Source organism: Pedobacter duraquae (assembly GCF_004362245.1).
GTDB classification, from domain to species: domain Bacteria; phylum Bacteroidota; class Bacteroidia; order Sphingobacteriales; family Sphingobacteriaceae; genus Pedobacter; species Pedobacter duraquae.
In genome coordinates, this window is sequence record NZ_SNWM01000005.1 from 1 (window position 1) to 115,343 (window position 115,343).

103 protein-coding genes and 3 tRNA genes (1 of these 106 running past the window's edge) are annotated in these 115,343 nt (G+C 42.2%); 65 read left to right on the top strand and 41 right to left on the bottom strand.

The annotated features are described in order from the left end of the window. On the bottom strand, positions 1–191 hold a 191-nt coding region (locus CLV32_RS17880; protein WP_133558095.1), incomplete at its 3' end, for an NAD-dependent epimerase/dehydratase family protein. A gap of 91 nt (positions 192–282) precedes the next feature. Between CLV32_RS17880 and trmB the strand changes: the two genes are divergently transcribed. Genes trmB through CLV32_RS17895 form a run of 3 tightly spaced genes read left to right on the top strand, consistent with a single transcriptional unit; the run spans position 283 to position 1,621 of the window. Then, positions 283–933: a tRNA (guanosine(46)-N7)-methyltransferase TrmB gene (gene trmB, locus CLV32_RS17885; protein WP_133558097.1), complete on the top strand. Its 651-nt coding sequence runs from the start codon at positions 283–285 to the stop codon at positions 931–933. Positions 934–945: 12 nt separating this feature from the next. Beyond that, positions 946–1,278: an MGMT family protein gene (locus CLV32_RS17890; protein WP_133558099.1), complete on the top strand. Its 333-nt coding sequence runs from the start codon at positions 946–948 to the stop codon at positions 1,276–1,278. Between the two features lies 1 nt (position 1,279). After that, positions 1,280–1,621, top strand: coding sequence for a carboxymuconolactone decarboxylase family protein (locus tag CLV32_RS17895; RefSeq protein WP_133558101.1), 342 nt, complete (start codon positions 1,280–1,282; stop codon positions 1,619–1,621). Between the two features lies 1 nt (position 1,622). On the opposite strand, the gene CLV32_RS17900 is transcribed toward CLV32_RS17895, so the two are convergent. After that, positions 1,623–2,282 (bottom strand): hypothetical protein, encoded by a 660-nt coding sequence (locus CLV32_RS17900; RefSeq protein ID WP_243732350.1) that lies wholly within the window; start codon positions 2,280–2,282, stop codon positions 1,623–1,625. Positions 2,283–2,358: 76 nt separating this feature from the next. Between CLV32_RS17900 and polA the strand changes: the two genes are divergently transcribed. After that, positions 2,359–5,172 carry a DNA polymerase I gene (gene polA / locus CLV32_RS17905; RefSeq protein WP_133558105.1) on the top strand — a complete coding sequence of 938 codons (2,814 nt, stop codon included), beginning with the start codon at positions 2,359–2,361 and terminating at the stop codon, positions 5,170–5,172. Positions 5,173–5,217: 45 nt separating this feature from the next. On the opposite strand, the gene CLV32_RS17910 is transcribed toward polA, so the two are convergent. The 3 genes from CLV32_RS17910 to namA form a co-directional block, all read right to left on the bottom strand. After that, positions 5,218–5,895 (bottom strand): metal-dependent hydrolase, encoded by a 678-nt coding sequence (locus CLV32_RS17910; RefSeq protein ID WP_133558108.1) that lies wholly within the window; start codon positions 5,893–5,895, stop codon positions 5,218–5,220. A gap of 15 nt (positions 5,896–5,910) precedes the next feature. Beyond that, a complete protein-coding gene (locus CLV32_RS17915; protein WP_133558110.1) occupies positions 5,911–6,216 on the bottom strand; it encodes a YbaB/EbfC family nucleoid-associated protein in 306 nt (101 codons plus the stop codon). A 63-nt stretch (positions 6,217–6,279) separates the two neighbouring features. Continuing rightward, on the bottom strand, positions 6,280–7,350 hold the full coding sequence (gene namA, locus CLV32_RS17920; RefSeq protein ID WP_133558113.1) for an NADPH dehydrogenase NamA: 1,071 nt from the start codon (positions 7,348–7,350) through the stop codon (positions 6,280–6,282). Between the two features lie 470 nt (positions 7,351–7,820). Here namA and CLV32_RS17925 point away from each other — a divergent pair, with 470 nt between their 5' ends. The 8 genes from CLV32_RS17925 to CLV32_RS17960 are packed head-to-tail and all read left to right on the top strand — an operon-like array spanning position 7,821 to position 15,578. Beyond that, positions 7,821–8,498 (top strand): Clp protease/crotonase-like domain-containing protein, encoded by a 678-nt coding sequence (locus CLV32_RS17925; protein ID WP_133558115.1) that lies wholly within the window; start codon positions 7,821–7,823, stop codon positions 8,496–8,498. 47 nt (positions 8,499–8,545) lie between these two features. Then, entirely contained in the window at positions 8,546–9,739 is a 1,194-nt protein-coding gene (locus tag CLV32_RS17930; RefSeq protein WP_133558117.1) for an argininosuccinate synthase, read from the top strand. Further along, the gene (gene argC / locus CLV32_RS17935; RefSeq protein ID WP_133558119.1) at positions 9,723–10,700 is read left to right on the top strand and encodes an N-acetyl-gamma-glutamyl-phosphate reductase; all 978 of its coding nucleotides are present in this window, start codon (positions 9,723–9,725) and stop codon (positions 10,698–10,700) included. The genes CLV32_RS17930 and argC overlap by 17 nt, the downstream gene beginning before the upstream one ends. Before the next feature lie 46 nt (positions 10,701–10,746). Beyond that, on the top strand, positions 10,747–11,883 hold the full coding sequence (locus tag CLV32_RS17940; protein WP_133558121.1) for an aspartate aminotransferase family protein: 1,137 nt from the start codon (positions 10,747–10,749) through the stop codon (positions 11,881–11,883). Positions 11,884–11,911: 28 nt separating this feature from the next. After that, the gene (locus CLV32_RS17945; protein WP_133558123.1) at positions 11,912–12,877 is read left to right on the top strand and encodes a Rossmann-fold NAD(P)-binding domain-containing protein; all 966 of its coding nucleotides are present in this window, start codon (positions 11,912–11,914) and stop codon (positions 12,875–12,877) included. A 15-nt stretch (positions 12,878–12,892) separates the two neighbouring features. Continuing rightward, positions 12,893–13,684 carry an acetylglutamate kinase gene (gene argB / locus CLV32_RS17950; RefSeq protein WP_133558125.1) on the top strand — a complete coding sequence of 264 codons (792 nt, stop codon included), beginning with the start codon at positions 12,893–12,895 and terminating at the stop codon, positions 13,682–13,684. Positions 13,685–13,686: 2 nt separating this feature from the next. Continuing rightward, complete coding sequence (gene proC / locus CLV32_RS17955) at positions 13,687–14,505, top strand: pyrroline-5-carboxylate reductase (RefSeq protein WP_133558127.1); 819 nt, start codon at positions 13,687–13,689, stop codon at positions 14,503–14,505. A 5-nt stretch (positions 14,506–14,510) separates the two neighbouring features. Next, positions 14,511–15,578, top strand: coding sequence for a M20 family metallo-hydrolase (locus tag CLV32_RS17960; protein ID WP_133558129.1), 1,068 nt, complete (start codon positions 14,511–14,513; stop codon positions 15,576–15,578). Between the two features lie 61 nt (positions 15,579–15,639). Here CLV32_RS17960 and CLV32_RS17965 read toward each other — a convergent pair whose 3' ends face one another. After that, positions 15,640–18,516, bottom strand: coding sequence for a S9 family peptidase (locus tag CLV32_RS17965; RefSeq protein ID WP_133558131.1), 2,877 nt, complete (start codon positions 18,514–18,516; stop codon positions 15,640–15,642). Between the two features lie 115 nt (positions 18,517–18,631). Here CLV32_RS17965 and argH point away from each other — a divergent pair, with 115 nt between their 5' ends. Further along, positions 18,632–20,017 (top strand): argininosuccinate lyase, encoded by a 1,386-nt coding sequence (gene argH / locus CLV32_RS17970; protein WP_262711533.1) that lies wholly within the window; start codon positions 18,632–18,634, stop codon positions 20,015–20,017. A gap of 23 nt (positions 20,018–20,040) precedes the next feature. Then, on the top strand, positions 20,041–21,294 hold the full coding sequence (locus CLV32_RS17975; protein ID WP_133558135.1) for a pyridoxal phosphate-dependent aminotransferase: 1,254 nt from the start codon (positions 20,041–20,043) through the stop codon (positions 21,292–21,294). Between the two features lie 39 nt (positions 21,295–21,333). Here CLV32_RS17975 and CLV32_RS17980 read toward each other — a convergent pair whose 3' ends face one another. Together CLV32_RS17980 and CLV32_RS23160 are read right to left on the bottom strand one after the other, a co-directional pair. Next, entirely contained in the window at positions 21,334–22,917 is a 1,584-nt protein-coding gene (locus CLV32_RS17980; protein ID WP_133558137.1) for a peptide chain release factor 3, read from the bottom strand. Between the two features lie 96 nt (positions 22,918–23,013). Continuing rightward, positions 23,014–24,519 (bottom strand): DUF6600 domain-containing protein, encoded by a 1,506-nt coding sequence (locus CLV32_RS23160; RefSeq protein WP_166641983.1) that lies wholly within the window; start codon positions 24,517–24,519, stop codon positions 23,014–23,016. 323 nt (positions 24,520–24,842) lie between these two features. Here CLV32_RS23160 and CLV32_RS17990 point away from each other — a divergent pair, with 323 nt between their 5' ends. Continuing rightward, on the top strand, positions 24,843–25,562 hold the full coding sequence (locus tag CLV32_RS17990) for an SAM-dependent methyltransferase (protein WP_133558139.1): 720 nt from the start codon (positions 24,843–24,845) through the stop codon (positions 25,560–25,562). Here the strand turns inward: CLV32_RS17990 and nadD are convergent. From nadD to CLV32_RS18005, 3 genes are read right to left on the bottom strand one after another with little or no spacing between them, the layout of a single operon-like run. Further along, entirely contained in the window at positions 25,559–26,131 is a 573-nt protein-coding gene (gene nadD, locus CLV32_RS17995; RefSeq protein WP_133558141.1) for a nicotinate (nicotinamide) nucleotide adenylyltransferase, read from the bottom strand. The genes CLV32_RS17990 and nadD overlap by 4 nt on opposite strands. Before the next feature lie 3 nt (positions 26,132–26,134). Next, entirely contained in the window at positions 26,135–26,704 is a 570-nt protein-coding gene (gmk, locus tag CLV32_RS18000) for a guanylate kinase (RefSeq protein WP_133558143.1), read from the bottom strand. 19 nt (positions 26,705–26,723) lie between these two features. Further along, positions 26,724–27,587: a YicC/YloC family endoribonuclease gene (locus CLV32_RS18005; RefSeq protein WP_133558688.1), complete on the bottom strand. Its 864-nt coding sequence runs from the start codon at positions 27,585–27,587 to the stop codon at positions 26,724–26,726. 110 nt (positions 27,588–27,697) lie between these two features. Here CLV32_RS18005 and CLV32_RS18010 point away from each other — a divergent pair, with 110 nt between their 5' ends. Further along, a complete protein-coding gene (locus tag CLV32_RS18010) occupies positions 27,698–28,405 on the top strand; it encodes a hypothetical protein (RefSeq protein WP_243732351.1) in 708 nt (235 codons plus the stop codon). Positions 28,406–28,416: 11 nt separating this feature from the next. Here CLV32_RS18010 and rnc read toward each other — a convergent pair whose 3' ends face one another. The 3 genes from rnc to CLV32_RS18025 are packed head-to-tail and all read right to left on the bottom strand — an operon-like array spanning position 28,417 to position 30,701. Continuing rightward, on the bottom strand, positions 28,417–29,145 hold the full coding sequence (gene rnc, locus CLV32_RS18015) for a ribonuclease III (protein ID WP_208111052.1): 729 nt from the start codon (positions 29,143–29,145) through the stop codon (positions 28,417–28,419). 36 nt (positions 29,146–29,181) lie between these two features. Continuing rightward, a complete protein-coding gene (fabF, locus tag CLV32_RS18020) occupies positions 29,182–30,435 on the bottom strand; it encodes a beta-ketoacyl-ACP synthase II (protein WP_133558147.1) in 1,254 nt (417 codons plus the stop codon). Positions 30,436–30,464: 29 nt separating this feature from the next. Then, positions 30,465–30,701 (bottom strand): acyl carrier protein, encoded by a 237-nt coding sequence (locus CLV32_RS18025; RefSeq protein ID WP_031266521.1) that lies wholly within the window; start codon positions 30,699–30,701, stop codon positions 30,465–30,467. A gap of 157 nt (positions 30,702–30,858) precedes the next feature. Here CLV32_RS18025 and CLV32_RS18030 point away from each other — a divergent pair, with 157 nt between their 5' ends. From CLV32_RS18030 to CLV32_RS18050, 5 genes are all read left to right on the top strand, one after another. Further along, entirely contained in the window at positions 30,859–31,278 is a 420-nt protein-coding gene (locus CLV32_RS18030; protein WP_133558150.1) for an IPExxxVDY family protein, read from the top strand. Between the two features lie 139 nt (positions 31,279–31,417). Then, positions 31,418–32,848: a pyruvate kinase gene (gene pyk / locus CLV32_RS18035; protein ID WP_133558152.1), complete on the top strand. Its 1,431-nt coding sequence runs from the start codon at positions 31,418–31,420 to the stop codon at positions 32,846–32,848. A gap of 50 nt (positions 32,849–32,898) precedes the next feature. Continuing rightward, positions 32,899–32,984: transfer RNA gene (locus CLV32_RS18040), tRNA-Ser, on the top strand. 108 nt (positions 32,985–33,092) lie between these two features. Next, complete coding sequence (locus CLV32_RS18045; protein WP_133558154.1) at positions 33,093–33,773, top strand: hypothetical protein; 681 nt, start codon at positions 33,093–33,095, stop codon at positions 33,771–33,773. Between the two features lie 175 nt (positions 33,774–33,948). Then, on the top strand, positions 33,949–34,347 hold the full coding sequence (locus tag CLV32_RS18050; protein WP_133558156.1) for a DUF302 domain-containing protein: 399 nt from the start codon (positions 33,949–33,951) through the stop codon (positions 34,345–34,347). Between the two features lie 127 nt (positions 34,348–34,474). On the opposite strand, the gene yiaA is transcribed toward CLV32_RS18050, so the two are convergent. Next, on the bottom strand, positions 34,475–34,942 hold the full coding sequence (gene yiaA / locus CLV32_RS18055; protein ID WP_133558158.1) for an inner membrane protein YiaA: 468 nt from the start codon (positions 34,940–34,942) through the stop codon (positions 34,475–34,477). Positions 34,943–35,060: 118 nt separating this feature from the next. Here yiaA and CLV32_RS18060 point away from each other — a divergent pair, with 118 nt between their 5' ends. Together CLV32_RS18060 and CLV32_RS18065 are read left to right on the top strand one after the other, a co-directional pair. Continuing rightward, complete coding sequence (locus CLV32_RS18060; protein WP_133558160.1) at positions 35,061–36,557, top strand: hypothetical protein; 1,497 nt, start codon at positions 35,061–35,063, stop codon at positions 36,555–36,557. 130 nt (positions 36,558–36,687) lie between these two features. Next, positions 36,688–37,617, top strand: coding sequence for a Dyp-type peroxidase (locus tag CLV32_RS18065; protein WP_133558162.1), 930 nt, complete (start codon positions 36,688–36,690; stop codon positions 37,615–37,617). Here the strand turns inward: CLV32_RS18065 and CLV32_RS18070 are convergent. Together CLV32_RS18070 and CLV32_RS18075 are read right to left on the bottom strand one after the other, a co-directional pair. Then, positions 37,614–38,327 (bottom strand): LytR/AlgR family response regulator transcription factor, encoded by a 714-nt coding sequence (locus CLV32_RS18070; protein WP_133558164.1) that lies wholly within the window; start codon positions 38,325–38,327, stop codon positions 37,614–37,616. The two genes, CLV32_RS18065 and CLV32_RS18070, sit on opposite strands and share 4 nt — an antisense overlap. A gap of 12 nt (positions 38,328–38,339) precedes the next feature. Next, positions 38,340–39,362: a sensor histidine kinase gene (locus CLV32_RS18075; RefSeq protein ID WP_133558166.1), complete on the bottom strand. Its 1,023-nt coding sequence runs from the start codon at positions 39,360–39,362 to the stop codon at positions 38,340–38,342. Between the two features lie 138 nt (positions 39,363–39,500). On the opposite strand from CLV32_RS18075, the gene CLV32_RS18080 reads away from it, so the two are divergent. Next, positions 39,501–41,729, top strand: coding sequence for an outer membrane beta-barrel protein (locus CLV32_RS18080; RefSeq protein WP_133558168.1), 2,229 nt, complete (start codon positions 39,501–39,503; stop codon positions 41,727–41,729). Positions 41,730–41,744: 15 nt separating this feature from the next. Here CLV32_RS18080 and CLV32_RS18085 read toward each other — a convergent pair whose 3' ends face one another. The 3 genes from CLV32_RS18085 to CLV32_RS18095 form a co-directional block, all read right to left on the bottom strand. Beyond that, complete coding sequence (locus CLV32_RS18085) at positions 41,745–44,543, bottom strand: TonB-dependent receptor domain-containing protein (RefSeq protein ID WP_133558170.1); 2,799 nt, start codon at positions 44,541–44,543, stop codon at positions 41,745–41,747. 150 nt (positions 44,544–44,693) lie between these two features. Continuing rightward, positions 44,694–45,683 (bottom strand): FecR family protein, encoded by a 990-nt coding sequence (locus CLV32_RS18090; RefSeq protein ID WP_133558172.1) that lies wholly within the window; start codon positions 45,681–45,683, stop codon positions 44,694–44,696. A 68-nt stretch (positions 45,684–45,751) separates the two neighbouring features. After that, on the bottom strand, positions 45,752–46,333 hold the full coding sequence (locus tag CLV32_RS18095; protein WP_133558174.1) for an RNA polymerase sigma factor: 582 nt from the start codon (positions 46,331–46,333) through the stop codon (positions 45,752–45,754). A 348-nt stretch (positions 46,334–46,681) separates the two neighbouring features. Here CLV32_RS18095 and CLV32_RS18100 point away from each other — a divergent pair, with 348 nt between their 5' ends. From CLV32_RS18100 to CLV32_RS18110, 3 genes are all read left to right on the top strand, one after another. Then, entirely contained in the window at positions 46,682–47,209 is a 528-nt protein-coding gene (locus CLV32_RS18100) for an outer membrane beta-barrel protein (protein ID WP_133558176.1), read from the top strand. Between the two features lie 62 nt (positions 47,210–47,271). After that, the gene (locus tag CLV32_RS18105; protein ID WP_133558178.1) at positions 47,272–48,108 is read left to right on the top strand and encodes a hypothetical protein; all 837 of its coding nucleotides are present in this window, start codon (positions 47,272–47,274) and stop codon (positions 48,106–48,108) included. 26 nt (positions 48,109–48,134) lie between these two features. Further along, on the top strand, positions 48,135–48,713 hold the full coding sequence (locus CLV32_RS18110) for a hypothetical protein (protein WP_133558180.1): 579 nt from the start codon (positions 48,135–48,137) through the stop codon (positions 48,711–48,713). Positions 48,714–48,717: 4 nt separating this feature from the next. Here CLV32_RS18110 and CLV32_RS18115 read toward each other — a convergent pair whose 3' ends face one another. Together CLV32_RS18115 and CLV32_RS18120 are read right to left on the bottom strand one after the other, a co-directional pair. Beyond that, the gene (locus CLV32_RS18115; RefSeq protein ID WP_133558182.1) at positions 48,718–50,067 is read right to left on the bottom strand and encodes a DUF3943 domain-containing protein; all 1,350 of its coding nucleotides are present in this window, start codon (positions 50,065–50,067) and stop codon (positions 48,718–48,720) included. After that, entirely contained in the window at positions 50,067–51,113 is a 1,047-nt protein-coding gene (locus CLV32_RS18120) for a DUF4421 family protein (RefSeq protein ID WP_133558184.1), read from the bottom strand. Before CLV32_RS18120 ends, CLV32_RS18115 begins: the two co-directional genes overlap by 1 nt. 299 nt (positions 51,114–51,412) lie before the next feature. On the opposite strand from CLV32_RS18120, the gene CLV32_RS18125 reads away from it, so the two are divergent. The 3 genes from CLV32_RS18125 to CLV32_RS18135 all read left to right on the top strand — a co-directional run bounded on the left by CLV32_RS18125 (position 51,413) and on the right by CLV32_RS18135 (position 54,311). Further along, on the top strand, positions 51,413–52,234 hold the full coding sequence (locus tag CLV32_RS18125) for a hypothetical protein (RefSeq protein WP_133558186.1): 822 nt from the start codon (positions 51,413–51,415) through the stop codon (positions 52,232–52,234). A 129-nt stretch (positions 52,235–52,363) separates the two neighbouring features. Further along, the gene (locus CLV32_RS18130) at positions 52,364–53,416 is read left to right on the top strand and encodes an alpha/beta hydrolase (RefSeq protein ID WP_133558188.1); all 1,053 of its coding nucleotides are present in this window, start codon (positions 52,364–52,366) and stop codon (positions 53,414–53,416) included. 127 nt (positions 53,417–53,543) lie between these two features. After that, positions 53,544–54,311 (top strand): DUF2334 domain-containing protein, encoded by a 768-nt coding sequence (locus CLV32_RS18135; protein WP_133558190.1) that lies wholly within the window; start codon positions 53,544–53,546, stop codon positions 54,309–54,311. Between the two features lie 3 nt (positions 54,312–54,314). Here the strand turns inward: CLV32_RS18135 and CLV32_RS18140 are convergent, their stop codons facing one another. Both CLV32_RS18140 and CLV32_RS18145 read right to left on the bottom strand, forming a co-directional pair. Further along, positions 54,315–56,213: a DUF3857 domain-containing protein gene (locus CLV32_RS18140; protein ID WP_133558192.1), complete on the bottom strand. Its 1,899-nt coding sequence runs from the start codon at positions 56,211–56,213 to the stop codon at positions 54,315–54,317. Then, positions 56,210–58,198, bottom strand: a complete 1,989-nt coding sequence (locus tag CLV32_RS18145) for a DUF3857 domain-containing protein (protein WP_133558194.1) — start codon at positions 58,196–58,198, stop codon at positions 56,210–56,212. Before CLV32_RS18145 ends, CLV32_RS18140 begins: the two co-directional genes overlap by 4 nt. A 230-nt stretch (positions 58,199–58,428) precedes the next feature. Here CLV32_RS18145 and CLV32_RS18150 point away from each other — a divergent pair, with 230 nt between their 5' ends. The 3 genes from CLV32_RS18150 (at position 58,429) to CLV32_RS18160 (ending at position 60,401) form a co-directional block, all read left to right on the top strand. Beyond that, positions 58,429–59,199, top strand: coding sequence for an alpha/beta hydrolase (locus CLV32_RS18150; protein WP_133558196.1), 771 nt, complete (start codon positions 58,429–58,431; stop codon positions 59,197–59,199). A 90-nt stretch (positions 59,200–59,289) separates the two neighbouring features. Further along, on the top strand, positions 59,290–59,790 hold the full coding sequence (locus CLV32_RS18155) for an RNA polymerase sigma factor (protein ID WP_133558198.1): 501 nt from the start codon (positions 59,290–59,292) through the stop codon (positions 59,788–59,790). After that, on the top strand, positions 59,787–60,401 hold the full coding sequence (locus CLV32_RS18160) for a hypothetical protein (protein WP_133558199.1): 615 nt from the start codon (positions 59,787–59,789) through the stop codon (positions 60,399–60,401). Before CLV32_RS18155 ends, CLV32_RS18160 begins: the two co-directional genes overlap by 4 nt. On the opposite strand, the gene CLV32_RS18165 is transcribed toward CLV32_RS18160, so the two are convergent. From CLV32_RS18165 to CLV32_RS18175, 3 genes are all read right to left on the bottom strand, one after another. Beyond that, positions 60,396–60,911: a DinB family protein gene (locus CLV32_RS18165; protein ID WP_133558201.1), complete on the bottom strand. Its 516-nt coding sequence runs from the start codon at positions 60,909–60,911 to the stop codon at positions 60,396–60,398. The genes CLV32_RS18160 and CLV32_RS18165 overlap by 6 nt on opposite strands. An 84-nt stretch (positions 60,912–60,995) precedes the next feature. Continuing rightward, on the bottom strand, positions 60,996–61,766 hold the full coding sequence (locus tag CLV32_RS18170) for a LuxR C-terminal-related transcriptional regulator (protein WP_133558203.1): 771 nt from the start codon (positions 61,764–61,766) through the stop codon (positions 60,996–60,998). A 624-nt stretch (positions 61,767–62,390) separates the two neighbouring features. After that, a complete protein-coding gene (locus CLV32_RS18175; protein WP_208111053.1) occupies positions 62,391–63,170 on the bottom strand; it encodes a 3-keto-disaccharide hydrolase in 780 nt (259 codons plus the stop codon). 193 nt (positions 63,171–63,363) lie between these two features. Between CLV32_RS18175 and CLV32_RS18180 the strand changes: the two genes are divergently transcribed. Then, positions 63,364–63,684, top strand: a complete 321-nt coding sequence (locus tag CLV32_RS18180) for a hypothetical protein (protein ID WP_133558208.1) — start codon at positions 63,364–63,366, stop codon at positions 63,682–63,684. 163 nt (positions 63,685–63,847) lie between these two features. On the opposite strand, the gene CLV32_RS18185 is transcribed toward CLV32_RS18180, so the two are convergent. After that, positions 63,848–64,459 carry a porin family protein gene (locus CLV32_RS18185; protein ID WP_133558210.1) on the bottom strand — a complete coding sequence of 204 codons (612 nt, stop codon included), beginning with the start codon at positions 64,457–64,459 and terminating at the stop codon, positions 63,848–63,850. A 272-nt stretch (positions 64,460–64,731) separates the two neighbouring features. Between CLV32_RS18185 and CLV32_RS18190 the strand changes: the two genes are divergently transcribed. Then, positions 64,732–66,438 carry a glycoside hydrolase family 3 protein gene (locus CLV32_RS18190; protein ID WP_133558212.1) on the top strand — a complete coding sequence of 569 codons (1,707 nt, stop codon included), beginning with the start codon at positions 64,732–64,734 and terminating at the stop codon, positions 66,436–66,438. Between the two features lies 1 nt (position 66,439). On the opposite strand, the gene CLV32_RS18195 is transcribed toward CLV32_RS18190, so the two are convergent. Continuing rightward, complete coding sequence (locus CLV32_RS18195) at positions 66,440–66,967, bottom strand: thioredoxin family protein (RefSeq protein ID WP_133558214.1); 528 nt, start codon at positions 66,965–66,967, stop codon at positions 66,440–66,442. Between the two features lie 374 nt (positions 66,968–67,341). Here CLV32_RS18195 and CLV32_RS18200 point away from each other — a divergent pair, with 374 nt between their 5' ends. After that, positions 67,342–68,073 carry a helix-turn-helix transcriptional regulator gene (locus tag CLV32_RS18200; RefSeq protein ID WP_133558216.1) on the top strand — a complete coding sequence of 244 codons (732 nt, stop codon included), beginning with the start codon at positions 67,342–67,344 and terminating at the stop codon, positions 68,071–68,073. A 51-nt stretch (positions 68,074–68,124) separates the two neighbouring features. Then, positions 68,125–68,529, top strand: a complete 405-nt coding sequence (locus tag CLV32_RS18205) for a VOC family protein (protein ID WP_133558218.1) — start codon at positions 68,125–68,127, stop codon at positions 68,527–68,529. A gap of 177 nt (positions 68,530–68,706) precedes the next feature. Here the strand turns inward: CLV32_RS18205 and CLV32_RS18210 are convergent, their stop codons facing one another. After that, complete coding sequence (locus CLV32_RS18210) at positions 68,707–69,570, bottom strand: Abi family protein (protein ID WP_133558220.1); 864 nt, start codon at positions 69,568–69,570, stop codon at positions 68,707–68,709. A 315-nt stretch (positions 69,571–69,885) separates the two neighbouring features. Next, positions 69,886–70,083 (bottom strand): hypothetical protein, encoded by a 198-nt coding sequence (locus CLV32_RS18215; RefSeq protein ID WP_133558222.1) that lies wholly within the window; start codon positions 70,081–70,083, stop codon positions 69,886–69,888. 153 nt (positions 70,084–70,236) lie between these two features. Here CLV32_RS18215 and CLV32_RS18220 point away from each other — a divergent pair, with 153 nt between their 5' ends. The 4 genes from CLV32_RS18220 to CLV32_RS18235 all read left to right on the top strand — a co-directional run bounded on the left by CLV32_RS18220 (position 70,237) and on the right by CLV32_RS18235 (position 79,958). Beyond that, positions 70,237–73,539, top strand: coding sequence for a UvrD-helicase domain-containing protein (locus CLV32_RS18220; RefSeq protein WP_133558224.1), 3,303 nt, complete (start codon positions 70,237–70,239; stop codon positions 73,537–73,539). Then, positions 73,539–76,415, top strand: coding sequence for a PD-(D/E)XK nuclease family protein (locus CLV32_RS18225; RefSeq protein WP_133558225.1), 2,877 nt, complete (start codon positions 73,539–73,541; stop codon positions 76,413–76,415). Before CLV32_RS18220 ends, CLV32_RS18225 begins: the two co-directional genes overlap by 1 nt. A 150-nt stretch (positions 76,416–76,565) precedes the next feature. After that, complete coding sequence (locus CLV32_RS18230; protein ID WP_133558227.1) at positions 76,566–77,552, top strand: pyruvate dehydrogenase complex E1 component subunit beta; 987 nt, start codon at positions 76,566–76,568, stop codon at positions 77,550–77,552. Positions 77,553–77,627: 75 nt separating this feature from the next. Then, a complete protein-coding gene (locus CLV32_RS18235) occupies positions 77,628–79,958 on the top strand; it encodes a Tex family protein (protein ID WP_133558229.1) in 2,331 nt (776 codons plus the stop codon). On the opposite strand, the gene CLV32_RS18240 is transcribed toward CLV32_RS18235, so the two are convergent. After that, the gene (locus tag CLV32_RS18240) at positions 79,951–80,436 is read right to left on the bottom strand and encodes an Lrp/AsnC ligand binding domain-containing protein (protein ID WP_133558231.1); all 486 of its coding nucleotides are present in this window, start codon (positions 80,434–80,436) and stop codon (positions 79,951–79,953) included. The genes CLV32_RS18235 and CLV32_RS18240 overlap by 8 nt on opposite strands. Positions 80,437–80,588: 152 nt before the next feature. On the opposite strand from CLV32_RS18240, the gene CLV32_RS23165 reads away from it, so the two are divergent. Together CLV32_RS23165 and CLV32_RS23170 are read left to right on the top strand one after the other, a co-directional pair. After that, a tRNA-Asp gene (locus CLV32_RS23165) sits at positions 80,589–80,695 on the top strand. A gap of 25 nt (positions 80,696–80,720) precedes the next feature. Next, a tRNA-Asp gene (locus CLV32_RS23170) sits at positions 80,721–80,861 on the top strand. Between the two features lie 64 nt (positions 80,862–80,925). Here CLV32_RS23170 and CLV32_RS18245 read toward each other — a convergent pair. Both CLV32_RS18245 and CLV32_RS18250 read right to left on the bottom strand, forming a co-directional pair. Further along, entirely contained in the window at positions 80,926–82,239 is a 1,314-nt protein-coding gene (locus CLV32_RS18245; protein WP_133558233.1) for an amidohydrolase family protein, read from the bottom strand. After that, positions 82,232–85,276 carry an amidohydrolase family protein gene (locus CLV32_RS18250; protein WP_133558235.1) on the bottom strand — a complete coding sequence of 1,015 codons (3,045 nt, stop codon included), beginning with the start codon at positions 85,274–85,276 and terminating at the stop codon, positions 82,232–82,234. Before CLV32_RS18250 ends, CLV32_RS18245 begins: the two co-directional genes overlap by 8 nt. Before the next feature lie 192 nt (positions 85,277–85,468). On the opposite strand from CLV32_RS18250, the gene CLV32_RS18255 reads away from it, so the two are divergent. From CLV32_RS18255 to CLV32_RS18290, 8 genes are all read left to right on the top strand, one after another. Further along, on the top strand, positions 85,469–85,918 hold the full coding sequence (locus CLV32_RS18255; RefSeq protein ID WP_133558237.1) for a cytochrome B: 450 nt from the start codon (positions 85,469–85,471) through the stop codon (positions 85,916–85,918). Between the two features lie 219 nt (positions 85,919–86,137). After that, entirely contained in the window at positions 86,138–87,541 is a 1,404-nt protein-coding gene (locus CLV32_RS18260; protein ID WP_133558238.1) for an anthranilate synthase component I family protein, read from the top strand. Positions 87,542–87,551: 10 nt separating this feature from the next. Next, on the top strand, positions 87,552–88,124 hold the full coding sequence (locus CLV32_RS18265; protein ID WP_133558240.1) for an anthranilate synthase component II: 573 nt from the start codon (positions 87,552–87,554) through the stop codon (positions 88,122–88,124). A gap of 1 nt (position 88,125) precedes the next feature. Then, the gene (gene trpC / locus CLV32_RS18270; protein ID WP_133558242.1) at positions 88,126–88,917 is read left to right on the top strand and encodes an indole-3-glycerol phosphate synthase TrpC; all 792 of its coding nucleotides are present in this window, start codon (positions 88,126–88,128) and stop codon (positions 88,915–88,917) included. A 22-nt stretch (positions 88,918–88,939) separates the two neighbouring features. Further along, positions 88,940–90,133 carry a GTPase HflX gene (gene hflX / locus CLV32_RS18275; protein WP_133558244.1) on the top strand — a complete coding sequence of 398 codons (1,194 nt, stop codon included), beginning with the start codon at positions 88,940–88,942 and terminating at the stop codon, positions 90,131–90,133. 14 nt (positions 90,134–90,147) lie between these two features. Beyond that, positions 90,148–90,564: a 30S ribosome-binding factor RbfA gene (rbfA, locus tag CLV32_RS18280; protein ID WP_133558245.1), complete on the top strand. Its 417-nt coding sequence runs from the start codon at positions 90,148–90,150 to the stop codon at positions 90,562–90,564. Next, entirely contained in the window at positions 90,539–91,258 is a 720-nt protein-coding gene (locus CLV32_RS18285) for a peptidoglycan DD-metalloendopeptidase family protein (RefSeq protein ID WP_243732352.1), read from the top strand. The genes rbfA and CLV32_RS18285 overlap by 26 nt, the downstream gene beginning before the upstream one ends. 1 nt (position 91,259) lies before the next feature. Continuing rightward, on the top strand, positions 91,260–91,688 hold the full coding sequence (locus CLV32_RS18290) for a hypothetical protein (protein WP_133558246.1): 429 nt from the start codon (positions 91,260–91,262) through the stop codon (positions 91,686–91,688). On the opposite strand, the gene CLV32_RS18295 is transcribed toward CLV32_RS18290, so the two are convergent. Beyond that, a complete protein-coding gene (locus CLV32_RS18295) occupies positions 91,642–92,523 on the bottom strand; it encodes a diacylglycerol/lipid kinase family protein (RefSeq protein WP_133558247.1) in 882 nt (293 codons plus the stop codon). The genes CLV32_RS18290 and CLV32_RS18295 overlap by 47 nt on opposite strands. 54 nt (positions 92,524–92,577) lie before the next feature. Here CLV32_RS18295 and CLV32_RS18300 point away from each other — a divergent pair, with 54 nt between their 5' ends. After that, positions 92,578–93,564, top strand: a complete 987-nt coding sequence (locus CLV32_RS18300) for an App1 family protein (protein ID WP_133558248.1) — start codon at positions 92,578–92,580, stop codon at positions 93,562–93,564. Here CLV32_RS18300 and CLV32_RS18305 read toward each other — a convergent pair. Both CLV32_RS18305 and CLV32_RS18310 read right to left on the bottom strand, forming a co-directional pair. Beyond that, complete coding sequence (locus CLV32_RS18305) at positions 93,557–94,756, bottom strand: DUF1501 domain-containing protein (protein ID WP_133558249.1); 1,200 nt, start codon at positions 94,754–94,756, stop codon at positions 93,557–93,559. The two genes, CLV32_RS18300 and CLV32_RS18305, sit on opposite strands and share 8 nt — an antisense overlap. Before the next feature lie 17 nt (positions 94,757–94,773). After that, positions 94,774–96,204: a DUF1800 domain-containing protein gene (locus CLV32_RS18310; RefSeq protein WP_243732353.1), complete on the bottom strand. Its 1,431-nt coding sequence runs from the start codon at positions 96,202–96,204 to the stop codon at positions 94,774–94,776. Positions 96,205–96,281: 77 nt separating this feature from the next. On the opposite strand from CLV32_RS18310, the gene aat reads away from it, so the two are divergent. Continuing rightward, entirely contained in the window at positions 96,282–96,920 is a 639-nt protein-coding gene (aat, locus tag CLV32_RS18315; protein WP_133558251.1) for a leucyl/phenylalanyl-tRNA--protein transferase, read from the top strand. Here aat and CLV32_RS18320 read toward each other — a convergent pair. Next, positions 96,917–99,811, bottom strand: coding sequence for a DEAD/DEAH box helicase (locus tag CLV32_RS18320; RefSeq protein ID WP_133558252.1), 2,895 nt, complete (start codon positions 99,809–99,811; stop codon positions 96,917–96,919). The two genes, aat and CLV32_RS18320, sit on opposite strands and share 4 nt — an antisense overlap. Positions 99,812–100,065: 254 nt before the next feature. Between CLV32_RS18320 and CLV32_RS18325 the strand changes: the two genes are divergently transcribed. Continuing rightward, positions 100,066–100,701 (top strand): GIN domain-containing protein, encoded by a 636-nt coding sequence (locus CLV32_RS18325; protein ID WP_133558254.1) that lies wholly within the window; start codon positions 100,066–100,068, stop codon positions 100,699–100,701. 52 nt (positions 100,702–100,753) lie between these two features. Here the strand turns inward: CLV32_RS18325 and amaB are convergent, their stop codons facing one another. After that, positions 100,754–102,292, bottom strand: a complete 1,539-nt coding sequence (gene amaB, locus CLV32_RS18330; RefSeq protein ID WP_133558256.1) for an L-piperidine-6-carboxylate dehydrogenase — start codon at positions 102,290–102,292, stop codon at positions 100,754–100,756. Between the two features lie 285 nt (positions 102,293–102,577). Between amaB and CLV32_RS18335 the strand changes: the two genes are divergently transcribed. The 7 genes from CLV32_RS18335 (at position 102,578) to CLV32_RS18365 (ending at position 108,414) form a co-directional block, all read left to right on the top strand. Further along, on the top strand, positions 102,578–103,981 hold the full coding sequence (locus CLV32_RS18335; RefSeq protein ID WP_133558258.1) for a tetratricopeptide repeat protein: 1,404 nt from the start codon (positions 102,578–102,580) through the stop codon (positions 103,979–103,981). Between the two features lie 67 nt (positions 103,982–104,048). Further along, a complete protein-coding gene (locus CLV32_RS18340) occupies positions 104,049–104,816 on the top strand; it encodes a phosphosulfolactate synthase (RefSeq protein ID WP_133558260.1) in 768 nt (255 codons plus the stop codon). Positions 104,817–104,824: 8 nt separating this feature from the next. Then, positions 104,825–105,565, top strand: a complete 741-nt coding sequence (locus CLV32_RS18345; protein ID WP_133558262.1) for a shikimate dehydrogenase family protein — start codon at positions 104,825–104,827, stop codon at positions 105,563–105,565. Between the two features lies 1 nt (position 105,566). Then, positions 105,567–106,151, top strand: coding sequence for a gliding motility lipoprotein GldD (gene gldD / locus CLV32_RS18350; RefSeq protein WP_133558264.1), 585 nt, complete (start codon positions 105,567–105,569; stop codon positions 106,149–106,151). A 10-nt stretch (positions 106,152–106,161) separates the two neighbouring features. Then, positions 106,162–106,800: an MBL fold metallo-hydrolase gene (locus tag CLV32_RS18355; RefSeq protein WP_133558266.1), complete on the top strand. Its 639-nt coding sequence runs from the start codon at positions 106,162–106,164 to the stop codon at positions 106,798–106,800. Positions 106,801–106,804: 4 nt separating this feature from the next. Beyond that, on the top strand, positions 106,805–108,034 hold the full coding sequence (locus CLV32_RS18360; RefSeq protein WP_133558268.1) for an ABC transporter permease: 1,230 nt from the start codon (positions 106,805–106,807) through the stop codon (positions 108,032–108,034). A 2-nt stretch (positions 108,035–108,036) separates the two neighbouring features. Continuing rightward, complete coding sequence (locus CLV32_RS18365) at positions 108,037–108,414, top strand: hypothetical protein (RefSeq protein ID WP_133558270.1); 378 nt, start codon at positions 108,037–108,039, stop codon at positions 108,412–108,414. Here the strand turns inward: CLV32_RS18365 and CLV32_RS18370 are convergent. Next, complete coding sequence (locus CLV32_RS18370; protein ID WP_133558272.1) at positions 108,408–109,256, bottom strand: menaquinone biosynthesis family protein; 849 nt, start codon at positions 109,254–109,256, stop codon at positions 108,408–108,410. The genes CLV32_RS18365 and CLV32_RS18370 overlap by 7 nt on opposite strands. A 34-nt stretch (positions 109,257–109,290) precedes the next feature. Then, on the bottom strand, positions 109,291–109,920 hold the full coding sequence (mqnB, locus tag CLV32_RS18375) for a futalosine hydrolase (protein WP_133558274.1): 630 nt from the start codon (positions 109,918–109,920) through the stop codon (positions 109,291–109,293). A 99-nt stretch (positions 109,921–110,019) separates the two neighbouring features. Here mqnB and CLV32_RS18380 point away from each other — a divergent pair, with 99 nt between their 5' ends. The 4 genes in view from CLV32_RS18380 to CLV32_RS18395 are tightly spaced (at most 49 nt apart) and all read left to right on the top strand, a layout consistent with a single transcriptional unit that may run on beyond the window. Beyond that, positions 110,020–110,430, top strand: coding sequence for a 6-pyruvoyl trahydropterin synthase family protein (locus CLV32_RS18380; protein WP_133558276.1), 411 nt, complete (start codon positions 110,020–110,022; stop codon positions 110,428–110,430). 10 nt (positions 110,431–110,440) lie between these two features. Beyond that, positions 110,441–111,076 carry a GTP cyclohydrolase I FolE gene (gene folE, locus CLV32_RS18385; protein WP_133558278.1) on the top strand — a complete coding sequence of 212 codons (636 nt, stop codon included), beginning with the start codon at positions 110,441–110,443 and terminating at the stop codon, positions 111,074–111,076. Between the two features lie 14 nt (positions 111,077–111,090). Next, positions 111,091–111,966, top strand: coding sequence for an ACP S-malonyltransferase (gene fabD, locus CLV32_RS18390; RefSeq protein WP_133558280.1), 876 nt, complete (start codon positions 111,091–111,093; stop codon positions 111,964–111,966). 49 nt (positions 111,967–112,015) lie between these two features. Beyond that, positions 112,016–115,343: the 5' portion of a sensor histidine kinase gene (locus tag CLV32_RS18395; RefSeq protein WP_243732354.1), read on the top strand. The gene runs 374 nt beyond the window's last position; only the first 3,328 of its 3,702 coding nucleotides appear in the window; it begins with the start codon at positions 112,016–112,018; its stop codon lies beyond the right edge, outside the window.

Here is a 115,343-nt window from a genome sequence, read left to right on the forward strand (position 1 = left end):
GCAGCCAAGAATACATAGTCTGGTTTCTCTGTACCAAAGAATTCAGATACGGCCTGTTGGTTGCGTAAGTCAAGTTCAGCAGAAGTCCTTGTAATGATATTGGTATAACCCTCTTTAACAAGTTTGCGGTAAATTGCAGAGCCAACCATGCCGCGGTGGCCGGCTACATAGATTTTAGAATTCTTTTCCAATGTGCTTGATTTTAACTGGTAATTACGAAATACACCCAAAGATATTTAAAAGACTGATTTAATTGTATTTTTGCAGAAAAAAACTTGAACATTGGGTAAAGATAAAATAAGGAAATTCTCGGAAATCAACGACTTCGGGAATGTTTATCAGTTGGAAGAAGGCGAAGCTTTAAAAGGGAAATGGGGACTTCAACATTTTAAAAATACAAATCCGATTGTGCTGGAGCTGGCATGTGGAAAAGGAGAGTATTCTGTTAATATGGCTAAGCTATTTCCTGAGAAAAACTTTATCGGTATTGATTTGAAAGGCAATCGTTTGTGGCGAGGTGCACGGACAGGTGTTGATGAAGGGATTGCCAATCTTGCGTTTCTAAGAATTCAGATTGAAGATATCGTTGGTTTTTTTGGCCCCGGAGAAGTTGATGAAATATGGATTACATTTCCCGACCCTCAGCCACAGGACAGCCGCGAGAAGAAGCGTCTTACCTTTCCCGGGTTCTTAAATAAATACAGGCAAATTCTTAAGCCAGGTGGAATGATTAACTTGAAGACAGATAACGACGGCTTGTATCAGTATACTGTACAAACGGTGATGGATTTAGGTCTGCCTTGCTTCAAAAGCACGAATCAGCTTTACAAATCAGAATTTGCAAATGAAGTGCTCTGCATTAAAACGCATTATGAGCGGATCTATCTAAAAAACGACAAAAACATTAACTACATTCAGTTTTCGTTGGAGTAATCAATTCAGGCTATGACCGCAACATTTTACGAACAGGTTTATGATATCGTACGTATGATACCAAAAGGACGGGTAAGCTCATATGGAGCTATTGCAAAAAGCCTTGGCGCAGGTGGGTCCGCGCGTATGGTTGGTTATGCTATGAATAATGCAGGTATAGCTATGCCGCGAGTTCCTGCGCACCGGGTAGTAAATAGCAAGGGTTTGCTTACGGGGAAGTACCATTTTTCTCCACCAGAACTTATGGTGCAATTACTGGAAAACGAAGGGTTGGTGATTCTAGATGATCAGATCAAGGATTTTAAAACTGTTTTCTGGGATCCAATGATCGAATTAAATAAATAATATGGGAAAGTTAGTAGAAGAATTTAATGACTATCGTTCAAAAATGAACGACAGAATTATGGAAACGGCCAATACAAATATCAAAAGATTTTTTGCGTTGGATACAACAACCTATGCCGAAGGGGCTCTGGATGTAAAGACTAAAGAAATGTTAGGCCTTGTTGCTTCCATGGTATTGCGTTGTGATGACTGCATCAAGTATCACCTTGAGAAATGTTATGATGAAGGTGTGAACAACGCAGAGATCAATGAAGTCTTTATGATAGCGAACCTAGTAGGGGGTTCCATTGTAATTCCACACTACAGACGTGCTGTAGAATATTGGGACGAACTTAGCCTGTAACTTATTTATGCATAGCATTGTAGGCTTTGACAAAAGCTGCAATGCTTTTTGCGTCAAACTCTGTAGTTCCTTTAATGCGTTCTGCCAGGTCTTCGTCGTTATTTAACTTGATCAAGAGCAGTGACTTAACAGCGGGGGCATCGCTATTCAGAGGGATTTCTGTAATTGGTCCCGTTCCGGGGCGTTCAATAAAATAAACAGCTTTCATCCTGGATCGCGGTCCACCAGAATTGCGGCCTCCCCCAAATGAGATTCCGCCTCCCAGACCGACGCCACCAAATCCACCACTACCCATGCCCAGGCCGACCGAAGGTGTTAATCTGGGACGGTTACTTTGTCTAACTTCTACCTCTTGGCCTTCTCCAATGGCATAAAGGTTAACAGTTCCGAGTTCTATAACCTTAAAAAATCGAGATTCCATTTTTTTCTTAATCAGGATTCTTTTACTAAGGTACGTTTCGCCGTTCCATATAAATTCCTGAACGTCAGAAGCCTTGTATAATACTGGCGTCAGGTCATCTTTCAGAATAGTTACTGTTGCATAATCTGTATTTTTAATTGTTCCTCTGATGTAGTTGCTGCTGTCGATCACAACAGCATCCTGTGCCAGAGCACAGCAGGTAAACAGACTAAAAAATAGGATTATTGCAAGTGATTTCATCGCTTTCATAGTTTAACAAATAACGTAAATTATTGAATATTTGATACAAAACTGCGAACATTAATTAACTTTGACTATGAAAAAATTGTTCCTGCTAGATGGAATGGCGCTTATTTACAGAGCGCATTTTGCTTTAAGTAAAAGTCCGAGATTTACCTCTACGGGTTTGAATACCTCTGCAGTCATGGGCTTTGCTAATACGCTTTTAGAAGTGTTGAGAAAAGAAAACCCCAGTCACATCGCTGTAGTCTTTGATACTGATGCCCCAACAGAGCGTCATACGGATTTTGTGGCGTACAAAGCACATAGACAGGCAATGCCTGAAGATCTTTCCATCGCCCTTCCTTACGTATGTAAACTTATTGAAGGATTTAATATTCCGGTCATCACAAAGGACGGATTTGAGGCTGATGATATCATCGGCACACTGGCTAAAGAAGGTGAGAAAAGAGGCTTCCAGGTGTATTGTATGACGCCGGATAAGGATTTTGCTCAACTGGTATCCGAAAATATCTTTATTTATAAGCCAGCGCGCATGGGTAATGACATGGAAATTCTGGGCGTAAAGGAAGTGCTGACCAAGTGGGAGATAGAAAATGTGGAACAGGTGATCGATATTCTGGGCCTCTGGGGAGATGCGGTTGACAATATTCCAGGAATACCGGGGATTGGTGAAAAAACCGCCAAACTCTTGATTAAACAATATGGATCAGTTGAAAATATCATCGCTCATTCCCACGAGCTTAAAGGAAAACAGCGTGAAAATGTAGAGGCTTTCGCTGAGCAGGGTATGATTTCAAAGAAACTTGCCACAATCATATTGAACGTGCCAGTAGATTTTGATGAGACTGCTTTAGAGCTCACAGCGCCAAATAAAGAATTATTGGAGCCCCTATTTGCGGAGCTGGAATTCAGAACACTCGGCAAACGCGTGTTCGGCGAAGGATTCAATACTGGTGAGTCACGGAATAATATTTCCATGCAAACCGATCTGTTTGGAAACCCTGTAGCCCAGCAGCCAGAACGGGAAAGCAAGATCTTTGTGGCACCTCCGTCATTATTTGAGCAGCCCGCAGCAAAAACCATTGAAGATATTACGCACGACTATCGCTTAATTGATACAGCGGAATTGCGGGCAGACCTCCTTTCTCGTTTATTGGAACAGGAAAGCATTTCTTTTGATACTGAAACAACAGGAACAGATGCTAATCTTGCCGACCTCGTTGGGCTGTCTTTTTGTATTAACGTGAATGAAGGATTCTATATTCCCTTGCCTGCCGACCGGGAGATCACACAACAGATTCTTGATGAGTTTAGGGTAGTCTTGGAGAATGAGAACATAGCCAAAGTGGGCCAAAATATTAAATACGATATCCTGGTCCTAAAGTGGTACGATGTACACATGAAGGGCAAACTTTTTGATACCATGCTCGCACATTATCTAATTGATCCCGATACCAGACACGGGATGGATCTATTGGCGCAAAATTACCTTAACTATAGCCCGATTTCTATCACAACACTGATTGGCGCGAAGGGAAAGAATCAGGGTACAATGCGGGATGTTCCGGTAGAAAAGGTTGTGGATTATGCCGCAGAGGATGCTGATGTTACTTTGCAATTGGCAAATATATTCGGTCCTATGTTAAAAGATTTGAACGCTGAAAAGTTAGCCGACGAAATTGAGAACCCACTAATTTATGTATTAGCGGATATAGAAAAGGAGGGCGTCCGTATAGATATTGAGACCTTAAAAGCCTATTCACTGGAGCTGGAGAAGGATATATCCCGTTTTGAACAAAACGTATTTGATAAATGTGGTGTACAGTTTAATCTGGCTTCCCCAAAACAGCTTGGCGAGGTATTGTTTGATAAGTTACAGCTTGATCCTAAGGCCAAGAAAACGAAAACCGGTCAGTACCAAACGGGGGAAGACGTTCTATTGGCTTTAGCACATAAAAGCGATGTTGTTCAGGATATCCTGGATTTCAGACAACTTCAGAAATTGAAATCTACTTATGTAGATGCATTACCGCTATTGGTTAACCCGAAATCGGGTAGGGTACATACCAGCTACAATCAGGCTGTGGCAGCAACCGGGCGGCTAAGCTCAAATAACCCCAACCTGCAAAATATCCCTATCCGTACAGAGCGCGGAAGAGAAGTACGGAAAGCATTTATAGCTAGAGATGAGCACCATGTGTTACTGTCTGCAGATTATTCTCAGATTGAACTGCGGATAATTGCAGAGATTAGCAAGGAGGAAAATATGCTGGACGCTTTTAACAAGGGTATAGATATTCATACCGCAACTGCTGCAAAAGTGTATGGTGTTACGATTGAAGAAGTCGATTCAACGCAGCGTAGGAATGCAAAGGCTGTTAATTTCGGGATAATTTATGGTCAGTCTGCCTTTGGTTTGTCGCAAAACTTAGGTATTCCACGTAAAGAAGCCGCAGAAATGATTGAGCAGTATTTTGCACAATATCCCGGGATTAAAAGATATATGTCGGACACAATGAATTTTGCCCGAGAAAATGGTTTCGTAGAAACAATAATGGGAAGACGAAGGTATTTGCGGGATATTAACTCAGCAAACCAGACGGTACGTGGATTTGCCGAACGAAATGCGATCAACGCACCTATTCAAGGGTCGGCGGCAGATCTGATTAAAATAGCAATGATCAACATCCATCGGGATATGAAAGAACAGAACCTTCAGTCAAAAATGACTATGCAGGTGCATGATGAGCTTGTCTTTGATGTCTTAAAAACAGAGGTAGAGGCAATGAAAAGCATTATTACGCATCGCATGAAATCAGCTATTCAAACCAATGTCCCTATAGAGATAGAAATTGGTGAAGGTGCTAATTGGTTAGCAGCACACTAAAAATAAAAGGGCCGTAGTAAGTGCAATACTGCGGCCCTTTTGCGATTAAATCGTTATTGTTTCTCCAATGCCAGGAAGCAAAAGTGTTTTGTTTTCTCTTTCAAATTTAGCAAGGGCTTCTTTTCTGTCAATTTCAATCTGCGGGAAAGTGTCGTAATGTACACCAATTACTTTGTCACAATTAATGTATTTTGTTGCCAATAGTGCATCATCAACATCCATTGTATAGTTTCCGCCAATCGGTAAGATTGCGTAGTCTAAACGGTAAAGGTCCGCAAGCAACTTCATATCGTAATTTAATGAAGTATCCCCGGCGAAGTAGATCGTTTTTCCTGCAGTCTCTAATACAAAACCCGCAGGGTTACCACCATAACTCCCATCTGGAAGTGAACTTGAGTGGGTTGCCCAAACCATACGAACTGTTCCGAAATCAAATTTCTGACGTCCGAAATTCATTGGATGAAGATTTGTAACCCCTTGTTTTTCCGCCCATCCTGCAACCTCAACCATTGCGATTACCAGTGCTCCTGTTTGCTTTGCAATAGCTACAAGATCAGCAACATGATCACCATGACCATGACTAACAAGAATATAGTCAGCTTCAATGGCAGTAATATCTATATGTTTTGCCAATGGATTTGGCGTGATGAAAGGATCAAAAAGAAACTTTTTCCCATCTGCTTCAAGTAGAAAGCAAGATTGGCCATAATAAGTATATTTCATATGTTAAATTTTGTGTTAAGCACCAAACATTCCGCCTAGTCCGCCCAGCATATCTTGTGTTGCTGCCTGCATTTCGTGCGCGTTTATTTTTTCTGCCTGATCTAAAGCCTTATTTACAGCGGTAAGTAGTAACTCTTCAATTTCTTCTTTATCAGCCTGCTTGTAAAAATCAGCATCAATCTCTATTGCTGTAATTGCCTTATTAGCTGTTGCAGTAACGCGGATAGCACCACCCTCAACCTCTCCGAATACAGATACTGTATCCATTCTTTTTTTAATCTCTTCGGCCTTTTGTTGTGCCGCTATTAGTTTGTCAAACATAATTGTGTTTTTTATGATGAAACGAAATTACAGAATTACTTTCTGTATCTTTTTATAGTGCTATTATCTCGGTTTTGCACGCTCGTATTGCACCGGCCATTTTAGATCTGTCTCCAGTTCTGCTGCTGCATGTAATGGGAAGTAGGGATCGCGAAGAAATTCACGTGCCAGAAAGATCAAATCTGCCTGCCCTGCTTTCAAGATTTCCTCAGACTGTACGGCATCTGTGATCAGTCCAACAGCACCAGTAAACATATCGGTCTCCTTTTTTATGGACGCTGCAAAACTCACCTGATAACCCGGTGATAGCGGTATTTGCTGCTCCAGGGAGAGACCGCCAGATGAGGTGTCGATCAGGTCTACGCCGTTGTCTTTTAGTATTGCCGACAGCTTTATAGATTCTTCTTCTGACCAACCTCCCGGAACCCAGTCGGTCGCAGAAATACGCACAAACAACGGATTTTCTGAAGGCCACACTTCTTGTACTGATGCGATAACCTCGAGCAAGAAACGAATCCTGTTTTCAAAACTGCCACCATATTCATCGGTTCGTTTATTGCTTAGTGGTGAAAGGAATTGGTGGATCAGGTAACCGTGTGCTGCATGTAACTCTATGATTTTGAAGCCTGCTTCGATCGAACGTTTTGCTGCGGATCGGAAATCTAACTTCACCTGATCAATTCCTGTTAAACTCAAAGCTTGAGGAATTGTATCTTCAGCGTTGAATGGCACTGCGCTCGGCGCCACAGTCTGCCAGCCCCCGGCGCCAGGTTTTAATTGTTCAGTAACTCTGGTCCACGGAGCTTGAAAACTGGCCTTTCTGCCCGCGTGCGCGAGCTGAATTCCAGCCACAGATCCGTGATCGTGTATAAAGTCTGTAATGCGTTTGAGCATATGTACATGGTCGTCATTCCAAATGCCAAGATCACCCGGAGAGATCCGTCCTTCAGGCGAGACACTCGCTGCCTCTGAGATGATTAGCCCTGCACCACCAATGGCACGACTGCCGAGATGGACAAGGTGCCAATCAGATGCAAATCCATCAACTGATGAATATTGGCACATTGGGGAAACAGCGATTCTATTTTTAAAACGTATATTTTTAATTGTAAGTGGAGAAAAAAGTAAAGACATGTCTTAGTGTTTTACGCAAAGTAACAACACTTAAATGGATTTGTTTATTGTCCAATGTAATACGAGCTTCATTTTATTGTTACTTTTTTGAGGTAAAAATTCAATATTTACAGGCAAATAATTGGCTCGATTCGCGTGTAAAGAAAACTGTCTTAAATGTAAAAAAATTAAAAACGTATTGCACAACTCGAATTTTATTTAAACCTTTGCGCCTCAACTAATTTAAAACAGTATTGTATACAGAAAATGAACAAACAAAACACATATAAACTTTCTATTCCTGAGGCTGCTTTTTTTGCTTCTAAAGGTTTGTTTATCGCGCGTTTGTGTCCCGTTTTTTTTGTAGTTACAAGCCGGCAAAATTACACACCACGTATTTGAGTTAATCCTAAACTCAATGTAAAGAGGAATTAATTCACCTCTTAAAATCCAATTAATCAGATTACTTATTTTTTTTCGTTATCATATTAATGAATATAAACGATTTTATAGTGCAGGTTGCACTTCCTGAACATCGTGTCTTTGCAGAAGAAATCTGCGAAGAAATGGCCGAGTCTGCTAAAGCCCGCGGTACGGGAATAGCGAAGCGCTCGCCAGAGTATGTTGCAGGTAAAATGATCGACGGTAAAGCAGTTATCGCTTTCCACCATGATGGTAGCTGGGCAGGCTTCTGCTATATTGAGACCTGGAGCCATGGACAGTTTGTTGCGAACTCCGGACTTATCGTAAGCCCAAAATTTAGAAAAGCCGGGTTAGCTCATGCCATCAAGGAAAAAATCTTCGAACTGTCCAGGATGAAGTATCCCAAAGCAAAAATCTTTGGATTGACTACCGGATTGGCTGTGATGAAAATCAACTCTGATTTGGGTTATGAACCTGTTACTTATTCTGAGCTTACCCAGGATGAAGACTTTTGGAAAGGCTGTCAAAGTTGCGTGAACTTCGAGATTTTAAAGATGAAGGAACGCAAAAACTGTATGTGCACGGCTATGTTATACGACCCTGCTACTCAGAAACACGATGTAGCCAAAAAGTTTGCTGAGGAACTGCAAAAAAAGCCGAAGCTTTATGAGCGCTTTATGCAGATCAAGCAAAAAATGATCATCAAAAAGAAACCCCTGATATTATTTTCCCTTTTATTTAAATAGCCCTTACCATAGATCCCTGCGCTGGGATCTGTTAAACACCAGATTATATGAAGAAGAAAGTCGTTTTAGCTTTTAGCGGAGGTTTAGATACCTCATTTTGCTGCATCTATCTCTCACAAGACCGTGATTTGGAAGTGCATTCCGTAATTGTCAATACCGGAGGATTCTCTGAAGAAGAATTGGCGGAAATTGAAAAGCGTGCTTACGCACTTGGTGTAGCTTCACATGCGGTAGTAGATGAGACAAAAAATTATTATGAAGGATGTATCAAATACCTTGTCTATGGGAATGTGTTGAAAAATGCAACATATCCACTTTCTGTGAGCGCAGAGCGTGTTAGTCAGGCTACAGCGATAGCGAATTATGTAAAGAAAATTGGTGCTGATTATGTTGCCCATGGAAGTACCGGCGCAGGTAACGACCAGGTTAGGTTTGATATGATTTTTAACATCATCATTCCCGAGGTAGAAATTATCACGCCAATCAGAGATCTTAAATTATCCCGCGAAGCGGAGATTAAATATTTAAATGAGCATGGTGTTGAGTACAGTGCAGAGAAAGCAAGATACTCAATTAATAAAGGTTTGTGGGGAACTTCTGTAGGCGGAAAAGAAACTCTAACATCAAATGAAGCACTCCCGGAAGAAGCATGGCCAACACAGGTTTCTGAATCTGAACCACGCCGTATAGAGCTAACTTTTACCAAAGGGGAGCTTACGGGTATCGACGGAGAAAATCTTGCTCCGGTACAGGCCATCCAGAAATTGCAGGCGATCGCACAGCCTTATGGAATAGGCAGAGATATCCATGTAGGTGATACGATCATTGGAATTAAAGGTCGCGTTGGTTTTGAGGCTGCAGCACCGATCATCATCATCAAAGCACATCATACACTTGAGAAACATACGTTAACCAAATGGCAATTGTCATGGAAAGAGCAACTTGCATCTTTCTATGGTAACTGGTTGCACGAGGGTCAATTCCATGATCCGATTATGCGTAATATCGAAGCTTTCTTACAGGATACGCAGCACATGGTTAGTGGAAAAGTATTTGTTCAACTTTTGCCTTACCGTTTCCAGATCATCGGAATCGAATCTGAACATGATCTGATGAGCAATAAATTTGGTAGCTACGGAGAGATGAACAATACCTGGAATGGAGATGACGTAAAAGGCTTCTCTAAAATATTTGGGAATCAGGTTATGATCTGGCATAAAGTGAATGGTGAAAATGATTAAGGCTGGTATTGTCGGTGGGGCAGGATATACAGGGGGAGAAATGCTCCGTCTCCTGATTAATCATCCAGAAGTTGAAATTTCCTTTGTGCACAGTAACAGTAACGAGGGCAATCTGATCTCTGATATTCATACAGATCTTTTTGGTGATACTAACCTGCGTTTCACAGGTACGCTGTCACAAGATATTGATGTGTTGTTCCTCTGTGTGGGACATGGCGATGCCAAGAAATTTCTGGATGCTAATCCTTTCGAAAGCCGCATCAAAATCATAGACTTGAGCCAGGACTTTCGTCTTAAGTCTGCGGCAAATGATAAATGGGTGTATGGACTTCCTGAGTTGAACTGTGAAAAATTGAAAACTGCAAGCTATGTAGCTAATCCTGGTTGTTTTGCAACATGTATCCAATTGGGATTACTTCCGCTGGCAGCAAAGGGATTGATCACTTCAGAAGTTCACATCAATGCAACAACAGGATCAACCGGAGCCGGACAAGGCTTAAGCACCACTTCACACTTCAGCTGGCGTAACAATAACATGAGCGTGTATAAAGCCTTCGAACATCAGCACCTCAATGAGATTGGCGAAAGTTTGCTGCAGCTGGATGCTACGCTGAAAGTACCAATCAGTTTTATCCCGCAACGCGGCGATTTTACCAGGGGTATTCTTGCAGCAATGTATCTGGAAACAGAGCTGAGTGAGGAAGAGGCTTACTCATTGTATGAAACCTATTATGCTGATGCAGCATTTACGCATGTAAGCAAAAAAAATATAGATCTTAAACAGGTTGTAAATACCAATAAGTGCCTGGTGCATCTAGAGAAACACGGTAATAAACTGTTCATAGTAGGTATAATTGATAATTTGTTAAAGGGTGCCAGCGGACAGGCAGTTCAGAATATGAACCTGATGTTTGGACTTGGAGAACGGCAGGGGCTGCGGCTAAAGGCAGCAGCTTTTTAAACACGTTCTCACTCATCAATTTATTCACTGTATTAAACTAAAAAAAATGAACTTATTTGAGGTATATCCACTAAATGATATTGAAATTGTTAAAGCTTTAGGTAGCACGGTATGGGATGCAAAAGGACAGGAATATCTGGACCTTTATGGCGGCCATGCTGTAATTTCTATCGGCCATACACACCCACATTATGTAAAACGCTTAACAGATCAGCTGAACAAAGTAGGTTTTTACTCTAACTCTGTTAAGATTGCACTGCAGGTAGAACTTGCAGAAAAATTAGGGAAAGTTTCTGGCAAAGAAGACTATCAGTTATTTCTTTGCAATTCTGGTGCAGAAGCAAACGAAAATGCACTTAAACTTGCTTCATTTTATAACAATAGAAAAAAAGTAATTGCTTTTAAAGGAGCATTTCACGGCAGGACATCCCTCGCTGTGTCGGCAACTGATAACCCTAAAATTATCGCTCCGGTTAACCAAACTGATAATGTGATATTCTTACCTCATAACGATGTCGAAGCGCTTGAAAAAGCTTTTGCTGATTTCGGTGAGGAAATTTCGTCAGTTATTATTGAAGGTATTCAGGGCGTTGGTGGAATCAGGGAAGCCAGCGTAGATTTTCTTAAGGCCATTCGCAAACTTTGTGATCAATATAATGCTGTTTATATCGCAGATAGTGTGCAATGTGGTTATGGACGTACAGGGATTTTTTATTCGCATGATTATGCCGGTGTAGAAGCCGATGTGTATACCATGGCAAAAGGAATGGGTAATGGTTTTCCTGTTGCAGGAATAGCTATTGCGCCTAAATTTAAGCCATGGCATTATATGCTGGGAACCACCTTTGGTGGTAATCACCTGGCCTGTGCTGCAGCATTAGCTGTATTGGAAATTATGGAGCAAGACGATTTAATGGGCAATGCAACGGCTGTTGGTAGCTATCTGATTGAACAACTTAAAGGTTTCGATGCTGTCAAAGAAGTGCGCGGTCGCGGACTGATGATCGGTATAGACTTGCCGGAGGAGTTAAGTCACGTTAAGAAAAACCTGTTGTTTACACAGCATATTTTTACTGGTGAGGCTAAGCCTAATGTAATTAGACTGCTCCCTGCATTAAACCTTTCTCAGGCTCATGCAGATCATTTCCTGGAAAAATTCACCCTGGCTTTAAAAGAAAACTAGCTTTTCGATTACTTATAAGATTAGATACATGAAACAGTTCACAAGTGTTAATGATGTAGACAACATCGATCAACTTGTTCAGGATGCCCTGGCACTTAAAGCGAATCCTTACGGTTCGAACGATCTTGGAAAAAATAAGACCCTTGGTCTTGTTTTTTTAAACCCAAGCTTAAGAACGCGATTGAGTACACAGAAAGCCGCAATTAACCTGGGCATGACCGTTATGGTGATGAACATGGATAAAGAAGGGTGGGCCCTGGAAACCCAGGACGGTGTGGTAATGAATGGTACCACCGTAGAGCATATCAAAGAAGCTGCTGCTGTAATGGGGCAGTATTGTGACATCCTCGGACTACGTTCTTTTCCTAAGCTGGTTAATAGGGACGAAGATTACAATGAGGACTTTTTCAATAAGTTTGTTAAATATTGTGGCGTTCCTGTTGTAAGCTTGGAAAGTGCTACCCGCCATCCACTTCAAAGTCTGGCCGATTTGGTAACGATCAAAGAAACCTGGAAGGGTACTGGAAAACCTAAAGTGGTACTGGCTTGGGCGCCGCATGTAAAAGCGTTGCCTCAGGCAGTACCTAACTCATTTTCGGAATGGATGTGTAAGGCTCAGGATGAACAATGGCTGGACTTCACTATTGTACAGCCTGAAGGCTATGAGCTTAGCGAAGACTTCACGCCAGGAGCACAAATAAAGTATAACCTTGAAGAAGCACTTGAAGGTGCAGATTATATTTATGTTAAAAACTGGTCCAGCTTTAAAGAGTACGGCAAAGTACTTACCTATCCGGACGGATGGATGATGAATAATGAAAAGCTGAAGTTGACTAACGATGCCAAGGTAATGCATTGCCTTCCCGTACGTAGGGACCTGGAATTATCGTCAGAAATTCTGGACGGTCCCAATTCATTGGTAATCCATGAAGCGGGAAATCGCCTATGGGCAGCACAGGCAGTTTTGAAAGACCTCTTACAAAACCTATCTTAGGGTTTTTAAACCAGCATGGAGAAAGAGACCCTCACTATTGTTAAAATTGGTGGAAACGTAATTGACGATTCTGAAAAGCTACACTACTTTTTAGAAGATTTCAGCAAGCTTAAGGGTGCAAAAATACTGGTTCATGGCGGCGGAAAGATTGCAACGGAAATGGGTATATCACTTGGTATAGAGCCTAAGATGGTAGACGGGCGGCGGATTACCGACATACAGACGCTGCGTATTGTGACGATGGCCTATGCCGGTCTGATCAATAAGAATGTAGTGGCACAACTACAGGCGAAAAATTGCAATGCAATTGGATTAAGTGGAGCAGACGGGAATACCATCCGCGCAGTAAAACGGCCTGTAAAAACAATAGATTACGGTTTCGTGGGTGATCTTAGTGAAACTTCTATTGCTGTAGATACCATCAACGGCTTGCTGAATATAGGTCTTGTTCCTGTGTTTTGTGCAATTACCCACGATGGCGATACGCAACTACTCAATACCAATGCAGATACTATTGCCTCAGCTATTGCGGTGGCCATGTCTGCCGCGTATACAACTACGTTGGTCTATTGCTTCGAGAAAAAAGGAGTACTTCGCGATGTTGAAGATGATAACTCTGTTGTTTCAGAGATTCGCATGGGTCAGTTTGAACAACTTAAAGAAGAGGGTGTAGTGTCTGGAGGAATGATTCCAAAGCTGCATAATGCCTTCGAAGCTATCCGCTCCGGCGTTTCGGCGGTATATATAGGGCAGGCGGAAGAATTGCTCCGCGAAGGGCAACAATCAGGAACACGTCTAATTAAATAAACATGGAACGCTTTAAAGGGAAGATTGCTATACTCGGCAGTGGAAATATCGGAACCTCACTTGCAAAAGGACTTGCTAAAGCTGGTTATGCAATGCCAGATCAGATCAGTCTGACCAGACGCAAACTCAGCGGATTACAGGCTTTTGCTGATCAGGGATTTGTTACCAGCAGTGATAATGCTGCGGTCGTTACTGCCGCAGATATTGTGGTACTGGCGGTATTGCCCCAGCAACTGAATCAGTTACTGGATGAAATCAAAAACTCCGTTGACATACAAAAACACCTTTTTATATCCGTGGCCTCCGGAGTGAGCTGTGCAGATATACGCAATCAACTTGGTGCAGATGTACAGGTTGTTCGTGCAATGCCAAATACCGCAATTGCTATCGGACAATCAATGACCTGTGTAGCTTCAGGCCTGGCTGAACAAGAGAACGTCGCAGAAGTGGTACGTATGTTTGAAACAGTTGGTGCCGTAGTGAAAATAAACGAAGACCTGATGACCTCTGCAACGGCACTGTGTGCTTGTGGAATAGCATTCTTTTTGCGCGCTATCAGAGCTGCCTCTCAAGGTGGTGTAGAGATTGGATTCCATGCTGATGATGCCTTAAAAATGGCTGTACAAACAGCAAAAGGTGCGGCCGACCTGCTTTTACAAATGGGCTCTCATCCCGAGCAAGAAATTGATAAGGTGACATCTCCAAAAGGGTGTACCATTGCCGGACTCAACGAAATGGAACATAATGGATTTAGTTCCTCCCTCATCAAAGGGATCAAACTTTCTGCTACAAAAGCAGGAGAGTTATATACAAAAGGATAAAATTTATGATAGAAAAGCTGCAGAACGATAGTTTAGCATTGTTAAAAAAATTAATCTCTATTTCCTCCTTCAGTAAGGAAGAGGATAAGACCGCGGATGTCATAGAGCAATTTTTGCAGGAAAGACAAATAAAAACACACCGTAAACTCAATAATATCTGGGCTTACAACTTACACTTTGATCCAAAAAAACCAACTGTACTCTTAAACTCTCATCACGATACCGTAAAACCAAATTCCGGATATACCCGCGATCCTTATGATGCGGCGGTGGAAGAAGGAAAGCTATATGGATTGGGGAGCAACGACGCAGGGGGCTGTCTGGTATCACTTATTGCTACTTTTCTTTATTTTTATGCCCAGCAAGATCTGAGCTACAATATTTGCCTGGCAACCACAGCCGAGGAAGAGATTTCTGGAAACGACGGATTGGAATGTGTGCTTCCCGATCTTGGAGAACTTGATTTTGCTATTGTTGGTGAACCAACACAAATGAACCTCGCTATTGCTGAAAGAGGCCTCCTGGTGCTTGATTGCACGGTGCATGGTAAAGCAGGGCATGCTGCGAGAGAAGAAGGCGATAACGCCATTTATAAGGCTTTAACAGATATCGAATGGTTTAGAAACTACAGGTTTTCTAAAGTATCCGAGGTGTTCGGGCCCTTGAAGATGTCGGTCACCATTATCAATGCAGGCTCGCAACATAATGTAGTTCCGGCAACCTGTACATTTACAGTAGACGTGCGCGTTACAGATGCCTATACCAATGAAGAAGTTTTAAAAATAATCAGAACAAATGTAGGTTGTGATGTTAAGCCACGCTCTATCCGGCTTAAACCATCTTCCATCGATAAGGGACATCCAATTGTACAGTCGGGACTTGCGCTTGGAAGAACAACCTATGGCTCACCTACAACATCCGATCAGGCATTACTCAGCATCTCTTCAGTAAAGCTCGGTCCAGGTGATTCTGGACGATCGCACATGGCAGATGAATATATTTTCACCGAAGAAATAAATGAAGGTATACTACTGTATATCGAAATGCTTAAACCTGTAATCAACGGGAAGTAAATAAAAATGCCCCCATAAAGTATCTCACTTTTGGGGGCATTTCAACACTCGGGTCTTGTTATTAATAGTCTCCTGGATCAAATGCCCTGCTTTCCAGATGTTTTTCCATATCTAACCTATTGACGCCTTTTGCCCACCAATCTGGCGCAGGTTTGTCTTTTAATTGATAGTCAAAATATTCCATCATCCGTACCGCATAATCTTTTCTGTTTGGAAGCTTCGCTATGCCATGATTTTCGCCACGATACGTAATCATCACCACAGGTTTATTTAGTCTCCTCAAACCATTATAGTATTCAATACCTTGGGTGTAATCGACCGCACCATCTTTGTCATTGTGTAACAACAGCAGAGGAGTCTGTACATTCTTGATGTGATAAATCGGGGAGTTTCTTGTAAAAGCATCCCAGTTATCCCAGTAACCTGGAGTTAGTCTGCCTTGGCTCGCTTCGAAAATTGCCTGATTGGTGCCACCGCTATTCCAATAAATCAGACTATACATACTTACCATGTCGGTTAATGGTGCACCCGCTGCGGCGGCTTTGAAGATATTTGTTTGTGTAATCAGGAATGAAGTCTGGTATCCACCCCAGGAGTGGCCATGAATTGCTACCTTTTTCTCATCAACGATTCCTGTTGCTATTGCCGCTTTTACAGCTGGGACAACACAAGCTACTGCCGACATGCCTGGATCATTTAACTTATACTTGATATCAGGCATTAATACAGCATAACCATTACTGGTGTATAATGCTTTGTTAAAACCACCACCAGGAAATGCAGGGGTTGTGTATGCATTTAAATTGTCTGTTAAACGCTCATAGATGTATGTGATCGTCGGATAACTTTTGCCGGGGACATAGTTCGCCGGCAAGTACAGCGCTGCCTGCAGAGAATCACCATTTGCGCTTAAATATTTAATCAGCTTAACACCGGAAGACCAGGCATATTTGCCTTGATCAGGCGCGTTTTTAGTGAGTTGCTGCGGGGCAGAAAGATTGGCTGCACTGCTTACATAGTACTCTGGTGCGGTCTGATTATCCTCACGCGTATAAACAAATGTACCAGCATCCTTCGCTTTTGTAAAACCGCCATAAGCATGGTCATCCATAAATAAAATACGGATATCGTTTTTTCCCTTTTCAAGGATACCTAATCCTGCTTTTTTAGTTTCCGCATTAAATACGCCGAAATATTGATCTTTAGTCAGGTCTGTGCCCTTTTCATCTTCATAGATTCTAAAGCGATTCTGTACCATCTGCCTGGATTTTTTCCAGTTACCAGAAAGTGGTGTCACGTTTTTTCCATCTGCGCTGATCTTCCATAAATCATAATTGTCTTTAATCAGCACAAATTTGGAATCAGCAGACCAGCCCAGACTAGGGGTAGCTGGTTTCATTACATTATGGTCGTCAAGCTCATCAATGAAAGATGATTTGATTTTTCCTGTCAGGTTATATTGTGATCCCGTTTCCAAATCCATACTGTAGTAAGCGCCGTCATCGTAAAAACTAGCCCATTTACCATTCGGTGCCAGACTTAGTCCGCCGCGACCTGTTGAGTACATTTTGTCAAAGATTTTTTTCTTTACTCCTGTAGCCAGATTGATCAGGTAAACATCGGTATAACTCTGGCCATCCAGGTTAGACATGAGCTCATAGTTTGAATTGTCATATCCTATAGCGTAGATGCCTTTGGGCGCAATACTCACATTTCTCATGTTGGAGTCAGCCAACTGTACAAAACGCTGATCAGCGACTCTGTAGGCACTCAGGAAGCTGTAGTTCTTGTCACGCATCTCTTGTGTTTGCTGTGCCGACTGCAGTCTTTTGTCTTTCCAGTTCCAGATAATCATGTCTGGTTTTTCAATATCAGCTTTAGCTATAGCCTTTGGATCCGCTTTAGCTTTGCTTGCTGTATCAGCTGCAGCTGATTTGGATTTTAATGTGCTGTCTTTTTTCAGATCAGCTGTTTTTGCATCCTTTTTGTCTAACGTATTGATGCCGAAAAACAAGGTAGCCTGATCGTCAGACCAGTAGGGGTTAGTATTGGCGTTGATGCCCATTCCTTTAGGAAATCCTGTTTTATCCAGGCCAGAAAATAGCACTTTATTGCTGTTTTCACCTGCAATTTTGTTTATCCCAATCACAGTATAAACATCATCCTTGTAGGCATCATTTTTATTTGACTTTATTAAGGCGAAAGCATCACCGTTCTCGTTCCAGTTCAGGTTCTTGTAAACCGATTTATCATTGTCTAATGCAGTGATAAGACCTGTTTTCATATCCCTCAGGAATACCCCATTTCCATTTTGTCCATTAGCATCAACGGTATAAGCCAACTGGCTGCCCGATTTGTTGAATGTGTATTCTGAAACACTCCCAAGATTAAAGCTTTTCTTGGTGTTGAGGTTATATATCAGGAGGTCGGTTCCTTTTGCTGCGTCTTTATCTTTAGGTGCATTCTCTGCTGCCGCGAATTGTATTGCCAGCCATTCAGGAGCATCAGCAGAAAAGCTAAAACTCTTTACCCGTTCAAAAGTAGTCTTTACATTGGCTGGTAGCGAAACAAGCATCAGCTTGTCATAGGTGGGCTTCATTGTCTTTTTGGCAGCCTTCACCTCTGCATCCTTGGCCGAAACCTTGAAAGCGACAAATTTAGAATCTTTTGAAAAGGCAATAGGATTCGTGGTTGCCCCAATAGGGAAGACTAACTTCGTTATATCAGTGGTTTTTCTGATGATTACTTGCAAATCGCCTTCTGTAGGACCTGTAGTCCATGCCATCCATTGCCCTCCGGGCGATAATACATTGCTTCCTGGCCTGATAAAGTTCCATTTGGAAACTTCCTTCCAGCTTAAAGCTGGTTTTTGCTGAGCTTCTACCCGAATGGCCATCGGAACCAGCAAAAACAGAAGTAAAATCCTGATTTTGTTCATGTTGTTTAAGTTATTTGGCTAAAATATTATTTTAGATTTAGAATTTCTATATCTCAATACATTTACTGCACTAATGTTGCATTTTCCGATCTGATAACAATACGCCGCTCTTATTATTTATTGCTATTTTTGCGGCAGATTAAATTTAGAAGGAAAGCAAGACAACCACATGAAGATCTGGCAAAAGAATACTGACGTTAACAAAGGAATCGAAACTTTTACCGTAGGGAGAGACCGTGAATTGGATATGCATATGGCGGCATTTGATGTGCTCGGCTCACTGGCACATACTGAAATGCTTGAAAGCATCGGGTTGCTTACCGCAGATGAGCTTGCACAGGTAAAGCAAGGCCTTAAACAGATTTATCAGGAAATTGCAGCTGGTGATTTTATCATCGCCGATGAAGTGGAAGATGTACATTCACAGGTAGAGTGGTTGCTGACCCAAAGAATCGGAGAAGCAGGTAAAAAGATCCACAGTGGCCGCTCCAGAAATGACCAGGTGCTGGTAGACTTGAAATTGTTTTTCAGACACAGCATCGAGGGCATGGTGAAAAATACTGAGCACCTCTTTGATCAGTTGATTGAATTGAGCGAAACGCATAAAAATAAATTAATGCCGGGTTATACGCATCTTCAGATTGCCATGCCGTCATCATTTGGTTTATGGTTTGGCGCCTATGCCGAAAGCCTTGCTGATGATATGGAAATGATGCTTGCCGCCTGGAAAATCTGCAATAAAAATCCTTTAGGTTCTGCAGCAGGTTATGGTTCTTCATTTCCATTAAATAGAACTATGACGACTGAACTGCTCGGTTTCGATAACCTGAACTTTAATGTGGTTTATGCACAGATGGGAAGAGGTAAAACAGAGCGTATTTTAGCGCAAGCAATGTCTTCTATTGCCGCTACTCTGGCAAAAATGGCGATGGATGTTTGTTTATTTATCAACCAGAACTTTGGCTTTATCAGTTTCCCTGATGAATTAACCACAGGTTCCAGCATCATGCCACATAAAAAAAATCCTGATGTATTTGAACTGATCAGATCACGGTGCAATAAAATTCAGGCTTTGCCCAATGAAATAGCAATGATGACTACCAACTTGCCATCCGGCTACCACAGGGACCTTCAATTGCTCAAAGAAAGCCTGTTCCCAGCAATAGACTCATTAAATGAGTGTCTGGAGATGACCGCTTTCATGTTAGAAAATATCAGCATCAAGGATAATATCCTCGAAGATAAAAAATATAGTTACCTATTCAGCGTAGAAGTAGTAAACGATCTGGCACTGAGTGGTGTTCCATTCCGTGAGGCATATAAGATTGTCGGAACACAGATTGAAGACGGCACTTTCGCACCTGGTGCGACGGTGAAACATACCCATGAGGGAAGCATCGGTAACTTATGCAATCCTCAGATTGGCATGATGATGAAAAGCATTGTTGACCAGTTTAACTTTGAAAAAGTACACACAGCCATCCAGCAGTTGTTGGCGTAATATAAACCTTAAATCTATAGACAATGAATGTATCAGTATTGGCAAATGCACTTATCGGATCAGAAATCATTAAAATCGGTAACGAGGTTAATGAGATGAAACGTAAAGGAGCAAAGATTGCAAATCTGACGATTGGTGATTTCGATCCGTCGATTTTCCCTATTCCTGAAGCCTTGAAGCAAGAGATTATTGCTGCTTATAATGATCATCAAACCAATTACCCACCCGCAGATGGAATTCTTCCATTACGCGAAACAGTTGCTGGTGTATTGAAAGATAGATATGACCTTGATTATGCCACGTCAGACATTTTAATTGCAGGAGGTTCCAGACCGTTAATCTATGCAACTTACCTTGCCTTGGTTGATCCAGGAGATAAAGTCATTTACCCTGCACCATCATGGAATAATAACCATTATTGCACATTATCATCTGCGCAGGGCATTGCTGTCGAAACAACGGTAGAAAACAATTTTATGCCTACGGCAGCACAGTTGAAGCCGCATTTTAAAGGGGCAACGTTATTGGCATTATGCTCGCCTTTAAATCCGACAGGAACAATGTTCACGAAAGAACAACTGGAAGAGATTTGCGATGCGGTGATTGAAGAAAACAATTCAAGGTCAGCGGATGAAAAGCCACTATATATCATGTACGATCAGATCTATTCGCTGCTGACTTTCGGAAAGGAACACTTTAACCCGGTGAGTTTGCGTCCTGAATTAAAAGATGTCACGATCTATATCGATGGGATTTCTAAGTGCCTTGCTTCAACAGGAGTAAGGGTAGGTTGGGGCTTCGGACCTGAACTTATTGTGAGTAAAATGAAGGCCTTATTAGGACATATTGGAGCCTGGGCGCCAAAAGCGGAGCAGGTAGCTGTGGCCAAATACTTTAAAGACAGTACGCAGGTAGACCAGTTTCTGGGCGAGTTTAAACACCAGGTTCAGGAAAGCCTCGATGCTTTATATGATGGATTTCAATCCTTAAAAAGTAAAGGGTTTAATGTTGATGCGGTAGTTCCTATGGGTGCAATTTACCTCACCCTGGAGATCGACTACATTGGTAAAACGACACCAGATGGCACGGCTTTGAAAAATAGTGCAGATGTTAACTTTTACCTAATTCAGGAAGCACAAGTTGCTCTGGTTCCTTTTTCAGCATTTGGTAATGAAGATAGTATGCCTTGGTTTAGAGCCTCTGTTGGGGGGTGCTCTTTATCAGATATACAAGACATGATTCCAAGGATTGAAAAGGCACTTAGCCAGTTAAAATAGAAGAAATAAAAAAGGCGTCCTGTTTGGAACGCCTTTTTATTATGACTTAAATTCTGATGTTTTGTGAAATTCGATATCCGGATAATCTCTTTTAGTCATGTTGATCATAAAATCATTATCAGCTAAAAATACAGGATTCCCATCTTTATCCATGCCAATGTGTTGTTGCTTTCTTTTCAGGAACTCTTCCAGCTTTTTCTTATCTGTTGATGTCACCCAGTTTGAACGACTATAGCTCAACATACGGAAATGCGCTTTTGCTCCATACTCATGCTCTAGTCGGAAAGCGATAACTTCAAACTGCAGATCACCTACTGCGCCAATAATCTTACGGTTCCCTGGTTGCTGTACAAAGAGCTGAGCCACGCCTTCTTCAGTAAGTTGTTGGATCCCTTTCTCGAGTTGTTTTGTGCGAAGTGGGTCCATATTCTCTACTTCCTTGAATATTTCAGGAGAGAAGCTTGGAATACCTTTAAATTGAAGTTTTTCACCCTCGGTCAATGTGTCGCCGATTTTAAAGTTACCACTGTCATATAAGCCAACAACATCTCCTGGCCAGGCCTCCTCAACAATGCTTTTTTCGTTGGCCATAAAATCCATAGGATTGGAGAATTTCAGTTTCTTATCCTGACGGGTGTGGTAGTAGAATTTGTTACGTTCAAACTTGCCGGAACAAATTCTTAAAAAGGCAATTCTATCGCGGTGCTTGGGATCAAGATTGGCGTGGATCTTAAAGACAAATCCTGTAAAATTCTTTTCATCAACGGCAACCATACGCTCTTCGGCCTCACGACTTTTGGGGCTTGGTGCAATTTCTATAAAGGTATCTAGCAATTCTTTAATCCCGAAGTTGTTGATGGCGCTCCCAAAAAATACCGGTGCGAGCAAGCCGTCCTTGTAAAGACTATCGTCAAGTGTACCATAAACCCCCTCAACCAGTTCCAGGTCAGATTTAAGTCCATCCAGCTCCTTTGGTTTCAGGAAGGCATTTAGCTGTGCATCATTCAGGTCACTTACTTCAATTACTGACTCACTGATCTTGGTTTTATCTGGCTCAAACAGATTAAGGTGATTGTTGTAAATACTATAAACCCCTTTAAAAGTATGGCCTTGGCCAATTGGCCAGGAAAGGGGGCAAAGGCTAATGCTTAACTTGTTTTCTATTTCATCAAGTAGATCAAAAGCGTCCTTACCTTCGCGATCCATTTTATTCACAAAAATAATTACCGGTGTATTCCGCATCCGGCAAACCGCCATCAGCTTTTCAGTCTGCTCTTCCACACCTTTAACACAGTCTACGACCAGAATTACGCTATCTACTGCCGACAACGTCCTGTAAGTATCTTCAGCAAAATCCTTGTGACCCGGTGTATCCAGGATATTGATGCGCTTACCCTGATATTCAAAACCCATTACAGAGGTAGCTACAGAGATCCCCCTTTGCTTCTCGATCTCCATAAAATCTGAAGTGCTGCTTTGGTTAGCCTTATTACGCTTAACGGCACCGGCGGTGTTTATGGCACCGCCAAATAGCAGGAACTTTTCTGTAAGCGTAGTCTTTCCGGCATCGGGGTGACTGATAATGGCAAATGTTTTTCTTTTTTCTATTTCTGGGTGGATCATAAAGGATTACGCCTATTTGCGAATGAGGGTGCAAAGATAAATATAAAATATAAAAGAAAAACCGGCTCTAATGCCGGTTTTTCAATACTTATTTGTTTATCCTCGTCCAGGACGACTACTTTCTCTCGCCCCGCCTCCGTTATTTTCGGCTGTTCTTGCCGGTGGTGACACGCGTTCCTGACGTTGAGGACGCTCCATCTGGCGTTGTTGCTGTTGTTGAGCTTGTTGCTGACGTTGTTGGTTCTGTTGCTCCTGACGTTGCTGCATCTGCTGTTGGCGTTGCTGCTGTTGTTGTTGTGCTTGTTGCTGACGCTCCTGATTCTGTTGCGCCTGGCGCTGCTGCATTTGCTCCTGAGATCTTTGTCCCTGCTCACGTTGCTGGCGCTCTTGGTTTTGTTGCGCCTGACGTTGCTGCATCTGCTGAGAACGCTCCTGGCGTTGTTGTTGCATCTGCTGCATTTGCTCCTGAGACCTTTGTCCCTGCTCACGTTGCTGGCGCTCTTGGTTTTGTTGTCCCTGACGCTGTTGCATTTGTTCCTGGCGTTGCTGATTCTGAGCCTGCATTCTCTGCTGGTCTTCAGGAGAACGTTGTCCGCGATTCATATCCGGCCTTTGTTGTACCTCTCCTACACGTTGTTGATCCTGAGGTCGCTCACCACGTTCATTGCGGTTCTGGTCTCCCCCAAAGTTCCGATTTCTCGCATTTGGATTCTGATCTGCGTTGCGTTGATCCATGCCATTCCGGTTCTGATCATTTCTATTTTGATCATTCCTATTCTGACCAGCGTTTCTGTTGTCCCCATTTCTATCCGGCCTATCTCCCGGTCTGCCGATATCGCCACGTTGTACATTTCTAGGTGCAGCATTACGGTTATCAACGTTCCTGTTCGGTCTCGGATTATACATGTGGATCGAGTTATTAGAAACATAACTTCTTCCAGGTCTGTTAGAGCGGTCGATGTTATAAATGCGGACATCTCTATTCGTTACCCTTCTGATCTCATCTCTGCGAGGACCGCTATAATAGCTGCGGTTTCCACGAACATATACGTTATTGATAATTGTAGTCTGGCCTAAATAACCGTAGTTCCTGTTAGAATAGTACCTTGGGAATCGGTTAATGTAAATACTAGCCTGCGGTGTAAATACCCACCAGAAATCGGGGATATTAAACCCAATGCTCACATTTACACCTAAGCCAGGACCCAACGGTGCCCAGCCATAATAGCCGCCGCCACTTCTCCAGTTTACCCATGCTGGTCCCCAGGTTGTATCAGGAATCCACATCCATTGATTGTATCTGTCTGTCACCCATCTTCCGTAATGGAAAGGTGCCCAACCCCAGTCGTAGTCAGAAACCCAAGTATTTCCGTATTCAGTCATTGCCCAATGTCCGTTAGAATAATAGGGTCTGAAATCCTGTTGGTCTACATCAGGTCGCCATACATAGCCGTATTGCTGATCCTGAATCCAGGTTCCATAAGGAGAAAGCTCATCGTAGAATGTCTGCATAGACACGTTCTCGTCCTGCGCCATAACTTTCTGCGTGGTTCCGGTGAGAAGGAGCATGAGCCCCAACACAATCACCGGCAGTTTGATCATGTTTTTCATTTTGTGTTTAATTTGTGTGTGTGTGTTGATTTGTTAACTAACCTAAAACCTTTATATCAATAGGAGTTCCAATTCCCTAAATAGTTTAATCACCTAAGAATAATTACAATACTACGATGATCTATCGCCGAATTATATCTTTTAATTTTATGAGATTACAGCTTTAATATTTGGTTTTCCTACAATACAAGTTAAGAAAAATCCAGTTAAAAACCAAATAAACCGGCTATTAATGACGCTATTCTGGTAATAATCCGTCCGTTTTTCGCCTTTCAGTTATTTATTGTTTTCCTTTGCAGATTCAACATTCAACTATGCAAAAAGGCGTCCTATTTTTAATACCGGTTCCATTAACAGAAGAGGCAACTCAGAAATCCTATACGCCATTTGGCATTGAGGTTATCAATTCGATCAAAACTTATATCGTAGAAAATGAAAAAACTGCACGTAAGTTTTTGAAAGAGGCCGGATTAAAAACACCGCAAAGTGAGTTGCTTATCCATGATTATGGAAAACACAAGCGTGGTAACTCGGTTGCAATTTTCCTTAAGGAACTGTTAAATGGACAGGATGTAGGTTTGATGAGTGAGGCAGGATGCCCTGGCGTAGCAGATCCAGGTGCAGACATCGTTGCCGAAGCGCACCGCCGCGGAATTAAAGTCGTTCCTCTTGCTGGTCCAAGTTCTATTCTCCTGGCATTGATGGCTTCGGGCTTTAACGGTCAAAGTTTCACGTTTCATGGCTATCTGCCTATTGATAAAGTGGAACGCGGAAAGAAAATTAAAGATCTGGAACAGCTTGCTGAAAAGAACAAGCAGACGCAGATTTTCATGGAAACCCCTTTCCGTAATAACCACCTGCTGGATGATGTGCTTAAAAATGCAGCACCACAAACTTTACTTTGCATCGCCAGTAATATCACTGCACCCGAAGAATATATAAAAACACAGTCCGTTGCTTTCTGGCGCAAGGAGCGCGCTGCTATAGATTTACATAAAAAACCGACGATATTTCTATTGTACCGCCAGTTTTAGCGGTACATATTTTTACTTTCGATAAAATCCAATACCCGGTCCGGCACAAAATATTGCACATTTTTCCCTGCGGTGATAGCCTTACGGATAAATGTTGATGATATTTCCATTTCTGGTGTGTCAGTAAAAACAATAGCCGGATGTCCTGTCCATTCACTGGTGTCTGAACCTGAACGCGGATAAACGAAAATCTTATAGTCTGACAGCAACACCTCGTAGTTCTTCCATTTTTTTAGCGAGACCAGATTATCGGCGCCCATAATCAGAACAAACTCCCTGCCTGGATAACGTTCCTTCAAATAAGCTAACGTATCTATAGTGTAAGAGGGTTGGGGCAACCCAAATTCGATATCGCTTACTTTAAGGTGTTCTGAATTTTCGGTAGCTAACTTAGCCATTTCCAGGCGGTCGTATTTATTGGTTAGCTTGCGCTTATCTTTCAACGGATTGTGCGGCGATACCACCATCCAGACTTCATCCAGGTCAGTAAAATTCGCCATATAATTGGCAATCATTAGATGACCTGCATGAATCGGATTGAAGGAACCAAAAAATAGCCCGGTTTTCATATTTTAACTGTTGATAAAAGCAGATACCAGTTCCTCCGCCTCTTTACACGCCGTGGCGAGGTCATAATTTTTAAGGATCACATCAAATTTATCAGCGTATTCTAACTCTTTTTCGGCCTTTATAAAGCGTTCTTGTAGTTTTTCCAGAGAATCTGTTCCCCTGCCGCTTAAACGCTCTTTTAACGCCTCTAATGACGGCGGCTGTACAAAAATGGCCAATGCATCCTCTTCGTATTTACGTTTAAGACGAAGACCGCCTTCCACATCAATGTCAAATATCACATGCTTGCCCTCATTCCAGATTCTTTCGATTTCTGAACGTAAGGTGCCATAAAAAGTCCCGTTATAGACCTCTTCGAATTCAACAAATTCCTGACGGGCAACACGGTGAAGGAAATCTTCCTTGGTAATGAAATAATAGTCATCTTCATGCTGTTCAGAACCCCTTAATTCACGGGTCGTAGCAGAAATGGAAAAGCGGAGCGTAGGAAATTTTTGTAAAAGGTGTTTTACGATTGTAGTCTTTCCCGCACCTGAGGGAGCTGAAAATATGATGAGTTTACCCTGTGTCATTGATATAAGTTAAAACGTATTACAATACGTTCAATAGTTGTTCTTTAATTTTCTCCAATTCTTCTTTCATGCCCACAACAAGTTGTTGAATTTGTGCATCATTGGCTTTAGCCCCCATAGTATTGATCTCACGACCGATTTCCTGAGAGATAAAGCCAAGTTTTTTGCCATTCGCATCTTTACCATTTAAGCTCTGAATGAAATAGTCACAATGACTCTTCAATCTAATTTTTTCCTCTGTGATATCAAGTTTATCGATATAATAGATCAGTTCCTGCTCCAGACGGTTTTGGTCAACACTTACTTTTCCTGCATTTTCTTCCAGAAATGCACTCAGACGCGCTTTGATCTGTGGGATTCTAAGTGGTTCTATTTCTTCAACCTGTGCAAAGAAACTCAGGATATTTTTAATTCTCAGTTCCAGATCAGCCTTAAGGACATCACCCTCCATGGTTCTGAATTGATTAAAGTTTTTTAACGCCGTATAAAATGTCTGTTCAACGATGGCCCATTCACCCTCGTTAACTTCCTCTTCAGGGTAAGAAACGACCTCAGGAAAGCTAAGTACAGCTTGTAAAAGATTACTGGAATCTGCGCCCAGGCTTACATTAATCGCTTCCAGCTCTTTGTAATATTTTGTAAGCAGCGCCGCATTGATAGTTGCTCCTTTTGCACTTTCCTCATTACGCTCGATGTTAATCGATACACTTACCTTACCACGCTCGATATCCTTGCTACATACATTGCGCAACACTAATTCTTTTTCAGAATAAGCTTTAGGTAATTTCAAATTGAGCTCCAGGAACTTACTGTTCAAAGACTTGATCTCAACAGCAAACTTAGTATTCTCATGATCGGTAGAGGCCAGGCCATAGCCTGTCATAGATTTTATCATGTGCAAAGATATGATTTATTGTTAAATGGTTAAATGCTATGATTTTTAACTTTTTTTAACGCTCAAGTTGTTAAGCAATGACTAAATTTGCAACAACTATGAACCGCAATCACCTTTTGCTAATTGCTTTTTTCACGCTATTATTGCCATTTTATGCTGTTGCGCAGGAAACGATGGTTAAAGGGGCCGTAATGGAAAGTGGTACGAGGAACCGTATCGCGCTTGCTGAAATTACCAATAAACGCAATGGTTTTGTAGTCGGAAGCAATGATCTTGGTCTTTTTGAAATTAAGGCAGCAATAGGGGATACGCTTGTTTTTGTGAAGCGTGACTTCTCCGACAGACAGATTGTCGTCGTACAAACAAATTCAATTGTAGTTCAGCTCACCCGAACAACTTTAGATCAAGTTGATATTATCGGTCAGAATAAACGTCAGGAAATGAACGCCGTAAAAAAAGATTTTAGGGACAAAGGATCATTCTATGCGGGCAAGCCTCCAGTTTTATCTTATATTTTTACGCCACTAACAGCGCTCTATGAGCTCTTTGGTAAAACACCCAAAAACGCCAGGAGATTTAATAAGTATTATGGCACTGAACTCCAGCAGGGTGAAATAGATGGATTTTTCAATGAGACCAAAATCCAGAAGGAAACAGATTTGCGCGGAGCTGATCTGGAGGATTATATGCTGAATTACAGACCCGAATATCAGCAGGTGCAAAAGTGGACGGACTATGATGCGATCAAGTACATCAGGGAAACTTCAAAAAAATTCACAGATACCTTAAGGAAGAAACCTCAATAAAGTTATCTTGTTTAAATTGACAATGCTTCGCAGGCTTTTTCTGCAGCCAGCTTCTCCGCATTTTTCTTGTTATAATCCCGTCCGATACCATAGCTCTCACCTTCAACAACAGCTTTGATGGTGAATAATTTTGTGCTTTCACCAGCCTCGTTCTCTACCATGTCAAAAGTGATATCCTTGCCATGGCGTTGACACCATTCAATTAATTTACTCTTGAAATTGGTCTCTGTAAGCTCCAGTGTATGGATGTCTATATAGGGCTTTACGATCCTTTTTAACAGGAAATCTTTCGTGTAATTGTACCCTTTATCGAGATAAATTGCGCCGATTAACGCTTCAAAAGCATCACCCAACATAGAGTGATGCTTAGTTTGCATGTTGACCATCTTCTGATCAAATACAATCAACTGATCAAAACCCATCTTGCGCGCCAGTTGGTTCAGATTCGCACGATTTACTATTTTAGAGCGCATTTCCGTTAAAAAACCTTCCTCTTTGTAAGGATAGCTTTTAAAAAGCAACTCGGCTATCACGGAGCCCAATATCGCATCACCTAAAAACTCCAGGCGTTCATTACTGCTTCTGCTACCGTTTTTTAAAACTTTAGCTACAGAACGGTGCCGGAAAGCCATTTTATACAAAACGGTATTTCCAGGCACAAAACCTAAAATGTTTTTAAGCTTATTGATAAACTCCTTGTCAGCCGAGAAATAAAGCTTATAAAAGTCAAACAAAGGCATTGATCTTTAAAGAAATCACCATTATAGCGGGTTATTTTAGTCTACGTATTTTTTGAAAATAACAGATGCATTGTGGCCACCAAAACCAAATGTGTTACTCAAGGCAGCACGAACCTCGCGTTTTTCAGCTTTGTTGAACGTGAAGTTCAGTTTCGCATCAAATGCCGGATCATCAGTAAAATGGTTGATCGTAGGCGGAACAATGTCGTTTTTTACCGCTAAAATAGCTGCAATAGCTTCAACAGCACCAGCAGCACCCAATAGGTGACCAGTCATTGATTTGGTAGAACTGATGTTTAACTGGTAAGCATCTTCACCAAAAAGATCCACAATTGCACTCGTCTCAGAAATATCTCCCAGTGGGGTAGACGTTCCATGAACATTGATGTAATCAATGTCAGACGTTTTTAATTTAGCATCTCTTAATGCGTTGGTCATCACCATTCTTGCACCCAATCCCTGAGGATGTGGAGCAGTAATGTGGTTGGCATCGGCACTCATTCCACCACCAACAATTTCAGCATAGATTTTAGCACCACGTTTCTTGGCATGTTCTAATTCTTCCAGAATGATAGTCCCGGCACCTTCACCAGCAACAAAACCATCGCGGTCTTTATCGAAAGGTCTGGACGCTGTTTGTGGATCATCATTGCGGGTAGACAGGGCATGCATCGCATTAAATCCACCGATACCGGCTTCATTAATAATAGCTTCAGAGCCACCTGTAATAAATACATCAGCCATATCCAGACGGATATAGTTAAATGCATCGATCATAGCGTTGGTTGATGAAGCGCAAGCAGAAACTGTAGCGAAGTTTGGTCCGCGAAGACCATATTTGATAGAGATATGTCCGGAAACAATATCAATAATCATCTTCGGAATGAAGAAAGGATTAATGCGCGGAGTACCATCTCCGGCAAAAAAGTTCCGCATTTCATCTAAAAACGTTTTGATCCCACCAATTCCAGAACCCCAGATTACCCCGATACGGTTCGTATCCAGGGTTGAAAAGTCGAACTGGCCATCACGGACAGCTTCTTCAGTAGAGGCAATGGCATATTGGACAAATGGATCAAGTTTGCGGGCTTCCTTCTTATCCATGAAGTCTTCAGGATTGAAGTTTTTCAGCTCGCAGGCAAATTTTGTCTTGAACTTTTCAGTATCAAAACTTGTAATAGGCGCAGCGCCGCTCACACCATTTAGCAAGCCATCCCAGAATTCCGGGATAGTATTACCAATTGGAGTGAGCGCACCTAAACCTGTAACTACTACTCTTTTTAATTCCATTTATACGGATTATACGGAGACCGTATGTTTTACTTTACGTTTTTCTCTAGATAAGCAACAGCTTGACCTACTGTACCAATAGTTTCAGCCTGGTCATCAGGAATTGCTACATTGAATTCTTTCTCGAATTCCATGATAAGCTCTACAGTATCCAAAGAATCCGCACCAAGGTCGTTAGTGAAAGAAGCTTCTGGTGTAACTTCGCTTTCATCTACTCCTAATTTTTCAACGATAATAGCCTTAACTCTTGAAGCAATATCAGACATAATGTTATAATTTAATGGTTAAATAATTCAGTGCAAAGAAAAATAAATTCTGACACATTTCAAATGTTTATTTTCGTGCCAATTTTAATGTTTTTATTTTGATCTGTAAAGTAAAATTAGTTTTATAATTTTGAATCCTAAAGCAAAATCGTCCCTTTTGAATAAAACCTATTTAAAACTATCCTTAGATCTGGATTTTGTGTTGATCGCTATTACAGCCTCTCTCAAGGATTATGTCCTCTGCCACAAAATCAATACAAACCTCAGCTTTAATTTTGAGAAAATAGCAGATCATGAAGTTTATTTCAAAATTAACGAACCCGCACTGGCCTTCTCCAAATATTATTTTTACGTTGATCAAGGAGAAAACGAATACTATATTGTAAACAATAGAAACAGCGAAGGGTTTTTAATTCCTGAAATGAACCGCGTGGATTATTTTCTGATCATCCATAATTATCTTGATCCCGAAGATCTAAATTATATTATTCGGGGATTGAATAAACTGCCTGATATTCAGGTTGCTGCACAGGTGGATCCACTCAGACTCAAGTCAAAGGAAAATTTGGTAATGTAAATTTTATATTGGAGGTGTATTAAATACACTATATTTGAATCTTGCAATCAAATATAAATTAAGAAATAACCAGACGGATAGTGGTTTATCGCATATAAGCCCTGCTCTTTATCCGCCATTTTTAAATAAAATAACTCAAATGAAACCTTTTCATTCAAGAACAAAAATTGTAGCCACATTAGGGCCTGCATCTGCAAAACCAGACGTTTTATTTAGCATGTTTAATGCAGGTTTGGACGTTTGTCGTTTAAACTTTTCACATGGCTCACAGGCAGATCACCAGGAAGTGCTGGATACCATCAGAATGCTGAACAAAAAACACGATTATAATGTAGGTATCCTGGCTGATTTACAGGGTCCTAAAATTCGTATCGGTATGGTTAAAGATGGTGGTATTCACTTAGTAAATGGTGCACAAACTACTATAACTACTAAAGAATGCATCGGTAACGAAGAACGTATCTACATTACATACGATACTTTCCCAAAAGATGTTAAAGCAGGCGAAATTATCCTTTTGGATGATGGTAAACTGCAAATGCGTGTGATTTCGACCAACCTGGAAGATGAGGTTGTTTGTGAAGTTGTTCACGGCGGTATTCTGACTTCAAGAAAAGGAGTTAACTTACCAAATACTAAAGTTTCTATCCCTTCATTAACTATCGAAGACCGTAAAAACCTTGAGTTTGTACTTGAAAACGACGTAGAATGGATCGGTCTATCTTTTGTACGTAACGCAGCAGATATTGTTGAACTGAAAGATATCATCAAACAAAGAGGCAAATCAGCTCGTGTTATCGCGAAAATTGAAAAACCTGAGGCTATCGCCAATATCGACGAAATCATTGCTGTTTCAGACGGTATTATGGTTGCCCGTGGTGATCTTGGAGTAGAAATGCCAATGGAAGAAGTTCCTTTGTTGCAAAAAATGATCGTTAATAAATGTCGCGCAGCCTCGAAACCGGTAATCGTAGCTACCCAGATGTTGGAAAGTATGATCACCACACCTAGGCCAACACGTGCTGAGGTAAATGACGTAGCAAACTCTGTGCTTGACGGTGCTGATGCAGTAATGCTAAGCGGCGAGACTTCTGTAGGAGAGTTTCCACTGATCGTTATCGAGACGATGCAGAAAATCATCCAAAATATCGAGCAGAACAACTACCCGTTCCACCCAGATAAATTCCTTAAGCCGAATGATCCTAGCTTCCTGAGTGATGCAATCTGTGATTCTGCTTGTTTCCTGGCTAAACAAACCAGCGCTGTTGGTATCGTTTCTATGACAACCAGCGGATATACTGCTTTCGAAATCTCTAGTCACAGACCTAAAGCGTTGACTTACATCTTCACCAGCAACAGAGCGCTACTAAATAGCTTAAGTTTGGTATGGGGCGTTCAGGGCTTCTATTATGATAAATTCGAAAGTACTGATGATACCATCACTGATGTAAACGAATTGCTTAAATCAATGAAATTTGTTAAAAAAGGTGATATAGTAATTAACACAGCTGCAATTCCTATGGAACAAAAAGGCAAAACAAACATGCTTAAAGTTACTGTAATTGAGTAAACCATAATTTGGGATTGCAAAAAACTTTTCTACTTTTGCAATCCCAAAAAGGAGAGGTGTCCGAGTGGCTGAAGGAGCACGCTTGGAAAGCGTGTGTACTCAAAAGGTACCGAGGGTTCGAATCCCTCTCTCTCCGCTGGTACTGGAATTAAGATTTATAGAAAGCCTGCTAATTCATATTGGCAGGCTTTTTTTTATGCACTAATACGAGATTATCTGTGTAACTTAATTCAAAAATCGACATATGGCAGCAAATGATGAATGGCGTAAACTCTATGCTGAAGCCTTTCGGAATAAGTTTTCTTTGGATTACGTAGCAAAATTCGAAAAGCTGCAACAGGAACATCTGGGAAAGGATACCTATAACGAGATGAAGTTTCATTGTAAGCATGTTGTATTGTTGATTTATCGAAACAATCAACAAGCCGAAGATGCATTTAGAATCAATTTAGAGATGCTGCGTGACACGCCAAACGATCATTATGGATATTGGAATGTTATAGGCATAGCCACCCGAGATAGTGCAGAGCTAAACAGAACGACCGAGATACGTCAGTTTGCAATGCGGTATTTAAAAAACAAGAATGACAACATTGCCAAACTTGAAGTCTTTCAATGGTATATTGACCACTTTGCTAATGATGAAAAATACAGCGAGGAAGTTCTGGTTGATTTAGAGCCAGCGCTGGCTGCTGTTGTGCTCAATATGGATATTCAGATTGACAATACCTCATCATTCGCTACACGTGTACATTACCTATTGAAGGAAAATAGAAAAGCGATAAAAAGACTTGGTAATTTTCATAAAAAAAGAGAAAATGCTTCGGAAAAGCAACAACTACAAAACATTGAGAGGTATATGAAAAGGGAATCTATTGGATGGTATCGCAGGAATCTTTTCACGGGCTGTCAGCGGCCAATTTGATTTTACTGGCCTTTAGTTATAATCTCGTTAACAAATCAATACTTAGGGTTTAAACGATTCTATTTGCCTGTTCAACGAAATGAAGGTCTGGCCTTTAAGAACAAATCGTAGTTTTAATCAAGCAAGAAATTGAAAGCACTTTATCTCGCGCCTAATCAGCAATAACTGCACAATTATGATCATTAAAGGAATTATATCTAAGACCAGTCCTTATTCTGTTAAAGAAACTGTAGACAGACTTGTGGTAATGCTCACTTTGCACGACATAAAAATTTACGCTAGAATTGACCAGCAGGAAGAGTTGCAGAGCTCTCAAATTGCAGCACTGCCGATGGAATATCTTTTGTTCGGCAGCCCCAAACATAGCGGGCCACTCATGGTTGAAAATCCACTTATAGCCATAGACCTGCCAATGAAAATTATAGTCTGGCAATCGGATGATAACGAAGTGTTCGTCACCTACAACGATGCGGCTTACCTCAGCGAGCGGTTTGGACTACATGAAGATTTAACAAGCTACTTAAGCATACACCACCTGTTGCTTGAACAAATGACAGCATCCAGTCCTAATTGATTCAATATCCGCGTTAATTTACGTCATGATAATTTACTGCGGATCTCCTGTACAATGGCAAAATCACCTGCGTCAATAAACCCCGCAGCTCCCTATCTGGGAAGTCTGCGGGGTGGCAACCGCTACGTTACAGTTCTTTATCCTCGTACATCTTAGCGTCGCGGGTGTTCTTTTGTACAGCAATAGCAGAAAACATACTTAGGCAGAATGCCATGGCATAAAATCCTTTTTCACTTAAGGTGAGGTCAGCATTCCACAGACCAACCGTTAGCAGTACCATTGCTGCTATTGTGGCAAACCAACTCAGACCATAATACAGATCGGTAACGGCAAGTTTCTCTGCCCTGTCTCTCACACTTTTTTGTACAGAGATCACCGCGAATAAGCCGAATAATAAAATGGTGAAATAATAGCCCTTTTCGTTCAGCTCCATGGTTGCATTCCACAAACCAATACAATAGCCCACGGCTCCTGTTAATAAGGCAAACCAGGATGCGCCGATAAATGCGGCAGTTGGTTTAAAAGGATTTTTAACGTTTTCTTCGTGTTTTACGTTAGATGAATTTTCTTCAGTTCTTTGATTTAGCGGTTCCATATTATTTTGTTTTTGATTAATATGAAAGCTAAGGTCGGATGTAAAATCTATCCGCTAAAGACAGAATTCGAAAATAACTGACGATATAATTCTGTATTTATTGTACTTTCATATCCATATGGATTCAATTCTGGAATTACTCAATTTACTTAATAAGTCCGATAAAAAGCTTTTCAAGCAGTATCTGGGGCATAAAAACAAAAGGAATGATGTCAAGAATTTGCAGTTACTGGATTTGATAGAAACTGACGATACCAATGGGTTAAATAGCCTCTACGATCCGGAAAAAAATAATGATGCCTATTATGCTTTACGTAAAAGGTTGCAGGATAATTTGCTGTTGTTCTTATCGCAGAAAACCTTTGAGAGCAGTCTTTCTGACACCTATGATGCGCTGAGGCTGGTAGTAGTAGGTCGGTTTTTATTGGAAAATCATGTAATCAAGACCGCTTTTAAATGTTTGGATAAGGCTGAACGCCTGGCTCAACATTTGGATCAATTTAATTTATTGAACGAGCTTCTGTTGTTGAAAATACAGTATGCACATCTGCCGGAAGCGGAAGACTTTGACAACCTGACTATGCGCTTTCTGAAAAACCAGTCTGACATGCAGCGTGAAGCCAAGCTCAATATGGCCTATGCCTTTTTAAGAAAAGAGCTCCAGGAGATACACCTCAAAGGGAAGATTGTTAATCTGACAAGCTTAATCCTGATCACAATCCGGAAATACAAAATTTCTGAACAGGACCTGATGACCTACAAATCCATCTATCAAATTCTTTTCATTGCCAATGAATATGCCGCGATACAACAGAATTACGGATTGATAGAGCGGTATGTAAACCGAACCAATCAATTTATGAAAGATCAGGTCGTTAAGCAGGCTTATCTTTTTCACCACATTTCTATCTTATATTTTTTGGCAAACTTCCATTTGCGCCGAAGGGATTTTAGCAGGAGTAATGACTATCTGAAGGAAATGATGGCTTTAATGGAGACGGATAGTCGTTACCACGCATTGTTTTGTTTACGTCACCAGTTACTCGCCGGACTCAACTTGTTTTTTACTGGCTTTGCCAGCGAAGCAATTACCTTGTTACAGGAAGCGCTCTCCAAGGCAAAAAACACCGCTAAGCCTGAAGATATCGAAGATTTACGAATATGCCTGACCATGTTTCTAGCGCTGTGTGATGATAGAAGGAGTTTGAAACAGCTGATCCTGCTCACGCGTACTGATGCCTGGTATGAGAAAAAACTGGGTATGTTGTGGACGATCAGGAAGAATCTGATGGAGATTTTGATTCATGCACAGTTCTCTAACATCGATCTTGCCATGTCGCGACTGGATAGCTTTCGTAGGCGATATAAAAAATATCTTTTGAAAACCTCGGAAGAACGGGTCTTAGCATACCTCGGCCTGGCAGAAAAATATCTTTTACACCCAGAAGTAGCTTTTGAAGCGCCTTACCGGACGAACGTATTAAAACAGTTAGACACCGTAGCGAACAGCGATATTTTTACTTTGGGTTTTATCGCCTGGTTAATCGCACGCTGGGAAAAGAAAACAGCCTATGATATCGTTTTAACACTTGTTCAAGACAACGTTGTTGTGTAGCGACAGGTAGCCTGTTCCCAATCTAACACTTTAGAAAATGTGCTTGAGCGAAGGGGAATTTGCAGTTCAAATGCGCTAAATCGCCGTTTTATTTTTATTATTATAGTACTTTAGGAAACGTCTCAAATTTATGAAGCCAGATTCACAAAATGTTACCGACTATACCAATAACAACACCATCTTCATGGTATGGAACTTTAAGGACAACCTACAGGTAGATGATGTCTTTAAACGACTGTGTAGTCTAATCATCAACCTCAATAACTCGGCTAACGTGCGCTTTCCCGTCTCACGCGCAAGCTGCGTAATGGGCATCGGATATGATGCCTGGCTACGACTTCAACTTCCGCAACCCTTGCCAAAGGAGCTGGTTAATTTCGCGCCAATAATAGGCGAGAAACATACTGCAGTTGCCTCTAAAGGAGACTTACATTTTCACATTCGTTCAGATGCTCCGAGTTGGTGTTACGATATCGCATCAGCGATTACAGACCTGCTATCATCGGTTGCAGATAGTGTAGATGAAGTTCATGGGTTCAGATACTGGGACAGCCGTTCTATTTTAGGATTTGTTGACGGAACGGAAAATCCGCATGGGCAGGATCGGGAATTATTCAGTCTCATTGGTGCAGAAGATCCTGAATATGCTGGCGGCAGCTACTTGTTTGTTCAGAAGTATCTGCACAACTTAACGGCCTGGAAAAATCTATCTACTGAACAGCAAGAAAAAGTAATCGGAAGATACAAGGCTAACGATATCGAAATGGCTGATGATGTGAAACCCGCCAATTCCCATATTGCGCTAGCCAACGTAGGTGATGATTTTAAAATAGTGAGAGACAACATGCCTTTTGGCAATATGTCGACCAACGAAATGGGGACCTATTTTATAGCTTATGCGAGTACATTTACTACTGTAAATAAAATGCTCAGCAATATGTTTATCGGATCTCCTATTGGGAATTATGACCGGATACTAGACTTCAGTACTGCAACAACGGGAGCTTTGTTTTTCGTGCCTACATTCGATATGATAGATGCTTTTTCATCGGATGATTAATTCTTTAATCCCAAATGAAGACGTACCTTATCTTTGAACGACTCGCCCACAGGCAGGTATTCCTTATTTACGATAATCCGACCCTTCTCGATAAAATCAATCTGATCAATGTTGACAATATAAGATTTGTGTATGCGCAGGAAGCTGGACGGCAACATCCCTTCCATATTCTTCATGCGCTCTAATGATAATATTTTCCCTGTAGGGGTATGTATGGTAATATAATCGCCTAATCCTTCAATGTATTGGATAGATGCAAGTAACACCTTTTGAACGCGGTACTCTGTTTTTATAAAAATGTAAGCTGGCGATGGATTCCGATCTGGAGCCAACGATACCCGGGAAGCACTTATCCGCAGTCTAACTTTATTGATGGAGACTAGAAACCGCTCAAAAGTAACGGGTTTAAGTAAGTAGTCGGCCACATCATGCTCATAACCTTCAATTGCATATTCAGTATATGCAGTAGTTATAATGACATGAATTGGTGCATGCTTAATGATTTTTACCAATTCCATTCCTGTGAGCTCTGGCATCTGTATATCCAGAAATAGGAGATCAACCTGATGCTGTCCGATATATTCCAGAGCCTCCATTGCTGAGGTACTTTTAAAACTGAGCTCAAGACCAGGGGTTTTAACAATGTAATCGCCCAAAAGCTTCACTGCCGGAAATTCATCATCAACAACAACACACTTCAACATATTCATAGGAGATTGTTTTTATAGCTGCCGATAAATGCCCAGCGTTAAATTTACAGTAAATTTATCTTGATGCTGCGAGATCGTTAAATTGTGATTATCGGGGTACAGCAATGCCAGTCGCTTGCGCACGTTATCAATCCCAATGCCGCCAGTTAAATCTTTTCTTTTAACACGCACCTCATTGGTGCAATTCAAAAGGATTTGATTGCTTGCAGTAGTGCTAATGGTAATTGTTAGCCATTCGCGCTCCGAAGAGATGTTCCCGTGTTTGAAAGCATTTTCTACAAAAGGAATTAATAACAATGGGGGCAACTGAGCTGGTAATCCATCGTTTGTATAGTTAAACTTAATTTTGCTCGGTGCCTCAAAACGCAATTGCTCCAATGCGATATATTGTTCAATGTAATGAACTTCTTTTTCGAGCGTACTCATGTCTTTGTCATCATAAATCATGTAACGCAGCAAATCTGATAATCCCGATATTGCCGGCAATGATTGTGCGGAATTGTGATAAACCATGGAGTAAATGTTATTGAGATTGTTAAAAAGAAAATGTGGATTGATTTGTGAGCGTAGGAAAGAGAGGGATGCCAGTCGGTTTTCGAGCGCAAGGTCACGTTCCTGCAATTCTTTAAATTGTGCATACTGCACAAAATAGAATACCATCGCGAAGATGCAATAGAAAGCATTATATAACACCTCTGTTCTAAAAAACCTGGAGATCCGCAAATGATCTGCTGATAACCACTGCGTACCCCAATAACTCATGGTGAAGCACGTGATAAAGGCCACAACAAGAATACATATTAGGGAAATATACCTGCGTCGGGGATAAAAACAATACAGCGCATAATAGGTGCTTAACGTAAACAGGAAGGACATTAAAATATCTGTCAGCAAGCTCATCAATCGCTGATCATAGCTGCGTTCATCAATATAGCTAAACTTTCCGTAATAAAGATCTGGTAGGTGCCCGCCAAGGTGTACCATAGCATAGAACACCAGGAAAACAATCGCCAATATTCCTGTCTTTACCTTCATTCCTCAAACCTAGCTTAATTTGTAAAAAATACACCCCGAATATTATCGTGTTTATCGAGATGTTTTCCTTGTTTAACGATTGTGCTCTTCGAAGCAGATCGTCAAAAGTAGTTTAGCTTCAGTTAATTAGCTAAAGATATGAGAAAATACTTTTTTATCCTTCTCGTCCTGGGGTTTACATCCGCCAATGCACAAGAAAGGGAACAAAAAACAGACACAGTAAAAAAAGACTCGCTCATCAGTTTACACTTCCTGGACGAAGTGAAGGTCAGCACCAGGAAAAAAATAATTGAGCGGAAGGTTGACCGGACAATCATTAATATTGCGCAACTCGCAAATGTGGCTGGAATTGATGTGCTGGACTTACTTGGCAAATTACCAGGACTACGTGTTACGGACGATGGCAATATTAATCTGATGGGGAAGGGTGTAACCGTGTATGTGGACGGTAAGCTAACCTATTTGTCGGGCAACGACCTGGCCGCCTATCTGAAATCAATGCCTGTCGATTTGCTCGATAAGATCGAGCTGATGCCCAATCCTTCGGCGAAGTATGATGCGGCGGGCAGCGGAGGCGTTGTCAACATCATCACTAAGAAAAACAAACAGGAAGGGTACAATATCGGTGCGGCAGCAAATCTTGGTAAAGGCTTTTACCGCAAGGCCAATGGCTCCGTAAATATGAATTATCGGCAGGGAAAGTTTAACTTTTTTGGGAACGCTGGGGTGGGGGCTCCAAAAGACTTTGAAAATTCATCATCAACAAGGCGATTCTTGACTTCGCAGGGGTTCCCCATATCAACACTCAGTCAGGAAAATGAGATTACTTACACCAGATACAATAGCAATTTGAAATTGGGAGCAGACTACTACCTCAACACAAAAACAACAATGGGTATAATTATGAATGCTGCCAATAATACTGTTGAAGAAAGAGGTCACAACACAAATCTGCGCTTCAGTCGATTTATTTATCCAGATTCATCAGTAATTTCTATTAATAACGTGAACAATAGATTTCGAAACAAACTCCTTAACCTAAACATAACCCATCAGTTTGACTCCTTGGGATCAGAGCTTAGCGTCGACATGGATTATGGTAAATATCGCACTCAGATTGACCAGGTATTTAGCAACAGCACATTTTCTGACATTGGACTACCCACTAATAATACCAGGATCTCTGGAATGCTACCCCGTGATATCACCATCTATTCTGCGAAAGCAGATTTTTCATACCCATCAAAAAAAGGAATTGCTTTCAATTCCGGCATTAAAATAAGCAAGGTCGCTACGGATAACAAAGCGGAATATTTCAAGGGCAAGATAGGCGGGGAGCAGCCAGATTCTGAACGATCTAATCACTTCCGATATCATGAAATCATCAGCGCAGCTTATATGGAAGGCTACCAGGAACTGGGAGAATTTGCCTTTAAAGTAGGGTTAAGAATTGAGGATACGCAAGCTAATGGACATCAGCTAGGGAACAGTATAATGCCAGATTCTACGTTCAACAGAAAATACGCGAATCTTTTCCCCTCCCTGTTTATTTCCTTTAAGCCCGATAAGGAAAATAAACACCAGTTTTTCTTAAACTTTGGACGCCGGATCGGCCGACCAGGATATGATAAATTAAATCCATTTTTAACTTTAGTGCAGCGCTACAACCATGTGTCCGGAAATCCCTTCCTGCAACCTGATTTTACCAATAACTTTGAACTCAGCCATGTGTTTAAAGAACAATTAAATACAGTAGCATACTATTCAGATTTGTCAAACATTAGTGGTCAGGTTATCAGGACTTATGGAGATGTATATGTCCAGCGACCAGAGAATACAGGAAGCCTGCAAATCACAGGACTCATGATCACCTATAATAAGGACATCTTCAAATGGTGGAACGCTGATCTTTCAGTTAATCCTGAACGGATTCACATGAATGTGCTGTTGGATAGTAAACGCGTAGACACGACATACTATGCACATTCACTTAATTGGTTTAACAGGCTTACAATTGGTAAAAATTGTACTGCAGAATTGGTCTTAAATTGGGGTGGCAGAACCTTTTCGGGACAAAATACCACCAAAGGTATCGCAGCGTTACGTGCCGGCATTAGGAAACAATTTTTTAAAGGTAAAGCCACGATCGGTGTAAGTGCCAGCGACCTCTTTTATTCGGCCATAACTCAGGGACAGGTAATCAATGTTGCCGGATCTGACGGCATCTATAGAAATCGTAAAGATAGTCGCACTGTGATGCTTTCATTAAGCTATAAAATGAGTAGAAATGCTAAAGATACCAAGCGGCCAAGAGACCGGAATGGAGCCCGGGATGAACAAAACCGGGTCCAGACAAGTCCGTATTGACGCTTAATTGTGTGGTTATTGCCGCACCCGGTTTTGCTCGCTTTCAGCACTCCCTTTGGTCGCTTTCCGTTGCGTTTTAACACTATTCCCGAAATTATAGGTAAAGCCTAAGCTCACTGTGCGATATGCCCAATCATTACGCCATGTTGCTGTAGTATTTGGGATGTTCAGCACATTGCCTTGTGGGAAGTTAGTGCGCAATAAATCCCTTCCGCCAAGTCTAATTGTGCCATTTCCCGCCATGATCTTCTTTTGTAATCCAGCATCCAGTTGCCCCGTTGCCTTATGGGTATACTGCCCGTCAACCTTTGCAGAAATAAAAAATCCACTTAACTCTGCGCTCCATCCGGCGCCTAGCTGAAATTGGTTTTGAGCGGTAGTGTATACATACCATTGGCCCGTATTCAGATATCCCCCATATAACGGGCCCCTGGTAATGTTGTTGATTAACTCAGCATAAATATGCATGTTCCACCAGGAAAACGGATCCAGTGTGGCATTAGCATCAATTCCGTAATAAGGGTTTTTGCCAATATTCACTGTGCGGCTGATAAAGATATCTCCACTTCTTTCTACAGTTTCCACCTGATAATCGTGGATCAGGTTATACTGCAGGCCAAAAGAGAACCTGTTTTTATAATGCCATGAAAGTTCGTAGTTGTCAGAAAACTGAGGCCGCAGAAATGGATTGCCGGCCCAGTAGCCAAACTTATCTATAAACGTTAAAAAGGGATTGAGATTTTGGTAATAAGGGCGATCAATGCGCCTTCCATACGAGCCTATCAGTAAATGATTGCCGGTGGTATCTATTTTATAGGATAGATATGCCGTTGGAAAGGCGCTGAGGTAGCTCCTCGTAAATGATGAATCGGGTTTTAGCACATTGCCCAGCTGATGCCCACTGATATTGGTGTTTTCCAACCTTAAACCTGCTTTCAGCTCAACTCTGCCAAAACCCTGATTAAAACTGGCATATCCGGCATTGATGTTTTCCCGGTATTTGAACCTATTGGTTTGGTTGTAGTCGATCAGCGGCACTCCGCCAACAACATTATAATAATTGGCAGCATTATCCGTGTTGACGTAGCTGCTTTTTAAACCCAATTCCAGCTTGGCTTTATTGCCCAGCGGCTGCACAAAATCTGTTTTGGCAGCAAAGATGTTGATTTCTGCCGGCAGGTGGGCGGTAAGCTGTTCTGCGCTTGTGAGAGATCCTGTGGCATTAAGAATCCTGTTGTCAAAAGTCTGATCCTTGGACGTGCTATAGGTTAAATAATCAAGGTCAAAACTCAGCACTTTTCCCGGCTCGTCGAACGCATGACTGTAATTTAGATTTAATCCTCCATTGTTAAACTTGCTTTTCGTGTAATTGGTTGCTTCAACGATGGAGTTAACCTGTCCCAACTGGTTCTTTAAAGTACTTGTACTGCTGTTTGGATTGTTGCCTGTTGATAGGGAGCCGCTCAGTAAAAATCCTACAGTAGTTTTTTCAGAAAGCCTGTAGTCAAGTCCAAATTTCAATGTTGGGTTTTTCGTTAGCGGCCTGGAATAGCCAACCTGTTCATATTGGGTAAGTGGGATGCCTGCTTCGTCAAGATACTGTCTGCTGTTGTTCGTTTTTCTATAACCATTCTGTAGATTATAACCTGCAGAAGCAAACATATTCATGGCCCCCTTAGCATAGTTTAAGTTCAGGTTTTCATTCGTCCTCCAATAGGCTGCCTTGCCTGCACCAATGGTGATGTTCCCGTTAAAGCCTTCTGCCTTTGATTTTCTAGTCTTAATGTTAATGACGCCACCGTTACCCGCGGCCTCATATTTCGCTGGTGGGTTGCTCATCAGTTCAATCTGGTCTAAAGACGATGCCTGCATCGAGCGGAGGTAATTAGCCAGGTTATCGCCCGAAAGATAACTGGGCTTACCATCAATCAGTACCAAAATGCCATTCTTGCCTCTAAAGCTAATTGTACCATTGTCGTCAACCTGCACACCCGGCGATTTGGAAAGCACTTCTAAAGCATTCGCTCCAGTATTTGAGATCACCCCATTCACATTCACAATGGTACGGTCTATCCGTTGTTCAATAAATGGTCTTTTGGCCACAATACTGACTTGCTGCAGTTGTGTTGTCTTTGTGCTTAAAATAATATCCGGTATACTCACAACCGGACTTTCTGCCAGGGTTACTGCAACTTCAATCTCATCCATTCCCATAGACGAGATAACAAGCACATAGTCTCCTTTCTCAGCAACACTCAATTTAAAATAGCCCGATGTATCTGCCTGCAGGGTTTGTGCCGCTTTATTACTGCCTTTTTTAAAAATATTGATGTTAGCTGCCGATAGAGGCTGATGTTGTATGTTCAACACGCGACCGTTAACCTTAAAGCCAACCTGATTGGTCTGCTGCTCAAGGAGGATATTGCCGTGAATCTGGCGGAACGTGAAAAATGTATTATTGAGCAATTCCTGTAACGTTTCCGCAATTGTTCTTGTACCCTCTTGCAAATGGAGGTTGGATATTGCTTTAACCTCCGATTTACGGTAGTAAAAACGCAACGACGTCTGTTGTTCTATTTTTTTAAGTCCAGTCTGTAAGGTTTCGCCCTTCAAGCCAATAGTTACCTTATCCTGCTGCATATTCTGACCACGCGAAGCGGTGGCCAGCATCACCTGGATAGTAGTTAAAGTCAGAAAAGTTAAAATTACGCTTACACGCATAAGTTGCCGGATAAATTTATTCTTGTTCGTTAGTTTGTCTTTGGCGAGCACACATAGCGTCGCCAGTCTCCGCATTTTCGCAGAAATATTCATACTTTTAAATGTTTTAAGTGATTACCGTTATTTGAAACCCCGGGTTTCCGGGATGCCTGTAAGCCGATAGCCGTCGGTTTACGGGTTTTTTCGCTCATCCTCCTGGAGGCATCACGAAGCGCAAAAATTAGCTGTAGTTCATTTTGTTTTCTATTTATCGCAGCCAGCTCCTTCAATAAGAATGCTTCCGTCTGCTTTTCTCGTATATGTCGCATTGTTGAACGCACAGATTACGTCCAGAATCTTATCCAGATCTTGTCCGTTTAATGAGGTTCCGCTAAATCGGCAATTCCTCAGTTTGTCATTGCTGAACACAATCTTTACATGAAACTGATCCTGAAGTTGTGCTACAGCATCACCAAAATTGATATCTTCAAATTGTAAGTCGTCATGCTGCCATGCAGTTATCCGTTGCGCGTCAACGTGCTCTTTTACAGCGCTGTTTTTGTCGCCATTAAAGCTGATCTGCTGGTTGGGAGTCAACACGCCCAGCAGCTGACTTCCATGAGCTACGCTTACTTTACCTCTTGTAACGGTTACTTTTACAATATGCGTAAGTTTGTCTTCCTTGATGTTAAAGGCCGTTCCCAATACGCGTGTTGTGATCGTTCCGGTATGGATGATAAAAGGCTTTGATGCATCATGTGCGATATCAAAGTATGCTTCTCCCGATAAGTACACTTCCCTCGTTCCGGTTTGAAATACCTTTGGATACTTAAGTTCTGAACCCGCGTTTACCCAAACTTTACTGCCATCTGCCAAGGTAATTTGAGTCTTTTGGTCAGCCCTTGTAACCAGCGAGATCAAAGGCGTGCTATTGTGGTCTGAGTGTACGGGCGACTGTAAGTACAGCGTGATGGCAATAAAGACAACCGCAGCTACTGCTGCGATGCTGCGCCACACAATCTTGTTTCTTCCCGGCAGTTTTACCACATTGAGCTGCTCTTTATGTATACTGGCATGTATTTCTGTAAAGACTGTGGCCAACCACTGGTCTTTAGCAGGTCTGTCCCAGACAGGCCAGCTGGCATCTGGATTATTAACGGCGTCCAGCCAATGTTCGATGCTTTTATTTTCTTGGGGTGTGGTGTTGCCGTCCTCATAACGTTTCAATACGGCAGCTATTTGTTCAGCAGTCATTTGTTATCGGTTTTACAATAGCCGTATCAGCAGCGGTTCGGTACTATAAGAAAACAAAAAATATTTTTTTAGGATATCCAATAGGCGAGTGCTACCACAGAGACAGTAGCTAATGATCCTCTGATGTGTTTTAAAGCGGTGCTAAGTTGGTTTTTTACAGTCTGCTCTGAGAGTTCAAGCCTGGCGGCAATCTCGGCAATACTCAGGTTTTCTCCCCTGCTTAACAAATAGATTTCTTTGATCCTTGGTGATAAGGACAGCAATGAATTATCGATGTTTTGCTGCAGTTCTTTCGCGGCAATCTGTCTTTCAACATCCGGCTCGGCTCCATTATCCCATGCCTTAACCATCACAGCATACTCTTCACGCGTAATGTTCTTCCTGATCTTATTGATAATTCGGTAACGCGCCAGGGTAAATAAATACGCCTCTAAATTGCGGTCTATCTGCACATTTTCCCGCTGCTCCCAAAATTTCACAAAGAGATCATGTACAATATCCTTCGCATCATCCATGTGGAACAACTTAGAAGAGGCAAAGCCTGCCAGCTTATCGGCATACCTGTTGTAAATCTCTGCAAAAGCTTCTTCATCTCCTCCTTTTAAAAGATCAACCAATTTAAGGTCATGTAAAATAGTATATTTCGCCATTGCTCATTAAAGGAGGAGTCCACAACAAAGCTAAACATTTAAGATAAGGATGTGCGTAGCTAAACGACCCAAGTTCGATCCAAATATTTCAGTTAGGAGAAACATTGTAAGATATTCCTGCGTTAACAATTTAGCAAAAAGCCTGTTGGAGTGAATTTAAATTCCATCTTTAGTTTGAAATTTTTATTTTTAATCTGAGATGTTCGGTAAAGCTCAGAATTGAACTGAATTTTTCTAAGCTGTAATTCGACAATTGACTAAGAAAATATGATTAGAAGACAGTCTGATTGTCAAAAGATGGATAGACGGCGAGATCGTGATCGTTAGGTCATTTGTAAATTAAACAACATGAAAAAATTACTGCTCATCACAACACTCCTGGCCACCAGCCTCTATGCTACAGCTCAAAAAGGACTTCGCCAGTTACAGATTTCCGCGCAGATAGCAAGACCTACATCTGACTTGCTCACATTAACCAATATTGGTTACGGAGCGGCGGTAAAAGGAATATATGGATTTGGCGAAGGTCCGCAGCAAGCTACATTGGAGGCTGGGTATAATCGATTTCCTATCAAACATCTTCCAGATGGAGTCAAGGTATATTACGCAGCAACACCTGTATATGCAGGCTACAGATACCTGATTAACCAATTTTCGTTGGAAGGTCAGGCGGGTATATCTATCAATACCGCGTATGGTAGTAACAGTACGATGTCGCTTAGTAAAACGAGTAGTGATTTTGGTTGGGCACTCGGTGTTGGTTATACGATTAAAGGATTGGAAGTAGCCCTACGCTATCAGGTATCTGATACAAGAGGCGTAGCAGAAGATCTTACTTTTTTAGGTCTTAGGGTAGCCTACAATTTAAAACTGTAATTGAATAAAATGGCGATTGCCACATAAATACGAAACTCCATTGTTAACTTAAAATAAATGCCATGAAAAAACTATCACTATCATTAATCGCCATTATAATGGCACTTAATCTTTTTGCACAAACCAAACCAGATGTCTTAGTCAAAACCAACGGGGAGGAAATGAAGGGGAAAATCGTAAAGGTGACCGATACCGATGTCTCGTTTATTTACTCCGGGGAAACAGCAGAATATGTGATCAAGAAATCTGATATCGCCAAACTTGTCCATGGGAGTGGACGGATAGAGACCTTTTCTGATGTTGCCGCACAGTCGGTGACAAGGAAAAGTGACGGTGTAGCTATGACTGCAAGCCCAGTAGATCATCACAATAAAATCGCAATTCTTCCCTTTACTTATCTAATGGACAATCAACCGGGTGCCGATCAGATTGGTATCAAAGCGCAGCAGGATACTTATACATTGCTTTCGCAACACACAGCAGGATATACCCTGCTTGATCCACGTACCACAAATGCCCTTTTAGCTAAAGCTGGCGTAACGAAAGATAAGATGATGGGATATACAATGAAAGAGATTTGTGATCTGCTGAGTGTTGAATATATAATTGAAGGTACAGTAACTCAGAATAAAGGATATCAAACCAATTCTTCAGTAACTTCAGGTAGCACGAAAGTAAAACGCAATGATAACAATAGTGTAACAGGTGTTAAAGGGTCTGAATCCAATTATGGAAATTCAGTTCAACGATATGATGTCAGCGTAAATTTAAATGTATACATGGATAACAATGCGAGTATTTTTAGTCAAACACACAAAGCATTTTTAAGCAACACTGATGGCTCATATAGTGGTCCCTTAGAATATTTGCTTAAAAGGAGTCCAATATATCGTAAATAGAGACAATCAATTTTGATTTCAATGCAATGAAAACAATAGCCCTTTTTTCAATTCTCTTTTTAGTCGTGATTTTAGGATGCCGGTCAAAAACTGACCAGGAAGAAGTTGCCGGACATACAGACAGTTTAAGTTCTGTTGTCGAAAAATCTTCTGGCATAAATGACGAAGATGTAGTTTCAAAGGTAAAAACGTATATGAAAACTTCTTTGAAGGATGATTTGGAAAAAGGGTTCGTTGATAGCCTCAGCAGGCACTGTATTGCGCAACAAATAGACCTGAATCATGATGGGAACTCAGAGGTTTTTGTAGGCCTCAGCGGACCTTACTTTTGTGGCAGCGGAGGATGTACATTGCTCTTGCTATCAGACAAAGGAGAATTGATAACGCGTTTTACAGTAAGCGAAACTCCTGTACGTATTCTGAAATCTAGCACTGACGGCTGGAATGATTTATTGATTCAAAGTCAAGCCGAACACCATGTGTTAAAATATGATGGAAAGACTTATCCGTCTAATCCAAGCATTCAACCTGAAAAAGGATTAGTATTTGAAGACATCTTAGGCAGCGTACTGGATCAACAGGGGGCAATTGGCATTGCCTTCTAACAGCTTATAATTTATATCCCAGAGAAAACCGGGCGAAGGGATAAATTTCCGCTACATTATCAAAACCTTTGAAAAAGCCGTTCAAAGTGTACTGGCCTACACCTGCGGCAAGAGAAAAGCGTTGACTTAAAAAGGCTCTGAAGTCGGCAGAAAGCGTGTTTAAGATATAAGATGATGGATTACCATTAATGGTCTGAAACCTACTTCCACGGTAATTAAGCTCAGTTTCAAAAAGATTATTGACAGTCATACTTGCTGCAGCGAGTACATTGATTCCTGCGCAATAGTCGTAATTTCTTCCTTCACCATAAAACAGATATTTATCTTGGACAGCACCCAATGCAATGATTCCGCTTCCAATTTCGGTGTTAAACCGCACTTTAGCTTCAGGATTCCAGTCCGATATTAACTTAAATGTGAAACTTTGTCCTCCATACTCAAAGGCATTGTTTTTAATAAAGTCATAGTTCATGGTAACGGAATACAAGTGCTTTGCATTCCCATTATTCTGCATGGACCAGGTCTTCAGTGCGCCAGCAACCTGCAGATTATTGATGTAGGTAGAGTCGCCGCTTCCCAATTCGATCAGGGCCGAAAAATGATCAAACGGCGCACTGGTTTCTTCATATTTATCCCCGTAAAGCAAACGCAAACGGAGGTATATTTCTTGTTTCCCCCGTAATTCTTCCTGATAAGTCTTCACGTTGAAATGCCGTGATCCTACATTCACAAAAGCCTGCAATTTGTGCGTGGTGTCTACTACGGCCCGAAACTTTCCCCACTTCCCGTCCAAAATCCGGTTAACGCCGTTTAGCGGGTTAATTAGAAGCCCCGCCACTTCTTGCAACTGTCTTTTTACGCCTGTCGCACGGTTGTTGACTAGCTTATTTGAAATTCTATAAGTCATTTCACCCAAAGTAATTCCACCAAGACTGGTATTGATAAAATCATTGGGCGCAAACTTGTTTGTTTCTGCCGCAACTTCCCAAATAAAACTGCCGGTAAAAGCAGCTGGAACTGATTGCCAGAATGAAAATCCGTTGGTCCTGAAAGAATTATAATATAAGTTGCCATGGTAAGGGTGTCCAAACTGATTGGTTTTAAAGCTATTGTCGTCCCACTCCCAGTTTCTCGGATTAAGGTTATTTCCAATACTCTTGATGTCAAGTTTTGCGAACTCTGCACCCCTCAAAAACTTATTATAACTCCAGGGTATCAACTGCACAACAAAAAGCTCCGTTGCTGCCCGGCCAAATTTTTTCTTCTGAACGTGCAGGGTATCTCCGGCTACCTGTGCGCGGGAGCTCACTGAAAAAACTAATAAAAGAAAAGCAAAGAGGTAGTACCGCTGCATTAGTTGAATATTTTTTTATAGTTTTTACTGATAAATCTTGGCGCCTTTAACCTGAAACCTACAAAAAGCTCAAAAAAGAGGTCTGTATTTTGGTTTTCCGCTGATGTCAGTCCCTGCGAATATTTAGCAGATACTGCATTGATTGAACTACCTGCAAAAAACGTATGACTATTATAGCCTAAGCCCAGTTTGCCATCCCACTGGTAAATGGGACCACGCTGGGTAAAACTAAAGGAGTTTTGCTTACCACGGTTATTAACTTTAGTATGGATATAACCAAAAGAGGGCGTAAACGCACCTACCAGGTAAAGCGTCTTCTTTAACACGAAGGTATATTGATAACCAGCCCCGAGTAAAGCCTGGACGTTATTAGATTTTTCATTTGATGTAGCGGTAGCTGTACGGTCGTCTATGATATAGTATCTCAACGATATCTTGGGTAAAAATCCTCCAGCACTTTTGAGTTGCCGCTCCGTCTGACTCGAAGTAGCTAATAGAGATAATTTTTTGTTTGTATTATAGCCCAAGGCTAGATCATAACTAGTGAAGTACAAATCTGGTACCTGAAGATACGCATCTCCATCACGCCAATCTGGTCTGAAGTCGACGGTGTTTTCTACATAATAACCTTGAGTTTTAGAAAGACCTGCCGACGCAAACCATTGTCCGATATTGGTGCTGGCACCCAGACCAAATAATTTGGTTTTACCTTTTTCATTATCATCTTTATTCGCTCCGGCAAATCGGGGTAAGTAGTCAACATAAAAAGAAATGAAATGGTAATTGAAATAAGTCCTGAGAATTTCTGAAGTGTTTGGTTGCAGAACAATATTGAAATTACCGGTCTTGGCAACTAACGCTTCCGCTGTGGTGGTAATAGAAGGTTTTACAATAAAAAAATCATCAAATCTTTCTATGTAGCTACTGTCGACTGATTTTTTTACCTGTAATGTATCTTGTCCGCTTGCTTTAAAAGCGCAAAGAAATACAGCTAATATTGCAGTCGGTGTTGATAGGTTCAAGTGCAGTCTCGCCAAATATTGCATCTACTTAACTCATTTTCGCGTAATGGAATGTCAGAGCTAAATTTTGTTTCAGCTCAGATTTTATTGACTAATATAATAAAACTTTATAAGACGACCGGGCGGTTCGCAACGAAAGCTCATATTGCTAATTATGATTTTGCTTGTCAAATCAAAAAAACGAATACCCATCAAATAATTCAGTAGGTTAGCTATTGATCAATTGAACGTTAAAATTTTAACCAGACCAACAATGGAATGCCAAGTTTGTTACTCAAGTAATTATTTAATGTAAGATAGAAAAATTAAAGCCTAGTAAAAACATGAACGGAACAACCAGCCAACTTTTATCGCTAATTTCTTATGGCAATCAATTTTTAAAAACGGGAGTTATCCCTGAAGATTATTACCCAAGTAACCTGAGCTTCAAGTTCTGTAACCAGGTTAATTTTCTGGATCTCAAAGCGGAATCAGATGGGCATAAAGAAGAAGAAGTAGCCGGGGATCCCGTTGCGTGGTTTAATTATCTAAAACAACAAGGCTGCGTGAGTTTGGCAGCCTATTACCACCCTTCAAAGTCCAATGAGACCGATACCCCAGATCATAAACTCGCCGGCATGATAGGCGGCGGCGGAACCTGGCTTTTGGAAGCGATTTATCCGGCGTATTCTGGTTTCTGGGCAAGTCGCTGGGAGGCCAATCAGTCTAACGACCCGGATCAAAACATTTGGAAGGTTAGCTATGGACGTACCGTTTCCGAAACGCAGACCATCAATTTCTGCCCGGACCAAGTAGAAACGGCAAGGGCTTTTCAGGAAATCCTGACAGATGTCAGCGCTTTCGCATCCGCGCATGAGCTCACAAATTGGGCAGATGTCTTCCAAAAAGCACTTGGAATCCTAAATGGGGAAACCGGGCGAGATCAGTGGTACGGCAATCAGATCTGCGAAACAGGATATGACCAGGCTGCCTTGCGGTTAATATATGCAGCAATGGCATCACATGTGTTTGCTGGCATGGGGTCATGGAACGATCTCGGTTTTGAAAATGATGAAGATAATGAGGAGTACAACGAGCTTTCTTATTACTTATACGACTGGATTAACAGAGCACTTTTAAGTGGGATAAATTCAAATGCGGATTAATATGTATGGTTACTACCGCGGGTTTTTCAGTCTTTAACGCTCATAAAGCCCCTTCCGTCGATTAGTAAATGGGTGTGCTACAGAAACGCATTTTCTTTGTATCAACAAACCCATTAAACTTAAAACGGAATGAAAAATTTAATCAAACTCAGCAAACTCGCAGTATTCGTAATCGCTACTGTAATTACAGGTTCAGTAACCGCACAAACTGTAAAACCATTGGATCCTGCCAAAGATCCCCAAATAGAAAGTCAGGTAAAAGCTTTCCTTAAAGTACTTAACTCAGGTACCGGCAAACCCATCGAACAACTGTCGCCAAAAGATGCCCGCGCAGTATTGACAAATGCTCAGGAATCTGTAAAGTTTGATTACTCGGATATCGAAGTGAGCGAAAAAACAATCACAGAAAATGGCATTCCCGTAAAATTACATATCGTTAAGCCGGCAAATTCGAAAGGGATATTGCCTGTGTTCATGTTCTTCCACGGCGGCGGTTGGGTGTTAGGTGATTTCCCTACGCATAAACGCCTTGTCCGTGACATCGTTGTTGCATCTGGTGCTGCAGCAGTATTTGTAGATTATACTCCTTCTCCCGAAGCACATTACCCTGTTGCTATCAATCAGGCATATGCAGCAACGGAGTGGGTAGCAAAGAATGGTGCCGAGATCGGTGTAGATGGCAAACGTTTAGCTGTAGTTGGAAATAGCGTTGGTGGAAACATGGCTGCGGTAGTTGCCTTGATGGCTAAAAACAAAAAAGGACCTGAGTTAAAATTGCAGGTGCTGTTATGGCCGGTAACCGATGCCAACTTTCAAACCGGATCTTATAAACAATTTGCTACAGGCAGGTTCCTGACTAAGAACATGATGGTGTGGTTCTGGAATAGTTACTTGCCTGATGTATCAAAAAGAAAAGATATTTATGCAACACCGCTAAATGCCACCTTAGCACAGTTGAAAGGATTGCCTGCAGCAGTAATCGCAACAGCAGAAAATGATGTTTTGCGTGACGAAGGTGAAGCTTACGGTCGTAAGCTGGATCAAGCCGGAGTACGTGTAAGTGCAATGCGCTATAATGGTATGATCCATGATTGGGGTATGCTTAATCCGCTGGCAAATGTTCCCGGAGCACAGTCTGTAGGGCTACAAGCCGGTGCAGAATTAAAAAAAGCATTGAAATAAGAATATACGCACACACAAATTGAAATCAGGGGTTCCGAATGGAGCCCCTTTTTTTATTGCCTGCCGAGGAAACACATTAATTAATAATACTTTATATTAGGTGCCGAATCTTAAACCTCCCGAAATTATGACTAGCTTCAAAAGCATTATCGTTGCCTCCTTATTTTGCATATTGCCTTTCGCAACAGTAAGGGCGCAAGCAGTAATTTTATTGAAACTGGACGATCTGGCCTCTAAAAATAGCATGAGCTCTGCAGCACCAGTGCTCGATGTCCTTGTTGCCCGCAAAGTAAAGGCATCAATTGGTGTAATTGCCTCGAGACTCGATAGCACCGCTGGAACAGCCTATAAAAAATACATCCGTGCTACAGATGAAAAGGGTGGTAAATTATTTGAGATATGGAACCACGGATATGACCATTCCAGTACTAATGGGCCAGATAAAAATCCTGAATTCAAGGGCACTGGTTATGCTTTTCAAAAGGAACATTTCGATAAAGCCGATCAGCGCGTAAAGCAGCTTTTAGGCATTGAAATGCATACCTTTGGAGCGCCGTTTAATGCAAGCGACTCTACTTTCAACAAGGTGATCGGCGAGCATTCTAAATACAAGGCCGTTTTCTTTAGCAGCATTAAGCCCGTAGGAGTAAAGAGGCTGATGAACCTGGATAACCGTGTTAACATGGAAAGCGCAACAGGGATGGTGAATTTCGAATATTTCCTCACACAATACGAAAATTTTAAAGGGCAATATTATGATTATATGGTCTTGCAAGGGCACCCCAATCAATGGGATGCCGCTAAACTGGCAGAGTTCAATAAAATAATAGATTTCCTGATTGCCCAACATCATCAGTTTGGACTACCTTATGCATATAGCCAACAGAAAAAATAATCTCTATTCTGATTTCGCCAGAACCGCCTTAAGCTTATCGGCCAGATACATTTTCTTATAAAAGTCTACAGCATCTTTATATTTCTCTGGCGGATACCTTTTGCTATTCAGGCGTTGTACGCGGGTATACACAAGCTTGTCGCCCTTCAGTACTGCAGTAGCGGTATAAGTGCCAAATTCAGAATCTATTTTTACTGATTCGGGCACAAATTCAACCTTGTAGCCCTTGGGAATGGAATAAGTTACCTCGTCGGTATCCTGAAATCCGAAAGCGACAGCAAAGGATGTTTTACGATCTTCTACCTTTCGTGGTACACTTTCGTTTCTATTGAGTAAGTTCAAGGTAAGGAACAGCTTATCGCCCCCCTGATTCAGCATTTGACTGCCCTTAGCTTCAATCTGCTCTTCGAGCTTTGGCTGATCTTTATCTGACTGTGTATATTTTGCGGACACCACTTCCATATTGGGAATGCTCAAGCTATTTAACAGTGCCTTACGCTGTGCCGTAGGATCTCTAAGCATCATGTATAGATGATCTTCGTACTGACAAGCGCCATAGCTTGTTTTGATCAAGATATCGGCATTGCCCTCAGCCGTCAACGCAACCGTTGTATTTCTTTGCTGATAGTTGTCTGCCGGACTGTAAAAGGGTGTGTTTACCAATTTTCCTCCCGCTTCCGTTACCAACATAACCGTTTTGTTTGATGTGCTGTTGCCCAGAAAGCCAGCAGGCAGGTATTGACTTGTGCATTCAAGCCAGGTAGTATCCTTTGCCGCAGGAACACATAAGATCATATGATTGGCTTGTCCAAAACTGGAGTAATCTGGGTTTAAAGAAGGCATATCAGCACCAATCATTACCAAATGTGACTGGATGCCCACTGTCTCCAGCAGCGCCTTCATATAGTTTGAAAGGGCCTTACAATCGCCATAATTTACAGCAGCTACTTTTTCCGCTGCAATAGGTTTAAAACCACCAATTCCTAATTGTACGCTAACATACCTGGCGTTAGTCTGCATAAACTTATAGAGAATGGCAATCTTTTCTTTATCAGTTTTCGCAGATGCTGTCAATGATCTTACAGTGGCCTTTGTTTGCTCGGGTAAGTTCTGTCCACCTTTACTAAGGTCAAAAATCCAACTGCCCAGATTTTTCCAGCTATCTACATTCCCGCTTACATTGTCATATTGAAAAGCATTGGGTGATGCCTGCACCCAGGGCGTTATTTCTTTCATTCCGACAGACATGGGCTCCGAAGCAATACTTGCCACTTGCTGCACGGACCATTTGTAATTGCGTACATGGTTTGATAAAGTAGAGTCTGTTTTAAGATCTTTGCTTTTCAAAAACTTAATTGTGCTACTTTCAGGAACCTGGATAGTATAGCTTGATTGTTCTACAGCGGTATCATAGGCAGTCACAGGATTCCAGGAAGGGAAACTTAAAAAACCATTAAAGTCTTTATCATAGCTATATTCAATAGTAAATGGATAGACCCCATTCAGAAAACTGAGCTCTTTTATCCTGTTATCGTCGAACATTGTCCCCTCAGAAGTGAGGCTTCTGTCTATGAAATCACCACTTTTATAAGTCTTAATTTTAACCCCCTTGGCATCATACATAGTGGCTTTTAGATTGTATACCGAAGAAAGCCTGTCGTAATATTCAGACATAGATGCCAGCGACTCGGCATTCTTAGTCAGGATCGTTATGGCGGTTTTATAGCTCATGGTTGCCGAGCCGACATTTTTCACCGTAATTGCGCATTCTTCGCTTCTTACAACTGCAGTCGATCCAACCAGCATAGCCGGAGAAATTTTAGCCACATCATATGGGTTTTGTGCCCGCACGCATAGTGTGGCCGTCATGAAGACCGCGGATAGATAGATTGCTAGCTTCATGATTTTTTGAATACGATTTGTTCCGCCTGTTTGCGAACGATATTTTTAAAGAACTCTTTAAGTAGAAAATACTCCTCGGGCGAAAACACCGATTTAGCAATGCTGATCCTACTTTTAATAGCTATTTTGTTGCCATCTACTGCATAGGTCACCTGGAATAGTCCATCCTTGTTAGGTAGCGCAAAAGCCTCGTTCTTCGGTAATTTATCTAACGTATACTTTTCCGGGAATTCAATTACCGACCGGATATTTTCTTCGAAAGGGTGTGCAAAGTCAACTGGAAACTTTCGCTCTTCCAGTGGAAAGGGGTTGTCTTTTGTGCGGTCAAAAAATAAAGGGGTGAAGTACATTAGATTGCCAGCGTCTTCCACGGCGTCCTCAATAGTAACATCCATCGTCTCAAATAAAGTCTCGTGCGATTGTTTCAGGTTGTCGATCTTATAGGAGCTAATCTCCAGCCCGGGTCTTTTTGCTTTATAGTTTTTTAGAAACTCTGCTTCGGTTGCCGTTGATTTATAAAGTGCTCTGCGGTCTATCGCATCATAATTCATCGCAGATAAGTAGATATTTCCTTTAAAGGTCTTGTCTTCGCCCAATACGAGGTTGTACGTGACGCTGTTATTTCCGGCGATATCATTATCAAGAGAGATCCATGCTGCAGTCTTTTCCTCTGTATTTATCTTTAACCCTTCATGGTTTAGGTTACGGCGACTGATCATATCAGGCATGTTGTCTTCATCGGTTGCGTCAAGTAGAAAATTCCTTCCACCTGCGGTAACCTGAACCACAACACTATTGAATTTGGAAAGCATAGGATATCCGGGGTGAAAGCCGTTTCCACGAGTGCTTAACAGTACAGGAGAACATGTTATTCCTGCAGCACGCAACATGCCGAGAAGACTGAGATTAATGTCGCCAGTGCTGCCAGATTTCTTTTCCAATACGGCCTTTTGACTGGATTGGGTGCCATAGTATCCGTTTTTTTCGTTCCACTTAATATTGGCTTTTACATAGTCGAATAGCAGGTTCATCTTGGCAACAGAATCTTTTTCGTCCTTTACAATACTTGTTATAAACGCTTTATCGAAATTATTTCTTTTAACAAAGCGGCCAAAAGTTTCATCGTCCATCAGCTCAGTGATTAACTTAGGCCAGGTAGAGCTGAAATCTTTGTAAACAGAGCCAGGAAAGTTGGTTGCCGTAAGCTCGAAAGTTAACTTACTCACATAATCATCCAATGTCGTAATGAAATTTTCCTGTTTGATAGCAGGCACATCCGTCAGGTAATAAGTTGTTTGGGTGGCATTAGCGGAATTCACAAACTTAACATCTCTGGGCCTTGTTTGGTTGATATCTAAGTACCCGTTTTTGGCGAGTTTATAGATGTAGTATTCGGGTACTGTAAAGGTGAATTCAGCATATTTTGCTGGATATGCGCTTTGAAAATACCAATCATCAAGCATAAAAGTAAAGTCTGAATTGGTAGTGTACGTGTATTCGATAATAGATCCTTCTTTGACATTTGGCAAAGTAAATTTTTTGATTACATGGTTTTTGTCAGCACGACTGGTAAATTTAGCATCACCGGCCATTTTGCTCACTTCAATCTTCCCATTCACCAGGTTGTAAGTTGATGCGCGCATGCCTGTTAAGGTTTCTGCACCTCCACCAGAGGAACTATTGTATAACTGAATCTCGAAGTCAGCCAGGCTGTAAGCATTTTTGTTTACCACTTTATACCTTACGTGTCTGGTAACCGTGTAGGTGAGCCCGTTGGTTCTTGGGCTTATATCAAAACTGCCCGATCCGATGTCGAAAAGTTTAATTGCGTTTGCTGCTGAATCCGGGCCCTTAACCTGTGTGTCGAATTCACTAAGGTCTACCGAACCAAATTTAAATTTTTTGTCTGTGGGAGCCTGCTGGGCAGATGAACAAAAAGCAAGGCATACGATAAGAAGCAGAGTTACCTGAAAAGACTTAATCATGGAGCGTTAAAGTTAATTTAGATTGCAATAATAAATTAATTCCCAACAATTAGGAAATCTTTTATAGCTGGAAATGCCTTTAATGCGCATTAAACTCAATGTTTTTTATAATCGGATCACTTCTGAAAGCGAGTCTAGCCTTTTGTTTGATTGTAAGTGTTTGGTTTGTAGCTTATTGCTCTGTAAATCATTATCTTTAGTTACTCTTATAACACTTAAACACAAATCTCATGGCAAAATCTAAAATTATCGTGCTTATTCATGGAAATTTCGTGAATAATCTTACCTGGACGGCTTGGAAAAGCTATTACGAAAACAAAGGCTATCTGGTGTATACACCGGCAAATCCTGGCCATGGCGGAGATCCTGCCGAATTACGGGCAAAAGTTCATCCGGATCTGGTTAAAACAGGTTTCACAGATATTGTAAATAATATTGTTGAATTGATCAAAACGCTCCCGGAGAAACCCTTGGTTATCGGTCACTCTATGGCGGGTATGGCTGCGTTGAAGCTAACAGAACTTGGGGAAGCAGCAGCTGCGGTGAGTATAGATGGTGCGCCACCAAAAAATGTATTTCCACCTTTTCAAACGCTTAAAACAGTAATAGGGGCGTTTGGCTTCTTCTCATTCAAGCCATATTTTATGGGCAGTCGTAAGTGGTACGATTATGCTTTTTTTAACACCACACCCGACACCGAAAAAGCTGCGGCATTCGATAAATTTGCAATCCCAGAAAGTTTTAAGGTTAACAGGCAGCTCGTGCTTAATCCATTTGCAAATATCGATTTTAAAAAGCCGCACGTGCCTATTCTATTTATTGGCGGTGGCAGTGATCATATTTTTCCACCTACGCTAACGAAGAAAATTGCGGGAAGCTATAAAGACCCGAACAGCCGGGTTGATCTGAAGATCTTTGAGGGCAAAAGCCATTTCATCTGTGGTGAGCCAGGTTGGGAAAATGTTGCAGATTACATCCTGGATTGGTATGAGTCGCTTTAAGTGGACTATATTCGAAAATGTCTGGTGGTAACAAAAAATTTCATTTTGCTCCTGTAATAAAACAATACTTCCTCGTACTAAATCAATACAATGAGCCAGGAAGAAGAATTTAATGCCTTGATCAAGGCAAATCATGCAAGTATTTACCGGATCTGCCGGGCATACCTGTATGATGTGTCGCATGCCAATGATCTGTATCAGGAAATCCTGTTCCAGATCTGGAAGAGCATACAAAACTTTAAGGGAAATTCGAGAGTAAGTACCTGGGTTTACCGCGTGGCGGTCAACACTGCAATAAGTTATAATCTCAAAAATAAAAAGCATACTCACGAAGCTTTGCCCGATCTGGCAAATCAACCTTACGATGATACGCTGACTGCCAAGATCGAGCAAGATGCGCAATTGGATCGTTTAAGGTTTTGTATCAGCAAGCTGGAAGCACAGAACAGGTTGATCATCTCTTTGGTGCTAGAGGAAAGAAGCTACAAGGATATTGCAGAAATAACAGGAACAAATATTAACCATGTGGGCGTAAAGATCAACAGGATCAAGGGACTGTTGCTTAAGCTCATGCAAACCGAACAAAGATGAAATTTGAAGACCTGCAAAAAAGTTGGCAAGAGCAGCCTGTAACGGCTTTTACCGATGCTCCCGCACTGGAACAACAAAAAACGACCTGGCAACAGCACCAGCGTAAGCTGTTGATCTCAAATGCCTGTATGAGTATGGGTTTTTTAGCGGCGATGCTGGGGATTGGCTGGGTGTATGTCACTTACCATAGTGAATTCGGTTGGCCTTTTAAGGTAAGCATAGCCAGTACCTACCTGTTAATGATCATATTTTTAATAATCAACTGGCGCAGTTACGCCTTTAGAAAGGAAGACAGGGAGCTGTCGAGTGATGCTTACATCCAGTATCAGATTACAAAACTGAATTGGCAGAAGAAAATATTACTCCAATATACCTGGGTATATACTGTTCTGCTCTGGTTGGCTATGGTGATGTATATCTGGGAGATTACCGCCAGAGGCAGCGTTGCATTTCGATTTACTGCATTGGGCATTACAACAGCTTATATAGGCGGGATCACATTCTGGAATATGTTAAAAAAACAGAAGAAAACGCTGCTTAAAATCAATGGTCTTATTGAGGGGCTGCAGCAAATCAGCAGCGGCTTTCAGGAAGAGCAGGGGGCGTTATAGTCCCCCGTTCTTTAATACTGCAGCAGTAACCATCAGCTGGCCAACATGCCGCATCGTATGCTCGGCAGCATGTACCAACAAACCAATTACGGTTGAAGGGAGACCTGCACGGCCTACACCTCTGTATTCTGTTAATGTTTCGGGATCGGTATTTTTTAATTGTGCCATAGCAAGATCTACCTGAGCAGAGAATCTTTCCAATAAATTGCGGGTATTGAAGTCAACGATAAATACCACATCCTCATCTGCAAGTTGCTTAAACTGTGTTTCGCTGAGGCCAAAGCCATGGGCGTAAGTAAACACCCGGTCAAGCACCCCGCTGAGGTGTTGCAGGTGAAAAGATACCGAAGCCAGTCCTGCGGGCCTGACCCATAATAGTTCATCCGAAAAATCCGTAAGATACAGTTCAAGCTCTTCTCTGGCCTGTAGTAGTGCATGGCCAACGGGCTGTAATAAAGGAGTGATATCTGGAAGGGGGCCTCTTTGCCAAACTTCTAAGGTGTGCGACATAAAAAACGTTAGGTTAAACCCTTTATGGGCATCACGCTAATTTACATATTTCCCTTCTTGTTTATCAGGAAAAGCAGCAGAATCTTAGATCCAGTTTTCCTGCAGGCATTTTACCGTGAGGTCGACCACAGAGTCTGAATTTGTTTTTCTAAGCATGTTTTTCCGGTGCACATCAACGGTGAGCTTGCTGATAAATAGCAGTTCGGCAATTTCATTGCTTGTTTTTCCTTCCATCAGGAGCTTCATGATTTCCTTCTCCTTTTTGGTAAATACACTTTTTCCGCTAATGGGAATCGTTTCTCCGGTAAGCAAATCCTTATAGCTTGGCTCGCCCTGCAGACCGATGAAAGATAACGTGGAACCATTTGTCTTTTTGAGGTGAGAGATGTCTGTATGTACTCCTAACACACGAATTACGGCACCTGTATCATCACTCTGAATGGTGACCACCTGTTGAAGGATTCGGACGTAGTGACCACTTTTATGTTTGATACGGTAGTCGTAACTCACCTTATACTTCAAGACTTTTTCTGGAGGCAGCGTATTGAAAAACTCTGTTACCTTATGCTCAAATTTAAGGAAATAGGGAAGATCTTCAGGATGAATTAGTGTCAATAAGGTCTCTATGGTAAAAGATTCACCGTCGTCGAGTCCGAGGATCTTGCTGAGGTTATCGCTAACGAGTTCCATAGATGCTGTTGCACAATTGAAAATGTAGTAATAGAAATCGCCGACATGAAAAATATTGATAAGCTGTTTGTGAATCTCAAGTTCGAAAGAGAATGTAACATCACTTGTGTTTCGGGCAATCTTGTGCCAGATTTTTTTCGCTTCATCAAATTTAAGTATTGGCATAATTTAGAGTAAAAATACGTGCGCATCAACCTTACAAAAATGTAGAAATTCTTCCCTTCCTGTATACCTAAATCTAGGTATTTTAATTCTTCCCGTACGTTATTTTTTTCTAAAAAAAATTCGTACATTGGATTACGTTTTTGAAACAAAACAGGCTCATTAATTGGCTTTTAATCTCAGTTTCAAATCTATCCCTATCCACCCATATTGATCTTGAAATTTCCTTTGTTGTAGTAGTGCAATGCTGGGAAAATCAGACGTACCTGCTACCGACTTTCTCCGGGACTGCTTCGTACCTCCTTCGACAAAAGTCGAAGAAAACACGAACGAGTCAGGGCAGTTTTATACAAAGGCATGTAGTAGTGTCTATGCTAAATTGTAGGGTCAATGTAGTACTATTAAGATTGAAATATCAGGGTGTTAAACTAAAAGAGGACCTGAATTCAGGTCCTCTTTTAGTACTAATAATCTTTTGAATTCGGTCTAAATGTCAAAAAGAAAATAAGGGTATTATTTCCTCAATTAATTAGTCACGTATTTATGCACTGTTTTGATTTTTTAAGCATGTTCCACTGCTATGAAACAGTCGAGTATAAATTCCAGCTCTCAACGAATAGATGAAATCTATAGTTCCCTGATCCAAATATTTCTAAAGCTGATAGGTTCACTCTTGTCACCATGTGCCTGCAGTTTAATTGGGCTCGCACCATGTTTTACCCGATACGCAGGCTTACCAATATATTGTGTAGGCCCTAATAAGACTGTATTATTCTGTACCGTTACGCCATTAAATAATACGGTAACACGGGCTGGTGATGCTACCGAGCCATCAGCATTAAAGATTGGTGCCGTCCAGGATACATCGTAGGTTTGCCACTCACCAGGGGCAAGCGCCGGATTAGCCAAAGGGATAAACTGTTTGTAAATACTTCCGGCCATGCCGTTAACATACGTCTTATTGTTATAAGAATCCAGGATCTGTAACTCATAACCGGCATCTCCAGGGCCGATTGCAGCTAAAAATAGTCCGCTGTTACCGCGTCCCTGTCCCGTTCCGCTGATGTTTTTAGGAATGCGGAACTCCAGGTGTAACTGATAGTTGCCAAAAGATTTTTTGGTCTGTATATTCCCAGTGCCTTTTTTAACGGTGAAAATGCCTTTTTCTATCGGCCAGGATGCTGCAGCGCCCAGTTGGTCGGTCATAGTCCATTCATCGAGGTTCTTCCCATCAAATAAAATCAAGGCATCTGAAGGTGCCTTTGCAAAGTTAAGTTTGCCGGTGACTACCGACTTAGGAATAGGCTCCCATACCTCGGTGTCTTCAGGTTTTCCGTTGTTTTGAGCTGATGCCATATAGCAGCTTGTGGTAAGTAATGCCGTTAAAATAAAAGTAATTGGTTTCATTATCATAGCTTGATTTGGTTGTCACATGTTCGTGTTATTAAACGCAGGTTAAGCGTTCTCATTACTCAAGTATAGGTTAAAATCTAAACATTTCAGGAACGCTCTCGTTTATCTGGAATGATTCTATTTTCAAGCAATAATGTTACTGGGAATAAGAAGAAGTATTTTTAGCTTTAAGTATTAATAGGGAAAAATGAAAAGAAACATATTATTTGGGCTTGCTATTTTATTTGCAGGCTGCGCAGCGAGCAATATTGCATTAACAAGTACTGAGAACACAAGCTATAAATACGGAAAAAGTAAGTTTGCGGGTTATTCAAAAGCGATGTTTGATCAAGGGCGTACGATCAACGCAAAAAATTGCGACCGTTGTCATAAGTTAAAAGATCCTGCAAACTTTACCGAAGAGCAAGCTAACAGGATCATTCCCAACATGGCTAAAAAAGCTAAACTATCAGATGCTGATAAAGATATCCTGCTGAAATTTTATATCGCGTCGGGCAAACACGCCTAGCGGTAATAAGCATATATGGAAGGTCCCTGCAATCTTAAATGATTGCAGGGACCTTTTTTATGGGTATTGATTTTTTAGGTCATAGCCTGAACCATTAACAACAGAAAAAACCGTGTAGCTTGCGCTGCACGGTTTTCTTTTTCCAGGTAGATGGAAATAAATATTAGAATTTGTAACCTAAGCCTACAGAGAATACCTGATTTCTGTATTCCGGAGTATAGCTAGATCCATTTTCATTGTTTTTCTGGAAGTCTAACGCATAGCGGCCATGGATATCAACATTGCTGTTTACATCATATCTGAAACCAATTACACCACCTACCAAACTTTTCTTGAAACGGTCTGAGTCATCTTCAACAAATTTTTGTTGGGTGGATCCAAATCCATTTTCATACTTGTTAGTCGTAGACATCAGGAAGGATACCTGTGGACCAACAACAACATTAAATGCACTTCCTAATTTGATAGATGCCAAAATTGGTACATCAATAAAATTGGTAGTTTGCGTAAACTCACCAAATCCGCTGGTTAGTTTATAACCTTTTTGTGAGTACAATACCTCGGGGGTAAAAGCGATACCTTCGATCAGGTTGATGTCTAACGTCACACCGACATTAAAACCAGGGTTTACTTTTGTGCTGAAGTTATTGTTTCCATCTTCTTTAATGATATTAGGTAAGTTCAACCCACCTTTAATTCCAAATCTTATTGGGCTTTGTGCATTTGCAGCTCCTGCAAGAAAAAGTCCGGCAACTAAAATAAATATCTTTTTCATAGTCTTTGTTTTTGCAGGGGGCATTGAAAGAAATGTGCCAAGATGGCTCCTCTTGAGGTTGTGGAAAATGTTAAATATCGCTTAATCGCTAATGATGAGGGTTCTAGCTATGTTTTTGCGCTTGTGCCAATTGCTTTTAACTTTTAAATTTCAGATTAGAAAAGTGTATCGTATTTGATACAATCTTTGTTTGTTGTCATTATTGGACGTGCTTTTGCTTGATGTAAACTGTTAGCTTTTACTAACTTTGGTATTATAACAATCAACGACTAATGAATTTTAAAAAGATCTTTTCACTTGCTCTTCTGCTTGCCCTCTTCACTATTACAGTTAATGCACAACAAAAATCATATATAGAAACACTGAACGAGCCCAATGCATGGGTAGATTCTGTATTCCACAAATTGAACAGACGGCAGAAAATTGCTCAGATGTTTTTTGTGCGTGCGCTGACTAACGCAGGAAAGGCTTACGAAGATTCGATAGGTAACGTGATCAAGAAGGAAAGAATCGGTGGATTGGTTTTCTTCCAGGGCGGTCCGGGCCGACAAGTTAATCTGACTAACAATTACCAGTCGCTCGCCAAAGTCCCGTTATTAATCAGCCTGGATGGCGAGTGGGGTTTGGGTATGCGCCTTGATAGTACCATTTCCTATCCTTATCAGATGGCTTTGGGTGCGATTCAAAATAAAGACCTGATTTACAGAATGGGTATTGCTGTAGCTGCCGATTTCAAAAGAGTGGGCATGCACATGAACCTGGCACCTGATGTCGATGTAAATAACAATGCGAAGAATCCCGTAATCAATTACCGTTCTTTTGGCGAAAATAAATACAATGTGGCTGTTAAGGGAGCTGCATACATGAAGGGCATGCAGGATGGCGGATTGTTGGTAACGCTTAAGCATTTTCCCGGACATGGCGATACAGATGTAGATTCACACGCCGATTTGCCTCAGCTTAACTTTACCAGAGCAAGGTTAGATAGTTTGGAGATGTATCCTTTTAAAGAATTGATTAATCAGGGAGCTTCGGGTGTGATGATTGCCCACATGAACATCCCTGCACTGGATACGACCTTACACTTACCTTCTACCTTGTCAAAACCAATCGTTACAGGCATCCTGAAACAGGACCTTGGGTTTAAAGGGATTATCATCTCTGATGCGATGGAGATGAAAGGGGTGGTGAAATATTTCAAAAATGGCGAAGCCGACGTTCGTGCTATTGAAGCGGGAAATGATATCCTGGAGCTCTCTGAAAATAGCGACCGCAGTATTAAATTGGTGCGTAAAGCTGTGCGCTCTGGAAGAATCCCTATGGAACGTATTGATGAAAGTGTACGGAAAATCCTGATGGCGAAATACTACGCGGGACTGAATGTTAAGCCTGAGCTGAGTACTGCAAACCTTGCTGAAGATTTAAAAAAGCCAGAACATGTTGCGTTAGTTCAAGAACTTGCCGATGCTTCGATGACCATGTTGAGGGGTAAACAGTTTATGAAAACCTTCGCGCTAGAAAAGCGGACGGTAATTATCAGTATCGGCACAACAGGTGTGACTACCTTTCAGCGCGAGCTGGGAAAACACTATGGCAACTCAGTGATGTTTACGCTGGATAAAAATGCAACGGCAAACAACATCGCTGCGGTAATGCGTGAGCTGGCTATGTTTGACCAGATCATCATCGGAATCCACGATTCCAGAATCCGCCCGGGAAATGGCATGGTATTAAGCCAGGATCTGAAGATGTTCCTGAAAAGTATGACCAGTCAGAATGCAGTATTTGCGCTTTTTGCGAATCCATATAACCTCTCTGCGCTAAGCGGATTGGAGCTTAGTAAAGGCTTGGTTGTTGCTTATCAAAAGGAAGATTTTATGCAAAAAGCCGCGGCAGATGTCATTAGCAACATTAAAGTTCCCAATGGTAAACTGCCGGTAAGCGTAAATGCATTTTTTAAGTACGGCGACGGCGAGTAGCTTATTTTGCTGAGGCGTGTACTGCGGCGTAGTTCCAGTTTTTAAGGAATCCCAGTACTGCCTTCACATTATGCCCACGGCCTTCTTTGGCTGTTTCTTCTTTATCGCGCTCCAGATAGCCTGAGTCCTGGATGTGTAAAACCTTGCCATTACCATCAAGGACAACGAAGTTAGGGTATCCAAATCTGCCGGGATTGCCCAATTTATTTAGTACTTCAGTATTCTTTACTTCCGGGCTCCAGTTTACCAAAACCCATTCGTAGTTGTCGGCAATGTATTTACTTAACTCAGGTGTTTTGTTCACGAGGTCGTGAAAGTAAATACACCAAATACACCAGTTGCCACCTACCTGTACCAGTACGTTTTTATTGGCTTTTTTTGCCTTTGTCACCGCAGCATCTATATCTGCTTGTGCGTTAGCTTGAGGGTTATAAATATGAACCGCTTTTTTCGTGCTGTCTGGTTTTGCCTGAGCCATTGCGCCAGCGCTCAGTATGATAAAGGAGAGGAGGAAAAGGATACGTTTCATTGGTTATAAATTAATATGATGCAAATTTATGAAAAAATCTACTGATAAGGTAGTTATTTCCATTTGCGCCCAATTTTCATGAGTTTTGCATAGATAGCGGTTAAAGATATTCCTGAATCAGGAAGGAGTACGAATCAGCCACAATGATTTGGTTGCTCACGATTTAATAATCGAGACCTTCAAATTCTTAGATTTATTAGTATAATAGCATTTGAACTTGATATTGCAACATGAAGACGACCGTCATAACTATCGGGAACAGCCAGGGAGTCATACTTCCAGCGATGCTTTTAACGCAAATGAAGCTATTTAATGGACATGGTAATATTGCATGATTACGTTGGCCTTTGAATTAGGATTTTTTATTAAAACAAATGAATCAAAACGATGTAAAGCGAATATCAAGGCTCACAGCAATTGTTACCCAACTTCAGACTAAACGTTTACTCTCTGCTACACAGCTTGCCGATCGTTTTAATGTAAGCATCAGGACTATTTACAGAGACGTAAAAGCATTGGAACAAGCGGGGATTCCGATTCTAACAGAGGAAGGTAAAGGTTACACAATGATGGAAGGGTTTAGGATGGCGCCTGTATCCCTTACAGACAATGAGGCCAGGGCATTAATCACTGCAGAGCAACTGTTATTAAACAATGCGGACAGTTCATTAAGCAAGGATTACGAATCTGCAATTACTAAGATAAAAGCAATACTACAACAGGAAACGAAAGACAAAGTGGAATTGCTGGCTAACAGAATTGCCATCAGCCCGGCAATTGTCCGTCATCCTGAAAGTAGCTCACTTACTTCAATTCAAAATGCGCTTACCACTTTTCAGGTATTGGAAATCACATACCAATCAAAACAGGATGGGGAAATAACCAAGCGGCAGGTTGAACCCTTTGCACTATACTTCAGCTTGAATGAAAGTTGGCTCCTGATTGCTTTCTGCAGGTTAAGAAATGATTTTCGAATGTTTAGTCTGGATAGAATCTTAAAAATTAACCAACCTAACATCAGTTTCCAGCCACATCAACTTACGCTTGCAGCATATCTGGCCGAAAAGCAAAAAAATTTTAGTACCCCTGACATACCCTTGTCGTAATCCTGTTTCACCTTTGTGCTGTTAAAAAAACAGAACACAAAAATTAGGAATATGAATCTCATTTCGATTAGAATTATTACAGCAGACGTTCAAAGGCTAGTAAGTTTTTATGAGCGATTAACTGGATTAAAAGCAGTACAATACACAGACGATTTTGCTGAGCTGCAAACCCATTCAGCTACCCTGGCAATAGGAAGTACCAGAACCTTACAGTTTTTTGGAGGTGATGAAGTAGCAAGAGCTGCACAGAACAGAACTGCAATTGTTGAATTTCTGGTTCAGGATGTGGATGCTGAGTATAGAAGGTTGACTGATTTTCTTCACACTTATCTGGTGCAAAAGCCAACATTAATGCCCTGGGGTAACAAATCCTTATTGCTTCGCGATCCAGATGGAAACCTGATTAATTTCTTTACACCTATTAGCCCTGAAGCGATGAAAAAATTTAAAAGCTAAATGGTGATATTGACTCGTGTTTAGCTATAAGTTGACGCGAATAAAGCGTTAAAATACCTTCCAATATTTCACAAAAAATGAATTACTTTTAGTGAAACTTTTACGTAATGAACAACAGTTCTACTTCTAATAATGGTGTAGCTTCAAGTGAAAATGAATGCAGAGAAGTGGTAATGACTATATCCAAATGGGAGTTTTCTCCCAGTGATTTAGGAAGCCTAGCTTATATATCGGAACATTTGGATATTCTACAAAAAGCTGTAGAATCTTGTTTTTGATATGATGCCCAGGAGTTACTTGATTACACATATATAATAGCGCTGAAACTATCAGGAAGATCTTTTTTTCTTGCACTGGCAATAAAGGGCTAGAAAACCATGTGCCTTTTGGATTATTTAAATTGTTTGGCTTTTTGACCATTGTCCTGCTCCATAGCCTTGAATGATGGGCAATAATATTCCTTAAATATGTGATCGCTTCCAACCAGCTAGACAATTCACTATGAATATTAAAGCCCATTTCTTGGGCTATTTGTGATTTTTCGGGAAGTTGAGCATTTAAGCCCTTATACAATTTTGACAAGCAACCCATGGAAGCCACCTCTAAAATTTTCCACGCATCTGCAGGTACATTAGGATAACGAGCTCTATGATCCTTGATAAATATTTCCTGACTCCGATTAAATTCCTTCGTTAGTTCCGCAACAGTGTGTAAATGTGGTGTTTTGACTGTGCCATTGATTTCGATCGTTCCGTTTTGGAATATTGAAGAATCTAAGTACCAAAGGCCTCCAAACTTTAAAGACAAGATATAGATCATTTTCGTCCTCAATGCAATCTCAATGCGTTCGATACCATCGAAAAGGATGAGTCTCAATTGGCGGTCGAAGTTGTACCGATCTATAATGTCTTCGAAATAAGTATCGGGTTTGAAGGTGTGGCTATTTAGATTATCCTGCATGTCCCACCAATAGCCCTTTATCCTATAATAGCTGATATTAGAAAGGAGGTGATTGGCGGCAGCTTCGTTTTTGAAAATCATTCCACGGCTTTTTAAAAGGAGGATCTGATCTGGAATGCTGTAAGCTGGCTTGTTACTTGGCACAAAAAAAATGACCCGAATGCAGTTCTAACGGTATGCAAACGGGTTCTGTTGTTACAAATATCGTAACGTTGATGTACACTACCAAATAATTTTAAATTCAAAGCAACGTTCACTGATCGATCATAAGCATTAACATCAATTCACCTGTATTGTTAATAAAGTCACGATAATAACCACAGGTGCCTACCAGTTTAGAACTTTGGGCGTCCATAATTCCCCAGTGGATACAATTCCCATGGAGATAATCTTGATCTATCTTTTTCTGCATTTCATTGCTTCACTGGGATCAGTTGCTGGTATACCATTATAATAAGACATCTCCATTATTTCATCGGCATCAGTGCTTGTTACCTGGCGTAAGACAACCTCATTAGCCGTGAGCGTCGGGAAGTTCTGGTATGGAGGATAGTTTGTTATCGTAGCTAGCGTGAAGGAAATGAATGGCTGCAAGTTAAATATTTGAATAAGTAAAAAAAAACTGGCTTGTAAAGATCTCCGACAATGATCTGGTACCGGGGTTCGAAATCTCAATATCAAGCAATCGCAAGAATTAAATTGGGATCTTAAAACCCGTTAATTCTTAAAATTTCCTAGCTTTACCTAATGCCTCAACAACCGCTTAAATTACTCAGAGCATCTGCCGGATCGGGCAAAACATTCAGCTTAACCCTGCAGTATCTTACGATATTGTTTAGTGGACCTCATAAATATAAAGAAATATTAGCGGTTACTTTTACAAATAAAGCAACTGCTGAGATGAAGGCGCGGATTTTAAGTGCGCTACAGGCGATTGCCAAAGGCGAAGCCTCGGCTTTTCAGCCCTTACTGCTCAATGCTTATCCTGAACTGAATGCAGATTTACTCGAGGCCAAGGCCCGCGTAATCTACAGCAATATTCTCCATGATTACGGACGGTTCTCGGTCAGTACCATTGACGGGTTTGTGCAAAAGGTCATCCGCAGTTTTGCTTTCGAACTTAACCTCGATAGTGGCTATAAGCTGGAGATGAACCAGGATAAAGTAAAAGAGGAATTGGTGCGTTCCATGAACCAGCAGATGGAATCTGATCCTGAACTTTTGGAATGGGTAACGGCACTTGCGATAGAGCGCATTAGTGATGGCAAGGACTGGAATTATCAGCGCGCGTTAAAGGATCTGGCAAATGAAATCTTCAAAGAACGCTACTATCCCTTTCAGGAAGCAATGCTGCAGATGGGCGATGAACGCGGCAATGAATTTAATACCCTAAAACAAACGGTACAGCAGGGTATCAGGGAGTTTGAAGACAATATGGTAAATCAGGCCAAAGACCTGCAGTACCTATTTGAACTTGCCGATGTAGCCCCTGAAGACCTGGCTGGTAAATCGCGAAACCCGCTTCTAAAATTACCTAAAATTATACTGAAAGACTTTGGCGGAATCCCGGCATTGGTCAACATGGTAGATGACTTTGCTGCCTGGCCTCATGGCTCGTTAAAAGATACCTCTGCCGTAAATCAGCTGTACAGTGATGTTAATCCGGGCTTGAAAAAGCTGGTGCTGGATTACCTTGCTGGTGCCGAACAATATGCAACCTTTGTTGCCATACATAAAAATGCTTCATACCTGCGCCTGATGCAGGAGATGGCGTTGCAGCTTAAAAATTACAGGGCGGAACACAAGGTCCTGCTGATCAGTGACGCCCAGCAGTTGCTTACTGGAATCACAGGTGCCGATGCTGAAAACCCTTCTTTTATCTGGGAAAAAACAGGTAGTCGCTACCGCCACTTTCTTTTTGATGAATTTCAGGATACCAGTTCCATGCAATGGGCTAACTTCTTGCCCTTGATCAGAAATGCACTGGCAGAATTTGAAGGCAAGCATGCGGAGCACTTAATTGTAGGTGATGTAAAACAGTCTATTTACAGATGGCGGAGTGGCGACTGGCGTATTCTGCACAGCAATGTAAAACGGGATGTGATGCTGCAGCATGTGGCGGAAGAAAACCTGGAATACAACAGGAGGAGCTCGGCAAATATTATTCGTTTTAATAATTTCCTGTATGGACATCTGCCGGCTATTTTACAGTCACAACTCAACGGTATCCTGGCAGAGACCGAGCGTGAAGATCTGTTGACTTACTGGCATGAAGACTACCATCAGATTATAGATAAAGCCTATGAAGGCAATTTCCAGCAAAGCACCTCCGATACGCCGAAAGGCGGAAAGGTAGAACTGCAGTTTCTGGCGAAAGACGATGAGCAGGATGGCGATGAGCTGAGTCCGGCGGCAGCCGTACTTACCGTTAACAAGATGATCTCGCTGCTGGCCGATTCCGGTTTGGCGATGAAAGATATCTGTGTATTGGTACGCGTAAACCGCGAAGCGGAAGTGATGATTGCAGCCTTGTTAAACAGACAGGCAGAATTGTCTGTGGCCGCCGGTAAAACCTTTCAGGTCATATCAGGCGATGCCCTTAAGATTGCTTCCAACCTGGCCGTGCAGCTACTCATCAATGTTTTCAGAACATTATTAATCCGCCCTGAGGAACAGCCTATTTTCCGTGCTACCTGCGCAAGGTTATATAACCAGATTGTATATCCTGAAGGTGTTGACGGGCATGTTGCGCTACAGGCGGAAGACTGGATGAAGATTGCTACCAAGCCGATTCAAGCACTGGGTGCCTATTTCCCTGAAGAGTTTTGCAGGGATTTCGACCTTTTCAAACAGCTACCGATGACGGGTTTGATGGATCGTATGGTGCGCATATTTGGACTTGGGGAGCCCGCGCAGGCACATCATATTCCTTTTATTCTCGCCCTGCGAGATCAAGTGGCTTTATTTGCTGCAGGTGGAGACCATGGTCTGGAGATTTTCCTGAACTGGTGGGACGAGGAAGGTTCAAAAAAAGCACTGCCTGCAGCAGATGATCAGGATGCGGTGCAGATCATGACGATCCATAAATCTAAAGGACTTGAATTTAAAGCAGTGCTGATTCCCTTTCTCAACTGGAAGCTGGATGTTTCGAGTGGGTTTTTAAAGAAATTACTGTGGGTAGATGCCGGTCCTTCGGGCTTCGGTACATTCAGTACGCTGCCTGTCGATTATAGCAAAAAGCTAACAACAACGAGTTTTGCACGCGAGTATTTTGAAGAGATGCTCCTCAACTATATGGACACGCTGAATACTTTGTATGTAGCCACAACACGGGCTAAGTCATACCTCTATATCGTGTGTCCGAAAACAAATATGCAGGAGAAGAAGACTGATACCGGGAAGAATGAACTGCAACAATTATTGCTGAATTTATTTAAGGAGGAGCTTGATCCTGAGCTGGTACTTGAAGATAACCTGATGTCTTTTGGTACACTTGATCAGGTTGTTGCCAAACCACAAGCACATGATCATAACGGGCTATTGATTTCCAGGTATCTGGTAAATGATGATTTTGCTACTAAGTTCAACTACCAGCAACACAATGAGGAAAACTGGTTTAATGCACGCCAGCGCAAGGGAGTCGCCTTACACAGCATCCTGGAAAAGCTATCTGACCGCTCTGATCTGGACAGGCTGATCCAATTGAGTATGCAGGAGGGCATGATCAGACGCGGCGAAAGTGACGAGGTACGGCAGGCGGTAACTGATGTGCTTGATCAGCCAGAAATTTCCAGTTGGTTTAAACAGGCGGAGAAAGTTATCAGCGAAAGGGATATGATCCTGGAAGATGGTACTGTGAAACGGCCCGACAAGCTTTTTGTGCTGAAAGACCATGCGGTACTGCTGGACTTTAAGTTCGGCGCTGAACAAAATAAGTACCTCGATGATATTGCGCAATACCGGAATAACCTCCTCAAGATGGATGAGTTTACAGCTGTGCATGCTTATATCTGGTATGCAGAAAGTAAAAAACTATTAAAGGTGTCGTAATGGAAAGTGTGAACGCAGATAAGTTCTTATATCGGGTAGCCCAGGATCTACTGGCTCGCTTTGGTCATGATTTACAGGAGGTAGCGGTTGTGTTTAACAACAAGCGTCCGCAGATCTATTTGAAAAAGTACCTGGCAGAAGCCAGTGCACAGCCAATATGGAGCCCCAAGTTGTTTACCATTCAGGAGTTTTTATCTCTGGGCACGGAGCAGATTGCTGCGGCACAGCTCAAACAGTTCTTTGTCCTCTTTGGCTGCTACAACAAGTTGTTGAAGCAAGAGGGGCAGGCTCCGGTTTCGCCCGATGAGTTTTATCCTCTAGCGGAGATCATCCTTGCTGATTTTAGTCAGGTAGATTATTACCTGGCCGGTGCGGCAGAAATCTTTGGATTGATTGAAAATATCACGGAACTCCAGATTCAGTTTCCAAATTTTGATGAGGAGCAACTCCAGTTTATGCGCACGTTCTGGGGTTCTTTTTCTTCCCAAAAGCAGAATATGATGCAGGAGCGCTTTCTGGCACTTTGGCAAAGAATGCCCGCTTTATATGTGCAGTTTCATCAACAGCTGGCTAAGGAAAATCTGGTAACCAATGCGCGCATGTACAGAAACCTGGCTACGCATCAGGATGCCGATCCTGGATTTATCAAGCAGTTTAAACATACGGTATTTGTGGGCTTTAATGCCCTTTCCAAAGCCGAAGAAAAGTTATTTAAGTATTGGCAGGATCAGGAGCTTTGCTCTTTCTATTTCGATGCCGATGCGCATTATTTTAGTGATGGTTTGCAGGAAGCGGGGCATTTTATCCGCCGCAACGTACACGCCGTTGGCCTGATCAACCAGTTTGAAAAGGCACCAGCTAAACTCAACGATCCGCAGAAGGAAATTATCATCATCCAGGCCTTGGGCGATATCGCTCAGGGTAAGCTTCTCTCGGTTTTACTGAATGGGGAGCAGGATAGCAATCCTGGCGCTAAGGCCATTATCCTGGCAGATGAAAAATTACTGTTGCCGGCCTTACAAACAATTACCGATCACTCGGTAAACGTAACGATGGGATACCCTTTTGAGCAGTCAGCATTATTTGGGCTTTGCGATCTCTGGCTTACCATTCAGGAAGCACTGGTTGCTGAACCTGAGGTAAACTACAAACAGGTAATTTCCTTTCTTTTCAACCCCTTGCTGAATCTGGACGCTGACTTGCGGAACAGGCTGCACAACCAGATCATTGATGAGAAAAAAGTAAGTTTCCATCCACAGGAACTGAATGTTCTTGGTAAAATAGCCTCGATCACTTTCAACCCTTTTCAGGACGCCTTTATGGCAATCCGTCATTTGGCCAGTGTGCTGCTTTTTGCTGCCGGAGATGATCAGCAGTTGCGCAGAATTGACACGTTGTTAGCAACACAGGCGGTTAAGGCTTTAAATGTGCTTAACGATAGTTTTGAAGAGATTAAATCGTCTGGAGGGGCAGATCTGCAACCGCGGTTTGTGCTGCGGTTGATTCGGAGAGCCCTGCAGGGCTTAACGGTACCTTTTGAAGGGGAACCACTTGCAGGATTGCAGGTGATGGGCTTACTGGAAAGCAGAAATCTGGATTTCGATGAGCTAATTATTTTAGGCGCCAACGAAGGGATCCTGCCGAAAATCAGCAATGCAGCTTCTTTCATTCCCGATAACATCAGGCGGGCCTTCGGACTGCCGATACTAGAACATCAGAATGCAATTTCTGCTTATCTTTTCTACCGTTTGTTGCATGTTCCTAAAAAGGTCACACTGGTTTATAATGGGATTACGGACGAGAAAAGTACGGGTGAGGAAAGTAGGTTTATTAAGCAATTGGAGTTTGAAACGCAATGCCGTTTTGTACACCAGGTACAACAAAACCAATCGATAGAAAGTCCGACGCCCCTGGCGATTACCGTAGAAAAGAAAGGCGAGGTACTCCTCGGACTACATAAATATTTTAAACGCAACAGCACCCCAAAGTACGATAAGAAGATATCCGCTACAGGCTTTACAGATTACAACAGCTGCTCGCTGCGGTTTTTCTATAAATACATTGCTGGCTTAAAGGAACCCAGAGATTTGCCAGACCGTATTGAGGCCAACCTGATTGGTAGCGCATTGCATACGGTGATGGAAAGCTTTTATAAGCCAGTGGTAGGCAAGGAGGTTACGGCTGCATTCATCACTGAAAGGGCAAAAAATCTGGAGGCACTGTGCGAAGATGCGCTGGCGCAGGAACTGAAGCTCAATGCACCAAAGAAGGGTACACAGCCACCTGCTATGCAGCAGATTGTACTGCAGGTGCTAGAGCAATATGCCATGCGGATTCTTGACAATGATGCCGGCATTGCGCCGTTTCAGATTATGGAGCTGGAAAATAAGCAGGACTATGTTTGGAAGTACCCGGTGGGAGATGGCAGCCAGCCCAGAGAGATCTGGCTGTACGGGATTATTGACCGGGTGGATATTCTGGACGGAAAGACACGGATCGTGGATTACAAAACAGGAAAGGATCAGTTGAAGTATAAGGACTTTCCGGCACTGTTTGATGATGAGGGAAAGGACCAGAACAAGGCATTGTTACAAACGCTATTTTATACCTACGTGTATGAGCAGGTGCAGCAAAAACAGTATGTAGAGCCGCATTTGTATACGGTGCGCGACTTCAAAGAGGGTACGCTTTTTAAGGAGAAACAACGCGGTGGTTTGGCATTGAAAGATCAGAACCTGGAGACCTTTAAAGGGCTTTTTTCAGAGAAGTTGAAGGAGAAGCTGGATGAGCTCTTTGATGAGTCGGTGCCATTTACGCAGACCAAGAACCTCGAAAACTGCGCGTACTGCCCCTACAAGGAGATTTGTCAGCGGTAACCTATTTTCCCTCCGGCGATAAATACCCGCTGCCTGGTGCCATGAACACACGATGAATTGTGTGAAAATGGTTACAGAATGTATTTAAAACACTACTTTATAATTAAATTACAATACTTATATTTGCCGCAGTTAATACTTGAATATACAATGAGAGAGATTCAATTTAGAGAAGCCTTGCGTGAAGCTTTAAGCGAAGAAATGCGTAAAAACGAGAACATCTTTTTGATGGGCGAAGAAGTTGCGCAATACAATGGTGCTTATAAAGTTAGTCAGGGTATGCTCGATGAGTTTGGTGACAAGCGAATTATAGATACCCCGATTGCTGAATTAGGTTTCACCGGGATTGGTATTGGTGCTGCGATGAACGGCCTGATTCCAATTATAGAATTTATGACTTTCAATTTCTCTTTAGTAGCGATTGATCAAATTATTAATGCAGCTGCAAAAATGTTATCCATGAGCGGTGGTCAGTTTTCTGTACCGATCGTTTTCCGTGGTCCAACAGGTAATGCCGGACAATTGGGTGCACAACACTCTCAGAACTTTGAGAACTGGTACGCAAACTGCCCGGGATTGAAAGTAGTTGTTCCTGCAACACCATATGATGCAAAAGGATTATTGAAACAAGCTATCCTTGATCCGGATCCAGTTATCTTTATGGAATCTGAGGTGATGTATGGTGATAAAGGTGATGTTCCTGCAGAGGAGTACTACCTGGAGATCGGTAAAGCTAACGTGGTAAAACAAGGAACGGACGTTACTATTGTAACTTTCGGTAAAATGTTGACCCGTGTTGTTAACCCTGCGGTTGAAGAATTGACTAAAGAAGGAATCAATGTTGAGGTAATCGATTTACGTACTGTACGTCCTATTGATTATGCAACGATCATTGAGTCTGTTAAGAAAACAAACAGGTTAGTAATTGTTGAAGAGGCTTGGCCATTGGCTTCTATCTCTTCAGAGATTGCTTTCAATGTACAGAAAAATGCTTTCGATCATCTGGATGCTCCGGTATTGCGTATCACTTGCGCTGATGTACCGCTTCCATATGCCCCTACGCTGATTGCTGCAAGTCTGCCTAACGCAGAACGCGTAATCAAAGCGGTGAAAGAAGTGATGTACGTAACAAAATAAGGCATTCAAAAACACTGAAAATATAATCCCGTAGGCTTAACCCCCACGGGATTTTTTTATTACAAATATTTGGAAATGAGTACGCATTCAAAAATTATCGCTCAGGAATTAAAGGTTACTGAGCAGCAAATTGCCGCCACTATTGCTTTGCTGGACGAAGGGGCAACGGTACCTTTTATCTCCCGGTACAGGAAAGAAGTAACGGGCAGCTTAGACGAAGTGCAGGTTGCTGCAATCCGTGACCGTGCCCAGCAATTGAGAGAATTGGATAAGCGGAGGGAAGCGATCTTAAAGGCGCTTGCTGCCCTGGATAAGCTAACGCCCGAGTTAGAAGCGCAGATCAATGCTGCTGCAACCATCAACCTGATTGAAGATTTATACCTTCCTTATAAGCCTAAGCGTAAAACGCGGGCTTCTGAGGCGCGAAAAAAAGGTTTAGAGCCCTTAGCGCTCAAAGTTCTTGAGCAAGGTGCTGGATCGCCGGAGATTGATGCTAAACAATATTTGAATGAAGAGTTGGGTGTGCTGACAACAGCAGATGCACTTGCTGGCGCTCGTGATATTATTGCTGAGTTGATCAATGAAGATGTTACTGCGCGCACTACCATGCGTAATTACTACAAGCAGCAGGCAACATTTAAGTCTGTACTTGTTAAGGGTAAAGAAGAAGCAGGAGTAAAATACAAAGATTATTTCGACTGGTCCGAGCCCTTCAAATCAGCACCCTCGCATCGGGTACTTGCGATGCGCAGAGGTGAGCAGGAAGGTTTCCTGAAACTGGATACGTCTCCGCCTGAAGAGGGTGCCATTCAGCTTCTGGAATCCCAGTTTATTACAAGCAAGGGAGCATCTGCCGAGCAGGTTAAGCTAGCCATTGGCGATAGTTATAAACGACTGCTTGGCCCGGCAATGGAAACAGAGATCCGTGCTTTTTACAAAGAGAAAGCAGATGAGGAGGCCATTCGTGTTTTTGCAGAAAATGCACGTCAGCTACTCCTTGCTGCACCAATGGGACAGAAAAGCGTACTGGCAATAGATCCGGGCTTCAGAACTGGCTGTAAGGTAGTTTGCCTGGATCACCAGGGTAAACTACTGGAATACGCGGCGATCTTCCCGCATACCGGTCAGGGTAATGTACGGAAGGCTGCTGAAAAAATTAATGAACTGGTTAAGACACACAAGGTAGAAGCTATTGCTATCGGTAACGGAACTGCAGGCAGAGAAACGGAAGCATTTATCCGCGGATTAAAACTTCCTGATGTCCTTATTGTAATGGTGAATGAGAACGGCGCTTCGGTATATAGTGCATCGGAGGTAGCCAGGGAAGAATTTCCTACGCAGGATATTACGGTAAGAGGTGCAGTTTCTATCGGCCGCAGGCTGATGGACCCTTTGGCCGAATTGGTAAAGATCGACCCTAAGTCGATTGGCGTTGGTCAGTATCAGCATGATGTTGATCAGAATAAATTACAGGCATCGTTGGATGATACAGTAATGAGCTGTGTCAATGCGGTAGGCGTAGAATTGAATACGGCTTCGAAACAGGTACTGGCCTATGTATCTGGTTTAGGGCCACAGTTGGCACAGAATATTGTTAGTTACAGAAATGAACATGGTGCCTTTAAGAACAGAGATAGTTTAAAGAAAGTGCCGCGATTGGGTGATAAAGCATTTGAGCAGGCAGCGGGATTTTTACGAATCAGGAACTCTGAGCATGCGCTGGATGCCAGTGGTGTGCACCCGGAAAGATACAACCTGGTGAATAAGATGGCGCGCGATTTAAACTGTAGCGTTGCACAGCTGATGAAGAGTCCGGACTTGCAGAAACAGATTAACCTGCAGCAATATGTGAGTGATGAAACGGGTTTGCCAACGTTAACAGACATCCTGAAAGAGCTGGCTAAACCGGGACGTGATCCACGTGCCCAGTTCGAGGCATTCAGTTTTACAGAGGGGGTAAATGAGATTTCAGATCTGAAGATCGGCATGAAATTGCCCGGTATTGTAACTAATATCACCAATTTTGGTGCCTTTGTGGATATTGGCGTACACCAGGACGGCCTTGTCCATACCAGTCAGCTGACCAATAAGTTTGTGGCTAACCCAAATGATGTAGTTAAAGTACATCAGCAGGTAGAGGTAACTGTTACGGAGGTCGATGTGGCCCGCAAGCGGATATCATTGTCGATGAAAACTGAACAAGCGTCCAAAGCTCCGAGATCGGCAAGAGTTGCTCAGCCAAAACCTGCAGCTGCGGGACAATCAAGACATGTGAAAGGCCAGCAGCCGCAAGCGGCATTTAAAAATAAGGATAAGATGCAGTCAAAACCGAAAGCCCAGCCGGCAAAGCAGGCCGATGGGGATCTTCAGCTAAAGCTCGAAGCTTTAAAAAATATGTTTAAATAGCAGGGCCTAATTCAATCTGCCTTCTGATACTTTCCTCCAGCGAGATGAGTGTTTCTGTACGTTGAATTCCGGCCACGGCCTGAATCTCTTCGTTCAACACATGTCGCAGGTGGGAAGTATCTCTGCAAATAATCTTTGCAAACATGCTATATGCACCCGTGGTGTAATGCAACTCTACTACCTCTTTGATCTTACTCAACTGCTCAACAGCATCTTTGTATTGGATGCCTTTTTCCAGGTAAATACCCAGAAAGGCGCAGATGTCGTATCCCGCTTTTTGAGGATCAATGATCAGATGAGAACCACGAATAATTCCCATCTCGTTTAGTTTTTTCATTCTAACGTGGATTGTTCCGCCAGAAACGATGAGATCTTTAGCGATTTCAGTGTACGGCTTGGTTGCATCCTGCATAAGTTGCTTGAGAATCTCGATATCGAGGTTGTCAATTTCTAAATTTTGGCTTTCTTTTTTGAGCATCGATTTATCTTTTGTTAACTGTTTAGCTAATTTATTATAATTTTACTAAAAATAAAAATAAATGGTTAGAATATTTGCAACGTTAGGGAGGTCTTGTTACATTTGTATCAAGCAAGTAAGAAAAAAACGTTCTTTGATATTTGCTTAATCATTGTAGGGTGGTGGAACTGGCAGACGCACCTCCTTGTCTCGGTGGTGGAGAATTGGAAAACCCGTAAGGGCTAACTACTCCTTGAAGGTTCGACTCCTTCCCCTACAGCAAAGAACATTGTTCTTTTACATCCTGTTGGGTGGTGAAACTGGCAGACACACCTCCTTGTCTCGGTGGTGGGGATTATGGGATAAACACAGTTTATGGGTTGACCACAAATTAATTTTGAACTGCAGCTAACTTCCCCTTGAAGGTTCGACTCCTTCCCCAACAGCAGTTTTTTTATGAATAATAAGTTAGTTAAATTGAGCGACCCCGGATAGGGTCGCTCTTTTTATTTACTTAACTTTCAATCCATATTTTTCGCTGAATTTTCTGTCCAGTTGTTTGTGCAGGTTATCCAGGTTGATATCTCTTCCCTGAATAAATGCCTTTTCCACATTATTGGTTTTCATATCAAGTGCATCGCCTACTGAAATAAATAGGGTAGCATCTTTTCCGGCTTCCAAACTGCCTGTAGTTTTATCGACGCCTAAAACTTTTGCGGTATTCAGTGTGATGGTAGACAAAGCTTTTTCTTTGTCAAGCCCCCAAGCAGAAACAGTACCAGCCATGAAAGGCAGGTTACGTTGTTGCCAGTATCCTTCGATACTTACGACAACATTTACGCCAGCATTGGCCAATATTGCGCCATTTTTGTAAGGCATATTCACATCATCATCCAGTGATGACGGCAAAGAATGCGGTTGTTTAATAACTACTGAAATGTTGTTTTCTTTTAGGAAATCAGTAACCAGATAGGCTTCTTCGCCACCAACAATTACAGGAGTGATTCCATATTTCTTGGCAAAGTTTACTGCGGCAACGATGTCTTTCTGGCTATTGGCGGTAATGAATACCTTTTCAGAGCCATCAAAGATGTGCTTCATCGCTGCAAGCCTGGTGTTGACTACATCCGGTTTTGCTTCTGAATAAGCCTTAGCTTCTGCAAAGAAAGCATCAAGGTCTGCGATAGCAGCATTACGGCGTTCTTGCAGGGCTTCAGGATTGAAAGCTCCCATTCCACCGCGGCCACCACCAAATCCACCTCTGAAACGAGGTAATACGGGCCAGTTGATGTGCTGTGCGTCGTCAGTACGGATTACTGCATCTTCCCAGTTCCAGGCGTCTAATTGTACTACAGATGAGCTGCCTGAAATAGTACCACCTTCAGGGGTAATCTGTGCCATCAGGATACCATTGCTACGTAATGTTGCAGGTACTTTTGAATCTGTATTGTAAGCGATGAGTGATCTGATGTGCGGGTTCATGTTTCCAATTTCCTGGAAATCGAGGGTTGCTTTTACAGATTCAAACTCGGCAAGACCAAGGTTGGTTACCGGAGCGATAAAGCCTGGGTAAACATGCTTGCCTGCTGCCTTGATCTCCATAGCACCACCTTGAGGTACAGCCCCTGCGGCCGTTACGCTAACGATTTTCCCATTGCTGAACACGATCGTTCCGTTTTCTATTACTGTACCGTTACCTACGTGGATGGTAGCTCCAGTAATAGCGATAGTTTGCGTTTGCTTCTTGGCTGGTGAAATGGTAGCCTGAGCAAAAGTTACTGCGCTGAGCGTGCTTAGCGCAAGTGTTAATAAATACTTATTCATGGGAGTGACTCCTTTCTAATTCGGTAAGTTCTGCGGAATAGTCTTCCAATGTTTCGCAAGCATATAGGCGTGGTGCTTCAAATACAGGTCTCTGTGTTCTTGCTCCTCTGCTTTTGCTATCCAGCATTTTCTGGATCAACCTTGCGCGTTCGCCTTGTTGTGCTTTTCTAACGATCACGTCCTGATCAAGATCCCAGTAGGGGATACCATCTACAAATGTTTTCTCTGCCTTAGCATAGATAGACAATGGGTTTGCTGACCAGATTACAACATCTGCATCTTTACCTGCTTTGATGCTACCAACACGGTTATCAATGTGCAGCATTTTTGCTGGGTTTAACGTTACCAGTTTCAATGCTTCCTCTTCAGGAACGCCACCATATAAGACTGATTTACCAGCTTCCTGGTTTAATCTTCTGGCCATCTCCGCATCATCAGAGTTAAAGGCGGTAGTGATGCCTACGTTGTGCATGATTGCACCATTGTAAGGAATAGCTTCCTGAACCTCCATTTTGTAAGCCCACCAATCTGCAAATGTAGATCCGGCGATCCCATGAGCTTTCATTTTGTCTGCTACTTTATAGCCTTCCAGAATGTGTGTAAAGGTGTTGATCTTAAAGCCCATGCTGTCTGCAGCATGGATTAGCATGTTGATTTCAGATTGAACGTAAGAGTGACAAGTGATGAAACGTTTGTTGTTTAGGATTTCTACGATAGCATCAAGTTCCAGGTCTCTTCTTACGTTGTTACCTTTAACAGCCATGCCGGCCTGGTATTCTTTAGCGCGGGTAAACTCATCGATATAACTTTGCTCAACACCCATACGTGTTACTGGGAAACGTGCACCAGAACCGAAGTTACTTTGCTTAACATTTTCTCCGAGTGCAAACTTGATGAAACCATCGTTGCCACCAAATTTAAGTTCTTCAGCAGATTTACCCCAGCGCAATTTAATCAACTGGCTTTGTCCGCCAATCGGATTTGCCGACCCATGTAATAAGTGCGAGGTAGTTACTCCACCTGCCAGCTGGCGGTAAATGTTTACATCTTCTCCGTTAACAACATCAGCGATACGTACTTCGGCAGATGAAGACTGTGCGCCTTCGTTTACACCACCAGCGATAGCGATGTGTGAGTGCTCATCAACGATACCTGCAGTAATGTGTTTGCCTGTAGCATCTATTACTTTGGCGTTTCCTGCGGATAAACCTTTACCTACAGCTTTAATTTTTCCGCCTTCCAGCAGTACGTCTGCATTTTGCAGGATACCTTCTTTTTCATTGGTCCAAACGGTAGCATTTTTAAGTAATACAGATTCCTGAACGGGAGCTGCAGCAGTACCAAATGCTGTGAAAGGATAGATTAAAGTGCCCAGTGTAGCAAGTGCTGGTTTAGGCTCTTCTCTTCTAGGCATTTCTTTACCTGCCTCCTTAAATGAAGCGGTCCAGTGACCTTCCGTACCATCAGACAAAGCAGACTCACCTTTGAAGGTAAGCGGACTTGCTGAAGTTACATATCCACTTAAACGAACATCTCCTTTAGGGTTTTTTCTAAGGTTAAAGTTGATGCTCAACCAATCTCCACTGCGTGTAAATGTTGCTGTTACCTTTGTGCTGTCTGGTCCTGATCTTTCAATCGCTGCAGCACTTCCGCCACCGGTACCAGTAATCTTTAAGGTTAATGCGCCGATACCATCTACATTTAAGGCATAAACACCTCTCAGGTCGGTCGTGTTGATTTTATTAACTACAAAACGTTTACCCTGTACCCAGTTTTCGAATACGATATTTCCGTTTTTGAACAGGTTGTCAGAAGTAATAAGGAAGTTGGCCAGTTTGCCTTTTTCCAGGGTGCCTACTTTGTCAGATATACCGACTAAACGGGCAGGAACTTCAGTTACAGATAACAAAGCTTGTTTTTCTGTAAGACCATTGTCGATTGCAGTGCGGATATTGGTCCAGAAATCTCTGATATTATCCAATCCCGTGGTGGTGATTGCAAAGTTGATTCCAGCTTTTTCAAGTGCTGCAGGGTTTGTTGGTGCAAGTTCCCAGCCTTTCATTTGTGTTAATGACACACTTCTTGCTTCAGCAGGATCTTCTACGTCGAAAGCCTTAACAAAGGAAATCGGGATGATCAGGCTGGCACCTGTAGCCTTAACCTCAGGAATACGCTGATATTCGTCACCAGTAGTTTTGAAGATGTATTTTTTAGAGAATTCCTTGCCGATTTTGTCGGCACGCAGGATATTCTGCCATCCATCTACTTCGAAGATCTGCGACAAATTTTGTTGTTTGTTGAACTCTTCCAAAGAGATGTTGTACTCTTCTTTTTGTTTGCCATACCATTGTGCATCGTAATAGGTTTGACGCAGTAGAGCGATGGATCCCATCAATGATGTAGGGTAGTCGTTTGAAGAAGTCCCTTTACTGAAAGAATAGTTGGCTGCTGTTTGTGCGCTCAGCATGTTGTTGTTTTCAGGCTCGTCGCTCAGCGTAACTGCTGCGGAAGTTCCGCGGGCAATACCATCTCTGTTTACAACGTTAACACTACCAAAACCTGCTTTACGCATGTCGTCAGCTTTCTTGCTGTCGTTAGCGATCATACCTTTAACTTCCGTTTCAGGGCGGATGGCTTCATTCCAGTTATAAGCCCCTTTTTTTGTTGATACGAAGATCGACTGGCGACCGCCGCCACCTCCACCAAAGCCACCACCAGCACCACCGCGTGTCGCCTCAGGCAATCCGTAGGTAGTAAAAGGGTCTATTAGCGAAGGGTAAATGAATTTTCCTTTCAGGTCTATTACGACATAGCCTTTAGGTACTGCGGTGCCGGCACCTACAGATTGAATAGTTTGACCTTTAATTAGCAATGTTCCATTGCTAATGGTCTGGTTGGCACTTACCACAATGGTTGCATTTACAAAAGCAAACTGTCCGGGCCGGTTGTCATACGAACCATTTACAGGATATGTTTGTTGTGCAAATAAACATGTAGCAGAAAATGCCAACGCAAGCGTCAGTAGAATTTTCTTCATAAAATTTAGTTTAGTGCTTAAATCTATTATAAAATTCCGGATCTTTGCGTTTATATCATGTTTTTTACTGAAAATGATGGCTTTATCGCAATTTAAACTCGATTAACTGTTTAAAATGAGTATAAACTGTGTTATGTGCTGCGACTTTGTAAATTATAAGTATGTGATTAAGTATGTTTAAATAAAAATTCTATGAATCTAGGAGAAATCGTTAAAAGTGCGCATTCCGGATGGCGCTATGTAGTATTGATCATGTTATTGGGCGCTATATTTAATGCGCTCTCTGGTTACTTCGGTAAAAAACCGTATACCGAAGGCAGCAGGAAGCTGAATGTTTTCACGCTGATCAGTGCACACATTCAGCTGGTATTAGGTTTGGCTGCGTATTTTATAAATGGGTGGTATAACGTTTCATCTGCTGTTGCTATGGGCCGTTACTGGAAAATGGAGCATATCAGTATGATGATTTTCGCTATTATCCTGATCACTGTAGGAAATGCCCGCTCTAAAAAGGTGGATAGCGCGCTGATGAAACACCGTACTATTGCCTTGTATTTTACCCTGGCATTGATTATCATCATTGTGGCTATCTTCACCATGGTTAAGGCTGATCCTAGTCGTACGTACATGGGGCTTTCATAAATTTTTAAGAATTAATTTTGCATCATCAGATTTATTTATATTTTTGTTGCTCATGATCAACAATATACATACATGGCAATGGCGCGGGTTTTCTGAAAAGAGTTCCGTCGAAGCTTTGTGTACCTTATAGTTTATCAACCTAAACCAAAACCACATTATAACCCGACGTACAACACGTCGGGTTTTTTTGTTTTTACAGCAGATTATTTAACAGTTACCATGAAGAAATATAAGATTAAGACATCCTTTAAAAAGCGGCTTGCAGATACCGCAACGCCGGTAAGCATTTATTTGCGACTGCGGGATGTTTTTCCGAATACAATTTTACTGGAAAGCTCCGACTACCATAGTCGCGAGAACGCCGTAAGTTACGTCTGCGCTGATCCTGTTGCAGGGATTTTGTTAAAAGATGGTGTGCTAAGCACTTACTTTCCTGACGGCAGCACCGCTGAAAAAAATGAATTTACGCTTACCGAAGAAATTGCCCTGTTTAAGTCGGCATTTGAAACGGATACATTACCCGATAAAAGATATATCTCCAACGGCTTGTTCGGTTACTTCACCTGGAATGCAGTGCAGCATTTTGAAGACATCAAGTTTACCGCTGTAACCCCTGAGGATGAAAAGATCCCAGTAATGCAATACCATATTTACAGGTATATCATCGCAGTAGATCACTTCAGGAATGAAGTCACTTTATTCAAAAATAACTTCGACGGGACTGCTGATGAGGATCTGGCACGCATAGAATACATCATCCAGAACAAAAACTTTCCGGAATATAGCTTCGACACGCAGGGGGAAGAGCAATCTAACCTTACGGATACTGGATTTAAGGATATTGTTGAGCAGATGAAGAAGCATATCCTGCGCGGAGATGTTTTTCAGATAGTTCCTTCAAGGGCGTACAATCAGGGCTTTACCGGGGATGAGTTTAACGTATACCGATGCTTGCGCTCTATCAACCCATCACCTTACCTGTTTTATTTTGATTACGGAAACTTTAAGCTTTTCGGCTCATCGCCGGAGGCACAGATTACCATACAAAATAAGGTGGTCAATATTTACCCGATTGCGGGTACATTCAAGCGCACAGGGAATGATGAGGAGGATGCGGAGCTTGCGCGGAAGCTGGAAATGGACCCTAAGGAAAGTGCTGAGCATGTGATGTTGGTAGACCTTGCGCGTAACGACCTGAGCAGGCACTGCCGGCAGGTAGAAGTGAAGTCGTTTAAGGAGGTACAGTACTACTCGCACCTGATCCATCTGGTATCTAAGGTAAGTGGCAACCTGCAACCCGGAGCTTCAGCGATACATGTTGTTGCGGATACCTACCCCGCAGGAACGTTAAGCGGGGCGCCAAAATATAAGGCAATGCAGCTGATTGACCAATATGAAGGCCTTGGCCGTAACTTTTATGCCGGTGCAATTGGCTATATGGGATTTAACGATGAGTTTAACCATGCCATCATGATCAGAACCTTTATGAGTAAGAACAACCAGCTGCACTACCGGGCGGGAGCCGGCATTGTTGCCGACTCGGTGGCAGAGAACGAACTCAATGAAGTAAATAACAAAATTGCGGCCCTGCGTAAAGCCATTGTGATGGCTAAAGATATTTAAGCTTATAGAAATGCAAAAGAAAGTATTGGTTATAGATAACTACGATTCATTTACTTACAACCTTGTCCACCTGATCAATGAGGTGGGGCGCGAGGCTGAAGTATGGAGGAATGATAAATTTGAACTTGAAGATGTTGATCAGTTTGATCAGATACTGCTGTCGCCAGGCCCTGGAATTCCAGAAGAGGCGGGCTTGCTGCTGGAGGTGATTAAAAAATATGCGGCAACAAAAAGTATCTTTGGTGTATGTCTTGGGCAGCAGGCCATTGCCGAAGCTTTTGGTGGTACGCTGCTAAACCTTGGGCGCCCAATGCACGGCATCGCTACGCCGATCAATGTATTGGATAGTGACGAGCTATTATTTAAGGATTGCCCTGCTACCTTTGATGTTGGTCGCTATCATTCCTGGGTAGTAAATGAAGCTGGCTTGCCTGAGGTGTTGCAGGTTACTGCTACTGATGCAGATCAGCAGATTATGGCATTGAGGCATAAGACACTTGATGTGCGTGGGGTGCAGTTTCACCCGGAAAGTGTGCTTACGGCACATGGTAAACAAATGATGAAAAACTGGTTGGAGGCTTAAGATGAATATACTGGATCAAATTGTTCTAAAGAAAAAAACAGAAATTGCCTTTGCCAAATCTCAGGTAACGGTAAAGGCATTGGAGTCGGCAGCAGCATTTGACAGAACTCCCTATGTATTTAGAGATTTTTTATTGGATCCTGCACGTACTGGGATCATTGCTGAATTTAAACGGCGCTCCCCGTCAAAGGGATTAATTAATGGTGAGTCGACTGTAGAAGATGTTACCGGCGGTTATGCAGCAGCAGGAGCTTCGGCCTTGTCGGTGCTTACTGATACTGATTTTTTTGGCGGACACGAAGAAGACCTGTTGCGGGCACGGGCACATAACCAAATTCCTATTCTGCGGAAGGACTTTATGATCGACAGGTATCAGTTGCTGGAGGCCAAGGCGGCCGGGGCAGATATTGTGTTGTTGATTGCGGCAATCCTTAAGCCAGCTGAAATTGCAGATATGGCGGGTTTTGCAAAGAGCCTTGGCCTGAATGTATTGCTTGAAGTCCACAACAGGGAGGAGCTGCAGCGCAGCATTCATCCCGATCTTGATGCAATAGGGGTCAATAATAGAAATCTGGCAGATTTTACGGTAGATATTCAAACCTCCTTTGATCTGGTAGAAGAGATTCCTGCCGACTTTCTAAAGATCTCTGAGAGCGCCATCAGCAATCCTTTAACCATTAAGGAATTGAGGGCGGCAGGATTTCAGGGATTTCTGATCGGCGAGAACTTTATGAAGACTACAGATCCTGCTGCTGCCATGCGGCAGTTTGTCAGTGAACTGATCTCGGTATAACTTTTGTATCTTTGTACTATTAATGGGAAAACAAAAATATTATGATACTGCACTTAAGCCTGAACGCGCTGTTCTGGTTGGTGTAATTCGTCAGGGAGAAAAACCGGAGGAAACTAAGGAATATCTGGACGAGCTTGCTTTTCTTGTAGATACTGCCGGCGGTGTTGTTGCCAATGTTTTTACGCAAAAGATGGAAAAGCCAGACCGATCTACATTTGTGGGTACAGGTAAACTGGAGGAAATCAGGGCCTATGTACAGGCCGAGGAGATAGATATGGTCGTTTTTGACGACGAGCTGTCTCCATCACAGTTAAGAAATATTGAAAGAGAATTGCAGGTAAAGGTGCTGGATCGCAGTAACCTGATCCTGGATATATTTGCTGGTCGTGCGCAAACAGCCCAGGCTAAAACGCAGGTTGAGCTGGCGCAGCTGCAGTATCTGCTGCCGCGCCTAACACGCCTATGGACCCACCTTGAACGCCAGAAGGGTGGTATAGGTATGCGTGGTCCGGGTGAGACACAGATTGAGAGTGATAGAAGGATGATTCTGGAGAAAATCTCCTTGCTTAAATCGCGTTTGCAACTGATCGATAAACAGAATGAAACGCAGCGTAAAAACCGCGCACAACTGATCAGAGTTGCGCTAGTTGGCTATACCAACGTAGGTAAGTCTACCATCATGAACATGCTGTCGAAATCAGAGGTTTTTGCGGAGAACAAGCTTTTCGCAACGCTGGATACTACAGTGCGTAAGGTGGTGATTGAAAATCTCCCTTTTCTACTGTCAGATACAGTAGGTTTTATCCGTAAGCTGCCACATCATCTGGTAGAATGCTTTAAATCAACCTTAGATGAAGTACGTGAAGCAGATATCCTGATCCATGTAGTCGACGTATCGCATAGCAGCTTTGAGGATCAGATCAACGTAGTTAATGAGACATTGAAAGAACTCGGTGCCCGCGATAAGGAGATGATCATGGTATTCAATAAAATTGATGCCTATGTAACTCCGGAGATCGATGAGTTTAATGAGGAAGAGCCCCGTGGGTTGACACTAGACGAGTTTAAGCGGAGCTGGATGGGCCTGCACAATACGCCATCCCTGTTTATCTCGGCAACGAAAAAAGAGAATTTAGAAGAGTTTAAACAATTGTTATATGATAAGGTAAAAGCCCAGCATACGGTGCGTTACCCTTACGATCAGTTGTTGTATTAATTAGCATTAGATATATGGAAAGTAAACGTCAACAGAAATTTGCAGGACTTCTTCAGGAAGAATTAGCAGCTGTTTTCCAGAAGGAAGGGGCAGCTTATCTGCCGAATACCCTGGTAACAATCACCAAAGTGCGCGTATCTCCTGATTTAGCTGTTGCTAAGGTATATTTGAGCTTTTTAAATACCAGTAACACTACGCTATCGGTAAATACGGTAAATGCACATGCCGGAGAAATCAGGTATAAGCTTGGATCAAGAATCCGCCATCAGGCCAGGGTAGTCCCTACATTGACATTCTTTTTGGATGATACAAATGAGTATGTGGAGCACATGGATAAGATCTTTGATAAAATCTCGCGTGAGCGTAAAGACGATGAGCTCTCTGAAGATGTAGGCAGCCCGGATCATGATGACGAGGCAAAAGCAGTTTGAGAAATACCTAGCTGATCCAACGCATAGGATCTACCCTGTAGTTGATTTTGATTCGACTACAGATCGGTTATGTCCGTTGGACTTTACCAGCAATAATATCGAGTTGAATATGCAAATCCTGAGCAGTACGGAAACGTTTGGCGACTGGGTTTCGGCAAAGTTAGCAGATAGTGGTTGTCGATACGGTATCGGCGGCTACGATGAACACCGCACGATTTATTCGAGGAGTACGCATTTCGACACCGATCTTGAGCCCCGCCGCTTACATTTAGGAGTAGATATCTGGGGACCTGCGGGCAACCCGGTCTATAACTTTATGGATGCCGAAGTGCACAGCTTTAAGAATAATGACCATTTTGGCGATTACGGAGGAACGATTATCCTGAAATACCAAATGGATGAGCTGGTGGTTTATGGGCTGTACGGACATTTAAGTTTGGCTTCTTTAGACGGTTTATCCGTAGGCAAGGCAATTGCGGGAGGAACAGCTTTTGCTGTTTTTGGTGCACCTGCAGAGAATGGTAACTGGCCACCTCATTTGCATTTCCAGCTGATTTTTGATTTACAGGGCAGGACTGGAGATTATCCCGGTGTTTGTCAGTTTTCGCAGAAGGCAACCTGGTTATACAACGGTGCAGATCCCAACCTGGTATTACAGCATACATTTAATTCAACAGATGTAAATAGGGATTAATATGAAGTTGACATTCCGCTTATTTGCTTTACTGGATCTGATCTGCTTTCTATTTATGTCTGCGCAGATCTGGACTATACTCACGCTCTTTTCAGACCTCAAAACAGATACCTTTTCGATTGTGAAGGTAAGCCTCACCTTTCTGATATATTTGTCTCTGTTGGCCTCTGCAGCCGGTCAGTTTCAATTTAAGAAATATGGGATGATTGTTTATTATATCCAATTTCCTTTCAGGCTGTTCTTGCTGGTTTTTTCTATTGGATTTATCACGTTACTGCCCGAATGGCTGAACACCGGGCCTGAGTTTTTCAGCTGGTTGTTTCGGATATGTGTCGTTGCAGAGTTTTTCAGGCTGTATTATACCATTTTGTCTTATAAGCTTTTTATCCGGCCGAAACGATCATCTGGATCGCCTCAGGAACCAGTTTAGCCTCGATACTGTTTACTTTGCCCTGATATTCTCCATCTACCTGGAAATGGGCCTTATGCTTGCTTTTGATTTGTAGCTTATTCGTTTTAAAGATTTCGATAGTTTCCGGGTTGAAGGGCAGGTTGGTAAATTTGATCTTCAGGATTTCCATGATCGAATATTTCTTGATCAGGATTACTTCAAAGACGTCATCATCCAGTTTCCCGTCTGGGTTAATTTGTACGCCCGTTCCATACATTGTGGCATTGGCGATAACAACCATGGCAGCCTCTGAAGTAACTGTTTCATCGCCAGTGTGGATTTCCACTTCCATCTTATGATGCTTCCATAGTGCCTGCCATGCTGCTTTGGCATAGCCGAGCATGCCCCGCTGTGGTAGGTCATCAAATTTCTTAATGATATAGGCATTGAAACCGATATCGGCAAGGTGTATACACAATTCGTCGTTTACGATTACCGCATGAATTTTCTTTGGATTACCGGTAATGATGATATCGAGTGCTTCGTCGGGATCGTCTGGAATACCAAGCTCCCTGGCCATGCCATTGGCAGAGCCTGCGGGAATTAATCCGATCGGCGTATCGCTTTGTAGCATTGCCTCTGCAACGAGTTTCAAGGTCCCGTCACCACCAACAGCAACAACGCGGTCTGCACCGGCGTTTTTAATGGCTTTGGTTAGGTCGGCCTTGCTGCATTGTTTAGGAAGGTTGTAATAATAAACCTCATGTTCTTTGTCTTCAAAGTAGTTGGTTATGTAGTCTTTAAAGTTGAAGTCTTTGGCACCCGAACCCGGATTAATGATGAAAAGCAATTTCAAGGTTTTTGGGGTTTCCATGCAGGATTATGTATATGATCTGAAACAACTCTTAGTCTAGTCTGTTTCAATTATATGAAGAATTCTGTTAGCGTAAAAGTTTACCATGGTTACGGGCATACGCACAACATGGTTGTTTACGGGCATGTGTTCAAGCATAAGGCTTCAGCTGAGCAGGCTTACAGTAACAATTTGTTTGTAAACATACTCTATCTGCTCAGGCTTTTTATCCTAAAGCCCTATCCATTTGTTGCTGTGCGGTTACATTTCTATGGTCAATTGATTGAGCAGTGCACTGCGTACGACGGCTTTTTTAAGTTTGAATGGGAGGCCACTGAGAATGTGCCAGCAGGATGGCATGAGGTGCGCGTGGAGGCTTTGGACGAGCAAGGGCTGGTACTATCAGAATGCAATGGAAAGGTCTACGTGCCACATATTACCCAATATGGGATTATATCTGATGTTGACGATACCATCATGGTATCACACTCTGCAACAATTGGGCGGAGACTGCGCGAACTATTTATTAAGAACCCGAGAACACGTAAGACTTTTGCTGATGTACAATTGCATTATAAGCTCTTGGCTTTATCGCATACCACATCAGATCAGCCCAACCCATTCTTCTACGTGTCAAGCTCAGAGTGGAACCTGTACGATTATCTGAAAGAAACATTTCGGTTTAATGGATTACCGGAAGGTGCATTTTTGTTAAACCAGATCAAGCTTTGGACGAATTTGATCAAGACAGGTAAAACGGGTCACGAGGGTAAGTTGATTCGAGTAATGCGCATTATCGATGTGTTCCCCAATCAGCAGTTTGTGTTTTTTGGTGATAACTCCCAACAGGATCCTGTAATTTATACTAAGATAGCGGCCAAGTATCCTGGCCGCGTAGCGGCGATCTATATCCGAAATGTGGTAGCAGCCAATAAAAATCACACACTTGCCCTGCTGGCAGATGCTGCAGAAAAGGGCATTGCTACCTGTCTTTTTACCGACAGCGCGGAGGCTATTGCACATTCCAAAAAGATCGGACTGATCCCCATGTCTGTTAAATAAAATCTAAGGTATTAAAACGCTTATTTAGGATATCTGCGTTGTTTACATCGAGCCATTTATCCAGAATGGTACCGTATACCTGCCTAAAATCCACCTGATATTTCAAATCACCATTGTCCAGGTTCGCCAAATCGGGAGCATTGTTAAAGATTCCCGCTTTTTTTAGTCGCCCGCCATAAATAAACATGTTATTGGCGGTGCCGTGGTCTGTGCCGTTACTGGCATTCTGCTCAACCCTGCGGCCAAACTCCGAGAAGGTAATCACCAGGGTGTCGTCAAGCTTATTATTTTGTTTCAGGTCTTTTAAAAAGGCGCTGATTCCTTCCGAATATTGCTTCAAAAGATTTCCCTGTTGTTGATTTTGATTTACATGTGTGTCAAAACCACTCATAGACACATAATAAACTCTGGTTTTTAAACCCGATGAAATGAATTTAGAGACCGTTTTAAGCTGATTAGCAAATCCTGTTGCAGGATAAGTAAATTTCTGCTCGTAAATTTTAGAAGTATTCTGGATATAGCTTGCCGAAGAAGAAGTCTCTATCATGGTTTTGTACAGGTAGCCCAGATTATCTTCATCGAGGTGTTCCTTTTGACTGTTGATCATTTCTTTAAAGAAGGCTTCATTGGTGTTTTTGAACAAAGTAGCGGGATCTTTAAGTGCGATACCTTTTTTTGTACCGCCTTTCATAGCTAGGGAGAGACTATCGTCTACCTCTATAGCGGTATATGGGAATTTACAGGTCTGGCAATTTGAATCCAGGTAGCGGCCAATCCAGCCTGTAGATAGAAACTGATTGGAATCGCTTGCCGACTGCCAGATGTCCATTGACCTGAAGTGAGATCTATCTGGATTCGGGTAGCCTACATCGTTGATGACCGACATCCATCCCTGATCATAGATCTCGCGTAGGGCTGCCATATTTGGGTTCAAGCCTTGCATGTCGTTCAGCTTGATCACATCTTCCGGTTTGATTGCAATAGATTTGCGTTTTTGATAGTATAAGTCGCTGCCAAAAGGCACCACGGTATTTAATCCATCGTTACCCCCGGATAGTTGAATCACCACAAGGTTTTTGTAGAGGCTAAGTTCATCCAGTGCCATAGCTTCCAATGGTTTTAGAAATGCTGGAACGATGGTAGCTCCTGCTGCGGTAAATATGCTGTTTCTTAAAAAATCTCTCCTTTTCATAACGTGCTTGTTAGGGATTAGCAAAGTTGATATTCTGGCATGCTCGTAATTTCTATTGCGGCATGCTTAAGGCTCTGGCTGTTGCTTACCATCGGGGCAAACTTGGCATTAAGCTGCGGTTGGAGCAGATATGCTGCAAGTTCTGTTGGTGTAAGTGTTTTTGGGAATTCGGTCAGGAACTTATCCCAATCTGCCTGTGCATTAACATAAGAGCGTGCGGGAACAGGAGCTTTGGGTTTCTTATTCAAAGCAATCAGCGCTTCATCTTCAGGGTCTGCCTTCCCTGAGAAATCGATCACACCACCATTAAGTACCAAGGAGGGGATCTTCATGCGCAGCATTAAAGACGAGCTATCTATCCAGCTTCTGCCACCAGGCCAGCCGGCAACATTTGGTGGATTGAACAAATACTGTCCGAGGCTGCTCTGCAATTGGATCAGAACCTGTGGGCGATTGTAGGTAACATAAAATTCTCGACTTAGACCTACAATGAATTCTACTGGAGATTTAATTTTATTGCCGATATTTTCAGGTGCGTAAAACCAATCCGAAGAAAACATCTTCTGCATTACTGTGCCAATATGATATTGCTTTTGATACATGTAAGTTGCCAGTTCAGCAATATGTGTGTCGTTGGGCACATCATTAACAAAAAAGGCATATAGCTTACGAGAAAGGAAAGTTGCGGTTTTTGGATTTGCAAGGATCATATCAATGATCGCTTCCCCGTCAAAGTTGCCGGTTTTACCAAAAAATGTTTTGTCAGCGCTATCATGAATAGCGGGTTTGAATTCAAAGGCACCTTCTTTAGTATATGTCCAGCCCGTGAATGCACGTGCAGACTCTTTGATATCCTGTTCGGTATAGTTGCCACGACCAATGGTAAAAAGTTCCATAAGCTCCCTGGCGAAGTTCTCGTTAGGGTGGTTTTTACGGTTCTGCTGGTTGTTGAGGTATTGCAGCATGGCCGGCGATTTGGATACCTCCACTAACAGTGTTTTGAAGTCGCCTAAAGCATTTGTACGCTGTATATTATTGAGTTGTTGGGCATAATAAGGATCGTTAGACCGGCAGGCGAAATGCCCATGCCAAAAGAGGGTCATTTTCTCCAGAAAAGGGTCTTCAGTAGTCATCATGCGCTGAAGCCAGGCGATATTAAGGTCGCGACTCCGTTCATTCTGCAGCCTGGTGATGTTTTTACGCTGTTCCTTTTCTTCAGGAGTAAGATCTTTCTTGGCGCCCAGGGCTGCCTGCATCATCATTTGCGATCTGGAATCTTCAGTACTTACTGTATCAAGATCCTGAGGCTTGCGCTCTTTTGGAAAGAAGTTTTCCAGTGCTCTGGAGCTGTTCTTTTTGCTGAGTTTCTCCAGTTCAGTATAAGAAATCCCAAACCCAGCCCTGCTATATAGATGCTTAATCTTAAGGAAATTATCTTTTTTGTCCATGATGATCTCTTTAAGTCCTATTGGACTGTATAATAACGAAATGGTTTATTCTTTGTTATAGTTTGTATTATTGCATTATGGTTTTTGAATTATCAGAAAATGAAATCAGCTTCCCTAATCCTGCTTTGGCGGAGCCAGATGGGCTTTTAGCCATTGGCGGCGACCTAAGTGCAGCGAGACTGCGTCTGGCGTATGCCGATGGTATATTTCCCTGGTTTAATGAGGATGACCCCATCCAATGGTTTTCTCCACACGAACGATGCGTAGTCTTCCCAGGTAAGGTTACGATCAGCAAAAGTATGGCCAAAGTTCTGAAAGACAATATTTTTAAGCTAACGAGTAATACGGTTTTTGAAGAAGTAATCAGGAACTGCGCTACTGCCGATCGCAAGGGACAGGATGGAACCTGGATAACGACAGCGATGCAGGAAGCCTATATCGAGCTGCATAAACAAGGCATTGCACATAGTGTAGAAGTTTGGCAGGATGGGAAGCTTGTTGGCGGACTTTATGGGTTGATTATCGGCACTGTTTTTTGTGGCGAAAGCATGTTCAGTCTGGTTAGCAATGCCTCAAAAGCTGCATTTATCACCTTATGCAGTCAGAAGGGATTTACATTGATCGACTGTCAGCTGCCAAACCCCCATCTGATGAGCCTGGGTGCTGAAATGATTCCGCGTGAGCAATACCTGTCGATACTTCAGCCTGCAGACTAATTCAGGATTTCCTGAATATCTTCCTTACTAAGCGATTTAAAGAAACTTTCTTCGGTTGTGATCAGTGAGCTTGCCAGCCGTTTCTTTCTGTTTTGCAGGGCGAGAATTTTCTCTTCTACGGTGTCTTTGGCTATGAATTTATAAATAAAGACTTTTTTTACCTGTCCGATTCTATGACTTCTGTCAATTGCCTGTTGCTCTACGGCTGGGTTCCACCAAGGATCAAGGATAAAGACGTAGTCGGCCTGAGTGAGATTGAGCCCTACACCACCGGCTTTAATAGAAATCAGGAAGACCTTTAAAGCATCATTTTGCTGGAAATCGGCCACAATTTCACCGCGGTTTTTGGTGGCGCCATCCAAATAGGCATAGGGTGTACCATCTGCTTCAAACTGATTTCTGAATATATTTAGATGTTTAACAAACTGTGAAAAGATCAATACTTTATGGCCGCCTTTGAGCACATTGTCCAACGTATGGATTACGTTTTCAAATTTACCGGAGTCCGATTGATATTCGTCATCAATCATTGCCGGGTGATTGGCAAGCTGTCTGAGGGCCGTTAATCCCTGGAGCAGCTGCACATGTTTTTTCTTGTACGTGCCGTCATCCATGCTACTCAGCAGGTCATTTCTATAAGCAGATTTAGTTTTTTCATAGTAAGCAGCCTGGTCTTCGCTCATATCGCAATACAGAATCTGCTCTGTTTTTGGAGGGAGTTCTTCTGCTACCTGCTCCTTTGTACGACGTAAAACAAAGGGTTTGATAATGGCCTGCAGCTTACGTGCTTTTTCTTCATCTTTACGCTTTTCAATTGCCTGCACATATTCTTCGTTAAAGAATGCCTGTGTGCCGAGCAAGCCAGGATTAAGGAAGGTCAGTTGTGTCCATAGATCGCCAACAGAATTTTCTACTGGCGTACCGCTCAGAATTAGCCGGTGCCGGGATTTGAGTGAACGTACGGATTTAAAGGATTTTGAAGAAGGGTTCTTGATGTTCTGGCTTTCGTCAAGGATAATATAATTGAAAAAAAAGTTCTTCAATAGATCTGCATCAATACGTGTGATGCCATACGTTGTGATGATGATATCATAGTTGATGAAGTGGCTTACATCCTTATTTCTTGTGCCACCGGTATGTGCATGTATTTTAAGTTGTGGGGTAAACTTCTTAGCCTCACTAAGCCAGTTGTAAATCAGTGAGGTGGGCATGATAATTAACGATGTGCTTTTAGTTCCTGCCTGCTGATCTTCTTCTTTAAGTTTTTGGAGCATGGCCAAGGTCTGTATGGTTTTACCCAAACCCATATCATCCGCCAGACATCCGCCAAAATTGTATTCTCTTAAAAAGCCAAACCAATTATACCCTGCTTTCTGATAACTTCTAAGTTGGCCTTTAAAATGTACAGGCATCTCAGCTTCGGCGATATCCTCAAAATCGGATAGCTTCTGTAGCTTACGGTTCAGCGTTACATGGGCGATGCCATCTTCGGCGAGCTCGTTGATCAGGCCGATATGGTGTTTCTTTAGCTTTAAAGTTGAAGATCCATCAGAAAAGTTAAATAGGCTGCCGTATTGGGAAAACCATTTTTCGGGGATGATGGCAATAGAACCATCAGGCAATGCAAATTCTCTTTTTTTATGGAGTATATGTTGTTTTAAGGATAGAAAAGGAATTGGGAAAGTGCCAAAGTAGACAACGGCATTGATATCAAACCAATCATTGTCTTCACTGATTTCGAAGTTGATGTGGTTGGTCGCAAATAGGAATTTTTTAGTGCCTGCAGCCTGTTCAATAGCGAAGCCTTTTTCCTTAAGCTCGGTAATATGCTCATTTACCCAATTGATGATGCCGTAAGAAATATCTGCCTCATCATGATTTGCCAGTTCGAGGTTAAAGAACAGCGGACTCACTTTTTTTAGTCCGAGTTTGGTGAGTTCGCTAAATTTGGCTTTTTCCCAGTCTGTATTGCGTTTTATTCTATTGAAGACATAGTCATCGCCAGTCTTTGTGATCCGCACCGTAACCTTCTGTCCATTCCCCATGGCAAAAGCATATGCTCCATAATTAAAGTACAGTTGCAGTTGCGATATGCCGCCCTCTATGTAAATTACTTTGAGAACAGGCTCAGGGCTATACTGTTCTGTCTTGATCTCGAAGCCTTCAGCGTAGACGTGGTATTTCTCGATCAGCGGAGCTACGAATTTCTCGAAGTAAGCGCCTTCGGTGGATTTCGGTATGGTGATAAGCCTTTTATTAAGAAAGGGCTGGAGCTTTTTGCCTTCGATCTCCTGTTCAAAGAAATATAGGGTATCGTCGAGCAGCAGCCATGCTGGTTGATTGCTGATCAGTTGCGCCTCCTTAAACATAAAATCAATTCGTATTCCCTGATATTTGATGGTAGGGAAATAGCGTGTTTCCACTTCGTTTCTTCTGAAATGGAAGAGAATGGTTGCAGGCTCCGTAGCAATTTCGATTTTACGCTCTGCAGGCCATCCGTCTTTGTCCATCAGGTACAGAGATGCCCTCACGTGGGGATTTGCCAATACCTCGGCGAGCTTTTTCTCAACTTTGGGTCTTACGCTGTCGTAAAATTTATCGTCGAAGATCTTGCCAAAGAATTCGAATGCCCTGACTGGCTTTTTGTAATATTTTTTGATAATGGCATCCTGCTCAGTCTCATCCAGGATTTTAATCATCTTAAGATCTGTTTCGCTGAGGTGTTTTGCGAACTCCACAGCGGTATGGCTGAAGAGGCGCTGGTAGGTGAGCGAGAAATCGCCCTGGGGATTCATTTGTACAATGTGTGGTTCAATCAAATAACCGAGGTACTCATGTTTACATAAGGCATATACAATTTTGCAGGGTTTAGAGTTATCGACACGGAGCATGAGCTAGAAATAAAAACAAGAGGCTTATAAAATCTTTAAACATACACCAATTTGAGGTGCCATCAAAAATAACTCGCATTTATGACCTTTTTTTTATGTGGATTGGTCGAAAGATACAGCACGTTGGTCGAGAATAACCTTTGTATGGTCTAAATCAGGAAAGCCGACTGCAACTTTTTACGTGTGTTGTCGTCTTATCTACAAACAATAACAAAATACAAATAACTGATTATCAAATCTTAAAAATCAAAAATATGAAAACCTCTATTAAAACTCTGATCGCGCTACTTATGGGATGCAGCATCCTTGTTAATGTAGAATCTGCTCAGGCAGCAACTGTAAAAACATACATGACTTCGCTCTCTGCAGTCAAAAATATCAACAAGATTATCGTAAGCGGCAACGTGAAACTAACGTTAGTGCAAGACGCTAAAGAAAGTGTAAAGGTTTACGACAATTACTATGGTAAAAATGCATTGGTACAGATGCAGGATGGTGTGCTCAGGATCAGTTCTTTTGAGAAAGAAACTTTAGCTGTTGTTGTGCATGTCAACAACCTGAGTGCAGTTGAAGCATTTAACAGCTCTAGCATTAAGACTGCAGGAAAATTCCAATTGGTAAACCTGGATGTAACATTGCACGATCACGCTTCGGCGGATGTGACAGCAAATACTGTGAGTCTTTATACTTCGGTAACTGACCAGGCGAGCTTAAAATTATGCGGAACAGCAGATAACCATACAGTATTGTTGGGCGACCTGGCTAAGCTGGCCATGACAGGATTCAGCGCACAAGATACTGCGCTGACCAGCGTTCCATCTAAAGTTGCCATTGTATTACCCGCATCGAATAAATTTGAAGTTGCTGATTTTGTGATGATCAAACGGTAGTCATCTCAATCAAAAAAAATGCCGGTACGTTAAATCGTACCGGCATTTTTTGTTATAGATCGAATTTGATTCCCTGCGCCAGGGGAAGTGTATCGGAGTAATTGATGGTATTTGTTTGTCGGCGCATATAGCCCTTCCAGGCATCAGAACCGCTCTCACGACCGCCGCCTGTTTCTTTCTCACCACCAAAGGCGCCACCAATCTCGGCACCTGAGGTGCCGATGTTGACATTGGCAATGCCGCAATCAGAGCCATTAGCGGAAAGGAAAAGCTCCGCTTCGCGAAGGTTCAGTGTCATGATAGCTGAAGAGAGTCCCTGAGGAACGCCATTTTGCAATGCTATAGCTTCATCGATGGTTTTGTATTTAATGAGGTACAATATCGGAGCAAAGGTTTCTTCCTGTACAATCTCGTAATGGTTTTCTACTTCCGCGATACATGGTTTAACATAACATCCGGATTCATAAGTGTCACCGCTAAGCACACCCCCTTCAACAATGAAGTTTGCGCCTTCAGCTTTGCCCTTTTCAATTGCATTTAAATAATCTTGAACGGCTCCTTTATCGATAAGTGGGCCAACATGGTTGTTTTGATCCAATGGATCGCCAATCCTGAGTTGGCCGTAAGCTTTAACAAGTTTCTCCTTAAATGCATCGTATACCGCTTCATGAATAATGAGTCGGCGGGTAGAGGTACAGCGTTGACCAGCGGTTCCTACGGCACCAAACACGGCTCCAATGATAGACATGTCAAGGTCGGCGTCCTTAGAAACAATGATCGCGTTGTTACCACCCAATTCCAGTATGCTACGTCCAAAGCGAGTGGCAACAGCTGCAGATACAATGCGCCCAATCCGCGTAGATCCTGTAAAGGAGACCAGTGCAATACGTTTATCGTTGTTCATCTGATCGCCAACAGCATTACCAATGAGAAGCGAGCTGATTCCTTCGGGCAGGTCGTTAGCCTTCAGTACTTCTGCGAGGATATGCTGACAGGCTATAGCGCATAGGGGAGTCTTAGAAGATGGTTTCCATACACATACATTACCTGCTACCAGCGCAAGCGCGGCATTCCAACTCCATACTGCTACAGGGAAATTGAATGCGGAGATAATGCCCACAATGCCCAATGGATGCCATTGTTCATACATCCGATGTTGAGGACGCTCGGAGTGCATTGTTAACCCATACAGCTGTCTGGATTGACCAACAGCGAAGTCGCAGATGTCAATCATTTCCTGCACTTCACCAAATCCCTCCTGTAAGCTCTTGCCCATCTCATAAGAAACGAGTGTTCCAAGGTCATTTTTCTTCGCACGCAAGGCGTCGCCGAGTTGCCGAACAATATCGCCTCTTTTAGGTGCAGGAACTTTTTTCCAGACCAACGCTGCCGCAGAAGCGGTCTTTAGTACGCTTTCATATTGCTCAGTATCGGCAGCATGGATGTCGGCTATCTTAGCGCCGTCTACCGGAGAGAAGCTTGTTAATGCAGGGTGATCTGCTATAGGCCCCCATTGGCTTCCGGTACTCCATGACGGATTAATATCCTGGATGCCCAGGTTTTTTAAAACAGATTGTATGGTGTTGTTCATGATGCTCATGTGTTTATACAAATCAACAAAAAATAATCTGTATGTGCAGAAATCGATACTTCGCTTTCTTGACCTGAATTTTACGCTTTATTAAACTAAGTTGCGTTTCTTTGTATTATAATTCTGGACAGCACCTATTATGATCTTAATTTACCGCTGTTATAATCAGATAATTATCCGCCACAATGTGTGAATGTGGAAAATTATTTACTTTGATTATCTATAAATAACGTAAACTTATAATGTGTTATTAAGATAGTGGATCTGTTCTTTAATTATTTTTACATGGAAGAAGAATTTTTTTTTGATTTTAGTGACGACGCCCAGCGATCTGTTGAGCGTTACGAGGAGATGTTGAGGAATCAGGATCAGTACTTTTTTGACGCAGGGGCTTTTGAGAACATTATCGATTATTATATTGAGAAGAGTGACCCGGTAAAGGCACTTCAAGTAATAGAATACGCCTTAAACCAGCATCCATACGCAGCTGTATTTTTAATTAAGCAAGCACAATTATTTTTCATTACCGATCAGTTGGATAAAGCATTTGTAGCCCTGGAGAAAGCAGAGATGCTGGAAGCTTCGGAGTCTGAGATCTATGTACTTCGCGGAAATATTTATAACAGTCTTGAGCGCTATCACGAGGCCCTGGATAATTTCCAGAAGGCTCTGGAGACTGCAGAAACTACAGATGAAATTTTACTGCATATTGCTTATGTATATCAGAACATGCTTGATTACGAGAGTGCAATCGTATATATCAAGCGAAGCCTTGAACTGAATATGGAAAATAAGGACGGTTTATATGAACTGGCTTTTTGTTACGATATTCTGGACAAGCAGGAAGAAAGCATTAAGTTTTATCAGGAATACATCGACAACGATCCGTATTCATATGCGGCATGGTATAACCTGGCTAATTCCTACCATAAACTGGATCTTTTTGAAAAGGCTATCGATGCCTACGACTATGCGATTCTGATTAAGGATAACTTTGCATCTGCCTATTATAATAAAGGAAATGCGTTGGTGCAGCTTGATCGTTTTGCTGAGGCTATAGAAGTTTATAAAGAGACTTTTGAATATGAACCGCCTAATGCTGATACGTATTGCGCAATCGGAGAGTGTTATGAGAAGCTTGAGCAGATGGATGAAGCACGATCTTACTACAAAAAATCTGTAAAGATGGATGTAAAGATGGCTGATGCCTGGTTCGGAATAGGAGTTACCTTAAACTTTGAAGAACGTTTCTTTGAGTCTTTACATTTTTACAGAAAAGCGATTGATCTGGATGGAGAGAATCCTGATTTCTGGTTCGCTATGGCAGATGCCTATTACAAGCTGGGTCAGATAGAGGAATCGGTTGCTGCGTATGAAAAGGTGTTGGAATACAATCCTGTAGATGTGGAGGCATGGCTTGATTATTCCACCGTTTTGTACGAGCAGGGAAGATTACTGGAAGCATCGGAAACAATCTCCGAGGCGATCAAGAACAATCCGGATGCAGCAGAGCTGTACTACAGAATGGTTGCCTATCTTTTTGCACTGGGTCAGCACAATGAGGCGCTAATCTATCTGGAAACAGCCTTGGTGACAGATCCAGAGAAGCACTACATTTTATTTGAGTATCTTCCGCAATTGAGTGATAATAGATTGATCCTTGATGTCATCCATAAGTTTATAAAATAGTTTAAGCACTGTTTTAATATAAACTTCATCGAAACAGTCTGATTTTTTTTTCACCTTTGCAGCATATATGAATTACCCATTAAATAATATTCCTGAACGTCCGGAAAAACCACGTCAGAAAGGCATTACCATGGTTATGGATAAAGGCTTGAGCTTACGACAAGTGGAAGACTTTATTGATGTCGCCGGTGTACATACTGATATCGTTAAATTAGGTTGGGCTACATCTTTTGTAACCCCGAAGCTAAAAGAAAAACTAGCAATATACCGTGATGCGGGCATTCCTGTCTATTTTGGCGGGACACTTTTTGAAGCATTTATTGTGCGGAACCAGTTTGATGACTACCGTAGGGTGCTTGATCAGTTCGGTATGGAATATGCCGAAGTTTCTGACGGCTCTATCGAGATTGAGCATGAAGATAAATGTGAGTTTATCCGTAAACTAGCCGGGCAGGTTACTGTAATTTCTGAGGTGGGTTCTAAAGATGCGACGAAGATTTTTGCCCCATACAAGTGGATCAAACTCATGAATGCTGAAATTGAAGCAGGATCATGGAAAGTAATCGCTGAAGCCAGAGAAGGTGGAAACGTAGGTATCTATAGAGGTTCTGGCGAGGTTAGGGAGGGGTTGGTTGATGAAATCCTGACTCAGATTCCGCAGGAAACGATCATTTGGGAAGCTCCTCAGAAAGAACAACAGGTTTGGTTTATCAAGCTGATCGGAACCAATGTTAACCTCGGCAATATTGCTCCCGCAGAGGTCATTCCTTTGGAAACTATCCGTTTAGGTTTAAGAGGGGATACTTTTGATTACTTCCTGAACCTAACGAAATAGTCATGCTGATGGCACGTACATTTGGCCTGATCGGTTATCCGCTCACACATTCGTTTTCGAAGAAATATTTTACAGAAAAGTTCGAGCATGAAGGTGTTGAAGGCGTGTCGTATGAGTTGTTTTCGCTTGAGAACATTGGTATGCTCGAGCAAATATTGCATGAGCATCATAATCTCAAAGGGTTGAATGTTACCATTCCATATAAAATTGGTGTATTAAAATACGTTACGGATCTGGATCCGGCGGCGGCCGCCATTGGTGCAGTAAACTGCTTAAAAATAAACCGGGAAACTAAGACCATCAAAGGGTTTAATACCGATGCTTACGGTTTTGAAGCTTCCTTGAAACCTTTCTTGAAATCCCACCATACCAAAGCATTAATTTTTGGAGACGGCGGAGCTGCACAAGCGGTGAAATATGTTTTGGGTCAACTGGATATTCCATTTTTGTCTGTGGTACGGAAAAAACAGGAAGGTTCCATAGGCTACGATGATTTAACCGGGGAATTGCTCGCTGAGTATACCATCCTGATTAACACCACTCCATTGGGAACTTTTCCCGATATTGATGCCTGTCCTGAAATACCTTATGCGTATCTTACGCCTGAACATCTGGCATATGATCTGATTTACAATCCTGAGGAAACCGTTTTTCTGAGGCGAGCACGGCTACAGGGTGCCCAGACGAAGAACGGATTAGAGATGCTGACGCTTCAGGCTGAGAAGTCCTGGGAAATTTGGAATTCCTGATATGAAAATAAAATTGCTCATTTACGTAGGCTTAGTTTCTTGTCTGCTGACTTCCTGTACGGGAGAGGTGGCAACACCTAAACCGAGGGGATATTTTAATATCGAATTTCCAGAAAAGAAGTATCAGGCTTATACAGGAGGCTGTCCTTTTACATTCGACTATCCAGTATATGCGCAGATGCAGCCAGACAGGGACCGTGGCGCACAACCATGCTGGAACAACCTTAACTTTGGTCAGTTTAACGGTCGGTTGCACTTGACTTATCACCCCGTCCATTCCGGCGCAGAATTTACTAAACTTGTTGAGTACGCACGTGAGCTGGCTTTTAAACATACTGTTAAGGCAAATGCGATAGATCAAAAACTGATCAATTATCCAGACAAAAAGGTTTATGGCGTGTATTATGCTATAGAAGGTAATACGGCCTCTTCTGTACAGTTTTTCTTAACCGACAGTGTACACAATTATTTTAGGGGAGCGCTGTATTTTAATGAGCGGCCACAGGCGGATTCTATCGCGCCTGTAGTTAAATTTATAAAGAAGGACATCGATGTCATGATCAGTTCCTTTAAGTGGAAAAATTAATTTTTATCTAATGATCAATATTAAGCAGTTTGCCTTTAATCCTTACCGTGAAAATACATACGTTCTTTTTGACGAAAGCGGGTCTTGTGTGATTATTGATCCGGGGATGTATGACGGCAACGAACAAAATGAATTTGTGAGTTTTATTAAAAGTGCTGGTTTAACGCCGGTATTGTTGCTAAATACGCACTGTCATATAGACCATGTTTTAGGAAATAAGTTTGTATTTGATAACTGGGGATTAAAGCCACAGTTCAATCGTGGCGAATTGCCAATCCTGCAGGCTATCCCTGGCTATGCTCCGCAGATGGGAATGAACTATGAGTTGTCGCCAGAGCCTGAAGTTTTTCTGGGCGAAAGCGGGCAGGTATCCTTTGGTAACAGTATCCTTGATCTGATTTTTGCACCCGGACATTCTCCGGCGCACCTGTGTTTTTATGCTGAGGCCGATGGTTTCCTGATTGGTGGCGATGTGCTTTTTTATAACAGTATAGGCAGAACAGACCTACCTGGTGGAAATCATCAGCAATTACTGAACAGTATTCGTGAAAACTTGTTTATACTTCCAGACGATACCAAAGTGTTCCCTGGTCATGGGCCATCGACTACGATCGGTTTCGAAAAACAGCACAATCCATTTTTGACATAAGCTATTGAATACCCCCTTTTATATCGCCAAAAGGTACCTTTTCGCCAAGAAGTCGACCAACGCTATCAATATCATTTCCACGATATCTATGGTTGGGGTATTGGTGGGCAGTGCCGCGCTGATCATCATTCTGACAGTATTTAATGGCTTCGGGGAGATGGTGCTGAAGATGTTCAATACCATTACCCCACAAATCGTAATTGCGCCAGTTAAAGGAAAGACCTTCGATCCTGGGTTGCCCTATTTTCAGCAATTGAAAAAGGACAAGCGTATTTATTCCTATACAGAGGTATTGATGGAAAACGCACTGCTTGTGTACAATAACAGGCAAAGTGTGAGTATGGTGAAAGGAGTGAGTGATAATTATCTTAGAAATAAAAGCCTGGATACAATCACAGTGCTAGGGAAATTTATCCTCCATAATAAGAATGGCAGTCAGGCTGTCATAGGTTCTGCCATCCAGAGTTACTTATATGTCAACGTGAACGATCCTTTTGTTCCTTTGCAGATCTTTTCACCAAAGAAAGACCTGGGAAAGGGCTCCATTATTCCAGGGCAGGACCTGACCATGAAAACTATTCCTGTGGCTGGAGTTTTTGAGGTTCAGCAGGATTTTGACAACCTTACCATTGTTCCCTTGGATTTTGCCAGGAAGCTTTTAGACGAACCCAAGGAAGTTTCTTCTATTGAGATCAACCTGAATAAGGGGCTTGACGCCGATGATTTTAAAGCGGTTTTAGAAGAAAAGCTTGGTGATCAGTTTTATGTAAAGAACAGAATCGAGCAAAACCAGATCCTTTATAACATCCTCGGAACAGAGAAATGGGCTGTATATATAATCCTGACATTTATTGTCATTATTGCTATCTTTAACATCATAGGGTCCTTAACAATGCTTGTGTTGGATAAGCTAAAGGATATTGCAATTTTACGGAGCCTGGGCGCGGGAAAAACGTTTATAAAGCGCATATTCTTGTTGGAAGGCATGATGATTACCATGGCTGGCTGTGTGCTCGGTCTGGCTGTAGGCTTTTTATTCTGCCTAGGGCAGCAAAAATATGGATGGGTCAAAATGACACAGGACATCAGGCTGCCAAATGCCTATCCTATAGCGTTTAAATGGACAGATTTCCTGTTGGTGTTTATTACCGTATGTATATTTTCTTTTGTGGCATCAGCTTTGTCAGCAAGGTTGAGTGTGAAAAAGATTAATCACATAAATCAAGATCTATAATTATGAGAATCCTTAAAAATATAGCCTTCTTATTTGTTATCGCCATTGCTATTGCAGCCTGTGACCGTAAGTCTGGCACTGCAGAACATGACACTACGCGCGTGATTAAAGGACTATACAGTTTTGGACCCGAGGTGCATTCTTTTACAGACTGTGAGGAAGGCCGTGAATACTGGGTTGCCGATAGTGCCAAGACATTAGAACTTGCTTATAGTAACCTCCATTTTGAGAAACCCTATGAACCGGTATATATCGAGGTTGAGTGCCACTTTATCAAATCTGACAGCTTAAAGATTTCTGCAGACTATGATTCCACAATGGTGGTAACCAAATTACTTAAGCTGACAAAAGAGATTCCTGACGGTCCCTGCAATCAATAATTATTTACATAAAGATTTCCAGTCAGCTTTGGGATGATCCCTTTAGCTTGTGCCATTTCAAAAAGTATATCGATCGCTTTTCTGCCTTCGGTTCCCAGATCAACAGAATATTTGTTGACATACAATTCAATGTGTTTGTACATTACCGCTTCATCCATAGCCTGAGCATGCTCTTTGATGAAATCGATTCCTGATTTCGGATTAGCAAAAGCGTATGCCACCGATTTCTTCAATACCCTGTTTACCTTTTGCTGAACTTCCTGACTTAACTTTCTATTGATTACAATTCCGCCCAGGGGAATTGCGCATCCAGTTAAACTTTCCCAGAAGTTACCGAGGTCAACAATTTTATGCAATCCTTTATCAGCGTAAGTAAACCTGTTTTCGTGAATAATCAAGCCGACATCTACCGTGCCGTCTATCAGCGCATCTTCGATCTCTGAAAACACCATTTCTACCTTATTCTGTAATTCAGGATATGCAATGCCAAGGAGGAAGTTTGCGGTGGTCAATTTGCCTGGGATAGCTACTTTAAGGGAGGTATTATTTAGCGTACCTGGTTGAAGGAACTTTTCATCTTTACAAATCAGCAAGGGACCAACACCAAAGCCCAGTGCGCTCCCTGCATCGAGTAATGCATAGTTTTCGGCTACATGGGCGAAAGCGTGGAAACTTAGTTTGGAAATATCCAGCTGCGCCTTAAGCGCTTTCTGATTCAATGTTTCCACGTCATCGAAGAAGACTTCGAAGTCTAGTCCTTCAGTATCGATCTTATGGTGGATCAGGGCATCAAAAATAAAGGTGTCATTTGGGCAGGGAGAAAATCCAAGGCTTAATTTCATGTGTCAAAAGTAGCAGATTTGTAGAGGTGAAAGGTTAGTCGTTTGTCAAAAAATCGATCGCCCAACTATTCAGGTTGGCGATTGCGAGGCCTATTTTCCAACTCTCGCGGTTGCGGGCTTCCACATAATTGGAAATACTGCGGATCTGTACAACGGGAATGTTGAGCTGTTCGCCGGCATAAAAAACTGCGGCACCTTCCATACTTTCTGTAAGGGGATGGAAACGTTGTTCAATCTGACGGATACTATCCATGTTTCCATGAACGGTGTTGACCGTTATACCACTGCCAGTTAATAAATGGCCGGGAAGGGTAATTGGAGGTGTTGCGGATTGATAGGTGCTTTTTCCGAATCCTAAATCGGCAATAGGCAGAAAGCTGTCCCGGTCTTCAGCACCAAGTTCGGAGAAGGTTTCCGTAGTTACATGAACCAACTGCCCCAGTGGTACACTGTAGTCAAAGCAGCCTGCAATACCGAGGTTTAAGATTAGATCATAACTGTTGTTCAGCGTTCTACCCAGGGAAAATGCTGTTGCAGTCATACCAACGCCAGTTATAACGATATCGAAAACAGGAGTTTGAATGAAGTTTTCTTCAGGAAGTTCGAAATGCGCGAACAGCCTGTGCAGCTCGGCATGTGTGGCAGCAACAACAAGTGTTTTCATGATGCTAAGATAAAATAGATTTTGCAGCATACCTTTCCTTTTGCCTTTAAACTTTCTACTTTGACCTTTCTGCGTATATTTGTAGTCAATTCTTAAAAAATGATTTATATAACCCGTAAAGAATCTTTCAATGCTGCTCATAAATTATCCCGTCCAGATTGGTCTCAGGATAAGAATAATGAAGTATATGGAAAGTGTGCCAACCCAAACTGGCATGGGCATAACTATCAGTTATACGTAACCGTTAAGGGAGAAGTAAACCCTGAAACCGGCTTTCTGATAGACTTAAAATGGTTGAAAGAAATTATTAACGTCAATGTAGTAGATAAGATCGATCATAGGAATCTTAACCTTGATGTTGATTTTATGGAAGGCATCCTGGCATCAACAGAAAATCTGGCTATTGCCATCTGGAATATACTTTTCCCACTTATTGAACAGGAGGGTGCGATCCTTCATGCGATCAAAATCTTCGAAACCGAAAATAACTCTGTAGAGTATTTCGGATAATTAAAACACAATGGACAAACACACACAGGATTTTACAGAAGAAGAAAACGAAGGATATATCAAGATCGACCGTTATAACCAGGAAAAGATCGGGGCTATTGCTGCACATTATAAAGATATTTTAGTACAGATTGGTGAAGATCCCGAGCGCGAGGGATTACTCAAGACGCCAGAGCGTGTTGCTAAGGCGCTGCAGTATCTTACACATGGTTACGATACCAAGCCTGATGAAATCTTGCGTTCTGCAATGTTTAAGGAGGATTACAGTCAGATGGTAGTTGTTAAGGATATTGAGGTATACTCGATGTGTGAACACCACATGTTACCATTTTTTGGAAAGGCCCATATTGCCTATATCCCGAACGGACACATCGTTGGCCTCAGCAAAATTCCACGCGTGGTTGATGCTTTTGCCAGACGTTTACAGGTTCAGGAGCGTTTAACAAATGAGATCCGTGATTGCATACAGGAGACTTTAAATCCTGCCGGCGTTGCTGTTGTTATTGAATGCAGACACCTTTGCATGTCTATGCGCGGGGTTCAGAAACAAAACTCAGTAACTACTACCTCTGCGTTTACCGGACAGTTTGCAAAAGATACAACCAGGGCAGAATTTTTAAGACTAATTACGGCCAGTTTACACTAACATTATTTTAATACATGAAAGCATATATATTTCCAGGTCAGGGGGCCCAGTTTTCGGGCATGGGTCAAGGCCTGTACACACAAAAGGCGGGAGCAGAACTTTTTGAACAAGCTAATGAGATCATTGGATTCAGAATCAGCGATATCATGTTCTCGGGCTCTGAGGAAGAGCTTAAGCAAACCAACGTTACCCAGCCAGCTATTTTTTTACACTCGGTAATTTTAGCAAAATCTCTTGGTGCAGATTTTAAACCGGATATGGTTGCAGGGCATTCTTTAGGGGAATTTTCGGCACTCGTAGCGGCGTCAGCGTTGAGCTTTGAAGATGGATTGAGGTTAGTGATTACTCGTGCGAATGCGATGCAGAAAGCCTGCGAGTTGCAGCCATCAACCATGGCCGCAATATTAGGTCTTGCAGACGATGTGGTGGAAAAAATTTGTGCAGAGATAGAGGAGGTTGTTGTAGCGGCGAACTACAATTGCCCAGGTCAGCTTGTTATTTCGGGCAGCATACCGGGTATTGATGAAGCGTGCAGCAGATTAACTGCCGCAGGTGCCAAGCGTGCATTGAAACTGAATGTGGGTGGTGCTTTTCACTCACCACTTATGGAGCCTGCTAAAGTTGAGTTGCAGGCTGCCATTGAGGCAACAACCATCCTTTCGCCAGTTTGTCCGATCTATCAGAATGTTGATCCAAGACCAAATACTGATCCTGCTCAGATTAAGCAAAACCTGATTACCCAGCTCACAGGTGCGGTAAGGTGGACGCAAACAGTAGAACAGATGCTTGCTGATGGTGCCACAGAGTTTATTGAAGTGGGCCCGGGAAATGTACTTCAGGGGTTGGTAAAAAAAGTTAACAGAGCTGTTCAAACGGCTTCTGCGGGATAAATTCCGAAAGATGCTTTAAGGAATAGTTTACATATATGGTTAGATCAGTATGAGTATTGGTGGTAAAATAAGATTTCTGTTACTGATCCTTGCGGTCTGCTGTATAGCTACGGCAATTTCCTTAAAGCATGCCATTACCAAGAAAGATCTCCTGGCACATGAGGCTTCAATGTTGCAGGAGAACCTATCGGCCAAAGAGCGACTGGCAAGGAATTTCCTCGCCAATGATGCCGAGTTTGACAAGGCTAAACATTTTCATGCTAGCGACAGTCAGGCGCTCGCATTCATCGACGCTTATAGAGATAATGGTATTTATCTTCTGGTTTATGAAGATCAGGAACTTCGGTTCTGGAGTGGATTCCGGACTTTCCCTTCGCGGCTGTCGGCCCTACGTGAAGGAAGTTCTTTTCTGCAATTCGCAAACGGCTGGTATGAAGTAATCAGGAAAACGAGGGACAACTACTCCGTGGTCTTTCTAATAGCCGTAAAAAACCAATATAATATTGAGAATAAGTACCTGAAAAATGAGATCAACGTTTCGTTATCTCCTGCCAGGGCGCTTACATTGGCTAATTTCTCAGATACAGACGTAGTTGTTATCAAAGACCTTACGGGAAAGCTGCTGTTTGAGGTGAAGCTTTCGCCCAATTACGTAACGAGCATTTACGCAAAGGTTGAGGTCTGGCTGTGGATAGTAGGTCTTTTTAGCTTTTGCCTTTTTTTTAACGGCTTTTGTTCCTGGTTGGTGCAGCGCGGGAAACTGGCGTGGGGAACGGGATTAATAACGCTTTTCTTTGTTGCTGTGCGCTTGTCTGACCTTCATTTCGGCTGGTTTAACCATCAGTTTAATCTGGATGTTTTTGACCCGAAGGTATACGCGGAGAGTTTTCTGCTGCCTTCTCTTGGCGACTTCCTGCTGAACGTAATGGCGAGTACCTGGGTGGTACTTTTTATTTATACCCATAAAGATAAATACAGACTTCCGCGGTGGTTAACGCGCAGTAAAATCAGTGGCATTATTTTTCATCTTTTCTGCCTGGCCTGCTTTGCGAGCCTGGGCTTTTTGTTTGATGATATTTTCTTCGGGTTGATTAATAACTCTAAGATCAACTTTGATATTACCAATATTGTGAATCTGGGCTGGATTAGCTGGATCAGTATCATCATACTGTGCCTGGTCTGGTTTAACACGTATTTGTTTGCTGTGATATTGCTGAGCCTCACACTGCAGCTTAAGGTTACCAACCGGGAGCGGTTAGCGATATTTCTGTTCACCTTTGGATGTTATGTTGGTTATCGCCTTAGTATTGAGTTTACAGTATTCTTTATTGCCTATTCACTATTTATCTTTATTGTAAGCTGGAACATTTATCTGCAGGAACATAAATTTCATGTATATATCTACGTGTTGATATTCTTTTGCCTTGCTTTCATCTCGTCTATCAAATATCTAAAGTACAATGATATTAAAGAGCGCAATTACCGATATACTATAGCTCAGGAATTGCAATCTGCAGACGATCCTAAGGTTGTAAGCGCAATTGAAGGGGTTGAGAATGGAATCATCAACGATACTTCAATACCCAACTACTTCAAATCCGGAATAGGCGTAAAACATGTCTTGCTGGAAAACTACATTGGTAAAAACTATCTGGATGGCTATTTATCCAAGTTTGAGTTTAACCTGTATGCCTATCCGTTCGGCATTGCCGATAGTACAGATGAGAAGGGGAAGCTTGCTTATTATAAGACTTTGGTGCGTTCTGGTTCTGTTAAGGTCTCCAATTATTTTTACAGGCTGAACGATACTTTTGGTTATCAGAATTATTTTGGAATTATCCCTGTATTTAAAAACAGAGCACTTACCGGTACGTTGATCATTGAATTGAAATCGCAACAATACAATTATAACAGTCAGTTTCCAGATGTGCTGATGGATGGCAAAATTAAAAGTGATGAGGATTACAGTAGCTACTCTTTCGCTTTTTACAACAGCGGAAAACTAATCAAGCAGTTCGGTAAATTTACTTACAAGCTCTCAAATATTGATTTTAAGGGAGATATAGAGACGCCGGTTTATTTTAGCGATGATAATTTTAACCATTTGGTATACATGCCGAGTAGCTCTAAGCTGATTGTAATCAGTAAGGAAAAAGTAGGCTATGTAATGCGGTTAGCAACATTGTCTTTCTTCTTCCTGGTATTCATCCTTTTTGCAGTGATTTTATATATGCTGATTTGGACGGTCAAGAATATTGACGAGACTTGGGGTGGCTGGTTCAATATCAATAGATCACTGATTATTAACGCTAACAAAATTCTTTATAAAACAAGGATCCAGTTCTCCATTGTCCTGTCTGTGGTTGCCACATTATTAATTGTGGGCTGGACTACCTATTTCTACATCAGTGAGGAATACAAACAGCAACAGAATGAATTTATGCGGGATAAAGTACGTAAAGTACAGCTGTCTTATGAGAAACAGATCTTTAACACCGGAGTTCCTGCAGTGACAGAGCAGAGTATCGTGACATTCAATCAGTTTGCGGATGTAAATGCGGCTTACCTGAATCTGTTTGATGTTAAAGGGAACCTGCTCTTTACATCCTTGCCGAAGTTATACGAATATGGGATTATTGGTAATAAAATGGGATCAAGGGCATATATCTATCTGCATCAATTGCAGCGATCGGAATATGTGAATCCCGCGGAGCGTATAGGGGATTTTACCTATTCGGCGGCTTATGCACCGATAAGAAATTCCCGTAATGAAACTGTGGCCTATATTGGTTTGCCCTATTATGGTAATGAGACCGATTATCAGGCTAAGATCAACCTCTTCGTTAATACGTTGATCAACATCTATGCGCTTGTGTTTGTAGGTATAGGTATCCTGGCAGTATTTTTAGCCAACCAGATTACCAGTCCACTTACGTTTATTCAGGAAAGCATCAGGAAGACTAAGCTTGGACAGAAAAATCAGCCAATACAGTGGTCGCGCCACGATGAGATCGGCTCCCTGATTAAGGAATACAATAAAATGATTGCCGCACTGGAAGAAAGCGCACTGAAGCTCGCACGTTCTGAACGGGAGCATGCCTGGCGGGAGATGGCCAAGCAGGTAGCTCATGAAATCAAAAACCCGCTAACGCCGTTAAAACTTGGTGTACAGCTGCTGGAGAAATCCTGGAAGGAGCAGGATCCTAATTTCGATAAGAAATTTGATAAGTTTAACAAGTCCTTTATCGAACAAATAGATAGTCTGGCAAATATAGCCTCTGCATTCTCCAATTTCGCAAAGATGCCCGATGCCAAGTTTGAAAAGATTAAACTGCTGCCTATTATTGAGCAAAGCCGCAATGTGTATATCAATTCGG

What these genes read in the sequence shown, in the direction of transcription:
- CLV32_RS17890 (WP_133558099.1), top strand. Translation starts at nt 946, where the DNA reads ATGACCGCAACATTTTACGAACAGGTTTATGATATCGTACGTATGATA.
- CLV32_RS17895 (WP_133558101.1), top strand. Translation starts at nt 1,280, where the DNA reads ATGGGAAAGTTAGTAGAAGAATTTAATGACTATCGTTCAAAAATGAAC.
- CLV32_RS17900 (WP_243732350.1), bottom strand. Translation starts at nt 2,282, where the DNA reads ATGAAATCACTTGCAATAATCCTATTTTTTAGTCTGTTTACCTGCTGT.
- polA (WP_133558105.1), top strand. Translation starts at nt 2,359, where the DNA reads ATGAAAAAATTGTTCCTGCTAGATGGAATGGCGCTTATTTACAGAGCG.
- CLV32_RS17910 (WP_133558108.1), bottom strand. Translation starts at nt 5,895, where the DNA reads ATGAAATATACTTATTATGGCCAATCTTGCTTTCTACTTGAAGCAGAT.
- CLV32_RS17915 (WP_133558110.1), bottom strand. Translation starts at nt 6,216, where the DNA reads ATGTTTGACAAACTAATAGCGGCACAACAAAAGGCCGAAGAGATTAAA.
- namA (WP_133558113.1), bottom strand. Translation starts at nt 7,350, where the DNA reads ATGTCTTTACTTTTTTCTCCACTTACAATTAAAAATATACGTTTTAAA.
- CLV32_RS17925 (WP_133558115.1), top strand. Translation starts at nt 7,821, where the DNA reads ATGAATATAAACGATTTTATAGTGCAGGTTGCACTTCCTGAACATCGT.
- CLV32_RS17930 (WP_133558117.1), top strand. Translation starts at nt 8,546, where the DNA reads ATGAAGAAGAAAGTCGTTTTAGCTTTTAGCGGAGGTTTAGATACCTCA.
- argC (WP_133558119.1), top strand. Translation starts at nt 9,723, where the DNA reads ATGGTGAAAATGATTAAGGCTGGTATTGTCGGTGGGGCAGGATATACA.
- CLV32_RS17940 (WP_133558121.1), top strand. Translation starts at nt 10,747, where the DNA reads ATGAACTTATTTGAGGTATATCCACTAAATGATATTGAAATTGTTAAA.
- CLV32_RS17945 (WP_133558123.1), top strand. Translation starts at nt 11,912, where the DNA reads ATGAAACAGTTCACAAGTGTTAATGATGTAGACAACATCGATCAACTT.
- argB (WP_133558125.1), top strand. Translation starts at nt 12,893, where the DNA reads ATGGAGAAAGAGACCCTCACTATTGTTAAAATTGGTGGAAACGTAATT.
- proC (WP_133558127.1), top strand. Translation starts at nt 13,687, where the DNA reads ATGGAACGCTTTAAAGGGAAGATTGCTATACTCGGCAGTGGAAATATC.
- CLV32_RS17960 (WP_133558129.1), top strand. Translation starts at nt 14,511, where the DNA reads ATGATAGAAAAGCTGCAGAACGATAGTTTAGCATTGTTAAAAAAATTA.
- CLV32_RS17965 (WP_133558131.1), bottom strand. Translation starts at nt 18,516, where the DNA reads ATGAACAAAATCAGGATTTTACTTCTGTTTTTGCTGGTTCCGATGGCC.
- CLV32_RS17975 (WP_133558135.1), top strand. Translation starts at nt 20,041, where the DNA reads ATGAATGTATCAGTATTGGCAAATGCACTTATCGGATCAGAAATCATT.
- CLV32_RS17980 (WP_133558137.1), bottom strand. Translation starts at nt 22,917, where the DNA reads ATGATCCACCCAGAAATAGAAAAAAGAAAAACATTTGCCATTATCAGT.
- CLV32_RS23160 (WP_166641983.1), bottom strand. Translation starts at nt 24,519, where the DNA reads ATGATCAAACTGCCGGTGATTGTGTTGGGGCTCATGCTCCTTCTCACC.
- CLV32_RS17990 (WP_133558139.1), top strand. Translation starts at nt 24,843, where the DNA reads ATGCAAAAAGGCGTCCTATTTTTAATACCGGTTCCATTAACAGAAGAG.
- nadD (WP_133558141.1), bottom strand. Translation starts at nt 26,131, where the DNA reads ATGAAAACCGGGCTATTTTTTGGTTCCTTCAATCCGATTCATGCAGGT.
- gmk (WP_133558143.1), bottom strand. Translation starts at nt 26,704, where the DNA reads ATGACACAGGGTAAACTCATCATATTTTCAGCTCCCTCAGGTGCGGGA.
- CLV32_RS18005 (WP_133558688.1), bottom strand. Translation starts at nt 27,587, where the DNA reads ATGACAGGCTATGGCCTGGCCTCTACCGATCATGAGAATACTAAGTTT.
- CLV32_RS18010 (WP_243732351.1), top strand. Translation starts at nt 27,698, where the DNA reads ATGAACCGCAATCACCTTTTGCTAATTGCTTTTTTCACGCTATTATTG.
- rnc (WP_208111052.1), bottom strand. Translation starts at nt 29,145, where the DNA reads ATGCCTTTGTTTGACTTTTATAAGCTTTATTTCTCGGCTGACAAGGAG.
- fabF (WP_133558147.1), bottom strand. Translation starts at nt 30,435, where the DNA reads ATGGAATTAAAAAGAGTAGTAGTTACAGGTTTAGGTGCGCTCACTCCA.
- CLV32_RS18025 (WP_031266521.1), bottom strand. Translation starts at nt 30,701, where the DNA reads ATGTCTGATATTGCTTCAAGAGTTAAGGCTATTATCGTTGAAAAATTA.
- pyk (WP_133558152.1), top strand. Translation starts at nt 31,418, where the DNA reads ATGAAACCTTTTCATTCAAGAACAAAAATTGTAGCCACATTAGGGCCT.
- CLV32_RS18045 (WP_133558154.1), top strand. Translation starts at nt 33,093, where the DNA reads ATGGCAGCAAATGATGAATGGCGTAAACTCTATGCTGAAGCCTTTCGG.
- CLV32_RS18050 (WP_133558156.1), top strand. Translation starts at nt 33,949, where the DNA reads ATGATCATTAAAGGAATTATATCTAAGACCAGTCCTTATTCTGTTAAA.
- yiaA (WP_133558158.1), bottom strand. Translation starts at nt 34,942, where the DNA reads ATGGAACCGCTAAATCAAAGAACTGAAGAAAATTCATCTAACGTAAAA.
- CLV32_RS18060 (WP_133558160.1), top strand. Translation starts at nt 35,061, where the DNA reads ATGGATTCAATTCTGGAATTACTCAATTTACTTAATAAGTCCGATAAA.
- CLV32_RS18065 (WP_133558162.1), top strand. Translation starts at nt 36,688, where the DNA reads ATGAAGCCAGATTCACAAAATGTTACCGACTATACCAATAACAACACC.
- CLV32_RS18070 (WP_133558164.1), bottom strand. Translation starts at nt 38,327, where the DNA reads ATGAATATGTTGAAGTGTGTTGTTGTTGATGATGAATTTCCGGCAGTG.
- CLV32_RS18075 (WP_133558166.1), bottom strand. Translation starts at nt 39,362, where the DNA reads ATGAAGGTAAAGACAGGAATATTGGCGATTGTTTTCCTGGTGTTCTAT.
- CLV32_RS18080 (WP_133558168.1), top strand. Translation starts at nt 39,501, where the DNA reads ATGAGAAAATACTTTTTTATCCTTCTCGTCCTGGGGTTTACATCCGCC.
- CLV32_RS18085 (WP_133558170.1), bottom strand. Translation starts at nt 44,543, where the DNA reads ATGAATATTTCTGCGAAAATGCGGAGACTGGCGACGCTATGTGTGCTC.
- CLV32_RS18090 (WP_133558172.1), bottom strand. Translation starts at nt 45,683, where the DNA reads ATGACTGCTGAACAAATAGCTGCCGTATTGAAACGTTATGAGGACGGC.
- CLV32_RS18095 (WP_133558174.1), bottom strand. Translation starts at nt 46,333, where the DNA reads ATGGCGAAATATACTATTTTACATGACCTTAAATTGGTTGATCTTTTA.
- CLV32_RS18100 (WP_133558176.1), top strand. Translation starts at nt 46,682, where the DNA reads ATGAAAAAATTACTGCTCATCACAACACTCCTGGCCACCAGCCTCTAT.
- CLV32_RS18105 (WP_133558178.1), top strand. Translation starts at nt 47,272, where the DNA reads ATGAAAAAACTATCACTATCATTAATCGCCATTATAATGGCACTTAAT.
- CLV32_RS18110 (WP_133558180.1), top strand. Translation starts at nt 48,135, where the DNA reads ATGAAAACAATAGCCCTTTTTTCAATTCTCTTTTTAGTCGTGATTTTA.
- CLV32_RS18115 (WP_133558182.1), bottom strand. Translation starts at nt 50,067, where the DNA reads ATGCAGCGGTACTACCTCTTTGCTTTTCTTTTATTAGTTTTTTCAGTG.
- CLV32_RS18120 (WP_133558184.1), bottom strand. Translation starts at nt 51,113, where the DNA reads ATGCAATATTTGGCGAGACTGCACTTGAACCTATCAACACCGACTGCA.
- CLV32_RS18125 (WP_133558186.1), top strand. Translation starts at nt 51,413, where the DNA reads ATGAACGGAACAACCAGCCAACTTTTATCGCTAATTTCTTATGGCAAT.
- CLV32_RS18130 (WP_133558188.1), top strand. Translation starts at nt 52,364, where the DNA reads ATGAAAAATTTAATCAAACTCAGCAAACTCGCAGTATTCGTAATCGCT.
- CLV32_RS18135 (WP_133558190.1), top strand. Translation starts at nt 53,544, where the DNA reads ATGACTAGCTTCAAAAGCATTATCGTTGCCTCCTTATTTTGCATATTG.
- CLV32_RS18140 (WP_133558192.1), bottom strand. Translation starts at nt 56,213, where the DNA reads ATGAAGCTAGCAATCTATCTATCCGCGGTCTTCATGACGGCCACACTA.
- CLV32_RS18145 (WP_133558194.1), bottom strand. Translation starts at nt 58,198, where the DNA reads ATGATTAAGTCTTTTCAGGTAACTCTGCTTCTTATCGTATGCCTTGCT.
- CLV32_RS18150 (WP_133558196.1), top strand. Translation starts at nt 58,429, where the DNA reads ATGGCAAAATCTAAAATTATCGTGCTTATTCATGGAAATTTCGTGAAT.
- CLV32_RS18155 (WP_133558198.1), top strand. Translation starts at nt 59,290, where the DNA reads ATGAGCCAGGAAGAAGAATTTAATGCCTTGATCAAGGCAAATCATGCA.
- CLV32_RS18160 (WP_133558199.1), top strand. Translation starts at nt 59,787, where the DNA reads ATGAAATTTGAAGACCTGCAAAAAAGTTGGCAAGAGCAGCCTGTAACG.
- CLV32_RS18165 (WP_133558201.1), bottom strand. Translation starts at nt 60,911, where the DNA reads ATGTCGCACACCTTAGAAGTTTGGCAAAGAGGCCCCCTTCCAGATATC.
- CLV32_RS18170 (WP_133558203.1), bottom strand. Translation starts at nt 61,766, where the DNA reads ATGCCAATACTTAAATTTGATGAAGCGAAAAAAATCTGGCACAAGATT.
- CLV32_RS18175 (WP_208111053.1), bottom strand. Translation starts at nt 63,170, where the DNA reads ATGAAACCAATTACTTTTATTTTAACGGCATTACTTACCACAAGCTGC.
- CLV32_RS18180 (WP_133558208.1), top strand. Translation starts at nt 63,364, where the DNA reads ATGAAAAGAAACATATTATTTGGGCTTGCTATTTTATTTGCAGGCTGC.
- CLV32_RS18185 (WP_133558210.1), bottom strand. Translation starts at nt 64,459, where the DNA reads ATGAAAAAGATATTTATTTTAGTTGCCGGACTTTTTCTTGCAGGAGCT.
- CLV32_RS18190 (WP_133558212.1), top strand. Translation starts at nt 64,732, where the DNA reads ATGAATTTTAAAAAGATCTTTTCACTTGCTCTTCTGCTTGCCCTCTTC.
- CLV32_RS18195 (WP_133558214.1), bottom strand. Translation starts at nt 66,967, where the DNA reads ATGAAACGTATCCTTTTCCTCCTCTCCTTTATCATACTGAGCGCTGGC.
- CLV32_RS18200 (WP_133558216.1), top strand. Translation starts at nt 67,342, where the DNA reads ATGAATCAAAACGATGTAAAGCGAATATCAAGGCTCACAGCAATTGTT.
- CLV32_RS18205 (WP_133558218.1), top strand. Translation starts at nt 68,125, where the DNA reads ATGAATCTCATTTCGATTAGAATTATTACAGCAGACGTTCAAAGGCTA.
- CLV32_RS18210 (WP_133558220.1), bottom strand. Translation starts at nt 69,570, where the DNA reads ATGATTTTCAAAAACGAAGCTGCCGCCAATCACCTCCTTTCTAATATC.
- CLV32_RS18220 (WP_133558224.1), top strand. Translation starts at nt 70,237, where the DNA reads ATGCCTCAACAACCGCTTAAATTACTCAGAGCATCTGCCGGATCGGGC.
- CLV32_RS18225 (WP_133558225.1), top strand. Translation starts at nt 73,539, where the DNA reads ATGGAAAGTGTGAACGCAGATAAGTTCTTATATCGGGTAGCCCAGGAT.
- CLV32_RS18230 (WP_133558227.1), top strand. Translation starts at nt 76,566, where the DNA reads ATGAGAGAGATTCAATTTAGAGAAGCCTTGCGTGAAGCTTTAAGCGAA.
- CLV32_RS18235 (WP_133558229.1), top strand. Translation starts at nt 77,628, where the DNA reads ATGAGTACGCATTCAAAAATTATCGCTCAGGAATTAAAGGTTACTGAG.
- CLV32_RS18240 (WP_133558231.1), bottom strand. Translation starts at nt 80,436, where the DNA reads ATGCTCAAAAAAGAAAGCCAAAATTTAGAAATTGACAACCTCGATATC.
- CLV32_RS18245 (WP_133558233.1), bottom strand. Translation starts at nt 82,239, where the DNA reads ATGAATAAGTATTTATTAACACTTGCGCTAAGCACGCTCAGCGCAGTA.
- CLV32_RS18250 (WP_133558235.1), bottom strand. Translation starts at nt 85,276, where the DNA reads ATGAAGAAAATTCTACTGACGCTTGCGTTGGCATTTTCTGCTACATGT.
- CLV32_RS18255 (WP_133558237.1), top strand. Translation starts at nt 85,469, where the DNA reads ATGAATCTAGGAGAAATCGTTAAAAGTGCGCATTCCGGATGGCGCTAT.
- CLV32_RS18260 (WP_133558238.1), top strand. Translation starts at nt 86,138, where the DNA reads ATGAAGAAATATAAGATTAAGACATCCTTTAAAAAGCGGCTTGCAGAT.
- CLV32_RS18265 (WP_133558240.1), top strand. Translation starts at nt 87,552, where the DNA reads ATGCAAAAGAAAGTATTGGTTATAGATAACTACGATTCATTTACTTAC.
- trpC (WP_133558242.1), top strand. Translation starts at nt 88,126, where the DNA reads ATGAATATACTGGATCAAATTGTTCTAAAGAAAAAAACAGAAATTGCC.
- hflX (WP_133558244.1), top strand. Translation starts at nt 88,940, where the DNA reads ATGGGAAAACAAAAATATTATGATACTGCACTTAAGCCTGAACGCGCT.
- rbfA (WP_133558245.1), top strand. Translation starts at nt 90,148, where the DNA reads ATGGAAAGTAAACGTCAACAGAAATTTGCAGGACTTCTTCAGGAAGAA.
- CLV32_RS18285 (WP_243732352.1), top strand. Translation starts at nt 90,539, where the DNA reads ATGATGACGAGGCAAAAGCAGTTTGAGAAATACCTAGCTGATCCAACG.
- CLV32_RS18290 (WP_133558246.1), top strand. Translation starts at nt 91,260, where the DNA reads ATGAAGTTGACATTCCGCTTATTTGCTTTACTGGATCTGATCTGCTTT.
- CLV32_RS18295 (WP_133558247.1), bottom strand. Translation starts at nt 92,523, where the DNA reads ATGGAAACCCCAAAAACCTTGAAATTGCTTTTCATCATTAATCCGGGT.
- CLV32_RS18300 (WP_133558248.1), top strand. Translation starts at nt 92,578, where the DNA reads ATGAAGAATTCTGTTAGCGTAAAAGTTTACCATGGTTACGGGCATACG.
- CLV32_RS18305 (WP_133558249.1), bottom strand. Translation starts at nt 94,756, where the DNA reads ATGAAAAGGAGAGATTTTTTAAGAAACAGCATATTTACCGCAGCAGGA.
- CLV32_RS18310 (WP_243732353.1), bottom strand. Translation starts at nt 96,204, where the DNA reads ATGGACAAAAAAGATAATTTCCTTAAGATTAAGCATCTATATAGCAGG.
- aat (WP_133558251.1), top strand. Translation starts at nt 96,282, where the DNA reads ATGGTTTTTGAATTATCAGAAAATGAAATCAGCTTCCCTAATCCTGCT.
- CLV32_RS18320 (WP_133558252.1), bottom strand. Translation starts at nt 99,811, where the DNA reads ATGCTCCGTGTCGATAACTCTAAACCCTGCAAAATTGTATATGCCTTA.
- CLV32_RS18325 (WP_133558254.1), top strand. Translation starts at nt 100,066, where the DNA reads ATGAAAACCTCTATTAAAACTCTGATCGCGCTACTTATGGGATGCAGC.
- amaB (WP_133558256.1), bottom strand. Translation starts at nt 102,292, where the DNA reads ATGAACAACACCATACAATCTGTTTTAAAAAACCTGGGCATCCAGGAT.
- CLV32_RS18335 (WP_133558258.1), top strand. Translation starts at nt 102,578, where the DNA reads ATGGAAGAAGAATTTTTTTTTGATTTTAGTGACGACGCCCAGCGATCT.
- CLV32_RS18340 (WP_133558260.1), top strand. Translation starts at nt 104,049, where the DNA reads ATGAATTACCCATTAAATAATATTCCTGAACGTCCGGAAAAACCACGT.
- CLV32_RS18345 (WP_133558262.1), top strand. Translation starts at nt 104,825, where the DNA reads ATGGCACGTACATTTGGCCTGATCGGTTATCCGCTCACACATTCGTTT.
- gldD (WP_133558264.1), top strand. Translation starts at nt 105,567, where the DNA reads ATGAAAATAAAATTGCTCATTTACGTAGGCTTAGTTTCTTGTCTGCTG.
- CLV32_RS18355 (WP_133558266.1), top strand. Translation starts at nt 106,162, where the DNA reads ATGATCAATATTAAGCAGTTTGCCTTTAATCCTTACCGTGAAAATACA.
- CLV32_RS18365 (WP_133558270.1), top strand. Translation starts at nt 108,037, where the DNA reads ATGAGAATCCTTAAAAATATAGCCTTCTTATTTGTTATCGCCATTGCT.
- CLV32_RS18370 (WP_133558272.1), bottom strand. Translation starts at nt 109,256, where the DNA reads ATGAAATTAAGCCTTGGATTTTCTCCCTGCCCAAATGACACCTTTATT.
- mqnB (WP_133558274.1), bottom strand. Translation starts at nt 109,920, where the DNA reads ATGAAAACACTTGTTGTTGCTGCCACACATGCCGAGCTGCACAGGCTG.
- CLV32_RS18380 (WP_133558276.1), top strand. Translation starts at nt 110,020, where the DNA reads ATGATTTATATAACCCGTAAAGAATCTTTCAATGCTGCTCATAAATTA.
- folE (WP_133558278.1), top strand. Translation starts at nt 110,441, where the DNA reads ATGGACAAACACACACAGGATTTTACAGAAGAAGAAAACGAAGGATAT.
- fabD (WP_133558280.1), top strand. Translation starts at nt 111,091, where the DNA reads ATGAAAGCATATATATTTCCAGGTCAGGGGGCCCAGTTTTCGGGCATG.